The organism is Pantoea sp. ACRSC, assembly GCF_022346785.1.
In the GTDB taxonomy this organism is placed as follows: domain Bacteria; phylum Pseudomonadota; class Gammaproteobacteria; order Enterobacterales; family Enterobacteriaceae; genus Pantoea; species Pantoea alvi.
Genome location: NZ_JAKRNN010000011.1, coordinates 57091 through 154484, shown reverse-complemented (window position 1 = coordinate 154484; position 97394 = coordinate 57091). Strand labels below are relative to the sequence as shown.

Annotated in this window: 90 protein-coding genes (1 of these 90 running past the window's edge); 33 read left to right on the top strand and 57 right to left on the bottom strand. The window is 59.9% G+C overall.

Annotation, left to right across the window (positions count from 1 at the left end; translation table 11 throughout):
- Nucleotides 1-348 precede the first annotated feature (348 nt).
- Entirely contained in the window at nt 349-696 is a 348-nt protein-coding gene (locus MHZ97_RS12840) for a FlxA-like family protein (RefSeq protein WP_103794280.1), read from the top strand.
- Here the strand turns inward: MHZ97_RS12840 and MHZ97_RS12835 are convergent.
- A complete protein-coding gene (locus tag MHZ97_RS12835) occupies nt 693-1613 on the bottom strand; it encodes a LysR family transcriptional regulator (protein WP_239314724.1) in 921 nt (306 codons plus the stop codon). The genes MHZ97_RS12840 and MHZ97_RS12835 overlap by 4 nt on opposite strands.
- Before the next feature lie 95 nt (nt 1614-1708).
- Here MHZ97_RS12835 and MHZ97_RS12830 point away from each other — a divergent pair, with 95 nt between their 5' ends.
- The gene (locus MHZ97_RS12830; RefSeq protein ID WP_239314725.1) at nt 1709-2719 is read left to right on the top strand and encodes a bile acid:sodium symporter family protein; all 1011 of its coding nucleotides are present in this window, start codon (nt 1709-1711) and stop codon (nt 2717-2719) included.
- A gap of 26 nt (nt 2720-2745) precedes the next feature.
- Here the strand turns inward: MHZ97_RS12830 and MHZ97_RS12825 are convergent, their stop codons facing one another.
- The 3 genes from MHZ97_RS12825 to zipA all read right to left on the bottom strand — a co-directional run bounded on the left by MHZ97_RS12825 (nt 2746) and on the right by zipA (nt 6088).
- Complete coding sequence (locus MHZ97_RS12825) at nt 2746-2964, bottom strand: DUF3820 family protein (protein WP_033753686.1); 219 nt, start codon at nt 2962-2964, stop codon at nt 2746-2748.
- Between the two features lies 1 nt (nt 2965).
- Nucleotides 2966-4984, bottom strand: coding sequence for an NAD-dependent DNA ligase LigA (ligA, locus tag MHZ97_RS12820; RefSeq protein ID WP_239314726.1), 2019 nt, complete (start codon nt 4982-4984; stop codon nt 2966-2968).
- Nucleotides 4985-5050: 66 nt separating this feature from the next.
- Nucleotides 5051-6088, bottom strand: a complete 1038-nt coding sequence (zipA, locus tag MHZ97_RS12815; protein WP_239314727.1) for a cell division protein ZipA — start codon at nt 6086-6088, stop codon at nt 5051-5053.
- 218 nt (nt 6089-6306) lie between these two features.
- Between zipA and cysZ the strand changes: the two genes are divergently transcribed.
- From cysZ to crr, 5 genes are all read left to right on the top strand, one after another.
- A complete protein-coding gene (gene cysZ, locus MHZ97_RS12810; protein ID WP_103794286.1) occupies nt 6307-7074 on the top strand; it encodes a sulfate transporter CysZ in 768 nt (255 codons plus the stop codon).
- Between the two features lie 142 nt (nt 7075-7216).
- Nucleotides 7217-8188 (top strand): cysteine synthase A, encoded by a 972-nt coding sequence (cysK, locus tag MHZ97_RS12805; protein ID WP_103794287.1) that lies wholly within the window; start codon nt 7217-7219, stop codon nt 8186-8188.
- Nucleotides 8189-8575: 387 nt separating this feature from the next.
- Nucleotides 8576-8833, top strand: coding sequence for a phosphocarrier protein Hpr (gene ptsH, locus MHZ97_RS12800; protein WP_007889063.1), 258 nt, complete (start codon nt 8576-8578; stop codon nt 8831-8833).
- Between the two features lie 159 nt (nt 8834-8992).
- Nucleotides 8993-10720, top strand: coding sequence for a phosphoenolpyruvate-protein phosphotransferase PtsI (ptsI, locus tag MHZ97_RS12795; protein WP_103794289.1), 1728 nt, complete (start codon nt 8993-8995; stop codon nt 10718-10720).
- Nucleotides 10721-10762: 42 nt separating this feature from the next.
- Nucleotides 10763-11266 (top strand): PTS glucose transporter subunit IIA, encoded by a 504-nt coding sequence (gene crr, locus MHZ97_RS12790; RefSeq protein WP_033753703.1) that lies wholly within the window; start codon nt 10763-10765, stop codon nt 11264-11266.
- A gap of 67 nt (nt 11267-11333) precedes the next feature.
- Here crr and MHZ97_RS12785 read toward each other — a convergent pair whose 3' ends face one another.
- The 10 genes from MHZ97_RS12785 to MHZ97_RS12740 form a co-directional block, all read right to left on the bottom strand.
- Complete coding sequence (locus MHZ97_RS12785; protein ID WP_103794290.1) at nt 11334-12698, bottom strand: ATP-binding protein; 1365 nt, start codon at nt 12696-12698, stop codon at nt 11334-11336.
- Nucleotides 12695-13375, bottom strand: coding sequence for a response regulator transcription factor (locus MHZ97_RS12780; protein ID WP_239314728.1), 681 nt, complete (start codon nt 13373-13375; stop codon nt 12695-12697). Before MHZ97_RS12780 ends, MHZ97_RS12785 begins: the two co-directional genes overlap by 4 nt.
- A gap of 167 nt (nt 13376-13542) precedes the next feature.
- Nucleotides 13543-14424, bottom strand: a complete 882-nt coding sequence (cysM, locus tag MHZ97_RS12775) for a cysteine synthase CysM (RefSeq protein ID WP_103794292.1) — start codon at nt 14422-14424, stop codon at nt 13543-13545.
- 75 nt (nt 14425-14499) lie between these two features.
- A complete protein-coding gene (gene cysA, locus MHZ97_RS12770; protein ID WP_103794293.1) occupies nt 14500-15588 on the bottom strand; it encodes a sulfate/thiosulfate ABC transporter ATP-binding protein CysA in 1089 nt (362 codons plus the stop codon).
- On the bottom strand, nt 15578-16453 hold the full coding sequence (cysW, locus tag MHZ97_RS12765) for a sulfate/thiosulfate ABC transporter permease CysW (protein WP_103794294.1): 876 nt from the start codon (nt 16451-16453) through the stop codon (nt 15578-15580). Before cysW ends, cysA begins: the two co-directional genes overlap by 11 nt.
- Nucleotides 16453-17289 carry a sulfate/thiosulfate ABC transporter permease CysT gene (gene cysT / locus MHZ97_RS12760; RefSeq protein ID WP_103794295.1) on the bottom strand — a complete coding sequence of 279 codons (837 nt, stop codon included), beginning with the start codon at nt 17287-17289 and terminating at the stop codon, nt 16453-16455. Before cysT ends, cysW begins: the two co-directional genes overlap by 1 nt.
- The gene (locus tag MHZ97_RS12755) at nt 17289-18305 is read right to left on the bottom strand and encodes a sulfate ABC transporter substrate-binding protein (protein WP_103794296.1); all 1017 of its coding nucleotides are present in this window, start codon (nt 18303-18305) and stop codon (nt 17289-17291) included. The genes cysT and MHZ97_RS12755 overlap by 1 nt, the downstream gene beginning before the upstream one ends.
- Nucleotides 18306-18482: 177 nt before the next feature.
- Nucleotides 18483-19100 carry an RpoE-regulated lipoprotein gene (locus MHZ97_RS12750; RefSeq protein WP_103794297.1) on the bottom strand — a complete coding sequence of 206 codons (618 nt, stop codon included), beginning with the start codon at nt 19098-19100 and terminating at the stop codon, nt 18483-18485.
- Nucleotides 19101-19164: 64 nt separating this feature from the next.
- Nucleotides 19165-19635, bottom strand: a complete 471-nt coding sequence (locus MHZ97_RS12745; RefSeq protein WP_374044254.1) for a DUF2919 domain-containing protein — start codon at nt 19633-19635, stop codon at nt 19165-19167.
- Complete coding sequence (locus tag MHZ97_RS12740; protein ID WP_120458165.1) at nt 19622-20047, bottom strand: GNAT family acetyltransferase; 426 nt, start codon at nt 20045-20047, stop codon at nt 19622-19624. Before MHZ97_RS12740 ends, MHZ97_RS12745 begins: the two co-directional genes overlap by 14 nt.
- A 210-nt stretch (nt 20048-20257) precedes the next feature.
- Between MHZ97_RS12740 and amiA the strand changes: the two genes are divergently transcribed.
- A complete protein-coding gene (gene amiA / locus MHZ97_RS12735) occupies nt 20258-21124 on the top strand; it encodes an N-acetylmuramoyl-L-alanine amidase AmiA (RefSeq protein ID WP_239314729.1) in 867 nt (288 codons plus the stop codon).
- A gap of 32 nt (nt 21125-21156) precedes the next feature.
- Nucleotides 21157-22059: an oxygen-dependent coproporphyrinogen oxidase gene (gene hemF / locus MHZ97_RS12730; protein ID WP_239314730.1), complete on the top strand. Its 903-nt coding sequence runs from the start codon at nt 21157-21159 to the stop codon at nt 22057-22059.
- Here hemF and maeB read toward each other — a convergent pair.
- Complete coding sequence (gene maeB, locus MHZ97_RS12725) at nt 22054-24333, bottom strand: NADP-dependent oxaloacetate-decarboxylating malate dehydrogenase (RefSeq protein WP_239314731.1); 2280 nt, start codon at nt 24331-24333, stop codon at nt 22054-22056. The two genes, hemF and maeB, sit on opposite strands and share 6 nt — an antisense overlap.
- Nucleotides 24334-24705: 372 nt before the next feature.
- On the opposite strand from maeB, the gene tal reads away from it, so the two are divergent.
- The 3 genes from tal (at nt 24706) to ampH (ending at nt 29041) form a co-directional block, all read left to right on the top strand.
- Complete coding sequence (tal, locus tag MHZ97_RS12720) at nt 24706-25656, top strand: transaldolase (RefSeq protein ID WP_033753764.1); 951 nt, start codon at nt 24706-24708, stop codon at nt 25654-25656.
- A gap of 68 nt (nt 25657-25724) precedes the next feature.
- Entirely contained in the window at nt 25725-27725 is a 2001-nt protein-coding gene (gene tkt / locus MHZ97_RS12715; protein WP_239314732.1) for a transketolase, read from the top strand.
- Between the two features lie 146 nt (nt 27726-27871).
- Complete coding sequence (gene ampH / locus MHZ97_RS12710; RefSeq protein ID WP_103794303.1) at nt 27872-29041, top strand: D-alanyl-D-alanine-carboxypeptidase/endopeptidase AmpH; 1170 nt, start codon at nt 27872-27874, stop codon at nt 29039-29041.
- Here ampH and MHZ97_RS12705 read toward each other — a convergent pair.
- The 4 genes from MHZ97_RS12705 to MHZ97_RS12690 form a co-directional block, all read right to left on the bottom strand.
- Nucleotides 29038-30099 (bottom strand): DUF1176 domain-containing protein, encoded by a 1062-nt coding sequence (locus MHZ97_RS12705; protein ID WP_239314733.1) that lies wholly within the window; start codon nt 30097-30099, stop codon nt 29038-29040. The genes ampH and MHZ97_RS12705 overlap by 4 nt on opposite strands.
- 244 nt (nt 30100-30343) lie before the next feature.
- The gene (gene nudK / locus MHZ97_RS12700) at nt 30344-30922 is read right to left on the bottom strand and encodes a GDP-mannose pyrophosphatase NudK (protein ID WP_239314734.1); all 579 of its coding nucleotides are present in this window, start codon (nt 30920-30922) and stop codon (nt 30344-30346) included.
- Nucleotides 30923-31048: 126 nt separating this feature from the next.
- Nucleotides 31049-32545 (bottom strand): L-asparagine permease, encoded by a 1497-nt coding sequence (gene ansP / locus MHZ97_RS12695; protein ID WP_239314735.1) that lies wholly within the window; start codon nt 32543-32545, stop codon nt 31049-31051.
- Nucleotides 32546-32820: 275 nt separating this feature from the next.
- The gene (locus tag MHZ97_RS12690) at nt 32821-33093 is read right to left on the bottom strand and encodes a YdgH/BhsA/McbA-like domain containing protein (RefSeq protein ID WP_103794307.1); all 273 of its coding nucleotides are present in this window, start codon (nt 33091-33093) and stop codon (nt 32821-32823) included.
- Between the two features lie 255 nt (nt 33094-33348).
- Between MHZ97_RS12690 and narQ the strand changes: the two genes are divergently transcribed.
- The 3 genes from narQ (at nt 33349) to acrD (ending at nt 39034) form a co-directional block, all read left to right on the top strand.
- Nucleotides 33349-35037, top strand: coding sequence for a nitrate/nitrite two-component system sensor histidine kinase NarQ (narQ, locus tag MHZ97_RS12685; protein WP_239314736.1), 1689 nt, complete (start codon nt 33349-33351; stop codon nt 35035-35037).
- Between the two features lie 77 nt (nt 35038-35114).
- Entirely contained in the window at nt 35115-35747 is a 633-nt protein-coding gene (locus MHZ97_RS12680) for a response regulator (RefSeq protein ID WP_103794309.1), read from the top strand.
- Between the two features lie 170 nt (nt 35748-35917).
- On the top strand, nt 35918-39034 hold the full coding sequence (gene acrD / locus MHZ97_RS12675) for a multidrug efflux RND transporter permease AcrD (RefSeq protein WP_239314737.1): 3117 nt from the start codon (nt 35918-35920) through the stop codon (nt 39032-39034).
- 97 nt (nt 39035-39131) lie between these two features.
- Here the strand turns inward: acrD and ypfM are convergent, their stop codons facing one another.
- Nucleotides 39132-39194 carry a protein YpfM gene (ypfM, locus tag MHZ97_RS22465; protein ID WP_143806259.1) on the bottom strand — a complete coding sequence of 21 codons (63 nt, stop codon included), beginning with the start codon at nt 39192-39194 and terminating at the stop codon, nt 39132-39134.
- Nucleotides 39195-39576: 382 nt separating this feature from the next.
- Between ypfM and MHZ97_RS12670 the strand changes: the two genes are divergently transcribed.
- Genes MHZ97_RS12670 through MHZ97_RS12660 form a run of 3 tightly spaced genes read left to right on the top strand, consistent with a single transcriptional unit; the run spans nt 39577 to nt 41286 of the window.
- Nucleotides 39577-39945: an ArsC family reductase gene (locus MHZ97_RS12670; protein ID WP_239314738.1), complete on the top strand. Its 369-nt coding sequence runs from the start codon at nt 39577-39579 to the stop codon at nt 39943-39945.
- 1 nt (nt 39946) lies between these two features.
- Complete coding sequence (gene dapE, locus MHZ97_RS12665; protein ID WP_239314739.1) at nt 39947-41074, top strand: succinyl-diaminopimelate desuccinylase; 1128 nt, start codon at nt 39947-39949, stop codon at nt 41072-41074.
- A 23-nt stretch (nt 41075-41097) separates the two neighbouring features.
- The gene (locus MHZ97_RS12660) at nt 41098-41286 is read left to right on the top strand and encodes a YpfN family protein (protein WP_103794313.1); all 189 of its coding nucleotides are present in this window, start codon (nt 41098-41100) and stop codon (nt 41284-41286) included.
- A 57-nt stretch (nt 41287-41343) separates the two neighbouring features.
- On the opposite strand, the gene ypfH is transcribed toward MHZ97_RS12660, so the two are convergent.
- The 6 genes from ypfH to dapA form a co-directional block, all read right to left on the bottom strand.
- Nucleotides 41344-42027 carry an esterase gene (gene ypfH / locus MHZ97_RS12655; RefSeq protein ID WP_239314740.1) on the bottom strand — a complete coding sequence of 228 codons (684 nt, stop codon included), beginning with the start codon at nt 42025-42027 and terminating at the stop codon, nt 41344-41346.
- Between the two features lie 73 nt (nt 42028-42100).
- Nucleotides 42101-44071 carry a tRNA(Met) cytidine acetyltransferase TmcA gene (locus MHZ97_RS12650; RefSeq protein ID WP_239314741.1) on the bottom strand — a complete coding sequence of 657 codons (1971 nt, stop codon included), beginning with the start codon at nt 44069-44071 and terminating at the stop codon, nt 42101-42103.
- Complete coding sequence (locus MHZ97_RS12645) at nt 44071-44931, bottom strand: neutral zinc metallopeptidase (protein WP_103794448.1); 861 nt, start codon at nt 44929-44931, stop codon at nt 44071-44073. The genes MHZ97_RS12650 and MHZ97_RS12645 overlap by 1 nt, the downstream gene beginning before the upstream one ends.
- A 125-nt stretch (nt 44932-45056) precedes the next feature.
- Nucleotides 45057-45770, bottom strand: a complete 714-nt coding sequence (gene purC, locus MHZ97_RS12640; protein WP_103794316.1) for a phosphoribosylaminoimidazolesuccinocarboxamide synthase — start codon at nt 45768-45770, stop codon at nt 45057-45059.
- A 146-nt stretch (nt 45771-45916) separates the two neighbouring features.
- Complete coding sequence (gene bamC / locus MHZ97_RS12635; RefSeq protein WP_103794317.1) at nt 45917-46948, bottom strand: outer membrane protein assembly factor BamC; 1032 nt, start codon at nt 46946-46948, stop codon at nt 45917-45919.
- 14 nt (nt 46949-46962) lie between these two features.
- A complete protein-coding gene (gene dapA / locus MHZ97_RS12630; protein ID WP_239314742.1) occupies nt 46963-47841 on the bottom strand; it encodes a 4-hydroxy-tetrahydrodipicolinate synthase in 879 nt (292 codons plus the stop codon).
- Between the two features lie 143 nt (nt 47842-47984).
- On the opposite strand from dapA, the gene MHZ97_RS12625 reads away from it, so the two are divergent.
- Entirely contained in the window at nt 47985-48563 is a 579-nt protein-coding gene (locus tag MHZ97_RS12625) for a glycine cleavage system transcriptional repressor (protein WP_103794319.1), read from the top strand.
- Between the two features lie 142 nt (nt 48564-48705).
- On the top strand, nt 48706-49173 hold the full coding sequence (bcp, locus tag MHZ97_RS12620) for a thioredoxin-dependent thiol peroxidase (RefSeq protein WP_103794320.1): 468 nt from the start codon (nt 48706-48708) through the stop codon (nt 49171-49173).
- A 44-nt stretch (nt 49174-49217) separates the two neighbouring features.
- Here bcp and MHZ97_RS12615 read toward each other — a convergent pair whose 3' ends face one another.
- The 9 genes from MHZ97_RS12615 to MHZ97_RS12575 all read right to left on the bottom strand — a co-directional run bounded on the left by MHZ97_RS12615 (nt 49218) and on the right by MHZ97_RS12575 (nt 57861).
- Nucleotides 49218-50771, bottom strand: a complete 1554-nt coding sequence (locus tag MHZ97_RS12615) for a sensor domain-containing diguanylate cyclase (RefSeq protein WP_239314743.1) — start codon at nt 50769-50771, stop codon at nt 49218-49220.
- Between the two features lie 165 nt (nt 50772-50936).
- Complete coding sequence (locus MHZ97_RS12610) at nt 50937-51767, bottom strand: phosphodiesterase (RefSeq protein ID WP_239314744.1); 831 nt, start codon at nt 51765-51767, stop codon at nt 50937-50939.
- 10 nt (nt 51768-51777) lie between these two features.
- Entirely contained in the window at nt 51778-52767 is a 990-nt protein-coding gene (locus tag MHZ97_RS12605; RefSeq protein ID WP_239314745.1) for an ABC transporter ATP-binding protein, read from the bottom strand.
- Complete coding sequence (locus MHZ97_RS12600) at nt 52764-53579, bottom strand: ABC transporter permease (protein WP_239314746.1); 816 nt, start codon at nt 53577-53579, stop codon at nt 52764-52766. Before MHZ97_RS12600 ends, MHZ97_RS12605 begins: the two co-directional genes overlap by 4 nt.
- Entirely contained in the window at nt 53576-54448 is an 873-nt protein-coding gene (locus MHZ97_RS12595; protein WP_239314747.1) for an ABC transporter permease, read from the bottom strand. The genes MHZ97_RS12600 and MHZ97_RS12595 overlap by 4 nt, the downstream gene beginning before the upstream one ends.
- A complete protein-coding gene (locus MHZ97_RS12590) occupies nt 54448-55446 on the bottom strand; it encodes an ABC transporter substrate-binding protein (protein WP_374044228.1) in 999 nt (332 codons plus the stop codon). The genes MHZ97_RS12595 and MHZ97_RS12590 overlap by 1 nt, the downstream gene beginning before the upstream one ends.
- A gap of 2 nt (nt 55447-55448) precedes the next feature.
- On the bottom strand, nt 55449-56486 hold the full coding sequence (locus MHZ97_RS12585) for a substrate-binding domain-containing protein (RefSeq protein ID WP_103794327.1): 1038 nt from the start codon (nt 56484-56486) through the stop codon (nt 55449-55451).
- 126 nt (nt 56487-56612) lie between these two features.
- On the bottom strand, nt 56613-57221 hold the full coding sequence (locus tag MHZ97_RS12580) for a DsrE family protein (RefSeq protein ID WP_103794328.1): 609 nt from the start codon (nt 57219-57221) through the stop codon (nt 56613-56615).
- 34 nt (nt 57222-57255) lie between these two features.
- Nucleotides 57256-57861, bottom strand: coding sequence for a DsrE family protein (locus tag MHZ97_RS12575; protein WP_103794329.1), 606 nt, complete (start codon nt 57859-57861; stop codon nt 57256-57258).
- A gap of 735 nt (nt 57862-58596) precedes the next feature.
- On the opposite strand from MHZ97_RS12575, the gene MHZ97_RS12570 reads away from it, so the two are divergent.
- Both MHZ97_RS12570 and arsC read left to right on the top strand, forming a co-directional pair.
- Nucleotides 58597-60060, top strand: a complete 1464-nt coding sequence (locus MHZ97_RS12570; RefSeq protein WP_239314748.1) for a M48 family metallopeptidase — start codon at nt 58597-58599, stop codon at nt 60058-60060.
- A 6-nt stretch (nt 60061-60066) separates the two neighbouring features.
- The gene (gene arsC, locus MHZ97_RS12565) at nt 60067-60408 is read left to right on the top strand and encodes an arsenate reductase (glutaredoxin) (RefSeq protein ID WP_103794331.1); all 342 of its coding nucleotides are present in this window, start codon (nt 60067-60069) and stop codon (nt 60406-60408) included.
- On the opposite strand, the gene hda is transcribed toward arsC, so the two are convergent.
- From hda to upp, 3 genes are all read right to left on the bottom strand, one after another.
- Nucleotides 60405-61106: a DnaA inactivator Hda gene (gene hda / locus MHZ97_RS12560; RefSeq protein ID WP_224481766.1), complete on the bottom strand. Its 702-nt coding sequence runs from the start codon at nt 61104-61106 to the stop codon at nt 60405-60407. The two genes, arsC and hda, sit on opposite strands and share 4 nt — an antisense overlap.
- A gap of 90 nt (nt 61107-61196) precedes the next feature.
- Nucleotides 61197-62480, bottom strand: a complete 1284-nt coding sequence (gene uraA / locus MHZ97_RS12555; protein ID WP_239314777.1) for a uracil permease — start codon at nt 62478-62480, stop codon at nt 61197-61199.
- Between the two features lie 66 nt (nt 62481-62546).
- Entirely contained in the window at nt 62547-63173 is a 627-nt protein-coding gene (gene upp, locus MHZ97_RS12550) for a uracil phosphoribosyltransferase (protein ID WP_103794333.1), read from the bottom strand.
- 239 nt (nt 63174-63412) lie between these two features.
- Between upp and purM the strand changes: the two genes are divergently transcribed.
- Both purM and purN read left to right on the top strand, forming a co-directional pair.
- Entirely contained in the window at nt 63413-64453 is a 1041-nt protein-coding gene (gene purM, locus MHZ97_RS12545; RefSeq protein WP_103794334.1) for a phosphoribosylformylglycinamidine cyclo-ligase, read from the top strand.
- Nucleotides 64450-65088, top strand: a complete 639-nt coding sequence (gene purN, locus MHZ97_RS12540; protein ID WP_103794335.1) for a phosphoribosylglycinamide formyltransferase — start codon at nt 64450-64452, stop codon at nt 65086-65088. The genes purM and purN overlap by 4 nt, the downstream gene beginning before the upstream one ends.
- Nucleotides 65089-65310: 222 nt before the next feature.
- On the opposite strand, the gene pstB is transcribed toward purN, so the two are convergent.
- From pstB to MHZ97_RS12525, 3 genes are read right to left on the bottom strand one after another with little or no spacing between them, the layout of a single operon-like run.
- Nucleotides 65311-66078 (bottom strand): phosphate ABC transporter ATP-binding protein PstB, encoded by a 768-nt coding sequence (gene pstB / locus MHZ97_RS12535; RefSeq protein ID WP_103794336.1) that lies wholly within the window; start codon nt 66076-66078, stop codon nt 65311-65313.
- 12 nt (nt 66079-66090) lie between these two features.
- Nucleotides 66091-67731, bottom strand: coding sequence for a phosphate ABC transporter permease PstA (gene pstA / locus MHZ97_RS12530; RefSeq protein ID WP_239314749.1), 1641 nt, complete (start codon nt 67729-67731; stop codon nt 66091-66093).
- Nucleotides 67728-69812, bottom strand: coding sequence for an ABC transporter permease subunit (locus MHZ97_RS12525; RefSeq protein WP_239314750.1), 2085 nt, complete (start codon nt 69810-69812; stop codon nt 67728-67730). The genes pstA and MHZ97_RS12525 overlap by 4 nt, the downstream gene beginning before the upstream one ends.
- A 151-nt stretch (nt 69813-69963) precedes the next feature.
- Here MHZ97_RS12525 and ppk1 point away from each other — a divergent pair, with 151 nt between their 5' ends.
- The 5 genes from ppk1 to mgtE all read left to right on the top strand — a co-directional run bounded on the left by ppk1 (nt 69964) and on the right by mgtE (nt 76067).
- Nucleotides 69964-72024 carry a polyphosphate kinase 1 gene (gene ppk1 / locus MHZ97_RS12520; protein WP_103794339.1) on the top strand — a complete coding sequence of 687 codons (2061 nt, stop codon included), beginning with the start codon at nt 69964-69966 and terminating at the stop codon, nt 72022-72024.
- 3 nt (nt 72025-72027) lie between these two features.
- A complete protein-coding gene (gene ppx, locus MHZ97_RS12515; RefSeq protein ID WP_103794340.1) occupies nt 72028-73554 on the top strand; it encodes an exopolyphosphatase in 1527 nt (508 codons plus the stop codon).
- Between the two features lie 45 nt (nt 73555-73599).
- Nucleotides 73600-74196, top strand: a complete 597-nt coding sequence (tehB, locus tag MHZ97_RS12510; RefSeq protein ID WP_199187285.1) for a tellurite resistance methyltransferase TehB — start codon at nt 73600-73602, stop codon at nt 74194-74196.
- Between the two features lie 122 nt (nt 74197-74318).
- Entirely contained in the window at nt 74319-74510 is a 192-nt protein-coding gene (locus MHZ97_RS12505) for a YfgG family protein (protein ID WP_103794342.1), read from the top strand.
- Nucleotides 74511-74633: 123 nt separating this feature from the next.
- A complete protein-coding gene (gene mgtE / locus MHZ97_RS12500) occupies nt 74634-76067 on the top strand; it encodes a magnesium transporter (protein ID WP_103794343.1) in 1434 nt (477 codons plus the stop codon).
- On the opposite strand, the gene MHZ97_RS12495 is transcribed toward mgtE, so the two are convergent.
- The gene (locus tag MHZ97_RS12495; protein WP_239314751.1) at nt 76061-76585 is read right to left on the bottom strand and encodes an AlpA family transcriptional regulator; all 525 of its coding nucleotides are present in this window, start codon (nt 76583-76585) and stop codon (nt 76061-76063) included. The genes mgtE and MHZ97_RS12495 overlap by 7 nt on opposite strands.
- A 264-nt stretch (nt 76586-76849) precedes the next feature.
- Here MHZ97_RS12495 and MHZ97_RS12490 point away from each other — a divergent pair, with 264 nt between their 5' ends.
- Nucleotides 76850-77029, top strand: a complete 180-nt coding sequence (locus MHZ97_RS12490; protein WP_033753879.1) for a hypothetical protein — start codon at nt 76850-76852, stop codon at nt 77027-77029.
- A 16-nt stretch (nt 77030-77045) separates the two neighbouring features.
- Here MHZ97_RS12490 and MHZ97_RS12485 read toward each other — a convergent pair whose 3' ends face one another.
- The 3 genes from MHZ97_RS12485 to guaB all read right to left on the bottom strand — a co-directional run bounded on the left by MHZ97_RS12485 (nt 77046) and on the right by guaB (nt 81047).
- Nucleotides 77046-77828 (bottom strand): DUF3750 domain-containing protein, encoded by a 783-nt coding sequence (locus tag MHZ97_RS12485; protein ID WP_239314752.1) that lies wholly within the window; start codon nt 77826-77828, stop codon nt 77046-77048.
- A gap of 99 nt (nt 77829-77927) precedes the next feature.
- Nucleotides 77928-79508, bottom strand: a complete 1581-nt coding sequence (gene guaA, locus MHZ97_RS12480; RefSeq protein ID WP_239314753.1) for a glutamine-hydrolyzing GMP synthase — start codon at nt 79506-79508, stop codon at nt 77928-77930.
- A gap of 72 nt (nt 79509-79580) precedes the next feature.
- The gene (guaB, locus tag MHZ97_RS12475; RefSeq protein WP_103794347.1) at nt 79581-81047 is read right to left on the bottom strand and encodes an IMP dehydrogenase; all 1467 of its coding nucleotides are present in this window, start codon (nt 81045-81047) and stop codon (nt 79581-79583) included.
- Between the two features lie 169 nt (nt 81048-81216).
- Here guaB and xseA point away from each other — a divergent pair, with 169 nt between their 5' ends.
- From xseA to MHZ97_RS12460, 3 genes are read left to right on the top strand one after another with little or no spacing between them, the layout of a single operon-like run.
- Nucleotides 81217-82590 (top strand): exodeoxyribonuclease VII large subunit, encoded by a 1374-nt coding sequence (xseA, locus tag MHZ97_RS12470; RefSeq protein ID WP_239314754.1) that lies wholly within the window; start codon nt 81217-81219, stop codon nt 82588-82590.
- 47 nt (nt 82591-82637) lie between these two features.
- Nucleotides 82638-83651 (top strand): M4 family metallopeptidase, encoded by a 1014-nt coding sequence (locus tag MHZ97_RS12465; protein ID WP_103794349.1) that lies wholly within the window; start codon nt 82638-82640, stop codon nt 83649-83651.
- On the top strand, nt 83648-83992 hold the full coding sequence (locus tag MHZ97_RS12460) for a protealysin inhibitor emfourin (protein WP_103794350.1): 345 nt from the start codon (nt 83648-83650) through the stop codon (nt 83990-83992). Before MHZ97_RS12465 ends, MHZ97_RS12460 begins: the two co-directional genes overlap by 4 nt.
- Nucleotides 83993-84089: 97 nt before the next feature.
- On the opposite strand, the gene MHZ97_RS12455 is transcribed toward MHZ97_RS12460, so the two are convergent.
- From MHZ97_RS12455 to pbpC, 12 genes are all read right to left on the bottom strand, one after another.
- Nucleotides 84090-84248, bottom strand: coding sequence for a type I toxin-antitoxin system Hok family toxin (locus MHZ97_RS12455; protein ID WP_081141507.1), 159 nt, complete (start codon nt 84246-84248; stop codon nt 84090-84092).
- A 319-nt stretch (nt 84249-84567) separates the two neighbouring features.
- Entirely contained in the window at nt 84568-87000 is a 2433-nt protein-coding gene (locus MHZ97_RS12450) for a glucose/quinate/shikimate family membrane-bound PQQ-dependent dehydrogenase (RefSeq protein ID WP_103794351.1), read from the bottom strand.
- A gap of 394 nt (nt 87001-87394) precedes the next feature.
- Nucleotides 87395-88882, bottom strand: a complete 1488-nt coding sequence (gene der, locus MHZ97_RS12445; RefSeq protein WP_103794352.1) for a ribosome biogenesis GTPase Der — start codon at nt 88880-88882, stop codon at nt 87395-87397.
- A 164-nt stretch (nt 88883-89046) separates the two neighbouring features.
- On the bottom strand, nt 89047-90228 hold the full coding sequence (gene bamB / locus MHZ97_RS12440) for an outer membrane protein assembly factor BamB (protein ID WP_103794353.1): 1182 nt from the start codon (nt 90226-90228) through the stop codon (nt 89047-89049).
- Between the two features lie 19 nt (nt 90229-90247).
- A complete protein-coding gene (locus MHZ97_RS12435) occupies nt 90248-90865 on the bottom strand; it encodes a YfgM family protein (RefSeq protein ID WP_033753904.1) in 618 nt (205 codons plus the stop codon).
- A gap of 39 nt (nt 90866-90904) precedes the next feature.
- Nucleotides 90905-92179 (bottom strand): histidine--tRNA ligase, encoded by a 1275-nt coding sequence (gene hisS / locus MHZ97_RS12430; protein ID WP_103794354.1) that lies wholly within the window; start codon nt 92177-92179, stop codon nt 90905-90907.
- A gap of 101 nt (nt 92180-92280) precedes the next feature.
- Complete coding sequence (gene ispG, locus MHZ97_RS12425; RefSeq protein ID WP_103794355.1) at nt 92281-93402, bottom strand: flavodoxin-dependent (E)-4-hydroxy-3-methylbut-2-enyl-diphosphate synthase; 1122 nt, start codon at nt 93400-93402, stop codon at nt 92281-92283.
- Nucleotides 93403-93439: 37 nt separating this feature from the next.
- Nucleotides 93440-94450 carry a cytoskeleton protein RodZ gene (gene rodZ, locus MHZ97_RS12420; RefSeq protein WP_239314755.1) on the bottom strand — a complete coding sequence of 337 codons (1011 nt, stop codon included), beginning with the start codon at nt 94448-94450 and terminating at the stop codon, nt 93440-93442.
- Nucleotides 94440-95171 carry a type IV pilus biogenesis/stability protein PilW gene (gene pilW / locus MHZ97_RS12415; RefSeq protein WP_103794357.1) on the bottom strand — a complete coding sequence of 244 codons (732 nt, stop codon included), beginning with the start codon at nt 95169-95171 and terminating at the stop codon, nt 94440-94442. The genes rodZ and pilW overlap by 11 nt, the downstream gene beginning before the upstream one ends.
- 82 nt (nt 95172-95253) lie before the next feature.
- Entirely contained in the window at nt 95254-96423 is a 1170-nt protein-coding gene (locus MHZ97_RS12410) for a bifunctional tRNA (adenosine(37)-C2)-methyltransferase TrmG/ribosomal RNA large subunit methyltransferase RlmN (RefSeq protein WP_239314756.1), read from the bottom strand.
- Between the two features lie 185 nt (nt 96424-96608).
- Nucleotides 96609-97040 (bottom strand): nucleoside-diphosphate kinase, encoded by a 432-nt coding sequence (ndk, locus tag MHZ97_RS12405; RefSeq protein WP_003848684.1) that lies wholly within the window; start codon nt 97038-97040, stop codon nt 96609-96611.
- Between the two features lie 171 nt (nt 97041-97211).
- Nucleotides 97212-97394, bottom strand: the 3' end of a protein-coding gene (gene pbpC, locus MHZ97_RS12400; protein WP_239314757.1) for a peptidoglycan glycosyltransferase PbpC. It continues 2142 nt past the right edge of the window; the window shows 183 of its 2325 coding nt (coding positions 2143-2325); its start codon lies beyond the right edge, outside the window — the gene reads right to left on this strand; its stop codon occupies nt 97212-97214.

Here is a 97394-nt window from a genome sequence, read left to right as displayed (position 1 = left end):
TCGTTTCTGCGCGCCGAGTGTTAGCGTGCAGGATGAGAACCTGCGCAGGTTCGACTGAATCGCCGGAGCGATTCAGGCTGATGCGCAGCATCACCCGCAGGGCGAGGCCCTGGATGGGCCGTTACCTAAAGTCGGCGTGAACACGTCCGTGTGGCCTCGGCCGCCGCTTCCCTGCGGCGGGCGCTTTACTTCACGGCCTATCCCGCGCGCCTTTATCTAGCATCGTGCGGCGTTTGAGAAAAATCAGGAGTAACTTTCCCTGTCTTTTACAAACCTTAACGCTTTCCTGCCTCAAGGCTTTTTCTCCCCAACCGATAACGTTTTTGTCTACTTAAAAGGAGAAAACCGATGTCATCAATATCCGCTTTATTAGCCAGCACGGTTAGTAGCAGCGGCGGGAGCGACGGCAGCGTGTCGTCGCAGATTTCCGCGCTAAATAAACAGATCCAGAGCATCACCAGGCAGGTTAAAGAGCTTGCGGATAATCAGGAGCTGACCGACGAGCAGAAGTCGGAAATGGAACAGATGTACCAGTCACAGATCGCAATGCTCGAAGCGCAAATCGCCCAGCTTGAACAGAAACAAAACGAGCAGGCACAGCAGAAAAGCGAACCGGCGAATCAGATGAGCGACGCCCAGAGCGCCGACGGCATCAATCGCCCGACCGCAACCAATCAGCTAAACGTTTATATCTAAAACGGCGGGTTACTCACACGTTGTTGCGTCAGCAGCATCGCCTGCTGACGCGCTTCCTGCCAGATGGCCTGCGCCGCCGGCGTCAGCGAACGGTTTTTGCGCTTGACCAGCATCAGGCTGCGGTTGATTTCGGGATAGAGTCGACGCACCGTCAGCGCCCTGCCCGCCGGGAGCGGCAGCGCCAGCGCCGGCAAGATACTGATGCCAATGCCCGCATCGACCATGGGAAACAGCGTTGCCGGATGCCCGATATCCTGCACCACCTTAATCTCCACCTGCTGCTGACGCAGCGCTGCGTCAATCAACACGCGACTGCCGGAGGCGTAATCCTGCAGCACCATGTCGCGTCCCGCCAGCATACGCCACTGCGCCTTATCCACCGCGGCGAGCGGATCGTCGCTGCGGCACAGCAGTAAAAAAGGCTCTTGCAGGATCGGCTGGCAGTCGAGATCGCTGTCGCTAAGCGGGCCGATAACAATGCCAAAATCGACTTCGGCATTGCGTACGCTCTGCAAAACCACCTGCTGCATCCGGTCGTGCAGAATAACGTGAATATCTGGATAGCTTTTCTGGCTGGCAGCGAGGCATTGTGGCATCAGATGGGCAGAGATGGTCTGACTGGCGGCGATGCGCACCGTGCCGCTTCGCTGTTCGCCGTAGCTGCGAATATCGAGCAGCGTCGAGTCCATCTCCCCCAGCAGGCCCGCCATGCGCGACGCCAGCTGCCGCCCCGCTTCCGTCAGCATCACCTCGCGCGTGGTGCGATCGAGCAGCCGCACGCCGATAACCGCCTCCAGCTCTTTAATGCTGTGGCTGACGGCCGACTGGCTGAGGCCGATCGCCTGTCCGGCCTGGCTGAATCCGCCGTGGTGGGCGACGGCGACAAAGGTGCGCAGCTGGCGCAGGGTATAATTCATCTAAATCGCTCATAGATTGATGCAATAAATCAATTTTATTTCTAAACCCGCATCGCGCACAATCACAGCATGTAACTTTTAACCGGATTTTAACAATGGGATTTCTGCGACTCGATCCGATGATGATCAAACTGATCATCACGGTGCTGCTGGCCACCTTTCTGCCCGCCAAAGGCATTTTTGTCGATATCTTTGACTATCTGACCACGGCCGCTATCGCCCTGCTCTTTTTTATGCACGGTGCCAAGCTGTCGCGGGAAAAGATCATCGCAGGCAGCAGCCACTGGCGACTGCACCTGTGGATTATGTTCAGCACCTTTGTGCTCTTTCCGATCCTCGGCCTGCTGATCGTCTGGTGGCATCCGGCTAACGTCAGCGCCGAGATCTACACCGGCTTTCTCTATCTCTGCATTTTGCCCGCCACGGTGCAGTCCGCTATCGCCTTTACCTCGATGGCTGGCGGCAACGTTGCGGCGGCGGTATGCAGCGCCTCGGCGTCGAGCCTGCTGGGCGTCTTTATCTCCCCGCTGCTGGTGAACCTGGTAATGGATGTTCACAGCAGTACGCCCACCGACGGTTTTGAGCAGGTCGGCAAGATTATGCTGCAGCTGCTGGTGCCGTTTATCCTGGGTCATCTGTCGCGCCGCTGGATTGCGGGCTGGGTGGAGAGACATCGCAGCCTGATCGGTAAAACCGACCAGACCTCGATTCTGCTGGTGGTTTACTCCGCCTTTAGCGAAGCGGTGGTTAACGGTATCTGGCATCGCGTCGGCATCGATACCCTGCTGTGGATTCTGGCGGGCTGCATCCTGCTGCTGGCACTGGTGCTGGTGATTAACCTCTGCGCTTCGCGCCTGTTCGGCTTTAACCGCGCCGATGAAATCGTGGTGCTGTTCTGCGGCTCGAAAAAGAGCCTGGCGAACGGCGTGCCGATGGCCAATATTCTGTTCCCGGCCAGCGCGGTGGGCATTATCGTGCTGCCGCTGATGATCTTTCATCAGGTGCAGCTTATGGTCTGCTCCTGGATCGCCCAGCGCTATAAAGTCAGCCACGAGAAGAAGCTGGCGCAGCAGGTGAAGCCGACCGTTGTCGAGTCGCAAAAATAACGAAAAGCCCGCCGAAGCGGGCTTTTTTATGCGTTGCGTTTAAGCGGTTTAACCAGCCCTTCCAGGCCTTCGATCTTGATGGCGAGCGTCATCTGCATCAGCTCGCCCAGATGGCCCGAGGGGAACTCCGCTTTGCGCGCGAACCACAGCAGGTAAGGCTCCGGCAGATCGATCAGCAGGCAGCCTTTATATTTGCCGAACGGCATCGCCGTATTGGCGATCTCCACCAGGTGCGCTTTGTCCATATCAGGCATCCAGCCGCCGGATCATTTCGGCTTCGTCGATTACCTCAATGCCCAGCTCCTGCGCTTTGACCAGCTTGGAGCCTGCCGCTTCGCCTGCGATAACCAGATCGGTTTTCTTTGATACGCTGCCGCTGACTTTTGCGCCGAGGGCGGTCAGGCGATCTTTCGCCTCGTCGCGCGTGAGCTGGGTCAGCGAACCGGTCAGCACCACGGTTTTCCCGGCGAACGGGCTGTCGATCTCTTCCGCCTTGACCACGTCGATTTTCGGCCAGTGTACGCCCCTCTCCTCCACCAGCTGGCGAATGATTTCGCGGTTGCTCTCTTCTTCCATAAAGTTGCGTACGTGGGTGGCGACAACGGTGCCGACGTCCTGCACTGCGATCAGCGCCTCCAGATCGGCGTCCATCACTTTTTGCAGCTCGCCAAAGTGGTTTGCCAGGTTAGCAGCGGTCGCCTCGCCCACTTCGCGAATGCCGAGCGCGTAGAGAAAGCGCGCCAGGGTGGTCGACTTCGCTTTCTCCAGTGCGTTCACCACGTTTTGCGCGGACTTCGGTCCCATGCGATCCAGACCGAGCAGCTTCTCCGGCGTCAGCCTGAACAGATCCGCCGGCGTTTTGACATATTCGGTTTCTACCAGCTGGTCGATGATTTTATCGCCCAGGCCGTCGACGTCCATGGCGCGACGCGAGACAAAGTGCTTTAGCGCCTCTTTGCGCTGCGCGCCGCAGATCAGCCCGCCGGTGCAGCGCGTTACGGCTTCCCCTTCGACGCGCTCAACGTCGGAGCCGCACACCGGACAGTGGGCAGGAAACACCACTTCACGCGCATCTGCCGGGCGTTCGGAGAGCACAACGTTAACCACCTGCGGAATAACGTCGCCGGCGCGGCGGATAACCACTTTGTCGCCGATGCGCAGGCCGAGACGCTCGATTTCGTCCGCGTTGTGCAGGGTCGCGTTGCTGACCATGGCGCCCGCTACCAGCACCGGCTCAAGACGCGCTACCGGGGTAACGGCGCCGGTGCGGCCTACCTGAAATTCAACGTCGCGCACAAACGTCATCTGCTCCTGCGCCGGGAACTTAAAGGCGACCGCCCAACGCGGCGCGCGCGCCACAAACCCGAGGCGCTCCTGCAGTTCCTGCGAGTCAACTTTGATTACCACGCCGTCGATATCAAATCCCAGCTCTGGACGCGTCTCCTCAACCTGACGGTAGAAGGCCAGCGCCTCGTCCGCGCTGTGTACCAGCTTAATACGATCGCTGACCGGCAGTCCCCAGGCTTTAAACTGCTGCAGACGCGCATAGTGGCTGCCCGGCAGCTCGCCGCCTTCCAGCAGCCCGAAGCCGTAGCAGAAAAAAGTAAGCGGACGCTTCGCGGTGATGCGCGGATCGAGCTGGCGCAGCGAGCCGGCGGCGGCGTTGCGCGGGTTGGCGAAGATCTTGCCGTCGGTGCGGCGCGCTTCGGCGTTCAGCTTCTCAAAGCCGCGCTGCGTCATAAAGACTTCGCCGCGCACTTCCAGCCGCGCGGGAACATCGTCACCCTTCAGGCGCAGCGGGATGGCGCCGATGGTGCGGACGTTGGCGGTGATATTTTCGCCTGTGGTGCCGTCGCCGCGGGTGGCGGCACGCGTCAGCAGGCCGTTTTCATAAAGCAGGCTCACCGCCAGGCCATCCAGCTTGAGTTCGCAGCAGTAGGCGATATCGTCGCTGTTTTTCAGCCGATCCTGCACGCGCTTGTTAAAGGCGAGGAAACCGGCTTCGTCGAAGGTATTGTCCAGCGAGAGCATCGGCACCTCATGGCGCACCTGCTCGAATACCGTCAGCGGCGCGGCGCCGACGCGCTGGGTCGGCGAGTCAGGCGTGATAAGTTCGGGATGCTGCTCTTCCAGCGCGCGCAGCTCGCGCATCAGGCGGTCATATTCGGCGTCCGGTATTTCGGGCGCGTCCATGACGTGGTAAAGGTACTCATGATGGCGCAGCGTGGTGCGCAGTTCGGTGATCTGGTCCTGAACGGATTTCATATTGCCCCATCAGATAAAAAACCCCCGACAGGCGGGGGTTTGGTGAATCAGGATTAACGGTTTGCCCTATTCTCGGGATTCAATAACTTCGCGTATGCGGTTCTTGTAGGTTTCCAGCTTCTGCGGCGTCATCATGCGACGCTCGTCGTCGAGCACCACGCCGCCGACGTCATCGGCGATACGCTGCGCAGACTGCAGCATCAGCTTAAAGTTTTGGTTCGCGTCGCCGTAGGAAGGCACCATCATAAAGATTGAGATGCCAGGCGTGGAGAAGTCAGACATCTCATCCGGATTGAACGAGCCAGGCTTCACCATATTCGCCAGGCTGAAAAGCACCGGTCCGCTGCCCGCCGGGCTGAGATGGCGATGGAAAATATTCATTTCGCCAAACTGGAAGCCCGCCTGCAGAATGCCCTGCAGCAGCGCTTCCCCGTTCAGCGTACCGCCAGTATGGGCGGCGACGTGCAGCACCAGCACCGTCTCTTTCGGCTTGCCTGGCGCTTTAGGCGCTTCCTGGCGAACCGGCTCAACCTGCTGCTCCGCCGGATGGCGTACAGGCTGCTGCGGCTGCGGCTGCGGCTCTGCCTGGAACTGCGGCTCGGGCTGCGCGGCTTCCAGCGGATCTAAATCGAGCAGCGGATCGGCCTGAATCGGCTGCGCTGGCGCAAAACGCGGCGCAGGTTCCTGCGGCGCTGGCGCCTGAACAGGCTGAGGTTGCGGACGCGGCGGCTGAGGACGCGACTGCTGCGGCGTCAGCAGCGGATCGTCTTCCTGCTGAGGCTGCGGGCGCGCGGCGGGCTGACGCGGCTTCTCCGGCGTTGCGCTGAAGAGCGGCGCATCATCCTGCTGCTCGTCGCGGAAATTGTCGATGCGCGGCTCCTGATGCGGCCGCTCATGGCGCACACGCACCTCGCCGACGCTCTCTTCATCGTCGGTCAGGCTGTCTTCATCGTCGCGCTGGTCGCGCTGTTTGAGCCGTTTGTGCGGGCGATCGCGAAACACGGACGAGCGCTCTTTACGGCTGGTCCACAGCCCGTGAAGAAGGAGCGCTATAATGGCGATCGCGCCAACAACGATTAATATCAGACGCAAATCCTGCATCATTGTATTCTCTGTTGTTCCAATACCTTGCCACCGCGGCAAACTTTATCCTCTAACTGTATTTGCCCAGCTAAACAAGTGCAAGCTCGTGCAGTATTTTCTGACAAATAAGATAGTCACCCCACGGTTTTTTGCTGTTTTTTCACACAATCGCCTCATAGTCAGGAGAAAAAGCCAGGTTATCATGGTCTCGCCTGATTATTTCCTGGAGAGTTGCCTGTATGGCCCACGAGAACACTGTCTCAAGTTTCAACGGCGTGCACTATTTTAGCGAAGGCTGGAGACTGATCCGTCTGCCAGGCATTCGGCGCTTTGTCATTATTCCGCTGCTGGTCAATATCCTGCTGCTGGGCGGTGCATTCGCCTGGCTGTTCACCCAGTTGGGCAGCTGGATCCCGCAGCTGATGGCGCATATTCCCGACTGGCTGCAGTGGCTAAGCTACCTGCTCTGGCCGCTGTCGGTCGTCTCCATTGTGCTGGTGTTTAGCTACTTCTTTTCTACTATTGCCAACTGGATCGCCGCGCCCTTTTGCGGCCTGCTGGCGGAGCAGCTGGAAGGTCGCCTGACGGGCAAGCCGCTGCCGGACAGCGGCTGGATGGCGATGCTGAAGGATGTGCCGCGCATTATGAAGCGCGAGCTGCAAAAGCTCGGCTACTATCTGCCGCGCGCACTCGGCCTGCTGCTGCTCTACTTTATTCCCGGCTTTGGCCAGACGGTGGCACCGGTGCTCTGGTTCCTGTTCAGCGCGTGGATGCTCTCGGTGCAGTATTGCGACTATCCGTTCGATAACCATAAAGTCAGCTTTCAGCAGATGCGCAGCGCCCTGCGCCAGCATAAAAGCGCCAATATGCAGTTCGGCGCGCTGGTCAGCCTGTTCACCATGATCCCTATTCTCAACCTGGCGATTATGCCGGTTGCAGTCTGCGGCGCGACGGCCATGTGGGTCGATCGCTATCGCGCGCAGCTGGCCCGTGCTGAGCTACGCTAGTACTTATCAGAGCGCCTTATGCATTTTTTAGCGAGGCTTATTGCGTGGGGACATATAGATATGCGTTTTCTTTCCTTCCGCGCGTAGACAGAAAGGGTATGCTCATTGGGTTCCCAATAATTCATACAGTTAAGGACAGGCTATGAGTAAGATCTATGAAGATAACTCGTTGACCATTGGTCATACGCCCCTGGTTCGACTGAACCGCATCGGTAACGGCCGCATTCTGGCGAAGGTAGAATCCCGTAACCCCAGCTTCAGCGTTAAATGCCGTATCGGTGCCAATATGATTTGGGACGCAGAGAAACGCGGCATTTTGAAACCGGGCATTGAGCTGGTCGAGCCGACCAGCGGCAATACCGGTATTGCGCTGGCCTACGTCGCCGCCGCGCGCGGCTACAAGCTGACGCTGACCATGCCAGAAACCATGTCCGTCGAGCGCCGCAAGCTGCTGAAAGCGCTGGGCGCCAATCTGGTCTTGACCGAAGGGCCGAAAGGCATGAAAGGCGCTATCGCGAAGGCGGAAGAGATCGTCGCCAGCAATCCCGATAAATATGTGCTGCTGCAGCAGTTCAGCAACCCGGCGAACCCGGAGATCCATGAAAAGACCACCGGCCCGGAAATCTGGGAAGATACCGACGGCGCGGTTGATGTGTTTATCGCGGGCGTCGGCACTGGCGGTACGCTCACCGGCGTTTCTCGCTATATCAAGAACACCAAAGGCAAGAAAGATCTGATTACCGTGGCAGTGGAGCCGACCGACTCCCCGGTTATCGCTCAGGCGATCGCGGGCGAAGAGATCAAACCTGGCCCGCATAAGATCCAGGGCATCGGCGCTGGCTTTATTCCTGGCAACCTCGATCTCAATCTGGTGGATCGCGTCGTGGCGATCACCAACGAAGAGGCGATCAGCACGGCGCGTCAGCTAATGGAAGAGGAAGGCATCCTCGCCGGTATCTCTTCCGGCGCAGCGGTCGCGGCGGCGCTGAAGCTGCAGGAAGATGAGGCGTTCGCCAATAAGAACATCGTGGTTATTCTCCCCTCCTCCGGCGAGCGCTATTTAAGTACCGCGCTGTTTGCCGATCTTTTCACCGAGAAAGAGCTGCAGCAGTAACGCCAGATTCCGAAAACGTCGAAAAAAGCACCCAAATGGGTGCTTTTTTGTGGTGCAGATCCCACTTTCGCCACCGGCCAGATTGATTTCAGTGACTCAGCTCTGGTATTTAAGCTGCCAATTATTTCGGTGCCTGAAATTAATCAGCCTTTGAAGTGGATCAAGCTGAATCGATTTACGCATTTGGCGATACGGCGAATCACGGCATAATTAGCAGCTGAAGCGCTCGACAGGGATTTTGACCCTTCAACTGGAATGACGCACTCATTCAAGCGCATTTAATGGTCAGCGTAACGCTATACCCGCGCACCTACACAGGCTAAAGTTACGGCTCCAGGCTAGACTTTAAGTCCATAACACCAAACCTGATAACGTTGGGGAAACAGAATGTTCCAGCAAGAAGTTACTATCACCGCGCCTAATGGTCTTCACACTCGTCCTGCTGCGCAGTTCGTTAAAGAAGCGAAAGCCTTCCAGTCAGAAATCACCGTTACCTCTAACGGTAAATCCGCCAGCGCCAAGAGCCTGTTCAAACTGCAGACGCTGGGCCTGACTCAGGGCACGGTTGTGACGCTCTCCGCAGAAGGTGAAGATGAGCAGCAGGCCGTGGAGCATCTGGTTAAACTGATGGCTGAACTGGAGTAATTCAGTCAGCTTTTGCTGTATACCGACTCCTTTGCTCCATTGAGTGCAAACATCTTGATCGCGGACAACTTGTCCGCGTTATCACATCCGTAGAGTACAGCTCCCGCGACAATGGCAACGCATTGGGTCTAAGAGCCATCGTGATTAAAAGGTAGGGTTATGATTTCAGGCATTTTAGCATCACCAGGTATCGCTTTCGGCAAAGCTCTGCTGTTGATTGAGGATGAGATCGTCATCAACCGCAAGAAAATTTCTGATGACCAGGTCGAGCAGGAAGTAAAACGCTTCCTCGACGGCCGTGCTCAGGCTGCGCAGCAGCTGGAAGCGATCAGAGTGAAAGCGGGTGAGACGTTTGGTGAAGAGAAAGCAGCTATCTTCGAAGGCCACATTATGTTGCTGGAAGATGAAGAGCTGGAGCAGGAAATCATCGACCTGATCAAGAAAGATCACGCTTCGGCCGACGCTGCTGCCTACTCCGTGATTGACGGTCAGGCGAAAGCGCTCGAAGAGCTGGACGACGAATACCTCAAAGAACGCGCCGCTGACGTTCGCGATATCGGTAAACGTCTGCTGCAAAACATTCTCGGTCTGCATATCGTCGACCTGAGCGCTATCCAGGAAGAGTCGATTCTGGTAGCCAAAGATTTAACGCCGTCGGAAACCGCACAGCTGAACCTGAAAAAGGTGCTGGGCTTTATCACCGACCTCGGCGGCCGCACCTCGCACACCTCGATTATGGCGCGCTCGCTGGAGCTGCCGGCGATTGTCGGTACCGGCAACGTCACCGCCACGGTCAAAAACGGCGATTTCCTGATTCTGGACGGCGTGAACAACAAAGTTTACGTTAATCCGTCAGAGAGCGAGCTGGAAGAGCTGAAAGCGGTGCAGACTCAGTATCTGAGCGAAAAACATGAGCTGGCCAAGCTGAAAGATCTGCCGGCGATTACCCTGGACGGACATCAGGTTGAAGTATGCGCCAACATCGGCACCGTGCGCGACGTCGCAGGCGCTGAGCGCAACGGCGCAGAAGGCGTCGGCCTCTACCGCACCGAGTTCCTGTTTATGGATCGCGACGCGCTGCCGACCGAAGAAGAGCAGTTCCAGGCCTACAAAGCCGTAGCTGAAGCTGTCGGCTCGCAGGCGGTAATCGTGCGTACTATGGATATCGGCGGCGACAAAGATCTGCCTTATATGAACCTGCCGAAGGAAGAGAACCCGTTCCTCGGCTGGCGCGCAATCCGTATCGCTATGGATCGCAAAGAGATCCTGCATGCTCAGCTGCGCGCTATTTTACGCGCCTCCGCCTTCGGCAAGCTGCGCATTATGTTCCCGATGATCATCTCTGTTGAAGAGGTGCGCATCCTGAAAGCCGAACTGGAAACCCTGAAAGCGCAGCTGCGCGAAGAAGGTAAAGCGTTCGACGAAACCATTGAAGTCGGCATTATGGTGGAAACCCCGGCTTCAGCGGTGATTGCGCGTCACCTGGCTAAAGAAGTCGACTTCTTCAGTATTGGGACAAACGACCTGACGCAGTATACTCTGGCGGTCGATCGTGGTAATGATTTGATTTCCCACCTGTATAACCCGATGACCCCGTCGGTGCTGAATTTGATCAAGCAGGTGATCGATGCTTCTCATGCCGAAGGTAAATGGACCGGCATGTGCGGTGAGCTGGCCGGTGATGAACGTGCTACACTACTGTTACTGGGTATGGGGCTGGACGAATTCAGCATGAGTGCCATTTCAATCCCAGGCATTAAGAAAATTATTCGCAATACTAATTTCGAAGATGCGAAGGCTCTGGCGGAGCAGGCTCTGGCTCAACCTACAGCGGAAGACCTGATGAACCTGGTTAACAAGTTCATCAAAGAGAAAACACTCTGCTGATCCACGAGACGCTGGCCCAACAATACTGTTTAGGAGAAGAATATGGGTTTTCTTGACAAGCTTTTTGGCAATAAATCAGAAAGCACATCTGGGACGATTGATATTGTTGCGCCTCTGTCAGGCGAAATCGTAAACATTGAAGACGTACCGGATGTGGTGTTTGCCGAGAAGATCGTCGGCGACGGTATCGCCATCAAGCCAACCGGCAACAAAATGGTTGCGCCGGTCGATGGCACCATCGGCAAGATTTTCGAAACCAACCACGCGTTTTCAATCGAGTCTGACAACGGCATTGAGTTGTTTGTGCACTTCGGTATCGACACCGTCGAGCTGAAAGGCGAAGGCTTCAAGCGCATCGCGGAAGAAGGCCAGAAGGTCAAGAAAGGCGATGTTGTGATCGAGTTTGATTTGCCGCTGCTGGAAGAGAAAGCGAAATCTACGCTGACGCCTGTTGTGATCTCCAACATGGACGAGATCAAAGAGCTGGTTAAGCTCTCTGGTCAGGTTACCGTTGGCGAGACGCCGGTGATCCGCATCAAGAAGTAACAGATTCAGCTAAGAAAAACGGCACCCACTGGGTGCCGTTTTTGTTTCTGTTCTCTGGCGCACAGCGTCAGGCCTTATCCTGCGCCTGCCAGCGCGGCAGACGAATGGTCAGCTCCAGCCCCCCCTCAGGGCGGTTCACCGCCTGCACCTCGCCGTGATGCGCCAGCACCACCTTGCGTACGATAGCCAGCCCCAGACCATAGCCTTTGCCCAGCAGCGGCGAGTTAACCCGCACAAAGGGATCGAAGATGCTGGAGAGCTTCTCCTCATCGACCCCAGGCCCCTGATCGCGTACGCGAATCGCCAGCCACTGCTGCTCCGCCTGAAGCCTGACCTGAATATGCTGACCGGGCAGCGAGAAACGCAGCGCGTTGCGCAGCACATTCTCAATGCCGCGGCGGATCAGCTCGGCGTTGCCGCGCACGGTGTAATCAGCGTTTTCATCAACCAGGAAATCGACCTGCACGCCGGGAATTTGCGCCTCGTAGCGTACGTCGGTTACCACCGCATGTACCAGACCGGTCAGATCGAAATACTGCTCGTCGGGCATGCACTCATGCTCGGCGCGCGACAGCGTCAGCAGCTCGCCAATCATCTTATCCAGCCGCCGCGCCTCTTCGTCGATGCGATCCAGAGAGGCGCTTACGCTGGCCGGCGTCTGACGCGCCAGGCCGGTGGCCAGCTGCAGGCGTGCCAGCGGCGAACGCAGTTCATGGGAAATATCATGCAGCAGCTCCTCACGCGCGCGCACCAGGGTATCGAGCCGCTCAACCATGGCGTCAAACGCCTCCGCTACGTTGGAAAGCTCATCATGGCGCTTACGCATCATGGGATAGAGCCGCACGCTGAGATCGCCGTTAGAGACGCGAGAAAAGCCCTCGCGCAACTGACGCATCGGCCGCGTCAGGTTCCACGCCAGCAGCAGACTAAACAACAGCCCGACCGTCCCGGCGAAAATAAACATCGGCTCAGGAATATTAAGAATGCGGCGCGGCCCGTCCATGCCCATCGAACTGTCTTCGCGCAGCCCTTTGACGTTATAGCGCAGCTCATACTCTTTTCCGTCCGCGCCTTTTACCCAGCGTACGATCACATCAGGGAATTTGCCCTGAAACGGCGGGCTAAAGGTTGCCGGCAGCGTTTCAGAATGGGCCGGGCGCGCATGCTGGATCACCGAAAAGAACTGACGATCGTTAGGCTCCCAGTCCGCCATCATATCGTTCAGCGAGCCAGGCCCGCCCCGCTCCAGCACCGATACGGCGGAGGCCATCTGCAGATTAACGATGCGGCGCGTGGCAATAATCTCCGGCGGCTCGTGGCGATTGCCGGCGATGCTGAAGCCGAGCCAGAGCAGCTGGCTGATAATAACGAACACGATCCAGAAGCCGATTAAAATCTTCCAGAACATGCGCCCACGGTAGTTCTGCTTCATCGAATGCGGTAACCGATGCTGCGCACCGTTTCGATATTCACGCTGTCGGCCGTAAGCGCCGCCAGCTTCTGACGGATGTTGCTGATATGCACGTCAACGCTGCGATCGTAGGCTTCACGCGGACGGCCGAGCCCTTTCTCCGACAGCTCATCTTTCGACACCACGCGGTCCGGCGCGCGCATCAGCAGATCCAGCAGGTTAAATTCCGAGGCGGTAAGATCGAAGATTTTACCCTGCCATTCAGTAATGCGCGTGGCGGGATTGAGGGTGAGTTCGCCCCAGCGCAGCAGCTCTTTTTTATCCGGCTGCGGCGTCTGCTCCTCAAAGCGGCGCAGCACGGCGCGAAGCCGCGCAACCAGCTCGCGCGGATAGCAGGGTTTGGGCATATAGTCGTCCGCGCCCATCTCCAGTCCAATAACGCGATCGATATTGTCCCCTTTGGCGGTCAGCATGATTACCGGCAGGCGACTGTTCTGTCGCACCTGCCGCAGCACATCGATGCCGCTCATATCGGGCAGCATAATATCGAGGATCATCGCGGTGTAGCGGCCGGAGAGCGCGCCTTCGATCCCGGCGCTGCCGGTGAGCACCAGCTGGGTTTCAAAGCCTTCAGCAATAAGGTACTGGCTGAGCATGGTGCCCAGCTCCGCATCGTCATCAACTAATAAAATTTTCATAGGGGTCTCTCGCCTGAATTGCCGCTATTTTCTCCTGAGCAGGCGTCGGACGCAGCCGGTTTTACGCGTTCCTTACAGATCAGGCGTCAGACGATGCTCAGGATGACTATAGACAAAAACGGCCCGGCAGCAGCGGTCAGCTGCATCCGGGCCGTTTAAGAGAGAGATTAGCGATAGACGCCAGTCGAAAGGTAGCGGTCGCCGCGATCGCAGACAATAGCGACGATAATGCTGCCGGGACGCGCCTGAGCGATACGCAGCGCGCCCGCCACGGCGCCGCCCGAGCTGACGCCGCAGAAGATGCCTTCACGGCGCGCCAGCGCCCGCATCGTCTCTTCCGCCTCGGACTGCCCCATATCTATTACCTCGTCCACCAGCTCGGGCCGATAGATGCCCGGCAGATAGGCCTGCGGCCAGCGGCGGATGCCGGGTATGGCGCTGCCCTCTTTCGGCTGCAGGCCAACAATGGCGACGCTGTCGCTTTGCTCTTTCAGGTAGCGGCCAACGCCGGTAATGGTGCCGGTGGTGCCCATGCTGGAGACGAAGTGGGTCAGGCGGCCGGCGCTCTGCTGCCAGATTTCCGGGCCGGTGGTCTGGTAGTGGCCAAGCGGATTGTCGGGATTATTAAACTGGTCGAGCACATGCCCTTCGCCGCGCGCCATCATCGCCAGCGCCATATCGCGCGCCCCCTCCATGCCCTGCTCGCGGCTTACCAGCACCAGTTCGGCGCCGTAGGCGCGCATCGCGTCCTGCCGCTCCTGGCTCATATTCTCAGGCATCAGCAAGCGCAGCGCGTAGCCCTTCATCGCGGCGATCATCGCCAGCGCGATACCGGTATTGCCGCTGGTGGCCTCAATCAGGCGGTCGCCAGGGGCGATATCACCTCGCCGCTCCGCCTGATTGATCATCGACCAGGCCGCGCGATCCTTAACGGATCCAGCGGGATTATTGCCTTCCAGCTTGAGCCAGATTTCGCTGCCGTTGGCGGGCGTCAGGCGCTGGAGTTTGATCAGCGGCGTATTGCCGATGGTATTTTGCAGAGTGGTCAAGGTGCGTTTCCCGGCGAAGCTAAGCGAACAAAAAAAGGGCGGGATAATTCCCGCCCGCTGTCGCGTGAGAAAATATCAGGCGCTCTCGGCAAAGGCAACAGCGCGCAGCGGCGTTGCCCCCTGATAGAGGCGCGCCTGCTGCAGGCCGACGAACAGCCGTTCGCCGCGCACCGGCGCGCTTCTTTCGCCGTCAAACACCAGCGAAAACGGCTCGCTCTGCCAGCCGGTCGGCTGAACCACCAGCTGCCAGAAGTGGCCGCGCGGGCTCACCTCAAGGATCTGGACCGGCAGCGGCGTCTCCAGGCTGCTCTGACGGGAGACGTCAATTTCCCACGGGCGCAGGAAAAGTTCGACCGCGCCCTGATGGGCCGGGGTGTAGCCCAGCGGCCAGTGGTGCGCGCCAACGTGGAACTGCGAGCCGTGGACTTCGCCGTCGAAGCGGTTCACTTCGCCGAGGAACTCCAGCACAAAGCGGGTGGCGGGATCGCGCCACACCTCATCCGGCGTGCCTACCTGCTCGATATTGCCCTGGCTCATCACCACCACGCGGTCGGCCACTTCCATCGCCTCTTCCTGATCGTGGGTGACGAAGACGCTGGTGAACTTCAGCTCTTCATGCAGCTGACGCAGCCAGCGGCGCAGCTCTTTACGCACCTGCGCGTCCAGCGCGCCGAAAGGTTCGTCAAGCAGCAGGATCTGCGGTTCAACCGCCAGCGCACGCGCCAGCGCCACGCGCTGCTTCTGGCCGCCCGACAGCTGCGCCGGGAAGCGGTTCGCCAGATGCGCCAGCTGCACCATCTCCAGCAGGCGGGTGACGCGCTGTTTAATCTCTGCGGAAGAAGGACGTTCACGGCGCGGCAGCACCGTCAGGCCGAAGGCGATATTGTCAAACACCGTCATATGGCGGAACAGCGCATAGTGCTGAAACACGAAGCCGACCTGGCGGTCGCGGGCGTGCAGCGCGCTGACGTCTTTATTGTGAAAGCGGATCTGCCCGCTGTTCTGGTGCTCCAGCCCGGCGATAATACGCAACAGCGTGGTTTTCCCGGAGCCGGACGGGCCCAGCAGCGCCACCATCTGGCCAGAAGGAATATCCAGAGAGATATCGTTCAACACCGGGGTGCGGCCGAAAGATTTGTTGATCTGTTTAATCTCAATGCTCATGATTTTCCTCCTGTTGCAGGCGATGCTGCTGTTGTTCTAAACGCCACTGCAGCATGCTTTTCAGAAACAGCGTCACAATTGCCATCAGCGTCAGCAGCGCGGCGGCGGTAAAAGCGCCCACCACGTTGTAATCCTGATGCAGTAATTCAATTTGCAGCGGCAGCGTATAGGTTTCGCCGCGAATCGATCCCGACACCACCGAGACCGCGCCGAACTCGCCCAGGGTGCGCGCGTTGGTCAGCACCACGCCGTAGAGCATCGCCCAGCGAATGTTCGGCAGCGTTACGCGGCGGAACATCTGCCAGCCGGAGGCGCCGAGCAGGATCGCCGCCTCATCTTCCTGGCTGCCCTGGCTCAGCATCACCGGCACCAGCTCGCGCACCACAAAAGGACAGGTTACGAACACGGTGGCCAGCACCATGCCGGGCCAGGCGAACATCACCTGAATGTTATGCGCGTCGAGCCAGCTGCCTGCCGGGCCGTTGACGCCCCAGAACAGCAGATACATCAGCCCTGCCACCACCGGCGACACGGCGAACGGGATATCAAACAGCGTCAGCAGCAGCTGGCGGCCGGGAAAGTTAAAGCGCGTAACCAGCCAGGCGAGCAGCGTACCGAACACCAGATTGACCGGCACGGTAATCAGCGCCACCAGCACCGTCAGCCAGATGGCGTGCAGCATGTCGCTGTCGCCGAGGTTCTGGAAGGCGACGCCCAGTCCCATCTTCAGGGCTTCGTAGAAGATAGAGATCATCGGCACCACCAGCAGCAGCAGCGATACCAGCACGCCGATGCCGATCAGTAGCCATTTGCTCCAGTTAAACGGCTGGCGGTCGGTGGCGTTGATGTGCGAAATATGCGCCATTAGTGACCTCCCAGTCGGCGGCCGAAGCGGCTCTGCAGGGTGTTAATGGCAAACAGCAGCACCAGCGACGCGGCCAGAATCACCGAGGCGATAGCGCTGGCGGCCGGATAGTCGAACTCCTGCAAACGCACGAAAATCATTAGCGAGGTGACCTCGGTTTTCCAGGCGATATTACCGGCGATAAAAATCACCGCGCCGAACTCGCCGATGCTGCGGGTAAAGGAGAGCGCGGTGCCCGCCAGCAGCGCAGGCGCCACTTCCGGCAGCACCACGCGGCGGAAGCTCTGCCAGGGAGTCGCACCCAGCGTCTGCGCCGCCTCTTCATATTCCGGCCCCAGCTCTTCCAGCACCGGCTGAACGGTGCGCACCACGAAGGGAATGCTGGTAAAGGCCATGGCGACGGCGATGCCGAGCCAGGTATAGGAAACTTTGATGCCGAAGGCGTTATAGATCCACTCGCCGTACCAGCCGTTCACCGAGAAGAGACCGGCCAGCGTCAGGCCCGCCACCGCCGTAGGCAGCGCGAACGGCAGATCCACCAGGCCATCCAGCAGCGTGCGGCCGGGAAAGCGATAGCGCGTCAGGATCCACGCCATAATCATGCCGAACACCGCGTTAAACAGCGACGCGACGCCCGCCGATAGCAGCGTCACTTTATAGGCCGCTACAAGCTGCGGATTGCTGATCACTTCCCAGTACTGCGCCAGCGTCATCTTCGACAGCTGCATCAGCAGCGCGCTGATCGGCAGCAGGAGAATTAAACAGGTAAACAGCAGGCTGGTGCCGAGGCTAAGACCAAATCCTGGCAGGACGCGCTTCTGAGTTAAGGCAAACATTATCCACGCCCCGCTGATAACAGTTGATCCAGCTCGCCACCGCTGGCGAAGTGGGTTTTCATCGCCTTATCCCAGCCGCCAAACTGATCTTCTACGCGAAACAGCTGCGTCTGCGGGAAGCGATCCTGATGCTCGCCCATCAGCTGCGGGTTGTTCACGCGGTAGTAGAAATCAGTGACGATTTGCTGCGCCTGGGGCGAGTAGAGGTAGTTGAGATAGGCTTTCGCCGCGTCGGCGGTGTGATTATGCTCGACGTTTTTATCGACCCAGGCCACCGGAAACTCAGCGAGAATATCCGTTTTCGGCACCACGACTTCATACTCATCTTTGCCGTACTGGTTACGGATATTGTTAACCTCAGATTCAAAGCTGATCAGCACGTCGCCGAGGCCGCGTTCGGCGAAGGTCGTGGTCGCGCCGCGTCCGCCGGTGTCGAACACCTCGACGTTCTTCAGAAACTGCGCCATAAAGGCGCGGGTTTTCGCTTCGTCTCCGCCGTTGGCTTTGCTGGTCGCGCCCCAGGCCGCCAGCCAGGTATAGCGGCCGTTGCCGGAGGTTTTTGGATTCGGGAAGACCAGCTTCACGCCGTCGCGGCCCAGATCGGCCCAGTCGTGAATCTGCTTCGGATTGCCCTTGCGCACCAGAAACGCCATGGTGGAGTAAAAGGGGGAGCTGTTGTTCGGCAGGCGGCTTTGCCAGTCGGCCGCGACCAGATTGCCTTTATCGTGCAGCACCTGCACGTCGGTAACCTGGTTATAGGTGACGACGTCAGCGCGCAGCCCCTGCAGGATCGCCAGCGCCTGTTTCGACGAACCGGCGTGTGACATTTTAATGGTGAGTTTGTCATCGGGATGGCTGGCATCCCACTCTTTCTGGAACGGTGCATTCAGGGCGACAAACAGCTCGCGCGCAACGTCATACGAGCTATTAAGCAGTTCGGTGGCACCGGCCGCGCCCGCAAGGCTAAGCGACAAGGCGATACCGCCAACGATATTTTTCATCGTTCTTTTGGTCATTGGGCACCCTGAGAAAACAAGAGATCCGGCTTATGCCAGCCGTTCGCCCAGTGTATTTATAACCCCATGAAAAGCAGTAGCGGTTTTATATATCGTTTGATGATTTCAAAGTCGAAAATGGCATAAGCGGGCGCAAGAGTTTATGCGTCAGGCGGGAAAGCGCTGACGCTCAGGACGTTAGCGCTGCCAGATAATTTTGCTCAACTTCCAGCTTTTCAGCACGTCGTCTGACGGCATCAAACCGTCCGGGCCGTGCCAGTCGCCGCTGTATACGTAGGAGAGATGCTGGCTGCCCGGCGCGCGGCACTCTACGTCGTGATTGCCAGCGCCGCCCGCCAGCCTGCAGTTGTTAAAGGCCTTACTGAAACGGTCGCTAAAGGCGTCGCCGATTTTAGCGCCGTCCTGCGCGCTGATATCGCTGTCGGTTACCTCAATACGCTCTACGCTGCTGCCGCCGCTGATCTGGAGTTTCACCTGTCCGTCGTCGAGCGCCTGCCAGAAAGCGATAACGTCGCCGTTCTCGCTGCGCATGCCCTGACGCAGCTTGTAGTTGCCTTTCAGGCCGTCGCTGATGGCGCTTTCGCTCATCGCGGTGGCGCTGCCGACGCCGCCGACGCCCTGCTCGGTGGCGGTCAGCGATGAACCAAACCAGTTCCACGGCAGCGCCGACGACCAGTGATAGCTCAGCGGGTTGTACCAGCTTACGTCGGATGCGGAGGCGGAACCCGACCCTGAACTGGCGCAGCCGCTAAGCAGCGCGGCGGCCGCCAGCAGCGAAATAGGTAAAACTTTCATGAAAACTCCTGTTAACACTGTGCCAAACGGCAGAACTCATTGGAGTCGCCAGCGGCAAAAAAGTTTATTCCGCCAGCTGATGTTCCGGCAGAAAGCAGTCGCGCAGCCGGACGTTGACCAGCAGCCACAGCAGCGCCAGGCCGTCGAACAGCGTCAGCAGCAGCGGCCAGGGCGACGCGAGTAGATCGCCAGACGCAAACGTCGCCCCCTGCCACGCCAGATTTACCGCCAGCGACAGCGCCAGCACCCAGCGCCACGCCTGCCAGAGCCGCGGCCAGCGCGCGCGATAGCCGGTCAGCAGCAGGCCGATCAGCGCGGGCGCGCCGAGCGCCAGCCCGAGCCAGAACGCCTGGCGATCGGGATAGAACAGCCCCAGCAGATCGCTGCCCTGCTGGCGCGACGCGCCCGCCATCACCAGCAGGATCCAGGTGCGCGCCAGCAGCAGCAGGGTCAGCCAAAAAAGAAACGGCAGCCGAAGCTGCCCTTTCCCGTCATATTCATCCGGCAGATACTTCACCGCATCAATACTCCCGATCTTCAATCAGGCGTTTGCCAAGCAGCACCGAATCCACCGGTTCGTAATCCAGCTTTTCGTAGAACGCCACCACCTGATCGTTCTCTTCGCGCACCATCAGGTTGATTTTGGGACAGCCGCGCGCGATCAGCTTTTTCTCCAGCCGGTTCATCAGCGCGTTGGCGAAGCCGCGGCCCTGATAGTCGGGATGCACCGCCAGATAGTAGGCGGAGCCGCGGTGGCCGTCATAGCCGCCCATTAGCGTACCGACCACTTCGCCGCCCACTTCCGCAACCAAAAAGAGGTCCGCGTCGTGGTTCATCTTGCGTTCGATATCCAGCTCTGGATCGTTCCACGGACGTAACAAATCGCAACGCTCCCAGAGCGTAATGACCTCTTCAAAATCTTCCTGGCGGAAGGCGCGGATTTCCATCTTCTTTACCTTGCAAATAAGCACAATTTGCTGATTATCACGCATTCGGCGCCGCGTGCAACCCCGGCTAGCGCAGCGCGGAACAAAAACCGGCAATTTTTCTGTTAGCAACCTGACATACAAAGTAATGGGCTGAAAGGGTTCCGCCCTCGCCGCGAGCAAACTGTTACGATATAACACTGTGCACATCATCCGCTAATGGACCAGCCTATGCCCACACTTTCTCTGCTCAAGCGCCTTACCAATCGCCGTCAGCTGCTGCTCTCCGGCCTGGCGCTGGCCGTATTCTCTCCACGCGCGATTCAGGCGAAAGAGGAGAACGCCCCGCTGCGCGTCAGCCCGCGCCATGCGCAGCCTGCGCCGCCGCAGAAAAACGGCAAACGCATCGTGATGATCGATCCCGGTCACGGTGGTATCGACTCCGGCGCCGTCGGCAGTGAAGGCTCGGAAGAGAAACATATCGTGCTGGCGATTGCCAACCGGGTGCGCGAGCTGCTGCAGGCGCATCCGCGCATTGAGGTGCGGCTGACGCGCGACAGCGACCACTTTATTCCGCTCTACCAGCGGGTCGAGATCGCCCACCAGCACGGCGCGAACCTGTTTATGTCGATTCACGCCGACGGCTTTACCAGCCCCGAGGCCAGCGGCGCTTCGGTGTTCGCCCTCTCCAACCGCGGCGCCAGCAGCGCCATGGCGCGCTATCTCTCCGATAAAGAGAACGCGGCAGATAAAGTGGGCGGCGCGAAAGTCGAGGAGCAGGATCACTATCTGAACCAGATTCTGTTCGACCTGGTGCAGACCGACACCATCCGCAACAGCCTGACGCTGGGCAAACATGTGCTGGATCAGATCCGCCCGGTGCATCGTCTGCACAGCGAACACACCGAGCAGGCGGCCTTCGCCGTGCTGAAATCGCCGTCGATTCCGTCAGTGCTGGTAGAGACCTCCTTTATTACCAATCCGCGCGAAGAGCAGCTGCTCGGTACCGACGCTTTCCGCCGCAAAATCGCCACGGCGATCGCCGATGGCATTACCCGCTACTTTGATGAGTACGATCGCCGCAATGGTCAGGTATAATTGCGCCACTTTTTTGTAATGAGTCCAGTGCCATGCCCGATATTTCCCGCGTTAAAGCCTTTCTGCTGAACCTGCAGGAGACAATCTGTAATCAACTGGCGGCAGCTGACGGCGGCGCGCAGTTTATTGAAGACAGCTGGCAGCGTCCGGGCGGCGGCGGCGGACGCAGCCGCGTGCTGCGCGACGGTGCGGTGTTTGAGCAGGCAGGGGTTAACTTTTCCCACGTACACGGCGATCAAATGCCCGCCTCGGCGACGGCGCACCGTCCAGAGCTGGCGGGCCGCAGCTTTGAGGCGATGGGCGTCTCGCTGGTGATCCATCCGCACAGCCCCTACGTGCCGACCAGCCACGCCAACGTACGCTTTTTTATCGCCGAAAAGCCGGGTGCCGATCCGGTGTGGTGGTTCGGCGGCGGTTTCGACCTGACGCCCTACTACGGCTTCGAGGAGGATGCGGTACACTGGCATCAGACCGCCTTCGACCTCTGTCAGCCCTTTGGCGACGAGGTCTATCCGCGCTATAAAAAATGGTGCGACGACTACTTCTACCTGAAACACCGCGACGAGCAGCGCGGTATCGGCGGCCTCTTCTTTGACGATCTCAATACGCCGGACTTCGACACCAGCTTCGCCTTTATGCAGGCGGTGGGCCGCGGCTTCCTCGACGGCTACCTGCCAATCGTTGAACGCCGTAAGGCGCTCACCTGGGGCGAGCGCGAGCGTCAGTTTCAGCTCTATCGTCGCGGACGCTACGTCGAGTTCAATCTGGTATGGGATCGCGGCACGCTCTTCGGTTTGCAGACCGGCGGCCGCACGGAGTCCATTCTGATGTCGATGCCGCCGCTGGTGCGCTGGGAGTATGACTACCAGCCAGAGCCTGACTCGCCGGAAGCCGCGCTGACGCGCGACTTTTTGCCGGTGCGCGACTGGCTATAACGGCGCGGTTTGCGCCTCGACGACCGCCAGCGCCACCATATTCACGATTCGCCTGACCGACGCGATGCGCGTCAGCACATGCACCGGCTTGCTGATGCCCATCAGCACCGGGCCGACGGTGACGCCCTCCGAGCTGGAGACGCGAAGCAGGTTGTAACTAATTCGCGCCGCTTCGACGTTGGGCATAATCAGCAGGTTCGCTGCCCCTTTCAGCGGGCTGTCCGGCATCAGCTCGCGGCGAATACTCTCGACCAGCGCCGCATCGCCGTGCATCTCACCATCCACTTCCAGTTCCGGCGCGCGGCGCTGAATAATCGCCAGCGCCTCGCGCATCTTACGCGCCCCCGGCGCGTTCGAGGTGCCGAAGCTGGAGTGCGACAGCAGCGCGACGCGCGGCTCGATGCCAAAGCGACGCACCGTTTCCGCCGCCAGCAGCGTCAAATCGGCCAGCTGTTCCGCCGTGGGGTCTTCGTTGACGTAGGTGTCGGTGATAAAGGTATTGCCGCTGGGCAGCAGCAGCGCGTTCATCGCGCCCGCAACCTTGACGTCGTCGCGCAGGCCGAACACTTTTTCCACTACGTCATAGTGCTCACGGTAGTCGCCGATGGTGCCGCAGATCAGCGCGTCCGCCTCGCCGCGATGTACCATAATGGCGCCGATTAGCGTCGGATTGCCAATCACCGCGCGCTGCGCCTGCTCGGGCGTAACCCCGCGCCGCTTCATTATCTGGTAATACTCGTTCCAGTAGGCCTTAAAGCGCGGATCCGATTCGTTGTTGACCACGTCGAAATCTCTGCCCGCCTCGATCTTCAGCCCCTGCTTCTGCAAACGCATTGCGATAACGTTGGGGCGGCCGATCAGAATCGGGCGCGCCAGCCCGAGCGTCACCAGCTCCTGGGTAGCGTGCAGCACGCGCGCCTCTTCACCTTCCGCCAGCACCACGCGCTTCGGCGCTTTGCGCGCCTGAGAGAAGATCGGCTTCATAAACAGATTGGTTTTATAGACGAACTCGGTCAGCTTCTCGCGGTAGGCGTCGAAATCCTCGACGGGACGGGTCGCCACGCCCGACTCCATCGCGGCGCGCGCCACCGCCGGGGCGATCTCCACAATCAAACGCGGATCGAAAGGCTTAGGTATCAGATAGTCCGGGCCGAAACTGAGATCCTGATCGTCATAGGCGGAAGCGACCACATCGCTCTGCTCCGCCTGCGCCAGCGCGGCGATGGCGTGCACCGCCGCCAGCTTCATCTCCTCGTTAATGCTGGTCGCCCCGACGTCGAGCGCGCCGCGAAAGATAAAGGGGAAGCAGAGCACGTTGTTAACCTGATTAGGAAAGTCGGAGCGGCCGGTGCAGATAATGGCGTCGGGGCGCACCGCCTTCGCCAGCGGCGGCATAATTTCCGGCTCAGGGTTGGCCAGCGCCAGAATCAGCGGATCGCGCGCCATCTTTTGCGCCATCTCCGGCGTCAGCACGCGTGGCCCGGAGCAGCCGAGGAAAATATCCGCGTCCGCTATCACCTCCTCCAGCCTGCGCGCGCCGCTATCCTCGACGGCGTAGGCGGCTTTAGTGGGCGTCATGCCCGCATCGCGATCGCGGTAGATCACCCCTTTCGAATCGCAGACCACAATGTTGCGCTTCTGCATGCCGAGCGCCACCAGCAGATTGAGACAGGCGATGGCCGAGGCGCCTGCGCCTGAGACCACCAGCCGCACCTCGCTAATCGCTTTCTTTACGATGCGCAGCCCGTTGAGCACGGCGGCGGTGCAGATAATCGCCGTGCCGTGCTGGTCGTCATGGAATACCGGGATCTTCATGCGCTGGCGCAGCTGCTGCTCAATATAGAAGCACTCCGGCGCCTTGATATCCTCGAGGTTGATGCCGCCAAAGGTCGGCTCCAGCGCGGCGATGACGTCGATTAGCCGATCGGGGTCCTGCTCGTCGATTTCGATATCGAAGACGTCAATACCGGCGAACTTCTTGAACAGTACCCCCTTGCCTTCCATTACCGGCTTGCCCGCCAGCGCGCCGATATTGCCCAGCCCCAGCACCGCGCTGCCGTTGGAGATCACCGCCACCAGATTGCCGCGCGCGGTATATTTATGCGCCGCCAGCGGATCCTGTGCGATCTCGAGGCAAGGGGCCGCGACGCCGGGCGAATAGGCCAGTGCCAGATCGCGCTGGGTGGCGAGCGGTTTGGTGGGGGAAACCTGGATTTTGCCCGGGGTGGGAAACTGATGAAAATCGAGCGCGCTCTGCTTGAGTTGGTCGTCCATTGTCGGTTCCTTTTTCAGCTTCGGTGCGCTGGCAGTATAAAAGGCTGGCTGAAAGGAAAACGTTGGGGCGATCGCGATAAGAGAGTTCGGTGCGTAAAGGTGGCACAGGGCGGAAAGTGCGGTTAACCCGGCAGAACCCGTCAGTTCTGCTAACCTTTGTGATGCGCGATTTTCGCCCCCCGGCTGGCTGACAGGATGTTGCAGCAGGCTCTCCCTGTTTGACGTCACGCTGTTTTCGTCGCGCGGGGCCCCGATGAGTTCAACCCATCGCAATAATCAGAAAAAGAGTATTTTCATCATCGAACGCCTGATGCACTGTGTTGCAGGGTGAAATCATTCGCAATAAAGAATTGCTCATCAAGGAGTTAAAAGATGAACCAGCTAGAGGCATTAAAACAGTTTACAACCGTTGTGGCGGACAGCGGCGATATCGAATCCATTCGCAACTACCATCCTGAAGATGCGACCACCAACCCTTCCCTGATCCTGAAAGCCGCCGGCCTCGAAGGCTACAAGCACCTGATCGACGACGCCATCGACTATGCGAAAAAGCAGGGCGGCAGCAAAGAGACGCAGATTATCAACGCCAGCGACAAAGTCGCTATTAACCTCGGTATGGAGATCCTGAAAAGCGTACCGGGCCGTGTTTCGACCGAAGTAGATGCGCGCCTCTCTTTCGATCGTGGCATGTGCGTGACCAAAGCGGAAAAACTGGTTCGCCTGTATGAAGAGCACGGCATTGACCGTTCGCGCATTCTGATCAAGCTGGCGTCTACCTGGGAAGGCATTAAAGCGGCTGAAGAGCTGGAGAAAAACGGCATCCACTGCAACCTGACGCTGCTCTTCTCCTTTGCCCAGGCGCGCGCCTGCGCGGAAGCGGGCGTCTTCCTGATTTCGCCGTTCGTCGGCCGTATCTATGACTGGTACAACAGCCGCAAGCCGCTCGATCCCTATGTGGTCGATGAAGACCCGGGCGTGAAATCTGTGCGCCGTATCTACGACTACTACAAAAAGCACCGTTACAGCACCATCATCATGGGTGCAAGCTTCCGTAAAGTAGAGCAGATTATCGCGCTGGCGGGCTGCGACCGTTTGACCATCTCCCCGAACCTGCTGGAAGAGCTGCAGAACAGCGATGCGCCGGTTGAGCGCAAGCTGGAGCCCTCCACCGAAGGCTTCCACCAGCCCGCCTCGCTCTCCGAAGCGGAGTTCCGCTGGGAGCACAACCAGGATCCGATGGCGGTCGAAAAACTTTCCGACGGCATCCGTCAGTTTGCCGTCGATCAGCAAAAACTCGAAGACGTGCTGGCCGCGCGCCTGTAGTTTTTGTCTGTTTCATTTCGTCGGGCGGGTTTCCCGCCCGCACTTCCGCTCAATGAAGGGAGAACCCTATGTCATCACGCAGAGAGCTGGCGAACGCAATTCGTGCGTTAAGTATGGATGCGGTACAGAAAGCGAACTCAGGTCACCCGGGCATGCCGATGGGCATGGCGGACATCGCCGAAGTGCTGTGGCGCGACTACCTGAAACACAACCCGACTAACCCGGCATGGGCCGACCGCGACCGTTTTATTCTCTCTAACGGCCACGGCTCGATGCTGCTCTATAGCCTGCTGCACCTCACCGGCTACGATCTGCCGATGGAAGAGCTGAAGAACTTCCGTCAGCTGCACTCTAAAACCCCAGGCCACCCGGAAATCGGCTATACGCCAGGCGTGGAGACCACCACCGGCCCGCTGGGCCAGGGGCTGGCTAACGCCGTGGGTCTGGCAATTGCCGAACGCACGCTGGGCGCGCAGTTTAACCGTCCGGGTCACGATATTGTCGACCACTTTACCTATGTGTTTATGGGCGACGGCTGCCTGATGGAGGGGATCTCCCACGAAGTCTGCTCGCTGGCGGGCACGCTGGGTCTCGGCAAGCTGATCGGCTTCTACGACCACAACGGCATCTCAATCGACGGCGAAACCGAAGGCTGGTTCACCGACGACACCCATAAGCGCTTCGAAGCCTATAACTGGCACGTCGTCGGCGAGATCGACGGTCACGACGCCGAGGCGGTAAGCCGCGCCATTAAAGAGGCGCAGAGCGTTACCGACAAGCCGTCGCTGATTATCTGCCGCACCATTATCGGGTTCGGTTCACCGAACAAAGCCGGTAAAGAGGAGTCGCACGGCGCGGCGCTGGGCGACGCGGAAGTGGCGCTGGCGCGTAAAGAGCTGGGCTGGACCTCTGCTCCCTTTGAAATCCCGCAGGAGATCTACCAGCAGTGGGACGCCAAAGAGGCGGGTGCCGAGCGCGAGCGCGCCTGGAACGACAAGCTGGCAGCCTATAAACAGGCGCATCCGGAGCTGGCTGAAGAGTATCAGCGCCGCATGAACGGCGAAATGCCGTCGACGTGGGAAAAAGAAACCCACAAATTTATCACCGAGCTGCAGGCTAATCCGCAGAAGATCGCCAGCCGCAAAGCGTCGCAAAATACGCTGGAGCATCTCGGCTCGCTGCTGCCGGAGCTGCTGGGCGGTTCAGCGGACCTTGCGCCAAGCAACCTCACCATCTGGTCAGGTTCGAAGCCGATTAAAGAGGATCCGGCGGGCAACTATATTCACTACGGCGTGCGCGAGTTCGGGATGACCGCTATCGCCAACGGCATCGCGCACCACGGCGGCTTCGTTCCCTATACCGCAACCTTCCTGATGTTCGTGGAGTATGCGCGTAACGCCGCGCGTATGGCGGCGCTGATGAAGGCGCGCCAGATTATGGTCTATACCCATGACTCCATCGGCCTCGGCGAAGATGGCCCGACGCACCAGCCGGTTGAACAGCTCGCCAGCCTGCGCCTGACGCCGAACTTCAGCACCTGGCGGCCCTGCGACCAGGTAGAGACGGCGGTGGCGTGGAAAGCCGCGATTGAGCGCCATCACGGCCCGACCGCGCTGATCCTGTCGCGCCAGAACCTGCTGCAGCCGGAACGCAGCCCGGCGCAGGTGGAGAATATCGCCCGCGGCGGCTACGTGCTGAAAGACAGCGAAGGCACGCCGGATATCATCCTGATCGCCACCGGTTCCGAAGTGGAGATCACCCTGGGCGCGGCGGAGAAGCTGACCGCCGACGGGCACAAGGTACGCGTGGTATCGCTGCCGAGCACCGACGTATTTGACAAGCAGGATATCGCCTATCGCGAATCGGTGCTGCCGTCGACGGTGCGCGCGCGCGTGGCGGTTGAGGCGGGCATCGCCGACTACTGGTTTAAATATGTCGGCATCGACGGCAAAATCGTCGGCATGACCACCTTTGGCGAATCCGCGCCGGCGGGCAAACTCTTCCCTGCCTTCGGCTTCACGGTGGAAAACGTCGTGGCGCAGGCGGAGTCGTTACTCAAGCCAGCGTAATGCTTCAGGCCCTTCCTCTCCTGCGGGAAGGGCCATTCTCTTTTATAGCCTGAAACAGAAAAAAATCTTTCTCGCCCCCTTCACCGCTTGCGTAAACCCATTACTATAGGATCTTTCCCTTTTTCCTCTCGCTGGATGCTTCTCCGTTGAAAAAACGTACGCCCTATTTACTCGCCTTAATGGTTTCGCTGATGCCACTGGCAGGCAAGGCGCAGATCGCGCCCGATCCTCTGCTCTCTTCCCAGATCGTCGATCGCTACGCTGAACATATTTTTTACGGCAGCGGCGCGACCGGCATGGCGCTGGTGGCTATCGACGGCAACCAGCGTGTTTTCGCCAGCTTTGGCGAAACTCGCCCCGGCAACAACGTCCGGCCGCAGAAAGATTCCCTGATCCGCATCGCCTCGCTCAGCAAGCTGCTGACCAGCGAAGTGATGGTGAAGATGGCGGAACGCGGGCAGATCCGCCTTGACGATCCGCTGAGCAAATATGCGCCGGCTGGCGCGCGCGTGCCGAGCTACGCCGGGCAGCCGATTCGCCTGATCAACCTCTCAACCCACACCAGCGGCCTGCCGCGCGAGCAGCCCGGCGGCAAAGCGCATCGTCCGGTGTTTGTCTGGCCGACGCGCAGCGACCGCTGGGCGTGGCTGTCGGGTGCGAAGCTGAAAGCGGCGCCGGGCACCAACGCCTCCTATTCGAATCTGGGCTACGACCTGCTGGGCGATGCGCTGGCGCGCGCCGCCGGTATGCCCTATCCGGCCCTGCTGCAGCAGCTGATCACCCGCCCGCTCGGCATGAAAGACACCACCTTTACCCCCTCGCCAGAGCAGTGCGATCGCCTGATGGTGGCGGAGAAAGGCGCCAGCCCGTGCAATAACACGCTCGCCGCTATCGGCAGCGGCGGCGTCTACTCGACGCCGGAGGATATGGGCCGCTGGATGCAGCAGTTCCTCGACTCGGCTATTAACCCGCGTTCGCCGCAGGTCGACCGCATGCAGACGCTGATCTATCGCCGCGATCAGCTGGCGAAGGTAGAAGGCATGGACGTGCCGGGCAGAGCCGACGCCATTGGCATGGGCTGGGTCTATATGGGGCCGAAAAACGGTCGCCCCGGCATTATTCAGAAAACCGGCGGCGGCGGCGGGTTCATCACCTATATGGCGATGGTGCCGCAGCATAACGTTGGGGTATTTGTGGTGATCACCCGCTCGCCGCTGACGCGCTTTACCGCGATGAGCGACGGCGTCAACGATATGCTGGCGGAGCTGGTCGGCAACCAGAACGGCTCGCCGATGATGGTGCAGGCGATTCGCTAAGGCGCGGGCGGCGGCTGGGAGACCCACAGGGTCGGCCAGTCGTCGCTGCTGTGCCAGGCGTCACAGGTGGACTCCTCAGCATATTCCGCCAGCGTGAAGCTGGTGCCGTTAAAGCGCCAGCGCGTGGCGGAGCCGCAGTCGCCCAGCCCGCGCCCTTTGCTGAAGGTGTAGAGCTGGCCGGTGCTGGCGTCGTAGTCGGCGTTGATCAGCTCCAGCTGACGCTCGCCGCGCGGCGGCGTAAAGGGCAGCGTCAGCGTGATGCCGCGTGCGACATAGGGCGCAGCGCGCGTCACTTCAAACGCCAGATCGATCACGTTATAGGCCCCCATCTCACAGCTCACCATCAGCAGCGCTTTGCTGTCGGTCAGCGGCGCGACGTTGACTTCGCGCCGCATCGGGTCGAGCGAGCAGGCGTCGCTGTTAAGCCGCCAGGTGCCGTAATCGAGCAGTCCGCTGGTTTCCTCACGCGTCAGCGCGGCGGGCGGCGGGCCCATATCGGGCAGCTGCGGCAGCGGCGGCTGCGGCGGCACATCCCACAGCGCGCGCGAACCGCGCTTTATCCACGCGCTCATGCCGTTGACCCTGCCCTGCACGTCATCCACCAGCAGCAGCGCCGCTTTCAGCCCGTGCAGTGAAATAGCCGCCTGCGCGTTATAGGTCAGCTGGATCGCGTCCGCGTCGAGGATTTGCGCCAGGAATTCATCAATGGCGATGGCGTTGCTGGTGGCAAGATGGTGCGGTTCAACCGTCCAGTGTTTGAAGTCGGGACGCAGACGGCGCTGGTCGAGCAGTAAATTATCCTGCAGCGGCCCGCCGGGCAGCTCCCCGCTGTAGGCGCTGCCGTAGTCGATGCGCAGCAGCGGGCGATCGTTGACGCCGGCATGGCGAGCGATAGTCATTACCAGTCCCTTGTCGCCAGGTATATTGCGCGCCACGCAGAACCCGGCGTTATTACAGGTCACCTGCCAGTCGGAAAACGACTTTTGCAGTGGATCGGCTTTAACGCAGGCGATAAAAAAGAGTGGCAATACCAGCAGTGACTTCGTCCAGGTCGGCATCAGGAAAAACGGTCCCCAAAATCTCAGAGTGAAGATGATAGCGCAACGGCCGGAGATCGGCTGGACCTAAACTGTGACCACGTCCGGAAAGCGCACTTAACTGCTGAAAAAGCATACTATAATGCGATGCGGTGCCACAGAAATCACCTTTTTCATCATCGGGAGCGCCCGGATTTATCTCAATCAGATTTATCGGACAATAGGCGGCGACGCCTCGCCCGGAGCTCCATCCTGATGCGTCGCGTCAGGCTTTCAGCCAGCCCGCCAGTCGGGCATGCTGCAGCAGCATAATGGTTTTGCCGTCGCGGATACGGCCATCCTTCACCATCGCCAGCGCCTCGGGAAAAGGGATCTCCAGCACGTCGATATCCTCATCCTCTACGCCGCCGCCAGCGTTATCGCGCAGCGCCTCATTATATTCGGCGGCGAAAAAGTGAATCAGCTCGGTGACGCCACCCGGCGACATATAGGCTTCGTAGAGCTTCTCGACCTCGCCCACCGCATAGCCCGTCTCTTCAATCGCCTCTTTGCGAATGCAGTCTTCCGGCGTGTCGTTATCCAGCAGCCCGGCGCAGGCCTCGATCAGCATGCCGCTGGCGTTGCCGTTAACCCAGGTGGCGATACGAAACTGGCGCGTCAGCACCACGCTGTTTTTCTCGCGGTTATAGAGCAGGATAGTGGCGCCGTTGCCGCGGTCATACACCTCGCGCTTGTGGCGCACCACCTCGCCGTTTTTGGTGGCAATCTCATAGGTGAAGTTGCGCAGGATAAAGTAGTTGTCGGAGAGAAGTTTGTCTTTGATGATATTGATCTTGAACGACATAGTGGCTCCACTGCCGATTTAGGGGAGCCTGCCATCATAGGGGGAAGCGCGCGGGAAAACTATAAGCGGCGGGAATAAAAAAGCCTGCCGTCAGCGGGCAGGCTTTTTCAGTGCGGGATATTCAGCTTAGCGCGCGGCGTCATCAGCCAGCGCGTGCGGCTTTTCGTCGTCGTGCAGATGATCGTGCTCGGTCTGCGCCACAGCGGCAACGCGCTTGCGCACGCCGAACCAGCCCAGCACCAGAATCACCGCCAGAACCGGAATAGCGGCGATGGTGTAGGTACCATTCGGGTAATCAAACGCCATCAGCACCAGCACGCTCAGCAGGAACAGCAGCGTCAGCCAGGAGGTGACCGGCGCGCCCGGCAGCTTGAAGCTGACATCGTCCGCTTTGCCCTCTTTGATCGCTTTGCGCAGACGCATCTGGCAGATCACGATAAAGCCCCAGGAGGCGATAATGCCCAGCGATGCAACGTTAAGCACGATCTCGAATACCTGCGAAGGCACGTAGTAGTTGAGCACCACGCCGATCACATAGACCGCGATGGTGACCAGAATCCCGGCGTAGGGCACCTGCTGACCGTTCATCTTCGACATAAACTTCGGTGCAGAACCGCCCATCGCCATGGAGCGCAGAATACGACCGGTGGAGTAGAGACCGGAGTTCAGGCTGGAGAGCGCCGCGCTCAGCACCACAATATTCATGATGCTGCCGACATAGGGCACGCCCAGCTTCGAGAAGAAGGTCACGAACGGGCTCTGGCCCGCCTGATAGGCGTTCCACGGCAGCAGCAGGACCAGCAGCACAACAGAGCCAACGTAAAACAGGCCGATACGCCAGATAACGCTGTTGATCGCTTTCGGTAGCATGGTTTCCGGATCTTTACACTCCCCTGCCGCCGTTCCCACCAGCTCGATAGAGGCAAAGGCGAACACCACGCCCTGCACCAGCACCAGCGCCGGCAGCAGGCCGTGCGGGAAGAGGCCGCCGTTATCGGTCACCAGGTGGAAGCCGGTGGCGTTGCCATCCAGCGGCTTGCCGGTGCCGAGGAACACCACGCCGACCACCAGGAAAATCACAATCGCCAGCACCTTCACCAGCGCAAACCAGAACTCCATTTCGGCAAACCACTTCACGCCGATCATGTTCATGGTGCCGACAATCGCCAGTGCGCCCAGCGCAAACACCCACTGCGGCACGTCACCGAAGGCCCCCCAGTAATGCATGTAGAGCGCCACGGCGGTGATATCAACGATGCCGGTCATGGCCCAGTTGACAAAGTACATCCAGCCCGCGACATAGGCGGCTTTTTCGCCAAGAAACTCGCGCGCATAGGAGACGAAGCTGCCGCTGGTGGGACGGTGCAGAACCAGCTCACCGAGCGCGCGCAGGATAAAGAACGAGAAGATACCGCATACCAGATAGATCAGCGCCAGCGCCGGTCCTGCCGCCTGTAAGCGTCCGCCTGCGCCGAGAAACAGGCCGGTGCCGATGGCGCCGCCGATAGCAATCATCTGAACGTGACGATTGCCCATCGCCTTGTGGTAGCCGGTGTCATGTGAGTTCAGCCAGCGTCTTTTCGCAGCACGCATTTCGGCTGCGGTTTTTTTAGTAGATTTCATAGCCTTCCTGTTTGTCCTGACCATCAATCACGGCGATCACAAACGATTGCGTACGCCATGTGAAATGGGGTAATTATCCGCTTAATCTGCCTGTGAGTTATAGGTAAAGCGGCAGGGGAAATTACGGCGATGAATCCTACCCGTTCTGCCTGAACGAAGCAAAAGATACCGATAAGGTGCACAAAGTGTTTTGTAAGAATCGGGTTTAATGCACAAAAAAACCGGCCATTGGCAGACCGGTAAGCGCTACAGGGATGGAAAGCGTGGCGTGAGGGTTAGCGGTAGATCTCTGCGGTGCCGCGCCACAGGCTGGAGTCGCCTGGGTTCTCGACGCCGATAACGCGGTAGTGGCTGGCGCCCATCTCTTCAGCTTTTTGCGAAAGCTGACGCGTAGCGTCATCCAGCGAGCCGCGCGCGTTTGAAACGGATACGCTGCCGAGGCTTTGCAGACCCTGCGCCTGCTCCTGGTCAACCGGCGTGGCCGCCAGCGTAGAGAACGAAGCGGTTGCCAACAGGGCGCCAGCCAGAATCAGAATACCTTTTTTCATAGCATGCTCCTTCAAGGGGGTTGCAGGTGAGTTGTTTAATACTGCTAAGAATTATTAGCGTCGTAATGAAAACCAACATCTGGCCGATGTAAACCTGTCTGCTTTTTACACGCTGCGCCGCGTGCTCTCCTGGGTTATGTCAGCGGAGTTCATTTTTTGTGCAGAGTGTAAGCCGGCGTATCGATGAGCTGCGCGGCCCTGGCGGCTACGCGCTCGCTCCTTTATAATGCCCACACCTGAAACAGGGATATTGCCGTGATTGTGAAACGTTCTGTGACTCGCAGTATCGCCCAGGCGCTGAGCGCCATTGTGCTGCTGGCGCTGCTGACCACCGGACTGGCGCTGATGACGCTCTCCAGCAGCCTGCGCGACGCCGAGGCGATTAACCTGGCGGGCTCGCTGCGCATGCAGAGCTACCGGCTGGCCTGGGACAGCACCAGCGCGCCGCAGCAGCTGCGGCAGCATCTGCTGGAGTATGAAGAGACGCTCAACAAACCTGCGCTGCGCGACCTCGATCGCCCCTGGGTGCCGCGGGAGGTCGTCAGCCGCTATCACCATCTGCGCACCGCCTGGCCCGCGCTTCAACAGCAGCTGCAGCGCGGCGAGGCTGCGCTTTACCAGCAGCAGGTGGCGAACTACGTCGGCGAGATCGATCGCTTTGTGATGGGGCTGCAGCGCTACAGCGAAAGAAAAATGGAGCTGGTGGCGGCCAGCAGCCTGCTGGGCGTGGTGTTAATTGTGGCGCTGGCGCTGACCACCATTCGCTTTAGCCGCCGCCAGGTGGTGCGTCCGCTCAATGCGCTGGTCACCGCCAGCCGCTACGTCGAAAGCGGCAACTTCGCCTTTCCGCCGCTGGTGGTAGAGCAGAATAACGAACTGCGCGTGCTGGCGCAGACCTTTAGCGCCATGGCGGCGCGTCTGCATTCGCACCATCAGGCGCTGGCCAGCGCGGTTGAAGAGAAGACGCGCGATTTGCAGGAGGCGAACCGTACGCTGTCGCTGCTCTATGAAAGCTCGCAGATGCTGACCGCCCGCCCCCTCAGCGCGGCGCTGTTCGAAAGCGTAATGGCACAGGTACGCGAGCGCGAAAACCTGCGCGCGCTGGTGCTGGAGAGCGAGCATGGCCGCTTCAGCGTCGGCGAAAGCGATGAGCGTGCAGGCTGGCACAGCGTCGTGCTGCAGCAGGATGACGAGCAGACCGGCGCGCTGCGCTGGCAAAGCGAACAGGCTCAGCCGCGTCAGGCGCTGATGCAGAGCCTGGGCAATATGCTGTCGCGCGCCGTCTGGATCTGGCAGACGCAAAAGCAGGTGCAGCAGATGCTGTTAATTGAAGAGCGCGCCACTATCGCGCGCGAGCTGCACGATTCGCTGGCGCAGGCGCTCTCGTTTCTGCGTATCCAGTTTACGCTACTGCGCCGCACGCTCGGCACCTCCAGCCCCGAGGCGCAAAGCATCATCGCCGACGTCGACCGCACGCTTTCCGACGCCTATCGTCAGCTGCGCGAGCTGCTGGCGACCTTCCGCCTGACCATTGAGCAGGCCGATCTGGTGGCGGCAATGCAGGCGATGATTACATCGTTGCAGGAGCAGGTTACGGCTAAAATTAACTTTAGTTTCCAGCCCGGACTGGAAACGCTGGATGCGCAGCAGCAGGTGCATTTGTTGCAGATTGCCCGCGAGGCGGTGCTCAACGCCATTCGTCACGCCGATGCCGCCACGATTAGCGTACGCTACGAGCGCAATGCGGAAGGTGAGCATTTACTTACGGTGACGGACGACGGCGTCGGCATCGCCAGCACCGAAGAGCCGCAGGGCCACTACGGCCTGACCACCATGTCGGAGCGCGCGGCGCGGCTGGGGGGCAAGCTGAAGATACAGGCGCAGGCGCGCGGTACGCAGGTCGCGCTGCGTTTTCCACCGCGGCCCGCCACGCCGCCGACGTAATATTATCGCGTTGACGCACAACGCCTCTTTTTAACCTTTTCAGACGCGCTTTTTCGCGTTATTCGCCGGGAGTTAATATGCAACAACCTACGCTGACGGTAATGATTGTGGATGACCATCCGCTAATGCGTCGCGGTATTCGCCAGCTGCTGGCGCTGGAGCCCCGGCTGGAGGTGATTGCCGAGGCGAACAACGGCACCGAAGCGCTGGCTGAGGCGCGCCGCCTGGCGCCAGATATCATTCTGCTCGATCTCAATATGAAAGGCATGTCGGGCCTCGACACGCTGAAGGCGCTGCGTCATGAGGGGATCAGTTCGCGCATTTTGATCTTTACCGTGTCGGATGCGCGCAGCGATATCGACGCGATGGTGGATGCCGGCGCGGATGGCTACCTGCTTAAAGACAGCGATCCGGAACTGCTGCCCGGTCAGATCCTGCAGGCGGCGCGCGGCGAGAAAATCTTCAGCGACGCGGTGCACGACTATCTCGCCACGCGCCAGCACAGCGCCAGTCCGTTTCGCCTGCTTACCGAACGCGAGCGCGACGTGCTGCAGGAGGTAGCGCGCGGCCTGTCGAACAAAGAGATCGCCGCCGCGCTGCATATTTCGGAAGAGACGGTTAAGGTGCATATCCGCAATCTGCTGAAAAAACTCGACGTGCGCTCGCGCGTCGCCGCAACCGTTATGTGGCTGGAAAATCGCCACGGCTGACCTGACGAGGGTTTTACACTTTCTCCACAATTTCTCCACGCTTTCCTGATTTGCAGCACGTAGAGTAAGTTTCAGCGAAAGAGTGACTTTTCCCTGCCCGCACGGCCTGCGTGAAGCGTGGGCCGCATTCTGAGAATAAAAGCGAAACGCTGCTGAGGAGTGTCGATTCGATGTCGAATTTTTTCATCGACCGTCCCGTTTTTGCCTGGGTGCTGGCAATTTTAATCAGCCTGTGCGGCACGCTGGCGATTATCTCTTTGCCCATTGAGCAATATCCCGACCTTGCGCCGCCCAACGTGCGCATAACCGCCAACTATCCGGGCGCCTCAGCGGAAACGCTGGAAAACACCGTCACCCAGGTTATCGAGCAGAACATGACCGGCATCGACAACCTGATGTATATGTCGTCCAACAGCAGCAATACCGGCCAGGCGCAGATCACCCTCACCTTCTCGGGCGGCACCAATCCCGACGAAGCGCGCCAGCAGGTGCAGAACCAGCTGCAGTCCGCGCTGCGCAAGCTGCCGCAGGCGGTGCAGTCTCAGGGCGTGACGGTCAATAAAACCGGCGACAGCAATATCCTGATGCTTGCGTTCGTCTCTACCGACGGCAGTATGGATAAACAGGATATTGCAGACTATGTCGCCAGTAATATTCAGGATCCGCTGAGCCGCATCGACGGCGTTGGTCAGGTGGACGCCTACGGCTCACAGTATGCGATGCGTATTTGGCTCGATCCCGCCAGATTGATCGCCTACTCGCTGACCACCGACGACGTGGTCAGCGCTATTGAAGCGCAAAACGCGCAGGTCGCCGTGGGTCAGGTCGGTGGCCTGCCCTCTGTGGACAAGCAGGCGCTGAACGCCACGGTCAATGCGCAGTCGCTGCTGCAGACGCGGGAGCAGTTCCGGGCGATCACCCTGAAGACCAATCCCGACGGTTCGGTGGTGACGCTGGGCGACGTGGCGCAGGTGGTGCTGGGCGCCGAGAAATATGATTACCTGAGCCGCTATAACGGCCAGCCGGCGTCGGGCCTCGGCATTAAGCTCGCCTCCGGCGCCAATGAGATGAACACCGATAAGCTGGTGCGTCAGCGCGTGGAAGAGCTGTCGCACTTTTTCCCCCACGGGCTGGAAGCCAAAATCGCCTATGAAACCACGCCGTTCGTTAAAGCCTCGATTCACGACGTGGTAAAAACGCTGCTGGAAGCGATCGTGCTGGTGTTCGGCGTGATGTATCTGTTTATGCAGAACTTTCGCGCCACGCTGATCCCCACCATCGCCGTGCCGGTAGTGCTGCTGGGCACCTTCTCTGTGCTCTACGTCTGCGGCTTCAGCATCAATACCCTTACTATGTTCGCGATGGTGCTCGCTATCGGCCTGCTGGTGGACGACGCCATCGTGGTGGTGGAGAACGTCGAACGCATTATGAGCGAGGAGGGTCTCTCGCCGCGCGCGGCAACGCGTAAGTCGATGGGGCAAATTCAGGGCGCGCTGGTGGGGATCGCGCTGGTGCTGTCGGCGGTATTCGTGCCGATGGCCTTTTTCGGCGGCACGGTGGGCGCCATCTACCGCCAGTTCTCCATCACCATCGTATCGGCGATGGTGCTGTCGGTGCTGGTGGCGATGATCCTGACGCCTGCCCTGTGCGCCACGCTGCTGAAGCCACTGGCGCAGGGAGAACATCACGGCCGCCGCGGCTTTTTCGGCTGGTTCAACCGCCACTTTAACCACAACGCTGACCGCTACCAGCGCGGCGTTGCGCGCATCCTGCGTAAAGGCGGCCGCTGGCTGCTGCTCTACCTGGCGCTTATTGCCCTGATGGCGTTCCTGTTTATCCGGCTGCCCACCTCGTTTCTGCCGCTTGAGGATCGCGGCGTCTTTCTGACGCAGGTGCAGCTGCCGCCAGGTGCGACGCTGCAGCAAACCTCTGCGGTGGTGGCGAAGGTCGAGAACTACTATATGACGCAGGAGAAAGAGAACGTGGTGTCGGTCTTCTCGACTATCGGCTCGGGGCCGGGCGGCAACGGCCAGAACGTGGCGCGGCTGTTTGTGCGCCTGAAAGAGTGGGAAGCGCGCCCCGGCGCGGATCGCAGCTCATTCGCCATTATCGAACGCGCCACAAAAGCCTTCCGCGACATCAAAGAGGCCCGCGTTATCGCCAGCAGCCCGCCAGTCATTACCGGCATGGGCAGTTCATCTGGTTTTGATCTGCAGCTGCAGGATCACGCCGGAATCGGCCACACGCAGCTAATGGCGATGCGCGATAAACTGCTGGAGATGGCGGGGGCCGATCCTGCACTGTCGCGCGTGCGCCACAACGGCCTGGACGACAGCCCGCAGCTGCAGATCGATGTCGATCAGCGCAAAGCGCAGGCGCTGGGCCTCTCTATCGACACCATCAACGACACCCTGACAACCGCGTGGGGATCGACCTACGTTAATGACTTCCTCGATCGCGGGCGGGTGAAAAAGGTCTACGTGCAGGCCGCGCCAGCCTTCCGCATGCTGCCGGACGATATCAACAAGTGGTACGTGCGCAACGCCAGCGGCGGCATGGTGCCCTTCTCCGCCTTCGCCACCAGCCGCTGGGAGACCGGCTCGCCGCGTCTGGAACGCTATAACGGCTACTCCTCGCTCGAAATCGTCGGCGAGGCGGCGCAGGGGGTCAGCAGCGGCGCGGCGATGGACGCCATGGAACGTCTGGTGGCGAAGCTGCCGCTCGGCGTCGGCTTTGAGTGGACCGGCGCCTCTTATCAGGAGCGGCTGTCGGGCTCGCAGGCGCCTGCTCTCTATGCGCTTTCGCTGCTGGTGGTGTTCCTCTGCCTGGCGGCGCTCTATGAGAGCTGGTCGATTCCCTTCTCGGTCATGCTGGTGGTGCCGCTCGGCGTGGTTGGCGCGCTGGTCGCTACCTGGCTGCGCGGGCTGGAGAACGATGTCTATTTTCAGGTCGGGCTGCTGACGGTGGTGGGACTCTCCGCGAAGAACGCCATTCTGATTGTGGAGTTCGCCAACGAGATCAACAGCAAGGGCGGCGAGCTGGTCGAGGCGACGCTCTCCGCTTCGCGCCAGCGTCTGCGCCCGATTCTGATGACCTCGCTGGCCTTTATTTTCGGCGTGCTGCCGATGGCCATCAGCGCAGGCGCCGGTTCCGGCAGCCAGCACGCGGTCGGCACCGGCGTAATGGGCGGCATGATCTCCGCCACCGTGCTGGCGATCTTCTTTGTGCCGCTGTTCTTCGTGCTGGTGCGCCGCCGCTTTCCGCTAAAGGCGAAGCCGCACGACTGATGGAAAAAGTAAAGGCAGCCACCGGGGTGGCTGCCTTATTGCTATGTGTGGTCCGAATCAGAGCAAGGGGGAGATCTCCTGCCTTTTCCGCCGCGCGTTACTTGTTGCGTAACATCGCCGCGATGAATTCTTTCCAGTTCCCCATTTCAGCGTCGATCATATAAACCCTCTCTTATTGTGCTGACGATTTTACGCGTAAATTTCCGTCAGGTGAATACGGTTACACCTGTTTTCACTATCGGCAGAGTCGATTAATTACTGTAGTTTTTTCGTTCTGCTAGCTGACGCACATTTCAGCAACTTACTATAAACATGAAAGAAACAGTAAAAAGATTCGGACCAGCTGGTCTGGAACGTCACTAAGATAATTCTTAACAGGATCATGATAAACTGCGTGACAATAACCCGGCAAATGAAAGCGGTTACTAAGACAAATCCTAATGATTTTGTTCGCGTTATTTCGCCGCTTTTCCTGCGACACCGCTTAGCACCCCGGCTCACTGTGTTAAACTGACCTCCTTATTTTCAGACGAGGAATCCTGATGACAGCGCAGTGGGTGATGTACGGCATAAAAAATTGCGACACCATAAAAAAAGCGCGCCGCTATTTAGACGCCGCCGGCATCGAAGTTGAATTCCATGACTACCGCGCCAGCGGGCTGAGCGATGCGCTGCTGTCGCAGCTTATCGATCAGTCAGGCTATCAGACGCTGCTTAATACCCGCGGTACCACCTGGCGCAAGCTGACGGATGCCGAACGCGAGGCCGTTGTTGATGCTGAGAGCGCCAAAGCGCTGATGCTGGCGCAGCCTGCCCTTATCAAGCGCCCCGTGCTGCGCGCGCCAGACGGCACGCAGCTGGTCGGCTTTAGCGAGACCGCTTACCACGCGTTTATCCAGGAGAAGTCATAATATGTTCTGTCCTGTAATCGAACTGGCGCAGCAGCTTATCCGCCGCCCCTCGCTCAGCCCGGATGACGCAGGCTGCCAGGCGCTGCTGATTGCGCGTCTGGAGGCGATTGGCTTTCAGGTTGAGCCGATGGTTATCGACGACACGCTCAACTTCTGGGCGACGCGCGGCCAGGGTGAAACCCTGGCGTTCGCCGGCCATACCGACGTGGTGCCGCCGGGCGACGCCAGCCGCTGGATCAATCCGCCTTTCGAACCCACGATCCGGGACGGCATGCTGTTTGGCCGCGGCGCGGCGGATATGAAAGGATCGCTGGCGGCGATGGTGGTCGCGGCGGAGCGCTTTGTCGCCGCGCATCCCAGCCATAAAGGCCGCCTGGCGTTTTTGATCACCTCCGACGAAGAGGCGAGCGCGAAAAACGGCACGGTAAAAGTGGTCGAGCGGTTAATGGCGCGCAACGAGCGTCTGGATTACTGCCTGGTGGGCGAGCCGTCCAGCACCGAAGTGGTGGGCGACGTGGTGAAAAACGGGCGTCGCGGCTCGATGACCGCGAACCTGACTATCCACGGCGTGCAGGGCCACGTTGCCTATCCGCATCTGGCGGATAATCCGGTGCATCGCGCCATGCCGGCGCTCAACGCGCTGGTCGCCACCGAGTGGGACAGCGGCAACGCCTTTTTCCCGCCGACCAGCATGCAGATCGCTAACGTGCAGGCCGGCACCGGCAGCAACAACGTTATCCCCGGCGAATTCTTCGTGCAGTTCAACTTCCGCTTTAGCACCGAACTCACCGATCAAATGATTAAGGATCGCGTGGCGGCGCTGCTCGACAGCTATCAGCTGCGCTATACGCTGGAGTGGAACGTTTCTGGCCAGCCGTTCCTGACCTCGCGCGGCAAGCTGGTTGACGCCGTAGTCAGGGCGGTATCGCACTATAATGAAATCAAGCCGCAGCTGTTGACTACCGGCGGCACCTCAGACGGACGCTTTATCGCGCGGATGGGTGCGCAGGTGGTCGAGCTTGGCCCGGTGAATGCCACCATTCACAAAATCAATGAGTGCGTGAAGGCAGCCGATCTGCAGACGCTGAGCCGCATGTATCAGCGCATTATGGAACAGCTGGTCGCCTGATCGCGATCGAGAGGAGCAGGCAAATGGAATTTATCAAAGATTACTGGTGGATCCTTGTGATCCTGTTGCTGGTCGGCGTGTTGATGAACGTTTATAAAGATCTGAAGCGCATCGACCATAAAAAATTTATGGCGAACAAGCCCGACCTGCCGCCGCATCGCGACTTTAACGATAAATGGGACGATGAGGACGACTGGCCGAAGAAGAAGTAACGGGCCTTTTTAGTCGCGCCATCGTCCTGAAACGCCCTCGCCTGCGCGAGGGCGTTTTTACATCATCATAATGACATCGTCGTCGCCGGGTTTCGCGCCGCTCAGCGCCTCGTCGAAATAGCGCTTCGGCACGGTATAGTGCAGATGCTTCAGCGCCAGCGCCATACTGCGGTCGTCGACCGCGTGCGGCAGATCCTCAACGATATCAAGCGTCACGTCGCCGCCCAGCGCGGTTAGCCGCTGCGCGGCCTGCTCGGCGTGCTGCATCGGAATCTGCTCGTCATACTCGCCGTGGATCAGATGAATGGTGGTGCGCGTCGAGGCGTGCTCCGGCAGCGTCGCATAGCGTCCGCTAAAAGCCACCACGCGGCCCGCCAGATCCGGCTGCGCCTTCACGCCCTCCAGCACCATGGTGCTGCCCTGCGAAAAGCCCACCAGCGCGGTCGCGTCGGCGCGCACGCCGCTTTGCTCCTGCCAGTGCCGCACCGAATCGACGAACTGCGGCAGCACGGCGTTAATCCGCTGCTGCTCGCTCTGGTCGTGCTGCGCGGTTTCGCTGAACCAGTAGTGGCCCGGCGACGGCGCGCCTACCGCCACCACCTGCGCCTGCGGGAACTCGCGCGCGAACCAGCTGCCCAGCCGCGCCATTGAGTGGGGATTGTCGCCGACGCCGTGATAGAGCAGGAACAGCTGTTGCGCTTCCGCGCTCGGCTGCTGAACAATTACATATTGCAGTGTCATAGTGACCTCCTCTAATCACTATACGCCGCCCTGCGCAGAGCGCTATTGGGAATATTTGAACAAGTCTGTGGATTTATTCTACTTGCCGACGCAGCCGGTCGGCGCGCGCGGCGTCCAGCGCGGTCAGGGCGGCACCCGCCTCAAGACGCAGCCGGGCGATCAGCGCCTTGCGCCCGGTCAGCCCCGCCTGCTGCGCCAGCGCGACCGGGTCCGCCTGGGGTTGCAGCGCGGCCTGCAGCAGCGGCGGCACAGAGGCGCAGGCGGCGAGCCGAGACAGCACCGGCAGGCTCGCCTCCAGCGGCCGCTGCGCCCAGGCGAATCCCGCCGTCAGCCAGGCATCTTCGTCGGTAAAGGTCAGCGGCGCGTCCGGTAGCCTGATCGGCTCGGCAATCTGCTGACGCAGCTGCGCCCAGTCGCGCGCCAGCCGCGCCGCGGCGCGCTGCTGTAACGCTCTGCCTGCGGGCGTCAGCGCCAGCATCGCCATCGCCGCATAGCAGCCGCTGCTCGCTTCGCGCTGCGTGCCGATACGCACCAGGCTAAAGCCGCAGGCGCGCCAGAAGGCCCACAGCGCCTCGGTGTAGCCGAAGCTGACGGAGAGAAAGTCCACATCCTGCTGCCTCTGCGCGGCGGCGACCAGTGCCTGGCCAATGCCCTGCCTGCGCTGCTCTGCCGCCACGGCGATACGGCTGATGCGTCTCGATCGCAGGGTTGCCGCCTCGACGAAGCCGGCGTGCGCCGCCAGCGACTGCGCCACCAGACTGCCGCGCGGGCGTCGCCTGCCCGCCCAGACCGCCTGCGCCAGCTCAGGCGTTAACCCGCCCTCCTCCACCAGCCAGAGCGCGCCCTGCAGCGCAGGCGCTTCGCCGCTCAGCCACAGCGTCATGCCGGGCGCATCCATTAAGCGGCGCAGATCGAGCGGCGAGGTGCGGTAGTGAGCGCTCGCCAGTAGCCGATAAGCGGCGGCCGGCTGCGCGGGATCGCGCTGCCAGACGTCGGCGGGCAGAGGGCGCGGCGCGCCAGGGAGGGAGAGCGGCGCGGGCGCGGCGTCTTCAAACAGCAGCGCCTGATTAAGCCAAGCCTCCAGCGGGTCCTGACGCGACCAGCGCAGCGGCTCGTCCAGCGTAAAGTACCGTACCTGTTCCAGCGTGGCGCAGAACTTCAGGATAAAGCCGCGGCCGGTGCCTTCGTAGCCCTGTACCGTAGTGGTCAGCAGCACGCGCGGAAAGCGCGCCACCAGCTGCGTGAGGATCGGCGCCGGGATCGCCGCCGCCTCGTCGACGATGAGCCAGTCGGCAGCAGGCAGATGCGGCTGGGCGAGAATGGCGTCGGGCGCCATAAAGTGAAAGTGATCTTGCGCAAAGCGCGACAGCACGTCGGTTGCGGCCTTCGCCGGGGCGGCGATCAGCGCGCGCGGGAGCTGCTGTGCCAGCATGCCCGCCAGCGCCGATTTGCCGCGCCCGCGCGGCGCGGTCAGCACCGCGACGCCTGGCGGCATCGCCAGCAGCTGCTGAAGAATCGCCCGCTGCTGCTGCGGAGCGCGACACTGCCAGCGCGGCATCTGTGCCAGCGGCGCGATACGCGGTGGCGCATCCTGACGCAGCAGCGCCACGGCGGGATCGGCGAGCAGCCTCTGCTGCAGATGGCGGACAAAGTGCGGCGTCGGGAGAGGGTCGGCAACGTCAGCCCAGCGCAGGCTGTCCTCGTCGGGCTGTTGCGCCCAGCACGACCACGGCGGCGTCAGCAGCAGCAGCCAGCTTCCGGCGCGCAGCGTGCCCGCCAGCGCGGCAAACGCCTCGGCGTGGAAGCCGCGGCGCGCGTCGAAAATAGCGTGGGTGAATTCGCGACCAAGCAGCGTGCGCAGCGCCGACGGCGCGCAGTGCGGCAGCCCCGCCATCGGCGCGTCGCCTACCACCAGCCAGTCCCCTGGCAGGGCGGCGCGCCACTCGGCGGCGCGCGCCAGAGACCACGCCGCGTCGCCGCTGATTGCGCAAAGCCGCCTGACGCCCGCCAGCTGCATCTGCTGGCTAAGCTGCTCAGGCGACATCAGTTAGCGGCGAAGGTGTTGCACTGTCCCGGATCGCCGCCGTCGAAGCCGCGTTTAAACCAGGTGTAGCGCTGCTCCGAGGTGCCGTGGGTAAAGCTGTCGGGTACCACGCGTCCCTGGCTGCGCTGCTGCAGACGGTCATCGCCGATCGCCTGCGCCGCGTTCAGCGCCTGCTGCAGGTCGCCGGTTTCCAGCCAGTTGTCTTTGCTGACGTAGTGGCCCCAGACGCCGGCGAAGCAGTCCGCCTGCAGCTCCATTTTCACCGAGAGCTGATTGATCTGCGTCTGGCTCGCTCCCTGCTGCATCTCACGCACTTTCGGCTCGATACCCAGCAGATTCTGCACGTGGTGTCCCACCTCATGCGCTACCACGTAGCCCTGCGCGAACTCGCCGCCCGCGCCGAGCTTGTTTTTCATTTCGTCATAGAAGGAGAGATCGATGTAGACGCGCCGATCGGCCGGGCAGTAGAACGGGCCCATCGCCGTCTGACCGGTGCCGCAGCGGGTCTGGGTCGCGCCGCGGTACATCACCAGCGTTGGCGCGCTGTACTCTTTGCCCATCTGCTGGAAAAGTTTGCTCCAGGTATCTTCGGTGGAGGCGAGAATGACGCGGGTAAATTTTGCCGCCTCGTCGTCATTGGCGCTGACGCGCTGCTGCTGCTGGCTGGTGGGGGCGACCCCGCCGCCGGTGAGCAGTCCCGTCAGGTCATAACCGTAATAGCCGGCAACCGCGACCACCACTAACAGAATAATGCCGCCCTTGCCGCGCGGGATACGAATCTGCCGTCCGCCGCTGTAGGCTGGGCTTTGATCCCGACGGTCTTCTACATTGTCGCTCTCGCGACGTCCTTGCCAGCGCATAATCTGCTCCTGATTGAGATAGTTTTCCGTGATTTTAGTTGCGCGGCGAGACAACTACCAGCCTTGCGGCCAAATGAAAAAAGGAGAGCCGCGGCTCTCCTCTCTCCTTCTGACAAGGGATTAGCTTAGTCGAGCTTAACGCCCAGACGCTGCGCCACCTCTTCATAGGCCTCAATCAGGCCGCCGAGGCTCTGGCGAAAACGGTCTTTGTCCATTTTATCCATCGTCTCCTTATCCCACAGGCGCGCACCGTCCGGCGAAAACTCGTCGCCCAGCACCACTTCGCCTTTGAACAGGCCGAACTCCAGCTTGAAATCGACCAGGATCAGGCCCGCGTCGTCAAACAGCTTGCTCAGCACCTCGTTGGCTTTGAAGGTCAGCTCCTGCATGCGCGCCAGGTTCGCTTTGCTGACCCAGCCGAAGGTTTCGCAGTAGGATTCATTGACCATCGGATCGTGCTTCGCGTCATCTTTGAGGAACAGATCGAACAGCGGCGGATTGAGGATCATGCCCTCTTCCACGCCGAGACGTTTTACCAGCGAGCCAGCCGCGCGGTTGCGCACCACGCACTCCACCGGCACCATCTCCAGCTTTTTCACCAGCGCTTCGTTGTCGGAGAGCAGCGCTTCCATCTGGGTCGGAATGCCCGCTTCCTGCAGTTTGGTCATAATGAAATGGTTGAACTTGTTGTTTACCATTCCTTTGCGATCGAACTGCTCGATTCGGGCTCCGTCGCCTGCTGACGTATCGTTGCGGAACTCGAGTACCAGCAGATCCGGATTGTCGGTGCTGTATACGGTTTTCGCTTTACCGCGATACAACTCAGCTCGCTTTTGCATCTTGTTAACTCCAGACTTGAAAATTACGGGTGTTCTGCGACGGCGGGCCGCTGGGGGATTGCCGCGACGCAATCGTTTACTTCGCCGCGCGCTATTATGCCAGAGACGAAAAAAAAAGGCCGGAGAATCTCCGGCCCTGAGGCGATTTATTTGTTAAGGGCCGCCTGGAACACGGCCACCAGCGCATCGTTCTGCGACTGGGTGAGCACATGCCCTTTCGGATCGATAAACTGCAGGCTGCTGCGGTTATCGAGATCGCCGACCTGCACTTTATAGTCGCCGTTCGGCAGCTCTGGATCTTTCGCGCCGACCTCATCCCACGCGCCGCTGCCCGGCGACTTGTAGGTGACGTTCATGCTGCCCTGCGAGCGATTGCTGTCGGTGACTTCCATACCGACGCGCTGCATCGCCTGCGGCAGACGCTGCCAGGCAACGCTGAACGGCGTACGCAGCACCAGCATCGGCAGTCCGGTATCGTCCGCGCCGCTCTGTACGTCAATGCTGCCGCTGGCGCGACCGGCCGCTGCGTTTTCGCTGGCGACGTCAATTTTGTCCAGCCCGGCGCTGATGGCGTTAAGCATCTGCGCGGTATAGCGCTGGATCTGCACCGGCGCGGTAACCGCTTTATCCTGCTGCTGCAGCTCAAGCAGACGCACCGTCAGCACCTGCTGGTAGCTCTGCGACTGCACGCTGATCTCGTAGCGGCCGCGATACTGGTTATCTTCGTCGGCGCGATTCCACTGCACCCAGTCGGTGGTCAGCTGCTGACGCGCATCGTTGCGCTGCGCAATGGGGAAATTGTTCGACTCAACAACTTTGGTCACCTGCGACCAGACGGCACCGCGGCTGTTTTCCAGCATCAGCACGCCGGTGTTGCCGGTGAACTGCGCGCGGGCGCCGTTTACCAGCGCCAGCGGCTGCGCCGGCGGGCGAATGTCGAGCTGCTTGCCGACGTTGCCGCTGGCGGCGGTGTGCGGCACGTCGTAGTCGCCGTGCGCCACTGGCAGGATCATACCGGCGGGTGCCTTCAGATCCTGCAGCTCGCTAGCCTGTAAATAGGACTCGTCACCGCTTACCTGACGTTTGTAACGCTGATCGCTAGAGCACGCCGTTAACAGCATCGCAGTAGACAGCGCCACGACGGTCGCAACCGTTGAGCGCTTTACAGAATGATTCATTGAAACTCCCTAACTTATCGCAAACCCGCTTTAATCAGCGCCTGTTCAACTTTTGGTATGGCCGCTGAACTCAGCGGCGTCATCGGCAGACGCAGCGTGTCGCTGGCGATTAATCCTAACTGTTTCGCCGCCCATTTTACCGGGATCGGATTGGGTTCACAGAAAAGCGTCTGGTGCAGATGCATCAGACGCTGATTCAGGCGACGCGCCTCGATGAAATTGCCCTGTTGCGCCAGCGCGCACAGCTCAGCCATTTCACGCGCCGCGATGTTGGCCGTGACCGAAATGACCCCCTTGCCGCCCAGCTGCATCAGGCCCAGCGCGCTGGCGTCGTCGCCGCTGACGATGATAAAGGCTTCATCGACCAGTGCTTGGATCTGACTAACGCGCGATAAGTTCCCGGTCGCCTCTTTGATTCCGATAATATTTTTAATTTCAGCCAGGCGCGCAACGGTTTCCGGCAGCATATCGCAGCCGGTGCGTGAGGGGACGTTATATAACATTTGCGGCAGCGCCGTGCTTTCCGCGATCGCTTTAAAGTGCTGGTAGAGCCCTTCCTGGGTCGGACGGTTGTAGTAGGGCGTCACGGTCAGGCAGCCGACCACGCCGCTGTTTTCGAAACGTTTGGTGAGAGAGATGCCTTCTGCGGTGGCGTTGGCCCCGGTGCCGGCGATCACCGGGATACGCCCGTCCGCCAGCTCCAGCGTCAGCATCACCACGTCGCCATGCTCTTCATGGCTCAGGGTCGCGGATTCGCCGGTGGTGCCGACGGAGACGATCGCCGCGGTGCCGCTGGCGACGTGATAATCAATCAGTTTTTTCAGACTCGCACGGCAGACATTACCTTTGTCATCCATTGGCGTAACGAGTGCAACAATACTTCCCGTGAACATTGGCGATCCCCTCGACAAACAAGTGCTTCATGGTACGTTTTACTTCTGTTGAAAAGCAAGCAGGCCACGCCCCTCCTGCGCTTGTCAGCAGTTTTTTTTATGTTTACCTTATAGTTATTAGCGAATGAACAGGAAATCCCACTTTGCCGCAGTCTCAGCCCCACCATTTGGTGATCACCGCTCTGGGTGTTGACCGTCCGGGTATCGTCAATACTATTACCCGTCACGTCAGCAGCTGCGGATGCAATATCGAAGACAGCCGTCTCGCCATGCTCGGGGATGAGTTCACCTTTATTATGCTGCTCTCCGGCAGCTGGAACGCTATCGCGCTGATTGAGTCGACGCTGCCGCTGAAAGGCGCAGAGCTGGAGCTGCTGATTGTGATGAAGCGCACCCGCGCCAGAACGCGTCCGCCGATGCCGGCGACGGTGTGGGTGCAGGTTGAGGTGCCTGATTCGCCCCACCTAATTGAGCGCTTTACCGATCTGTTTGACAAACATGCGATGAACATCGCTGAACTGGGGTCGCGCATTAAGCCGGGTCAGGCGGATCAGACGCCGACGCTCTATATTCAAATCACGGCGCACAGCCCGGCGGGCGTCGGCGACTCTCAGTTTGAGCAGGCGTTTTACGCCCTGTGTCGCGAACTCAACGCCGACGGCACGCTGCGTTTCTACAGCCTGGCCGACGACGATGCGGCGACGCTGCAGGGTTCACGCTAAGCTGTAAATAAGCCGGGGCTATTCCTCCACATCACTGTTGTCTGGCTATGTGGCGCAATATCCCCTGATGGCGGCTTTTCGCCTGGCGCGGTTTGTCAGGCGGTCTGTCGCCCACAGCATAAAGAAAAAATGGAGAGTAGTGATGAATCCACTGAAAGCCGGTGATACCGCACCGAAATTTAGCTTGCCCGACCAGGATGGCGAACAGGTAAATTTAACCGACTTCCAGGGACAGCGCGTTCTGGTCTATTTCTACCCGAAAGCGATGACGCCGGGATGCACCGTGCAGGCCTGCGGCCTGCGCGACAATATGGATGAGCTGAAGAAAGCGGGCGTGGAAGTGCTCGGCATCAGCACCGACAAACCTGAAAAGCTGTCGCGCTTCGCCGAAAAAGAGCTGCTGAACTTTACCCTGCTCTCTGATGAAGATCATCAGGTCTGCTCGGCGTTCGGCGTCTGGGGCGAAAAGACCTTTATGGGCAAAACCTATGACGGCATTCACCGGATTAGTTTCCTGGTGGGCACCGACGGCACGATTGAAAAGGTATTCGACGACTTTAAAACCTCGAACCATCACGACATCGTGATGGATTACCTGAAGTCGGCGTAACGCGGCGCGGATGCGGCCTTGCGCTGCATCCCGCCTTCTCTCTTTTACGGCGTCAGGCTCTCTGACCGCCGCCCCTCCGCGACCCGCACGCAGTTGCGCCCGTCATGTTTCGCCTGATAGAGCGCGGCGTCAGCCTGCTTCAGGCTTTGCTCCAGCGGCTGCGCCTCATCCTGCCAGGCGGCTACTCCGACGGAAAGGGTAATGGCACCGACATCAGCTATCGACGCCTCGGCGATGCTGGCGCGTATACGTTCGGCAATGCGGCTCGCCTCATCAATCTCGGTCATCGGCAGCAGCATCAGGAACTCCTCTCCGCCGTTGCGACACACCACGTCGCTCTGACGCGCGCTGGCGCTCAGCGTCTTCGCGACCTGCTTAATTACGCGATCGCCAACGTCATGTCCCCAGCTATCGTTGACCCGCTTGAAGTGGTCGATATCAAGCGCCAGCACGGCGAACGGATGACGCAGCGTATGATAGAAGTCGAGCACCGCGCTCAGGCCGCGCCGGTTAAGCAGCTGGGTGAGCGGATCGGTCTGCACCTCTGACTTCAGGCGGCCGATTTTGTCCTGCACCAGCCCGATGCCGGTCAGCAGCGCGCGTTTTACCTGCGCCGCCTCAAAATACCAGGCATGAATCGTGTCCAGCTCCATTGAGACGCCCGGCGCATCCATCTGACGCGCCTTACGCGCCAGCTGCCAGAGCGGCAGCGCGATTAGCCGCGCCAGCACCACCGCCACCAGCAGCGTCAGCAGCGCGAAAGGCACCGAGTGCTTCAGCACCTGCATCAGCAGACCAGAGAGCGGCTCCAGCGTAACGGTGGTCGGCACCACGGCGTATCCGACGAGGCGCGGCGGCTCGCCCGCCGTCCGCAGCTGCAGCGAGCCGTTGGTGGTTTCACCGCGCCCGCTCAGCAGCGCGGGCAGGGTTTTGCCAACCAGCTGCCCGTTCTGGTGATAGAGCACCTGGCTGGTGCTGTCGAGCACGTAGACGCTGGTGCCGTCGCGATAGTACTGCTCGCCGAGCAGCGTATTTAAGATGCTTTTCTTTTTCAGGTAGATGGTGCCGCCCACGTAGCCGAGATAGCGGCCGTCGCGGCTCCAGATGGGCCAGGAGACAAAAATAATCAGGTTATTGGCCGCCGAAATGGTCGGCTTGCTGATGGCGGGCTGGCGCGAGCTGAGCGCCTCACGCGACGCATCGCTGGTCAGGTGCATGCCCTGCAGCATCAGAGATTCTGGTGAGATAGCCTTGACCACGCCGTTAGCGTCGACCACCGCTACCGAGTTAAAGCTGCTGGTCTGCTCGCGCAGGCGATCGACCTCCTGACGCAGCAGCGCAGGATCCTCAAAGTTTTCGCCGAGCAGCCTGGCGCTGTAGTGCAGCTGCGACTGCGCCAGCTGGAAAAAGATTTCGGTGGTGGAGGCGAGCTTGGTAGCGTAAGCGCGGTTCGCCTCCAGCGTGCTGTCGATCAGCGCCATACGCTGCACGCGCCAGGTAGCATAGAGCGCGTTGGTGAGCGTAACCACAATGCTGACGATGGCGAGCAACGCGATAAGCGTGCGTAGATCGGTTCGGGGACGCAGGCGCATTAACATAGCGCACCCGCCGTAAAAGATAAGTACATGCTGAAAGGCCTGAGAATGTCGTTTTTGTTGGAGGTTGTCTGCCCTGGTGAGGCAAGAGGCAAGTGTACACGCTGTCGCCCGCCTGAGCACCCCTCAAGCCCGACATTCTCAGAAACCGCCTGTTTACCCCTGGCGCTAATCGATCAGCCCCTGCTCATCGTAGAAGGGCCAGGGGCCAGAATAATCACCAATGGCGCACTGATGCGTCACCATGCCTTGCCCCGGCTGCCAGCGGTGCAGCAGAAAGCCAGGCGGCTCCAGCACGAAATGGGCCGGGCCGTCGGGCTGCAGGTCAAAGGCCACCTGATGGGAGAGGCCCGGCGCGCACACCGCCAGGGTACCGGCAAAGCGCGTCTGCAGGCTGCGATGCAGATGCCCGCACAGCACCCGCTCTACCTGCGGATAGCGGGCGATCACCGCCGCCAGCGCGCCGGGGTCGCGCAGCCGCTGGCGATCCATATGGTCGATGCCGCAGATAAAAGGCGGATGATGCAGCATCACCAGCGTCGGCGCGGCGGGTTCGCGCGCCAGATGTTGCTCCAGCCACCTCAGCTGATGCGCATCGACCTCGCCCCAGGGCTGCCCCGGCACGCTGGAGTCGAGCGCAAGCAGCTGTAGCGGCCCGACCTTTAGCTGCCAGTTCAGGGTGACGCCGTGCTGAAGATAGAGGTGATCGGCAAACACCTCGCGCAGCGCCTGGCGATCGTCATGATTGCCCGGCATCAGGCGGAACGGCAGCTGCAGGCGGCGCAGCAGCTGCCGCAGCGTCTGATACTCCTCCACCGCGCCGAAATCGACCAGATCGCCCGTAATCACTACCATATCCGGCTGCGGTCGCAGCGCGTTTAGGTTCTCGATGGCGCGCAGCAGCGCCGCCTGGGTATCGACTTTTTTATAGGACAGGCGACCGTTCGCCTTGATATGCAGGTCGCTGATCTGCGCGATCAGCGTAGGGTTGTCGGACACGACGCTCTCCTTAATAACCGGTAAAATCCAGCGCGGCGCGCGGCGCCAGCGTCCAGGTGACGTGCTGCCCGGCATGCCAGGCCTCTCGCGCATGACGATCGACCTGAATCGGCGCGGCAAGCCCGATATCGATATGCAAACGCTGCGCGGCACCCAAAAAGGTACTGCCGACGATATAGCCGTGGCGTGCGTAGCGGGTGTCGTCCGCCAGCAGAATATCCTCCGGGCGGCAGAACTGATGCGGCTCCCCCCGGGCGTCGGTTGCGATGCAGTTGATCGCCCCGACAAAGTCGGCAACGAAGCGCGTCGCCGGACGCTGATAAATCATCTGCGGCGTGTCGATCTGGGCGATGCGCCCCTGCTCCATCACCGCAATGCGATCGCCGAGCGCCATCGCCTCCTGCTGATCGTGCGTGACATAGACGGCGGTAATCGCGAGCCTTTTCAGCAGCGCGCCGATCTCAAGCCGCAGACGCTCGCGCAGTTTGGCGTCGAGCGCCGCCAGCGGCTCATCAAACAGCAGCACTTTCGGCCGCGCGGCCAACGCGCGCGCCAGCGCCACGCGCTGCTTCTGTCCGCCGGAAAGTTTGTCGATGGCGCGGTTCGCCAGCGCGCTGAGATCCACCAGCGCCAGCATCTCCTGCACGCGCGCTGCGCGCTCGCCGCGCGCCACGCCCTGCACCTTCAGGCCATATTCCACGTTCTGCGCTACGTTCATATTGGGAAACAGCGCGTAGTTCTGGAACACCATACCGACGTTGCGCTTCTCAATCGGCAGCGCGGTGACGTCGCGATCGTCAAACCAGACCTCGCCGCCCTCGTCGCTGCTTTCCAGCCCGCTGATAATGCGCAGCGTCGTGGTTTTGCCGCAGCCGGACGGCCCGAGCAGCACCAGGGTTTCGCCGGCGTGAACGGTAAGATCGAGGGGATGCAGCGCGGTATGTTGATGAAAGCGGCGCGCGCAGCGGCGCAGCGTGACGGTAACGGCAGCGTTATTCATGCCAGCTCCTTAACAGCGTTTCGCGTCGTCTGGCGCGCCAGCCAGTGATTGCAGGCGTTGAGCATCAGCAACAGCGGTAAAATCATGACGATAAAGATCAGCGTATAGGCCGATCCCACTTCCAGCCGCATCGAGGCGTAGCTGTCCGCCAGCCCGACCGGCAGGGTTTTGGTCAGCGGCGTGTGCAGCATCCAGGTAATATTGAACTCGCCTACCGACAGGGTAATTACCATAAACGCCCCCGCCAGAATGCCGTTGCGGCAGTTCGGCACCACCACGGTGAAGAAGCGGCGCCAGAAACCGGCACCGAGGCTGGCGGCCGCCTCTTCGAGGCGCGGCAGCTGAATCGCCTGCATCACCGCCAGCACCGGCCGGATCATAAAGGGCAGCGTAAAGAGCACATGGCCGATCAGAATAAACAGCCAGCTGTCGCGCAGCGCGTTAAACCGGCCGTAAAGCAGAATAATCCCGAGCGCGGTCGTGAGGCCCGGCAGCGCCACCGGCAGCATCAGGCACTCCTCGATGCGGGCGGCCCAGCGCGGCGGCGCCTTGAGCAGCCCCCAGGCGGCAGGAATGCCCGTCACCACGACGATCGCCAGACAGCAGAGCGCAATCAGCAGCGACAGCCAGAAGGTATCGGCGTAGAGCGCCCACACCTGCCCGACCCACTTCAGCGTCAGGCCGCTGCGCAGGCCAGCGAAGTAGTTTTCTGTCACGCCCGCCAGCATCGACAGCACCACCGGCACAATCATAAACAGCGCCGTCAGCGCGGTGATCCCGGCCTGCAAATAGAACAGCGTGCGACGCTTCATGATGATTTCTCTCCCGACTGGTGCGTTAAGGCGCGCGCCACTATCAGACCCAGCCAGGCGACCGCGCCCATCACCACCGACAGCGCCGCAGCGGTGGCGAAATTGGCGTAGTTGGTGAACTCGCCGTAAATGGTCAGCGGCAGCACGCTAAGGCTGGTGCCGAGGGTAAAGGCGGTGCCGAACGCGCCCATGCTGGTGGCGAAGCAGAGCGCGCCGCTGGAGAGCAACGCCGGCCTGAGTCCCGGCACGATAACGTCCCAGGTGATGCGCCACTGGCTGGCCCCGAGCGAGCGCGCCGCCTCTTCCAGCGAGCGATCCAGCTTTTCGCTGGCAGCCACCAGCGTGACGATGGCGCGCGGCAGCGAGAAGTAGAGATAGCCGATAAACAGGCCGCTGAGCGAATAGGCGAGCGTCCAGCGTTCGTGAAACAGGCTCATGCTCAACTGCGCCAGCAGCCCCTGCCGCCCCACCAGCATTACCACCAGAAACCCCACGACCACGCCGGGAAAGGCGAGCGGAAAGGTCAGCAGCGCCAGCAGCGTGCCGCGCCCGGCGAAACGCTGACGCGCCAGAAAACAGCCAACCACGGCGGCGATCAGCAGGGTTATCAGCGTCACCGCCAGCGACAGCAGCAGGGTGTTGAGCAGGCTTTGCAGATAGTGCGGCTGGGCGATCGCCGTCCAGTAGCCGCTCTGCCCGGTGGTGCGATCCGGCGTCAGGCCAGTCTGCAGCAGGCGCGCGAAAGGCAGCAGCCAGAAGGCGGCGAAAAAGAGCAGCACAGGCAGCAGCATCCAGGGCCAGCGCGCGCCCTGATGCGCCCGACGGCGCAGGGCCGTCGGCGCGCGGCTGCGGGTTTCCAGCAGCGACATTAACGGATCTCACTCAGGTAGCGGGCGGAAAAGGCTTTCTGCACATCGGCCATCTGCTGATAATTCACCGTGGTCGCGCGGGCATAGTCGCTGTCAGGCAGGAATTTCGCCTTCGCCTCGGCGGAGATCGCCGACGGACGCACCGGGCGCAGGTAGGCGTTGGCCCAGATCGCCTGACCTTTATCCGAGAGCACATAATCGATCACTTTCCTGCCGTTGGCAGCGTGCGGCGCGTTCTTCACCAGGCTGATAACGTACGGCACCGTAACCGTCCCCTCCTGCGGGATCACGAAGGCGACGTTGGCGTGATCTTTATACTTTGCGCGGTAGGCGTTGAAGTCGTAGTCGAGCAGAATGGGGATCTCGCCTGAAATCAGGCGCGCGTAGGCGGTCTGCTTCGGCACGATCGGCTGGTTGGCCTGCAGCTTTTTGAACCAGTTCAGCGCCGGGGTGAAGTCCTGCAGCGATCCGCCTTTCGCCTGATTCACCGCCACGGCGGTGACGTAGCCAACAAAGGCGCTGGAGGGATCGAGATAGCCGACCATGCCCTTATATTCCGGCTTCAGCAGATCATCCCAGGAGGTCGGCAGCGGCGCGCCGCCCAGCGCATCGACATTGACCATAAAGCCCAGGGTGCCGGAGTGCAGCGCCACCCATTTCCCGTCAGGATCTTTCATGCCTGCCGGCACCTCGTCCCAGCGCGCCGGCTTATAGTCGGCGATAACGCCAGCGCCCGCCGCCTGAATGCCGAAGCTGACGCCGTAATAGACCACGTCGGCGACCGGATTGCCCTGCTCGGCGACCAGCTGCGCCAGCGCCTGGCCAGAGTTTTTATTGTCCTGCGGCACCTGGACGCCGGTGTCGTGGGCGATAGCTTTCAGCTGCGCTCCCCAGTCCGCCCACTCCGGCGGACAGTTGTAGCAGATGGCGCTTTCCGCCGCGTGGGCAGCCTGGCTCGCTATACCGCATACAACCAGCAGCGCCGCAGCGCTTAACATTTTCATTCTCTTGTGCGTTGACATGTGGATTCCCTGGAATTAACGAAGGTAGAGCGCGGTGCGGGCGCGATGCTTTCGCCCAGCCGCAGATGGTGCGCCAGCATGCGAAGCCCGCCGCTGGCGTGTTGTAACAGCATATCGATGGCGCAGGCACCGAGCAGATCGCTGGGCTGCACCACCGAGGCAAGCGAGGGCGTCAGATGCTCGCCGGTTTCAATGCCATCGAAGCCCATAACGGAAAGCTGCGTCGGCACCTGAACGCCCGCGCGCGCGGCGGCGCCCATCAGGCTGATGGCCAGCAGGTCGTTACTGCAGATCACCGCGGTCAGCGGATTAGCCCCCTGCAGGCGCGGTTGCAGCTGTTGAAAGTCGGAGCGCGTATGGCTCGGCATCTCGATCAGCGGAAAGGGTTTCAGACCCGCCTGCCGCATGGCGTCGCAGTAGCCGAGAAAACGCTGCTGCGCCCGATCGGACTGCCAGACAGGGCCGGTCACCATGCCGATATGGCCGTGCCCCAGCCCCAGCAGATGTTCGACCGCTTCGGCCATCGCGCGCCGGTTATCGACGCAGACGCTCGGCCAGCTGGCGCACTGCGGCACGTTGTGCGCCAGCACAAAGGGCATCTGCGCCGCGGCCAGCGTCGGCAGCACCGCGCTGCGGTCCGCGTCAGCCACCGTTAACACCAGCCCGGCGACGCGCTGACGCAGCATATGTTCGACGATTGCCGCCTCGCGCTCGGCCTGATAGTCGCTGGTGGCGACCAGCAGCCCGAAGCCGGCCAGCCGCGCCTGACGCTCCATCGCCTGCAGCTGATGAGCAAATACCGGATTGAGCAGCGAAGGCAGCAATACGCCAAGGGTGGTGGAGTGCTGGGTGCGCAGCTGACGCGCGATATGGTTAGGGCGGAAGCCGAGCTGGTCCGACGCCGCCAGCACCCGCTGCAGCGTGCTCTCTTTCAGCAGATGGGGATCGGAGAAGGCGCGCGCCGCCGTGGCGCGCGAGACGCCCGCCAGTTTCGCTACGCTTATTAAATCGGTCATTTTCTTCCCCTGATACGCTGATGAGAACGATCTCACTGGCGCTCAAACTAAAGGGGTTGTATGACAGAACAATCGCAGCGGAATGACGAAAAGATGACAGCGGCACGGGGCCGCTGTCGAGGGGGGTTACAGCATCAGGAAGGCGTAGCCTTCGTTCTGCAGCGTCGCCACCGTGGTGCCGCTGGAGATAGTGTGGGTCACGCGCTGATCGATCCAGTCGCGCTGCAGATTGTGAAAGGCCACCGACTGGTCGCAGATCGAGACCTGCACGCCCGCCTTCTTCAGCTCGTCGATCAGTTTAAGGTTAGGGTTATCCACACCATACGCCTTATGGAACTGATCGTTATTCAGCGCCGCCGGCACCGCATCGCTGTTGATCGACACCACGAATTTCAGCTGATCCAGCGGCACGCCTGCGGCGTAATAGAGGTTGGTCACGCGGGCAACGCGCTCCAGACCGAGATTCGGCTGACGAATATCGCCCTCATTGCGGTTAATCTGGAAAACAATTTTATTGCTCAGGCCCGGCACGGTACCGGGTTTAAAAGCGGGCGTGTCGACGTAGTGAATTTTGCCAAAGCCTTCAATTGCAGGCGTACTCCAGAAATCTGCTGGCTGTGTCGGGGTACTGGCAAATTTGCCGCTCACCTTGTCATATAATTCCGGCAGCTGTAATACATTACCGCCAATAAAACCGGCTATCGCTGCCACCACAATATAGGCCGCTGGACGCATCGTTATTCTCCTGCTCGTTATTTTTAAAGTGTGATTACATCTGTAGCCATGCGTAACCCTGATTTTCCAGGGTTGAGACCGTCGTTGGACTGGAGAGCGCATGAACCACTGATTTATCGATCCAGTCGTTGGGATAATGGTGGAAAGCCACCGACTGATCGCAGACGGAAACCTTCACGCCCAGCTTATCGAGCTGGCTGATCAGCTTGAGGTTGGGGTTATCTACGCCGTAAAACTGTTTGAAGTGGGCGTTATCCAGCATGGCAGGCGTTGCGTCGCCCGTTACCGAGACAACGAATTTCAGATCTTCCGCCGGCACGCCGGAGGCGACATAGAGGTTGACCACGCGCGCCACGCGCTCCAGGCCAAGGTTGACGTCGGTCATGGCGCCGTCGCTGCGGGTGATCTGGAAAACGATCTTATTACTCAGGCCCGCAACCGGCTTAAAGGCGGCATCCGGCTCGTAGTGGATCTTGCCGTAGCCGTCAACGGCGGGCGTGCTCCAGAAGCCGTCGGGATCGCTGGGTTTGGCGGCGAAATGGTTAACGACTTTTTGATAGAGCGCGCCGCTTTGGGTAACGCCCGCGCCAACAGCACCGCCAATAATGGCGATGAGCGCGTAAGATACAGCTGAACGCATAAATTATCTCCGGATAACAGCGTAGTGCTGGTTCACATCCCGAATTGGGTGAGCTATCTATACCACAGCCCCGCCGTGGCAAAAGGGCGCGGCGCTGACCGCCTGCGGCGCGTTAATTGCCAGGTGAACTATTCATTGTGCTAATTGATAAAGGCTTTCGATGGCGAAGCGCGCGCCTTTTAACATTGAAGTGGATCGATATTTATGCAGGGAGTGGCCTTAAATAAAATTAATTAGCCTGAAACTGATACCAGCTATTTATATTTACCGCAGAGGCTTCAGCGGCCATACCATCAAACTTATTGATTTTCGCTTTCGCGCCTTTTGCGCTGATAACGCGCTTTTTTCAGAGTAAGCCTGGAAAAAAACATGCCACATTCAGTTTTTTTGAGTAAATTTACATATCTTTAATTAAAAAGCGTGCTGAGGATCTCGCGCGTTTATAATAATGAGCTGCCCTCTCCGGCTCGCTTAAAAAAGCGACGCCTGTTACGGCGCTGCTATACCGGCGTTTCCCTTTTATGAAATAAATGCGCGTTTGGTTTTTCAACGAAAGCGCACCCGCCCCTAACGTTCAATTTTTTGCTGCAAAAGCGTCGCTGTAGCACAGGTTAATAGCGGATCAGACCGTTTCTTTCTTTTAAAGCTCTGGTTAAGATAGGCGCGACGCGTCTTTTACCCTGAAAAAGCACATTGTATTTTCCAGGCCGCAGAGTTTCTCTACAGGATCCAGGCATGTTGAACCGGTTAAAGAAAACGCTACTCGCCGCGCTGCTTCCCACCCTGATGCTGATGCCGCACGCGTCCGCCTGGGCCGACGTCAGCGACTCGCTGCCCGATATGGGCACGACCGCAGGCTCGACGCTCTCTATTGGCCAGGAGATGCAGATGGGCGACTTTTACGTGCGTCAGCTGCGCGCCAGCGCGCCCTTGATCAACGACCCGCTGCTTAATGAGTACATCAATCAGCTCGGCCAGCGACTGGTTGCCCATGCCGATTCGGTAAAAACGCCCTTTCACTTCTTTCTGATCCAGAACGACGAGCTTAACGCCTTCGCCTTCTTCGGCGGCAACGTAGTGCTGCACGCCTCGCTGTTTCGCTTTACCGAGAATGAGAGCCAGCTGGCGTCGGTGATGGCGCATGAAATCTCCCACGTCACCCAGCGCCATCTGGCGCGCGCGATGGAAGATCAGAAGCGCAACGCGCCGCTGACCTGGGTCGGCGCGCTGGGATCGATTCTGCTGGCGATGGCCAGCCCACAGGCGGGTATGGCGGCGCTGACCGGTACGCTGGCAGGCACCCAGCAGGGCATTATCAGCTTCACCCAGGGCAACGAGCAGGAGGCGGATCGCATCGGTATTCAGGTGCTGCAGCGCGCCGGATTCGATCCCGAAGCAATGCCCAACTTTTTACAGAAGCTGGCCGATCAGAGCCGCTTCTCGTCGAAGCCGCCGGAGATCCTGCTGACGCATCCCCTGCCCGACAGCCGTCTGGCAGACGCGCGCAACCGCGCCAACCAGATGCGCCCGGTAGTGGTGCAGTCCTCGCAGGATTACTACATGGCGAAAGTGCGCGCCCTCGGCATGTACGCCACCGGCCGTAATCAGCTGACCGACGAGCTGCTGGAGAGCTATAGCCACGGCAACAGCCGCGAACAGCAGGCGGCGCAGTACGGCAAAGCGGTGCAGTTTTTACAGGCGAAAAGTTTCGCCAGCGCGAAAAAGATCATCGAGCCGCTGCTGGCAAAGCAGCCCGACAATGTCTGGTATCTCGACATCATGACCGATATCGATATCGGTATGAATCAGCCGCAGCAGGCGATCGCCCGGCTTAACGCCGCGGGCGCGGCTAAAAACAGCCCGGTGGTACAGCTAAATCTGGCGAATGCTTACGTCGAGGCGAAACAGCCCGCTAACGCCAGCCGCATTCTGAATCGCTATACCTGGGCGCATCCAGACGATGTGAACGGCTGGGATCTGCTGGCGCAGGCGTCGGCGCAGCAGGGGCTGAATGATGAAGAGATGTCGGCGCGCGCCGAAACGCTGGCGCTTAACGGTCAGCTCGATCAGGCGATTACTACGCTGAGCAGCGCCAGCGCGCAGGTGCCGGTCGGCAGCCTGAAGCAGGCGCGCTATGACGCGCGTATCGACCAGCTTCGTCAGCTGCAAACTCGCTTTAAACAGTACCAAAAAGGATAATCGAGCATGGTCACCCTTTATCACAACCCGCGCTGCAGCAAGAGCCGCGAAACCCTGGCGCTGCTGGAGGCGAACGGCGTTAAGCCAGAGATTGTCCGCTATCTTGAGACCCCGCCCGATCGCGAGACGCTGCAAATTCTGCTGCAAAAGCTCGGCATGAGCAGCGTCCGGCAGCTGATGCGCACCAAAGAGGAACTTTATAAAACCCTGCGGCTGGAAAACGCCGATGAAGCGCAGCTGCTTGACGCGCTGGCGGCACATCCGGCGCTGCTGGAGCGGCCGGTGGTGATTAACGGCGATCGGGCGCGCATCGGCCGACCGCCGGAAGCGGTGCTGGCGATCCTTTAAAGCCCGAGCGTCTCTTTTACGAAAGGAATGGTGAGTTTGCGCTGCGCGCTGATCGAGGCGTGATCGAGGCGATCCAGCGTTTCGAACAGGGTGCGCATTTCGCGATCGAGGCGTTTCAGCATAAAGCGCCCGACATCTTCCGGCAGTTCAAAGCCCCGCATACCGGCGCGCAGCTGCAGCGCCTGCAGTTTGTCTTCATCGCTCAGCGGCTGCAGACGATAGATCTGGCCCCAGTCGAGGCGCGACGCCAGGTCAGGCAGATTAAGGTTAAGCTGCCGCGGCGGTCGGTCGCCGGTAATCAGCAGCCGGGTTTTACCGGTTTCCAGGATGCGGTTATAGAGATCGAAGATCGCCATCTCCCACGCCTCTTCGCCGGCGATGCACTCGATATTGTCGATGCAGACCAGCGCCAGATGCTCCATGCCGTCCAGCACGTCCGGCACAAACCAGGTGCGCTTATCCAGCGGCACATAGCCGACCGCCTCACCGCGCGCCGACATTTCCGCGCACGCCGCGTGCAGCAAATGGCTGCGGCCACCGCCTTCGCGCGACCAGAAATAGAGATAGCTGCCGTGTTGCTGACTGAGGGCGCCTTTCAGCGCGGCGATAAGCGACGGATTTTCCCCCGGCCAGAAGCTGGCGAAGGTCTCGTCGTCCGGTAAGTAAAGTGGCAGTGACAGTTGTGCCGGCGTGTTCAGAAGCACCTCAAAGAGAACAGGCAAAAAACGGGGCAAGTCTACCACAGTTTTCGCCGGGTGAGGATAACGGGCATCCCTGCCCGCACCGACTCAGTGACCGCCCTTCTCTTCAGCGTCCAGCACCACCTCTTCCGGGCGCAGCAGCGAGATAACGCGGAAGATCAGCGCCAGCAGCACCCCCACCAGCGTTGCCAGCGCCATGCCTTTCAGTTCGGCGGCGCCGATATGTACTTTCGCGCCGCTGACCCCGATGATCAGGATAACGGAAGTGAGGATCAGGTTTTGCGCCTTGCTGTAGTCCACTTTGGATTCGATCAGCACGCGAATGCCCGATGCGCCGATAACGCCATAAAGCAGCAGCGACACGCCGCCCATGACCGGCACCGGGATCGCCTGAATCGCCGCCGCCAGCTTGCCGACGCAGGAGAGCAGAATCGCGATGATTGCCGCCCCGCCGATTACCCAGGTGCTGTAGACGCGGGTAATCGCCATCACGCCGATGTTTTCGCCGTAGGTGGTATTCGGCGTCGAGCCGAAGAAGCCGGAGATCACGGTGGAAAGACCGTTAGCGAACATTGAGCGGTGCAGGCCGGGATCGCGGATCAGATCTTTTTTCACGATATTGGCGGTCACCACCAGATGCCCGACGTGCTCGGCGATCACCACCAGCGCGGCGGGCAGAATGGTCAGCATCGCCGCCCACTCAAAGCGCGGCGTATAGAAGGTAGGCAGCGCGAACCAGGGCGCGTTATAGACCGGCGTCCAGTCTACGATGCCCATAGCGAAGGAGAGCGCATAGCCCACGACCACCCCGACCAGAATCGGAATGATGGCGAGGAAGCCGCGAAACAGCACCGAGCCAAAAACGGTAACGGCCAGGGTGACCAGTGAAATAGTGATGGTGGTACCGTCAGCGCTGCTGCCTTCTGCCGGCAGCAGCCCCGCCATATTGGCCGCCACGCCCGCCAGCTCAAGACCAATCACCGCCACGATAGCGCCCATCGCCGCCGGCGGGAACATCACGTCGATCCAGCCGGTGCCGGCCTTTTTCACAATCAGCGCCACGATGCAGAACAGCAGGCCGCACAGAATAAAACCGCCCAGCGCCAGCTCATAGCCAAGCGGCAGCAGCAGCAGCACCGGCGAGATAAAGGCGAAGCTGGAGCCGAGATAGGCGGGAATCTTGCCCTTACAGATAAAGAGATAAAGCAGCGTGCCAACGCCGTTGAACAGCAGCACCGTCGCCGGGTTGATATGAAACAGAATGGGCACCAGCACCGTTGCGCCGAACATGGCGAACAGATGTTGCAGGCTGAGCGGTATGGTTTGCAGTAGCAGCGGACGTTCGCTAACGCCGATGGCGCGTCGAGTCATCATTTATCCCCTTAAAATGGTCTGTTTTTGCCAAAAAAAAGCCGACTCTCTGGTCGGCTGATGCAGTTATTTAGTTCCGAAAATTTTGTCGCCGGCATCGCCCAGCCCCGGAATGATATAACCTTTTTCGTTTAAGCCCTGATCGACAGACGCGGTATAAAGCTCAACGTCCGGATGCGCTTTCTCCAGCGCGGCGATGCCTTCCGGCGCCGCCACCAGCACCAGCACCTTAATGCTGCTGCAGCCCGCTTTCTTCAGCAGATCGATCGTGGCGATCATCGAACCGCCGGTGGCCAGCATCGGATCGACCACCAGCGCCAGTCGCTCTTCAATGTTGGAGACCAGCTTCTGAAAATAGGGTACCGGCTCCAGCGTCTCTTCGTCGCGATAGACCCCGACTACGCTGATGCGCGCGCTCGGCACATGCTCCAGCACGCCTTCCATCATCCCCAGACCGGCGCGCAGAATCGGCACCACAGTGATTTTTTTACCTTTGATTTGATCGATTTCTACCGGGCCGTTCCAGCCTTCAATAGTAACGCGCTCGGTTTCCAGGTCGGCGGTGGCTTCATAGGTCAGCAGACTGCCAACTTCCGACGCCAGCTCGCGGAAGCGTTTGGTACTGATATCGTGCTCACGCATCAAGCCCAGTTTATGTTTGACCAGCGGGTGTTTGACTTCCACGATCTTCATTGGTGTTCTCCCGGAATGAGTTGAGCTAAAAAAAAATCGCGGGATTATACCGCCTTTTTGCAAGCGCGCCATATGTCGTTGCGCAATGAGGCGACGTTTCGATCCGTTATTCAAGGATTGATGAAAATCGTCCGGCGCGCAATTTGACCTGGCAATGGGACTCGCAAACGTTTGCCTGCGCTGTTAGAATTGCCGCGCTTTTTGTTAACCACCAACCGCAATCGCGTGGGGATTCCGCAGTGACCGACAAGACCTCTCTCAGCTACAAAGACGCCGGCGTTGATATCGATGCTGGTAATGCTCTGGTTGATCGTATTAAAGGCGTAGTGAAAAAGACTCGTCGCCCGGAAGTGATGGGTGGGCTCGGCGGTTTCGGCGCCCTTTGCGCGCTACCGCAGAAATACCGCGAGCCGGTGCTGGTCTCCGGAACCGACGGCGTCGGCACCAAGCTGCGTCTGGCGATGGATCTGAAACGCCATGACGCTATCGGCATCGATCTGGTCGCCATGTGCGTGAACGATCTGGTGGTTCAGGGCGCGGAACCGCTGTTTTTCCTCGACTATTACGCCACCGGCAAGCTGGACGTCGAGACCGCCTCTGCCGTTATCACCGGCATCGCCGAGGGCTGCCTGCAGTCCGGCTGCGCGCTGGTAGGCGGCGAAACCGCGGAAATGCCGGGCATGTACCACGGCGAAGATTACGACGTGGCGGGATTCTGCGTCGGCGTGGTTGAGAAATCTGAAATTATCGACGGCTCAAAAGTGCAGGACGGCGACGTGCTGATCGCGCTCGGCTCCAGCGGCCCGCACTCCAACGGCTATTCGCTGGTGCGCAAAATCCTTGAGGTGAGCCAGACCGATCCGCTGACCAAACAGCTGGACGGCAGGCCGCTGGCGGATCACCTGCTGGAACCGACCCGAATCTACGTGAAAAACATTCTGAGCCTGATCGAGCAGGTCGATGTGCATGCCATTGCCCATCTGACCGGCGGCGGCTTCTGGGAAAACATTCCGCGCGTGCTGCCGGATAATACCCAGGCGGTCATCGACGAGAAGAGCTGGGAGTGGCCGGTGGTGTTTGACTGGCTGCAGCAGGCGGGCAACGTCAGCCGTCATGAGATGTACCGCACCTTTAACTGCGGCGTTGGCATGGTAATCGCGCTGAGCGCCGCCGAGGCGGACAAGGCGGTTGAGCTGATGCGCGCCGCAGGCGAAAAAGCCTGGAAGATCGGCGTCATCAAGGCGTCAGATGCCGAAGAGCGCGTGGTTATCAACGCATGAAAAAGCTGGTTGTACTGATCTCCGGTAACGGAAGCAATCTTCAGTCCATCCTCGACGCCTGCGCAAGCGGGCGGATTAACGGCAGCGTCGCTGCCGTTTTCAGTAATAAATCGACCGCTTACGGCCTGACGCGCGCGCGCGAAGCGGGCGTGCCGGCCCACGCGCTGGCGGCCAGCGATTTTGCCGACCGCGAAGCGTTCGATCGTCAGCTGATGCGGGAGATCGACGCCTACGCGCCGGATCTGGTGGTGCTGGCGGGCTATATGCGCATCCTGAGCAGCGCCTTCGTCGCGCACTATCAGGATCGCCTGCTGAATATTCACCCCTCTCTGCTGCCGAAATATCCGGGCCTGCACACTCATCGTCAGGCGCTGGAGAACGGCGACGCTGAACATGGCACCTCGGTGCATTTCGTTACCGACGAGCTGGATGGCGGCCCGGTGATCCTGCAGGCCCGCGTGCCGGTCTTCCCCGACGACACCGAAGATGAGATCACCGCGCGCGTGCAGCATCAGGAGCATGCGATCTATCCGCTGGTGATTAGCTGGTTTGTTGAAGGTCGGTTAGCGATGCGTGAAGGTCGGGCCTGGCTGGATAATCAGCCGCTGCCGCCGCAGGGCTACGCGCACGACTAGCCGATGCCCGACGGCTCACTCAGTCACAACGCAGGCGACATCAACTGAAGAGCAAAGCGTCCCGCGACAGGGGTAAAAACGCCGGGCGCGTTTTTGCCCAACCCAGCGCGCTGGCCCGGCAACGGGCGCGCCTCAGGGACGGGGTGCATCGTCGCGCGGGCCGGACGCGCAGGAAAGCAATGGACTTTGCGAGCGGGTGACGACCTGGGTAAGCCCCCTCTGCTAGCCGTAGCGGCCGGTAATATAATCCTCGGTGCGCCGGTTGCGCGGCGAGGTAAAGATGCGATCCGTTTCATCAAACTCCACCACCGCCCCCTGATGCATAAAGGCGGTGTAGTCGGAGACGCGCGACGCCTGCTGCATATTGTGGGTGACCAGCACCAGCGTAAAGTGCTGCTTCAGCGTGGTCATCAGCTCCTCAATCACCAGCGTCGAGATAGGATCGAGCGCCGACGTCGGCTCGTCCAGCAGCAACACTTCCGGTTCAATCGCGATGGCGCGGGCGATCACCAGACGCTGCTGCTGGCCGCTGGAGAGCGTCAGCGCATTCTGCCCCAGCTGATCTTTCACCTCGCCCCACAGCGCCGCAGCGCGCAGCGCGCGCTCGCACGCCTCGTTCAGCACCCGCCTGTCGCGCACGCCCTGCAGCCGCAGGCCGTAGACGACATTTTCATAGATCGACTTAGGAAAGGGATTGGGCCGCTGGAACACCATGCCGATGCGGCGGCGCAGCGCCGAGAGATCCTGCGACGGCTGCATAATAGCGTGGCTGCCCAGCAGGATCTCGCCCTCAATGCGACAGTTGTCTACCACGTCGTTCATGCGATTAAAGCAGCGCAGCAGCGTCGATTTGCCGCAGCCGGAAGGCCCGATCAGCGCGGTGATGCGCTTCTCAGGGATACGCAGCGAAATATCATGCAGCGCCTGACGATCGCCATACCATAACGAAAGGTGGTTTAGCGTCAGCGCCGTTTCGGTATCGGGCATCATAGTCATCATCTTTTATTGGGTCATCAGGCGATAGCGTTCGCGCAGCCGATGGCGCAGCGCCATCGCCAGCAGGTTGAGCGACAGAATAATTGTCACCAGCAGCAGCGCCGTAGCGTAGACCAGCGGGCGGTCCGCCTCGACGTTGGGACTCTGAAAGGCGAGATCGTAGATCTGGAAGCCGAGGTGCATAAATTTGCGGTCGAGATGCAGCCAGGGAAAAACCGCGTCAACCGGCAGCTCCGGCACCATCTTCACCACGCCCACCAGCATCAGCGGCGCGGTCTCTCCTGCGGCGCGCGCCACCGCCAGTATCAGGCCGGTGAGCATCGCCGGCAGCGCCATCGGCAGCACCACGTGCCACAGCGTCTCCGCCTGGGTGGCGCCCAGCGCCAGCGAGCCCTGACGCAGCGAGTCGGGGATGCGCGACAGCCCCTCTTCGGTGGCGACGATCACCACCGGCAGCGTCAGCAGCGCCAGCGTCAGCGACGCCCACAGTAGCCCCGGCGTGCCGAAGGTAGGATTGGGCAACGCGCGGGAAAAGAAGAGCTGATCGAGCGTGCCGCCGACCAGCCAGACGAAAAAGCCCAGCCCGAACACGCCATACACAATTGACGGCACGCCCGCCAGATTGACCACCGCAATGCGCACCAGCCGCGTCAGGGCGTTGCGGCCGGCATATTCATGCAGCCAGATAGCGGCGATAACGCCGAACGGCATCACCACCAGCGACATCAGCAGCACCATCAGCACGGTGCCGAAAATCGCCGGAAACGCGCCGCTGTCGCTTTCACCATTTGCGGGCGAATCGCTGACGAAATGCCAGATCTGACGCAGCGCGTGGGTTAGCTTCTGCTGCGCGTTCATGGCGTTAGGACGCCAGGCTTCAACCACCTGTGCCAGCGGAATGGCGTGCTCGCGCCCCTGCGCGTCGCGCAGCATCAGCACGTCACGCTGGCTCTGGCGCTGTAAATCAGCCAGCTGGCTGCTGAGCAGGACGAAACGGCGCTGCAGCGCCGCCTGGTTGGCCTCAAACTCCGACAGCGCGCGCGTATCGAACTGCTGCTGCTGCCGCAGCCGATCGGCGCGCGCGTCCAGCGCCGCCAGCTGATCGTTGAGCCGCGTCAGATCGACGTGGCGAATGCGGTTGATTTTATGCAGCAGTTCGCGCACCTGCCCCAGCCGCTGATGCAGCAGCGCATCGGGATCGCGCGCCGTCAGCGCCTCATTATCTTCGCGCAGGCCAGTAAACCAGCCGTAGGCGTTGCCGCCGCCGCGCCGCTGCAGCACCATGACCTCTTTTGGCTGGCTCACCCTCAGCGCTTCGCGCGCATAGATTACGCGGAAATCGGGCGCATCCCAGTCGCGGTTGCCGGTTTTAATCAGGTAGCGATGGAGATGGCTGACCGGCGGCGACGCCCCGCTCTCTGCCGCGGGGGCGGGAAAATGTGGCTGATGCTCAAGGGTTTCCCCCAGCAGCGCCGTTGTCTCCCCTTCCGGCTGCGTCAGCTGGTAGAGATCGACGCGCTGCGGCCAGAAGGCGCGCATGCCCTGCCAAGCCAGCAGCGCAATCAGCAGGGTAAAGGCCAGCAGGCAGACGGCGACCGCGCCTGCGGTCAGCCAGCGCCAGCGGTCGTTTTGTCGCATCGCCTTCATGCCTGGCCCTCGTGCTGGCTGTATCGCTGGCGCAGGCGCTGACGGATCAGTTCGGCCAGGGTGTTGATTATCAGGGTAAAGAGCAGCAGCACCAGCGCGCTGAGAAACAGAATCCGGTAGTGGGCGCTGCCTGCCGCGGCTTCCGGCATCTCGATGGCGATATTAGCGGAGAGCGCGCGCAGCCCGGAAAAGAGGCCGCCCTGGCTCTGCGGCGTATTGCCGGTCGCCATCAGCACGATCATGGTTTCACCCACCGCGCGGCCAAAACCGATCATCAGCGCGGCGAAAATTCCCGCCGACGCCCCCGGCAGCACCACGCGCGTCAGGGTCTGCCACGGCGTCGCGCCCAGCGCCAGCGACCCCTGCCCCAGCGCCGCGGGCACGCTGAACAGCGCATCTTCCGACAGCGTGAAGATCAGCGGCACCAGCGCGAAGCCCATTGCCAGTCCCGCCACCAGCAGGTTGCGCTGCTCATAGTGCGGCAGCCATTCCGCAGCGTCGCGCATCAGAAAGGTCGGGATAATCAGCGTGGCCAGCGTGACAATCAGCAGCAGCGGCAGCAGCAGCATCACCTCGCGTCCCGGTTGGCGCCAGCGCGGCGGCAGATGCCGGCTGAGTGCGCCGCAGATCAGCAGCGTCGCCGCCAGCGTCAGCGGCAGCAGCAAGACGCCGAGCAGCGCCTGGCTAATATGCGGTGCCAGCCAGAGTCCAGCGATAAGCCCGATCACCACGCTGGGCAGCGCGCCCATCATCTCAATCGCCGGCTTGACCCAGCGTCGCAGGCCCGGCGACATAAACCAGGCGGTATAGATCGCCGCCGCCAGCGCCAGCGGCGTGGCGAACAGCAGCGACAGCGCCGCCGCTTTCAGGGTGCCGGTGACCATCGGCATAAAGCTGAACTTGGCCTGATAGCTGTCTGCAGCGTTGGTGGACTGCCAGACCCAGTCCGGCGCGGGGTAGTTCTCATACCAGATTTTTTGCCAGAAGCTGCGCCAGCTCACGTCCGGCCAGGGGTTGTTAATGCGCAATAGCTGCCAGCTGCTGGCGCGCTCCAGCAGCAGCGCGTCGCCGCGCGGCGAAAACGCGGCATGCTCGACGCCCGCCGCCAGCTGGCGCTGCAGGATCGGGCCTGGCTGCTTGCTGGCGAAGAGCGCCAGCGCGCCGTCAGGCTCCAGGGTAGCGAAGACGCGGCGCTGCGGTTCCGTTACCACGGCGGCGGTCGGGCTGCTTCCGGCGAAGGTGCGGATTTCATGCAGCCGCGGCCCTTCCGCCCCGGCGATAGCGAACCACTGCGTTACGCCGCGTCCATCCTGAATCAATAAACTGCGCCCGCTCGCCAGCAGATGCAGGCTGCGCGGCGGCTGCGCCAGCGTCACGGTTTCGCGCAGCGTCGCGCGATCGTCGTCAAGCTGCCAGACGCGCAGCACATCGCCTTCGCTGGCATAGAGCAGATCGCCCTGCGGCGACAGCAGCAGATGGTCGGCATGGGCCTGCGGCAGATCCACGGCGCGCGGCGCCTGCTGAGGGGCCAGCGTCAGGACGCTGAGGCCCCTCTCGGTGACCAGAGCGATACGCCATCTGTTTTCGTTCAGCGTCGCCAGCGCCATCGCGTTCACCGCGCCGCCAGGGAGCCGCAGCGGCGTCTCGCCGAGCGGGAAGCGCCATTCGCCGTCGACGGGCTGCAGCAGCGTCAGCGCGCCCTGGGCGCTGAGCAACAGGGTGCGCCGGTCGGCGCTGCTGGCCGCCCGCTCAGGCGCGGGACGCAGCATCAGCGGCGTTTCGGCGGGCTGCCCGTTAAGCGGAATAAAGCGCGCCGCGCCGTCGCGTCCGATACGCCAGCCGCGATCGCCCTGATTGCCGATTATCAGCGCCGGCTCGCTGTCCCACAGCTGCTGCGCCGCCTGCTGATGAAGGCCAGGCGCAGCGAACAGCGGCAGGACCACCCAAATCAACCAGAAAAAGAGCAGCAGCATCAGCAGCAAAATAGCGATGCCGCAGGATGTGACCAGACGCCGCGTAAAACGATCGATTGCGCGGCGACGGCGGTCGCTGAAGTTGACGGGAATATGCTTTAGGCTCATGCGGCTCTGAATGAGATCGGTATTAAGCCGCTATGTTGCCCGTAGCTGGTTGATAAGACAACTATTGGCGTTGGACAAGGTTGCCATACTCTCGCCATAATGTTGATGGACACTGGTTCTTTAAGTCCTGCGAACGCGATATGGAGTCAGAATGGGTCAGGAAAAGCTGTATATAGAAAAAGAATTAAGCTGGTTATCCTTCAACGAGCGCGTCTTACAGGAAGCGGCCGATAAAACTAACCCGCTGATCGAACGTATGCGTTTTCTGGGGATCTATTCCAATAACCTTGATGAGTTTTACAAGGTGCGCTTTGCCGACCTTAAGCGTCGTATTCTGATTGGCGAGGAGCAGGGGTCGCCTGGCCTGCCGCGCCATCTGCTGAAGAAAATTCAGCAGCGCGTCATGAAGTCGGAGCAGGAATTCGACGGTCTCTATAACGAACTGCTGCTGGAGCTGGCGCGCAACCAGATCTTTTTGATCAACGAACGCCAGCTTTCCGCCAATCAGCAGGTGTGGCTGCGTCACTATTTCAAACACGATTTGCGCCAGCACATTTCGCCGATTCTGATTAATCACGACACCGATCTCACCGAATTCCTGAAAGATGACTACACCTATCTGGCGGTGGAGATTATTCGCGGCGATGATATTCGCTATGCGCTGCTGGAGATCCCCTCCGATAAAGTTCCGCGCTTCATCAACCTGCCGGCTGAATCACCGCGCCGACGCAAGCCGATGATCCTGCTGGACAATATTCTGCGCTACTGTCTCGACGACATCTTTAAAGGCTTCTTCGATTACGACGCGCTGAATGCCTATTCGATGAAGATGACGCGCGATGCGGAATACGATCTGGTGACGGAGATGGAGTCGAGCCTGCTGGAGCTGATGTCCTCTAGCCTTAAGCAGCGTCTCACCGCCGAGCCGGTGCGTTTCGTTTATCAGCGCGATATGCCGGACGCCATGGTGGAGCTGCTGCGTAATAAGCTGACCATCTCCAACTACGACTCCATCGTGCCGGGCGGCCGCTACCATAACTTTAAAGACTTTATCGGCTTCCCGGACGTGGGCAAAAGCAACCTGGTCAACCGTCCGCTGCCGCAGATCCGCCATATCGGCTTCGACGGCTTCCGCAACGGCTTCGACGCCATTCGTGACCGCGACATCCTGCTCTACTACCCCTACCACACCTTTGAGCATGTGCTGGAGCTGCTGCGTCAGGCCTCTTTCGACCCGAGCGTGCTGGCGATTAAAATCAACATCTATCGCGTTGCGAAGCGCTCGCGCATTATGGATGCGATGATACACGCCGCCTATAACGGCAAGAAAGTCACTGTGGTAGTGGAGCTGCAGGCGCGCTTCGACGAAGAGGCCAATATTTCGTGGGCCAAGCGCTTAACCGAAGCGGGCGTACATGTGATTTTCTCCGCGCCGGGCCTGAAAATTCACGCCAAGCTGTTTCTTATCTCGCGCCGGGAAGGCGACGAAGTGGTGCGCTACGCCCATATCGGCACCGGCAACTTCAACGAGAAAACCGCGCGCCTCTACACCGACTATTCGCTGTTAACCGCCGATGCGCGCATTACCAACGAAGTGCGCCGGGTATTCAACTTTATTGAAAACCCCTATCGCCCGGTGAGCTTCGAGCATCTGATGGTCTCGCCGCAGAACTCGCGTCAGATGCTTTATCAGCTGGTTGATGCAGAAATCGCCAATGCGCAGCAGGGTCGTCCGTGTGGCATTACGCTGAAAATTAACAACCTGGTGGATAACGGTCTGGTCGATCGTCTCTACGCGGCGTCGGGCGCAGGCGTTAAGATTAATCTGCTGGTGCGCGGCATGTGCTCGCTGATCCCTGACTTGCCCGGGATCAGTGAAAATATTCGCGTGATCAGTATCGTTGACCGCTATCTTGAGCACGATCGCGTCTATATTTTCGAAAACGGCGGCGACAAAAAAGTCTTCCTTTCTTCCGCCGACTGGATGACGCGCAACATCGATCACCGCATCGAAGTAGCGGTATCGATCCTCGATCCGCGCGTTAAGCAACGCATTCTGGACATTATCGCTATCCTGTTTAGTGATACGGTGAAAGCGCGTATCGTTGATAAAGAGTTGGGGAACCGCTATGTTCCGCGCGGCAATCGTCGTAAGGTCCGCTCTCAACTGGCGATTTATGATTACATCAAGAAACTGGAACAGCCTGAATAATCTATGCCCATTTCTCATAAAAGTACGCCGAGACCGCAAGAATTTGCGGCAATCGATCTTGGCTCAAACAGCTTTCATATGGTCATTGCGCGCGTGGTGGATGGCGCTCTGCAGGTGCTTGGCCGTCTGAAGCAGCGCGTGCATCTGGCTGACGGTCTCGACAGCAAAAATCGCCTGAGCGAAGAAGCGATAGAGCGCGGGCTGAGCTGCCTAGCGCTGTTTGCCGAGCGATTGCAGGGCTTCAGCGCGAGCAACGTCACCATTGTCGGCACCCATACGCTGCGCCAGGCGGTAAATGCAGAGGAGTTTCTGCAGCGCGCGGCTGAGGTGATCCCCTACCCTATCGAGGTCATTTCCGGCCATGAAGAGGCGCGCCTGATTTTTATGGGCGTCGAACATACGCAGCCGGAAAAAGGTCGCAAGCTGGTGATCGATATCGGCGGCGGCTCGACCGAACTGGTGATCGGCGAAAACTTCGAGCCGCAGCTGGTCGAAAGCCGACGCATGGGCTGCGTCAGTTTCGCCCAGCTCTATTTCCCTAACGGGGAGATCAGCCGCGAGAACTTCCGCCGCGCGCGCCTGGCAGCGACGCAGAAGCTGGAGACGCTGGCGTGGCAGTATCGCCTGCACGGCTGGCAGTATGCGCTCGGCGCGTCGGGCACCATTAAGGCGGCGTGCGAAGTGCTGCTGGCGATGGGCGAGAAAGAGAAGATGATCACGCCGGAGCGGCTGGATATGCTCTACGACGAGGTGATGAAGCATAAATCTTTCAGCGCGCTGAGCCTGCCGGGCCTCTCTGAAGAGCGTAAATCGGTGTTCGTGCCGGGTCTGGCGATTATCTGCGGCGTGTTTGACGCGCTGGCGATCCGCGAGCTGCGCCTCTCGGACGGCGCGCTGCGCGAAGGCGTGCTTTACGAGATGGAGGGCCGCTTCCGCCATCAGGATATCCGCAGCCGAACGGCGCAGAGCCTGGCGAACCATTACGCGATCGACAACGATCAGGCGCGTCGTGTGCTGGACACCACCGATCAGCTCTATCTGCAGTGGCGCGATCAAAATCCTAAGCTGGCGAATCCGCAGCTGGCGGCGCTGCTGAGGTGGGCGGCGATGCTGCACGAAGTGGGCCTCACCATCAACCACAGCGGCATGCAGCGCCACTCCGCCTATATTCTGCAAAACACCAACCTGCCTGGCTTTAACCAGGATCAGCAAACGCTGCTGGCGGCGCTGGTACGCTTTCACCGTAAAGCCGTCAAGGTCGAAGATCTGCCGCGCGTCATGCTGTTCAAGAAAAAACAGTTCCTGCCGCTGCTGTTCCTGCTGCGCCTTGGCACCTTACTCAATAATCAGCGTCAGGCGACCACCCGTCCCGACTCGCTGAAGCTGACGACCGACGAAGGCCACTGGACGCTGACGTTCCCGGCGGGCTATTTCAGCCAGAACAACCTGGTGCAGCTCGATCTGGAGCGTGAACAAACCTACTGGAACGAAGTCACCGGCTGGAAGCTGATGCTGGAAGAAGAAGCCTGAGCAGATGGGCGCCTGCGCCCTTCTGTTCTCTGATAAAAGCGAATCATGATTAAAACTGAAAACTATTTTGCCGAAACCTATGGCCTGACGCCGACCCATTCTGAAGTACTGGCGGCGCTGCCCCATCTTAATCCCGGCAAAGCGCTCGATCTCGGCTGCGGCAACGGCCGCAACAGCCTGTTTCTGAGCCAGAATGGCTTTGACGTCACCGCCTGGGATCACAATCCCGCCAGCCTGGCGCGTCTTGAGCAGATTGCCGCTCAGGAAGGCATCACCAACATTCATATCGAGCAGCGCGATCTGAATCAGACGCGTTTCAACGGCGGCTACACCTTTGTGCTCTCCACCGTGGTGATGATGTTTCTGCAGCCGGAGACCATTCCGCAGCTGATCGCCGATATGCAGGCGAGCACGGTAAGAGACGGGCATAACCTGATTGTGGCGGCGATGAGCACTGACGATTATCCCTGCCCGCTCGCCTTCCCTTTTACCTTTAAATCGGGCGAGCTGAGCCACTACTACCGTAACTGGCACATCCTGAAATATAACGAACACGTTGGTCAGCTGCATAAGCGCGACGAACAGGGCAACCGTATCAGTTGCCGCTTCGCCACGCTGCTGGCGCAAAAAGCCAGCCTGTAAAGCGGGGCTGCGCATGCGGCCCCTTTCACCCTGCTCTTTTTTTAATCATTGATTGATTTCAACGCAGCATTATGACTAAATGTTGCTATCGCCCGACAGGGTCATTACAGGAAACATTTCGCGTGAACAGCGCCATCCCTTCCCGAAGACGTGCCAAAACCAGTTCCTTTACCCGGATCGTGTTACTGATTAGCTTTATTATTCTCTTTAGCCGCCTGATCTTTATCCTGCCCGCCGCTTTTGAACATCATCAGCAGAAAAAAGCTGCGCCGGATGCCACTCCGTTGAGCACCACTATTCGCGACAGCCGTTAACCTTTTATGTCCTCTGCCTCCTCCGGCTAAACGCAGCCTGAATAACCGCGTCTTTTTTTGCGTCCTTTTGCGAGGCGAAACGCTACACTTCGTGCTGTAACTTTCAGACACAAAGGACTCGTTATGTCTGTCTCGCATACTCAACGTTTAAGTGAAATTCGTCATCGCATTCTGACGCTGCTGCTCAGTGAGCCAGATCTGGTAGAAGCATTGCTGGAGAAATCCGGCGATCGCACTCCTGAACAGCAACGTGAAAATGCGGCGCACCAGGCTGCGCTGGAGCAGGATATCGCTCAGCTGCACGCAGCAGATTTAGCCGATATCCTCGAAGCGCTGCCGGAAGAGGCGCGCCAGGCGCTGTGGCGTCTGGTGCCCGTCGCGAAGCGCGGCCATGTGCTGGTTGAGGCGTCGGAAACCGTCTGGGACAGCCTGACGGAAGAGATGAGCGATCGCGATATCCTGCGCGCCATTGAACCGCTCGATATCGACGACCAGGTGTGGCTGGCGCGCTACCTGCCGCGCGATCTGACCGGCCGTCTGCTCGCCTCGCTGGAGCCAGGGCAGCGGGCGCGCGTGCTCAGCGTGGTCGATTTCGATCGCGATCGCGTCGGGCGCATTATGGATTTCAATATTCTGACGGTGCGCGCCGACGTCACGCTGGCCACGGTGCAGCGCTATCTGCGCCACCGAAAAAGCATGCCGGACGGCACAGACAAGATTTTCATCACCGATGATGACAACCTGCTGCTGGGCGAGCTGTCACTGACCGATATTTTGCTCAACAAGCCGAAAAAGCGCGTCGAAGAGGTGATGAACACCTCGCCTACCACCTTTCAGCTCAACGACAAAGCCGAAGACGCGGCGGGCGCCTTTGAGCGCTATAACCTGATCTCCGCCGCGGTTATCGACGCCAAAGGCAAACTGATTGGCCGCGTCACCATTGAGGACGTGATCGACCTGGTTAACGAAGAGAACGAGAGCAATATTCGCCGCATGGGCGGTATCAGCCAGGAAGAGGATGTGTTCGCGCCGGTGCGCAAAGCCGTGCGCCGACGCTGGGCCTGGCTGGCGATCAATCTCTGTACCGCCTTTATCGCATCGCGCGTGATCGGGCTGTTTGAAGATACCATCTCGCAGCTGGTGGCGCTGGCGACGCTGATGCCGATTGTCGCCGGCATCGGCGGCAATACCGGCAACCAGACCATTACCATGATCGTGCGCGCGCTGGCGCTGCATCAGGTCGAGCCAGGCAACTTCTCGTTTCTGATTGGCCGCGAGCTGGGCGTAGCGCTGCTTAACGGCCTGTTCTGGGGCGGCACAATGGGGCTGATCACCTGGCTGATGTATGGCAATCTGCAGCTGGGCGGCGTGATGATGCTGGCGATGATGCTTAATCTGCTGCTGGCGGCGCTAATGGGCGTCTTGATCCCGCTGATTATGACCAAACTGAAGCGCGATCCGGCGGTTGGCTCCAGCGTCCTGATTACCGCCATTACCGATACCGGCGGCTTCTTTATTTTCCTTGGCCTGGCGACGCTGTTTCTGCTCCATCACTGATTACCGGCGTCAGCAGCGGAGGCGATGCAGTGCGCATAGCGCTGCATCGCCTGCTGCAGGTTAAGCCGCAGCGTCACCTGCGCCAGATCGCGCGTCCCGGCGGGGATAGCGTAGCTGCCGCGCTGCTCCAGCCATTCCAGCACGTCCGCCAGATGCCAGAGCGCGGTTTTGCCGTCATGCACCGGCTGCGGAAAGTGCGTACTGTGGTTCAGCATCAGCTTGCGCATATTCTGACGCGAAACGCCGATAATATCCGCCACGTCGGTCAGGCCAACAAAGTCGGGCGCCGCCTCAATAAGCTGCGCTTCCGGCACCGCGCGCTGTACATCCTGGATAGCGCTCAGCACCGCCCGCTTCGCGCTGGATGCCTCGCGGGTAAACTCCAGCGTCACTTTTCCCGGCACGCCCAGCCCGATGAGCGCATCGTCACATCCCGCTTCGATAAGCTGCTGCTGCAGTTGCTCTTCTGGCAAAAGCGGTTTCGGCAACTGAAAACGCAGCGTAAAGATATATTCCATGATTACTCCTTAGTGCAGTTTGCGCAGCGCCGCCTCTATCTCTCTATCTGGATGCCGTCTTCTTTCCATTTGCCTGTACCTTACGCCGGACTTATCTGGTTGTCAATTGACAACCAGACCAGAAAATATGGTCTGTAAAGCAGCCAGCCTGAAGCTATTTTATTCGGGTAATCTCAGGGAAAATCATAGAAGAGGCGCCGCAAAAAATTTTATGCAGGCGCGTATGGCGCGCCCTACACTTGCTTAAAACCCAAGGAGATAAGCATGTTTAAACCCGATGATTTTGTGCAGTCTAAAACCGGCGGCCCGAAGATGCTGGTGCTGCGCGTGGAAGGCGAGACGTTATGGTGCGCGCGCGTTGATGACGCGACGAAAAAAGAGATTGAGGTCAAGGCAGACAGCGTTAACCTCTACCATGAAGAGGGCGATTTCGGCGTCTGCTGAGGCCTGCGCCGGGCAGTCAGCCCGGCGGATTGTCCTGCTGAACGTTCTGATTACCGATGCCGCCAATAAACGGCAGCCGCAGACGAAGCGGCGTAAAATCTACGCCCATATTCAGCCCGAGCAGGTTCAGCTCAACGCCCTCTTCCGCACCGATGGTTACGCCAACTACGCCCAGCACGGAAACCTGAATGCCGCGACCTGACGGCGGCAAGCCAACCGGACGCCACAGCGGACGATAATCCTTGCCGAGCGCGTTGGCGGGCATATCGAGTTTCAGTGCCGGCACTTCCCGTCCGATATGGGCGAGAAAGGTGTTGCTGTTCGGCCCCGGCCAGGCGTGATAGGTGTTTGGCCAGGGATAAGAGCGGATCGCCGCCTCAATGCGCGGGATCATCGCCTCTGCCGCCTCGCCGCGATGCTCCACCAGCAGGCGCGGTTTTGCGCCGTACCAGTAGCCATCTGGCAGATTACTGTTGCGCCGCACTTTATCGCCGCTGCCCCAGCTAATTACCTCATAGCGGCTGTAGCGCGTCTCGCCTGCGCGCTTGAAAATTATCCACGGATGCACCGCTACCGCCCCTTTCCAGCCGTAGGTTGGCGCGGCGTAGACCTGCACGATCGCCTGCGCCGCATAGCGCTGTGGATCGGGTGCCAGGCCGGATGAATCGCGCCTTGCCGACCACCAGCCGCCCTGACCGCCCGATTGTTCGCCACTGCGCGTCGCCTGCGCCAGGCTGGCCCCCAGCGACAGCAGGATCACCAGCAGAATGCAGAAACTGAATGCCTTGAGTGGCAGCATAGATATTTCCTGGAATGAAAAGCGGAAAGAAAATCGCCAGCCTTTCTGACGAGAGGCTGGCGAGGAATTAATCAACGCGCTTCAGTGTAAGCGGAAAGGTTATTCCCACTCAATGGTCGCCGGCGGCTTGCCGCTGATATCGTATACCACGCGGGAGATACCGTTGACCTCGTTGATAATGCGGTTAGAGACGCGGCCGAGGAAATCATAGGGCAGATGCGCCCAGTGTGCGGTCATAAAGTCGATGGTCTCAACTGCGCGCAGCGAGACGACCCAGTCATACTTACGGCCGTCACCCATCACGCCCACGGAGCGCACCGGCAGGAAGACGGTGAACGCCTGGCTCACTTTGTTATAGAGATCCGCTTTACGCAGCTCTTCAATAAAGATCGCATCAGCGCGACGCAGCAGATCGCAATACTCTTTCTTCACTTCGCCCAGCACGCGCACGCCGAGGCCCGGCCCCGGGAACGGATGGCGATAGAGCATATCGTACGGCAGCCCCAGCTCCAGGCCGATCTTGCGCACCTCATCTTTAAACAGCTCTTTCAGCGGCTCGACCAGGCCCAGCTTCATCTCTTTCGGCAGGCCGCCCACGTTGTGGTGAGACTTGATCACGTGCGCTTTGCCGGTCGCAGAAGCGGCAGACTCGATCACGTCAGGATAGATGGTGCCCTGCGCCAGCCATTTTACGTCGGTCAGCTTTGATGCTTCTTCATCAAACACTTCAACAAAAACGCGACCGATGATTTTACGTTTGGCTTCTGGATCGTTTTCGCCCGCCAGCGCGTCAAGGAAGCGCCCTTCCGCCGGAACGTGAACGATATTCAGACCGAAATGATCGCCGAACATATCCATCACCTGCTCCGCTTCATTCAGGCGCAGCAGACCATTATCGACAAAGACGCAGGTCAGACGATCGCCAATGGCGCGGTGCAGCAGCATGGCGGTTACGGAGGAGTCGACGCCGCCGGACAGACCGAGAATCACTTTGTCGTTGCCTACCTGCACGCGCAGACGCTCAACCGCGTCTTCAATGATTTTTGCCGGCGTCCACAGCGCTTCACATTCGCAGATATCGAGCACGAAATGCTCCAGCATGCGCAGCCCCTGACGGGTATGGGTCACTTCCGGATGGAACTGCACGCCGTAAAAACGCTTCTCTTCGTTAGCCATAATGGCGAACGGACAGGTTTCGGTGCTGGCGACGGTAACGAAGTCGGACGGGATCGCGGTTACTTTATCGCCGTGGCTCATCCAGACGTCGAGCAGCGGCTTGCCTGCGGCGCTGATGGCATCTTCGATGTCGCGGATCAGCGCGCTTGGGGTCAGTACTTCTACCTGCGCATAGCCGAACTCGCGCTCGTTAGAGCCTTCGACCTTGCCGCCCAGCTGCATCGCCATGGTCTGCATGCCGTAGCAGACGCCGAGTACCGGTACGCCAGCATTAAAGACATATTCCGGCGCGCGCGGGCTGTTGAGTTCGGTGGTGCTTTCCGGGCCGCCGGAAAGAATGATGCCGTTCGGGTTGAACTGGCGGATCTGCTCTTCGGTGACATCCCATGCCCAGAGTTCGCAGTACACGCCCAGCTCGCGTACGCGGCGCGCGACCAGCTGCGTGTATTGAGAACCAAAATCGAGAATCAGAATGCGATGCTTATGAATATTTTCCGTCGTCATTGAGGCGTTTCCAGAACGGGTAACTTGATAATGAAAGCGCCCGGCTTATGCCGGGCGATAAATCTTACGGGATCAGGATCCCATACGGTAGTTCGGTGACTCTTTAGTGATGGTCACATCGTGTACGTGGCTTTCGTTGATGCCGGCGCCGCTGATGCGCACGAACTCTGCTTTGGTGCGCAGGTCGTCGATGGTCTGGCAGCCGGTCAGGCCCATACAGGAGCGCAGGCCGCCCATCTGCTGGTGAACGATCTCTTTCAGGCGGCCTTTATAGGCGACGCGACCTTCGATACCTTCCGGCACCAGCTTGTCAGCGGCGTTATCGCTCTGGAAGTAACGGTCGGAAGAGCCTTTAGACATCGCGCCCAGTGAACCCATGCCGCGGTAGGATTTGAACGAGCGGCCCTGGTAGAGTTCGATTTCGCCCGGCGATTCTTCCGTACCGGCCAGCATAGAACCGACCATAACGGCTGCCGCGCCAGCGGCGATAGCTTTGGCGATGTCGCCAGAGAAACGGATACCGCCGTCGGCGATAACCGGGATGCCGGTGCCTTCCAGCGCTTCGACCGCGTCAGAAACGGCGGTGATCTGCGGCACACCTACGCCGGTAACGATACGGGTAGTACAGATAGAGCCAGGGCCGATGCCGACTTTCACCGCGCTCACGCCCGCTTCCACCAGCGCCAGCGCGCCCGCGCCGGTCGCGACGTTGCCGCCGATAATCTCCAGGTCAGGATATTTTGCGCGGGTTTCGCGGATGCGCTGCAGCACACCTTCTGAGTGGCCGTGCGAGGAGTCGATCAGCAGTACGTCGACGCCTGCAGCGACCAGCGCATCGACGCGCTCTTCGTTGCCTGCGCCTGCACCCACTGCCGCGCCAACGCGCAGACGGCCCTGCGCATCTTTACAGGCGTTTGGCTTACGCTCGGCTTTCTGGAAATCTTTTACGGTGATCATGCCGAGCAGATGGAAGCTGTCATCCACCACCAGCGCTTTCTCAACGCGTTTTTCATGCATTCTCTGCAGGACGACGTCACGCGCTTCGCCCTCTTTCACCGTGACCAGACGTTCTTTCGGCGTCATCACCGCGGTAACCGGCTTCGTCAGATCGGTAACGAAGCGCACGTCGCGACCGGTAATAATACCGACCAGCTCGTTGCTTTCGTTTACAACCGGATAGCCAGCAAAGCCGTTGCGTTCGGTCAGGGCTTTGACTTCCGCCAGCGTCGTGGTTGGCAGAACGGTTTGCGGTTCAGTTACCACGCCGCTTTCATGTTTCTTCACCTTGCGAACTTCATCCGCCTGACGCTCAATCGACATGTTTTTGTGGATAAAGCCCAGACCGCCTTCCTGCGCCAGCGCAATTGCCAGACCCGCTTCGGTTACGGTATCCATAGCGGCGGAGAGCATCGGGATGTTCAGACGAATATTTTTCGTCAGCTGAGTGCTGAGATCGGCCGTGTTAGGCAGAACGGTGGAGTGAGCAGGAACGAGCAGAACGTCGTCGAAAGTAAGGGCTTCTTTAGCGATTCTTAGCATGGCAATATCTCAACCTGGGGTGAATGAGAACAGATAAAATATTGCCGCGGCATTATACAGGCCGTAATCGTTTGCCTCCAGCATTATTTTAGAAAAACTCTTGATCCTCGCTAGCAGCCATGTAGTATCGGTTAATTAACCCTCTGATTTACTATTTGATCTCTATCACATGTCGCTACCGCCCGTCGCCAATGTTTTTACCGTCAGCCGCCTGAATACCACGGTGCGCCAGCTCCTGGAACAGGAGATGGGATCGGTGTGGCTGAGCGCGGAGATCTCTAACTTTTCTCAGCCCGCGTCGGGCCACTGGTACTTTACGCTGAAGGATGACGGCGCCCAGGTGCGCTGCGCGATGTTCCGCAACAGCAACCGCCGCGTCACCTTCCGTCCGCAGCACGGCCAGCAAATTCTGGTGCGCGCCACCATTACGCTTTATGAGCCGCGCGGCGACTATCAGCTGATTATCGAAAGCATGCATCCGGCGGGCGAAGGCGCACTGCAGCAGCAGTTTGAGCTGCTGAAGGCGAAGCTGGCGAGCGAAGGCCTCTTTGACCAGCAGCATAAACAGCCCCTGCCCGCGCCGGCAAAACAGGTTGGCGTGATCACCTCGGCAACCGGCGCGGCGCTGCACGACGTGCTGCGCGTGCTGCACCGCCGCGATCCTTCGCTGCCGGTAATTATCTACCCTACGCCGGTTCAGGGCGCTGAAGCGCCGGCCGCTATCGTGCGCGCCATTGAGCTGGCGAACCAGCGTGGGGAGTGCGACGTGCTGATCGTTGGCCGCGGCGGCGGCTCGCTGGAAGATCTCTGGAGCTTTAACGAAGAGCGCGTCGCGCGCGCTATTTTTGCCAGCCGCATTCCCGTTGTCAGCGCCGTCGGCCATGAAACCGACGTTACCATCGCCGATTTCGTCGCCGACCTGCGCGCGCCAACGCCCTCCGCCGCTGCTGAAATAGTGAGCAGAAATCAGACGGAACTGCTGCGACAGTTGCTTTCACAGCAACAACGGCTGGAAATGGCGATGGATTACTATCTGGCGCAGCAACAACGCCGCTTCTCCCGTCTCGATCACCGGCTGCAGCAGCAGCACCCGCAGCTCCGCCTGGCGCGTCAGCAGACCGCCCTGTTCCGCCTGCAGCAGCGGCTGAACGAGGCGATGGAAAATCGCCTGCGTCAGAGCCTCCGCCAGCAGGATCGTCTTTCTCAGCGTCTTGCCGCGCATCAGCCGCAGCCGCGTCTGTTTCAGGCGCAGCGCCAGCTGGAGCAGACGCGCTATCGCCTGCAGCAGAGCATGGAGAAGATGCTCAACCGCGACCGGCAGCGCTTTGCAACGCTCGCCGCGCAGCTGGAGGGAGTCAGTCCGCTGGCGACGCTGGCGCGCGGCTTCAGCGTTACCACCGATAGCGCCGGCCAGGTAGTGAAAAAAACCGCCCAGCTGAAGAGCGGCGATACCCTGCGCACGCGCCTTGACGACGGCTGGGTGGAAAGCCAGGTGACCAGCCTGCTGCCAGAAAAAAAACGCCGCCCTAAAACCGCTTCCTGAACAAAGACTATACTTTTTGGCACATTACTTGTGCCAAGGAGTCGGGTATGTCCTACAGCGTTATTCCTCCCTATATCTTGCGTAACATCGTGGCCCACGGTTCCAGTCATCAGCAGGACTACGCGCGCCGCACCCTGATGCACGTTCAGCACCTGATGGCGGAGAACTGGCAAAAGCCGGTCGCGCCGCAGACGGCGACGGGCGGTCACGTCGAGCGTGAAATCTATGATGCGAAAAACACCCAAAATCTGCCGGGCGATCTGGTGCGCAGCGAAGGCCAGCCTGATACCGGCGACATCGCCGCCCGGGAAGCCTGGGATTACCTTGGCGTAACCTACGACTTCTTCTGGCAGACCTATCAGCGCAACTCCCTCGACAATCAGGGGCTAAAGCTGCTCGGCACCGTGCACTACGGCAAGGCCTATCAAAACGCCTTCTGGAACGGTCAGCAGATGGTCTTCGGTGACGGCGACGGCGAAATCTTCAATCGCTTTACTATCGCCATCGACGTGGTGGCGCACGAGCTGGCGCACGGCGTTACCGAGACGGAAGCGGGACTGATCTATTTCGAGCAGGCGGGAGCGCTAAATGAGTCGCTCTCCGACGTTTTTGGCTCGCTGGTGAAGCAGTTCCATCTGAAGCAGAGCGCCGACAGCGCCGACTGGATTATCGGCGAAGGCCTGCTGGCGAGTGGCATCAACGGACGCGGACTGCGCTCTATGGCGGAGCCGGGTACCGCCTATGACGATCCGATGCTGGGCAAAGATCCGCAGCCTGCGCATATGGATAACTACATCAAGACGCGTGAAGATAACGGCGGCGTGCATCTGAATTCGGGTATTCCTAACCGCGCCTTTTACCTCGCGGCGAAAGCGCTGGGCGGCTATGCCTGGGAACAGGCAGGCCATGCCTGGTACGATACGGTATGCGACAAATCGTTGCCGCAGGACGCCGATTTCAGCACCTTCGCCCGGCTGACCATTCAGCATGGCGAACGCCGCTTTAATCGCTCCGTGGCGCAGTCTATTGAACAGGCATGGAAGGAGGTTGGCGTGCTATGAGTTCCTTTCCTGAACTGACCGACGATGCGGTCATTGAGGTCGAACGCGAGGGCGGACTGGCCTTTATTCCCGGCCTGCGCGGGGCGCGGCGTTTCGCGCTGGCTCAGCTGCCGCAGCCGCAAAAGCAGCGCGTCTGTCAGGTTCTGGAACAGGCGCTGCCGCTGGGCGAGCCTGAAGATAAAGCGCCGGAGATCGGCCGCAGCGATCAGCGCTACTTCCGCATACAGATCAGCTATGCCACGCACCGCGAGGTCGGCACTATCGTCTTGCTGATCCCTGAGCAGATCGCGCCACCGGAGCTGGAAGCGCTGTGGCGCGACGGCGACGATCCCGCGCATTAAAAAAGGCCGCCACGCAGAGGGCGGCCTTGTAAAGGCGCTTCAGGCCTGTCCGTCCAACAGCCGGTTAAGGCGGGGATGCCTCCCCGCCTTCCGGTCGCTACTTACCAGATTCGTAAGCCATCGAAGCAGCCACCTCGCGCTGGTTGTCCCGGTAACGGATTTCGCACAGCGATTTTCGCGTCAGCCAGGTAAAGATTAAAAGTGTGAGACACACCAGTAATACGCAACAAACCAGCGTTAGCTGTGGCAATTTCATGGTCACTCCTCCTTGCGCAGAGCGCGGTAAGAGGCTACCCTGCTGTTGTTGGGACATTGGGCAGCCTCGTGGGTTAATGAAAATTAACTACGGGGCTTTCTCTTTTCTGCCTCACAACCAGCATGCCGATCGCTCAAGGCAGAAACCTCAAGCGCCGTCGCGATTATACCCTCTCCTCTTTTCTCCCCAACCCGCACGCGAAGACTTAGCGACCCGCTTCTCATGCCTTTTTGCAACTGCCGCCACGCTTACAGCTTATTGTGCGCCAAATAAAAAACCCCACGCCGAAGCGCAGGGTTTAGTTAATAACGCTTAGCCATTACGGCAGCGCGTAGGCAATCACATAGTCACCGCGATCTGGCGACTGACGCGCCCCGCCTGCGGAGATCAGAATGTACTGCTTACCGTTCTTCGGTGAAACGTAGCTGATCGGGCCACCCTGGCTGCCTACCGGCAGACGGGCTTTCCATACCTCTTTACCGGTCGAGCTGTCGAAGGCGCGCAGATAGTAATCCTGGGTGCCAGCGATAAACACCAGTCCGCCCTGCGTCGCCAGCGTGCCGCCCAGCGTTGGCATGCCGATCGGCATCTGCGCGTGCATTTTAATACCGAACGGGCCGGTATCCTGTACCGTGCCGACCGGCACCTGCCAGACGATTTTACGCGTCTTCATATCGATCGCCGACAGCGTGCCGAACGGCGGCGCCTGACAAGGAATGCCCAGCGGCGACATAAAGCGGTTTTTGTTAACCGCGTACGGCGTGCCTTTCAGCGGGACTGCACCCATGCCGGTGTTGATCGCCTCGCCGCCGTTGCTGCCGCGAGAGATATTGCTGGTATCGGCGGGGATCATCTGCACCCACAGGCCGAGACGCATATCGTTAACGAACATGTACTGGTTGTTCGGGTCGAACGACATGCTGCCCCAGTTCATACCGCCGAGCGAACCGGGGAAGCTGAGCGATTTGTCGGTGTCCGGTACGGTGAACAGGCCGTTGTAGCGCATCGATTTAAAGGCGATGCGGCACGCCAGCTGATCGAACGGCGTCGCGCCCCACATATCTGACTCGGTCAGCGTCTGATTGCCGATCTGCGGCATTTCAGTGGAATGGGGCTGCGTTTTGCTGTACTGCTCGTTCGGGATATGGCCCTGCGGCATCGGCAGCTCTTCGACTTTGGTCAGTGGCTTGCCGGTTTCGCGGTCCAGCACGAAAATCATGCCGGTTTTACCGCCGATCACCACCGCAGGTTTGGTGGTGCCATCCTTCATCGGGAAATCGACCAGGCTCGGCTGCATCGGCAGGTCGAAATCCCACAGATCGTTATGTACGGTCTGGTAGACCCACTTCTCTTTACCTGTGGTCGCATCCAGCGCCAGAACAGAGGCGCCATATTTATGATCCAGTTCGGTGCGGTTCGCGCCCCACAGATCCACAGAGGAGCTGCCCATCGGGATAAATACGGTATTCATCGCCGGATCGTAGGACATTGGCGCCCAGGAGTTCGGGGTGCTGCGTTTGTAGTTCTGGCCCGGCATCAGCACGGCGTTAGGATCGACATTGCCCGGGTCAAACGCCCAGCGCTGTTTGCCGGTGATCACATCGAAACCGCGCAGCACGCCGCCCGGCATATCGGTCTGGACGTTATCCGCGACGCGACCGCCGACGACCACCGTGGTGCCCGCCATCGTTGGCGCTGACGTCAGCTGATATTTCGGATCCTGCGCTTCGCCCAGGCCCTCTTTCAGGTTAACGATACCGTGGTTGCCGAAGTTTTCGCAGAACTCGCCGTTGTCAGCGTTAATCGCGATCAGACGCGCGTCGATGGTGTTCATCAGGATACGACGCTGGCAGGTGTCTCCCGCCGCCAGGCTAACAGCCGGTACCGGCGTAGAGCCAGGCTTGCTCGGCTGCGTCAGCGGTTTAGTGGCGTCAAAATAGGCCAGACCGCGGCAGCGCGGCCAGACTTCCGCCTGGGCGTTAATTTCACGTTTCCAGATCTGCTTGCCGCTGTCCGCCTCTACTGCAATTACATTGTTGTGCGGCGTACAGAGATAGAGCGTGTTGCCAATCTGCAGCGGCGTTTGCTGATCTTCCGCCCCGTTGCCGGTCGGGCTGATCGGCGTATCGCCGGTGCGGAAAGTCCATGCCACTTTAAGATCTTTCACGTTGTCACGGGTGATCTGATCAATAGCGGCAAAACGGTCGCCGCCTGGCGTGCGGCCATAGTTATTCCAGTCCTGCTGCGGTTTGCTCTTATCGACCGGGATCAGCGGCAGTTCTTTGCCGGTAAAGGCCACGGTGGGATGCGGCTGGAACATCTGCACCAGCGTACCGACCATGCCAACGGCGATGAGAGCGGAAAGCGCATAAGAGACTTTCGCCAGCGAGGATTTGCCTTCGCGCTTACGCAGCGCAGGCCAGGTCAGAAATGCCAGCAGCATCAGACCCGACGGCACCATCATGCGCGATACCAGCGGCCAGAACGACCAGCCCGCGTCCGCCAGCGCCCAAATCAGCGTGCCGACGAAGACCAGAATAAACAGCACGACGGCTGAAGACTTGCGGCGGAAGAACTGGATCGCCGACAGCAGCGTTACAATGCCTGCAATCAGGAAATACCAGCTACCGCCCAGCGAGACCAGCTTGCCGCCGCCAATAGCAAAGAACAGTCCAGTTGCCAGCAGCACCAGCCCCAGCAAAATCGACCAGATACCCAATCCTTTGCCGGATCGGGATGTTGTTTCAGCCATAACACTTACTCTCCTGAAAAAATAAAGCCACCGCGCCTCAGCCTTCTGAAGCGTGACGACGTCTGATGCGTCGGATATCGCTTTACTTTAATTCGTAACGGTACGGACCTCTGTCCGGGATGCAGGCATTGTGAGCAGGAGGCAGGTAGATTTGTTTACTCCCGTCGCAATACGGGACAGGATTGTACCACCTGGTACATTATGAGGTGAACATCTATAACGTTGCGTACACTCAGCAATAGCATTTTTGCTACAAATTCTGCATTGAGCTGCTCAATTTGCACTCATCCTCGTGCTGCCCGGCGTGTCGCGCAAAAGTAAGCTCAGGTGTTAACGCCACGGCATCTTTTTGCGGCGTCCGAGAACAACAAAGGGACCTTTCGGTCCCTTTGGTTTAACGCTTGTTCTTTTTCAGATGCGAGAGCAGACGCTTACGCTTGCGCTGCTGCGTCGGCGTTAACAGGTTGCGCTTGCCTGCAAAGGGGTTGTCGCCCTCTTTGAACTGAATGCGAATCGGCGTGCCCATTACGTTAAGCGAACGACGGAAGTAGTTCATCAGATAGCGCTTGTAGGAGTCCGGCAGATCTTTCACCTGATTGCCGTGGATCACTACGATCGGCGGGTTATAACCACCGGCATGCGCATACTTCAGCTTCACGCGGCGACCACGCACCAGCGGTGGCTGATGATCTTCGGCCGCCATATTCATGATGCGCGTCAGCATGGAGGTATTAACGCGTTTGGTCGAGCAGTCGTAGGCTTCGGTAACGGATTCAAACAGGTTGCCGACGCCGCTGCCGTGCAGCGCAGAGATAAAGTGGACGCGGGCAAAGTCGATAAAGCCGAGACGGTAATCCAGCGTCTCTTTGACCTGATCCTTGATCTCCTGCGTCAGGCCATCCCACTTGTTCACCACGATCACCAGCGAACGACCGCTGTTAAGAATAAAGCCGAGCAGCGACAGATCCTGATCGGAGATGCCTTCGCGCGCGTCGATAACCAGCAGCACCACGTTGGCATCTTCAATCGCCTGAAGCGTTTTAATCACGGAAAACTTTTCGACCGTATCGGTGATTTTGCCGCGCTTGCGCACGCCTGCGGTGTCGATCAGGATATATTCGCGGTCATCACGCTCCATCGGAATATAGATGCTGTCGCGCGTGGTGCCCGGCATATCGTAGACCACAACGCGATCTTCGCCGAGAATACGGTTGGTCAGCGTGGACTTACCGACGTTAGGACGGCCAACGATAGCCAGCTTAATCGGCAGGCCGGTGGGATCGAACGCCTCTTCCTCTTCTTCCTGCGTTTCGCCGTTCTCTTCTGCCGCCAGCGCCGCCCAGTAGGCTTCGTTTTCGTCTTCTTCAGTGACTTCACGCGGATCGACTTCGTCCATCCACGGCAGCAGCGCGGTTTCCAGCAGGCTGGTTACGCCACGCCCATGGGAAGCCGCGATGGCGTGAATCTCTCCCAGACCCAGCGAGTAGAAATCGACTACTGCGGAATCGGGATCGAGGCCGTCGGTTTTATTCGCCACCAGGAACGTCGGCTTCTGGCGCGAACGGATATGGTTAGCGATTTGCTTGTCCGCTGGCATCACGCCCGCGCGCGCATCCACCATAAACAGCACAACATCGGCCTCTTCAATCGCCAGCAGCGACTGTTCAGCCATACGCGTTTCGACGCCTTCTTCAGTGCCGTCGATACCGCCGGTATCAATAACAATAAATTCGCGCCCTTCCACTTCGGCGCGACCATATTTGCGATCGCGTGTCAGTCCAGGAAAATCCGCCACCAGCGCATCACGAGTGCGCGTTAAGCGGTTAAACAGCGTGGATTTCCCCACATTGGGACGCCCAACCAGCGCGACCACAGGTATCATAACAGTGCCTCAATAAAAAAATTAATCGCCCGAATGGCGTGATTATAACGGTTTTAACCGCCGGGTTCAGGCTGAAGGCGCTAAGAATATCATGCCTGACTAAAAACGAAACGGCTCCTGACGCGTCAGGAGCCGTTAGACGGAAGGCAAATCCCGGTGGCGTATTAACGCGTAATCGCGTAAACCTCGCCGCCTTTAGCCTGAATGATCAGCTTATCGCTGGCGACAACCGGCTCGGTCTGGAAGCCATCGCTGTCGACTTTCTGCTGCGCCACGAAACGACCGTCTGAGGTGTTGAGCCAGTGCAGATAGCCTTCGCTGTCGCCCACCACCAGATAGCCGTTATAGAGCACCGGCGCCGTCAGGTTGCGGTGCAGCAGATCGCTCTGACGCCAGATGGCGACGCCGCCGTCGGCGTTAAGCGCGATCACGCGGTCATCCTGATCCACCAGATAGATGCGGCCAGCATCGACAATCAGATCTTTCACCCCGCCGATTTCACGCTTCCACAGAATCTGGCCGGAGCGCAGATCGAGCGCGGTCAGGTTGCCGTTGTAGGCCAGCGCATAAACCACGCCGTTGACGATAACCGGCGTGGTGTCGACGTCGTTCAGGCGATCGATTTCGGTAGCGCCGCTCGGCTGGGAGATACGCTGCTGCCAGATAAGCTGGCCCTGATTCATGATAACCGCGCTGACGCGGCCGTTATCGCCGCCGACAATCGCGCCGCCGAAGGCCACCGCAGGCGCAGACTCGCCGCGCAGCGACAGCGCTGGCATATCGAGGTTAACGCTCCACTTCACCGCGCCGCTGTTCTGATCCAGCCCCTGCAACATACCGTTGCTGGTATGCACCAGCACCAGGCCGTCGCTTACCACCGGGCGGGAGAGCGCTTCGCCAGCGACCTGCGTCTGCCAGGCGATGCTGCCGTCGCTGCTGTTCAGGGCGAACAGCTGACCGCGTTCGCTGCCGATATAGAGATGCTCGCCCGCAGCGGTCACGCCGCCGGAGAGCAGCGCCGAGATATTTTTCGAGAAGAAGCCGGTTTTCTCAGAGAGATCGACCTTCCATTTTTCTTTGCCGTTGGAGGCGTCCAGCGCTTTAACCACGCCGAAACGATCCGCCGCAAATACGGTGTTGTCCTGCCATGCCGGATGCAGGTTAGAGTAGAAGTCGCCAATGCCGTCACCGACCGACGTGCTCCACACTTCCTGAGGGGTGAACTGGTTTTCCACCTTTGGCAGCGGGGCCATTTTCACTACATCTTCTTCGCCGCTGAACAGCGAACAACCGCTGAGCAAAGTGACTGAAATCAGTCCTGGCAGCAGGTATTTACGTAATTCCATGCGCTCTCTCTTGACTGGCTTAGCTTAAGTTATTCATCTTCATCTGCATCATTTGCTTCAGCGCCGGAGAAGCGTCTGACTCGACGCCTTTGCTCCACGCATCGCGCGCGCCCTGCTTGTCGCCTTTGCTCAGCAGCGCTTCGCCGCGGATATCCGCCACAATGGCTGTCCAGCCATCGCCCTTGACAGCGTCGAGGGTTTTAAGAGCGGCGTCCGCCTGATTCTGTTGCAGTTGAATGCGCGCCAGTCGCAGGTTGATAACCGCCTGCAAATTGGCATCTTTGGTATTCTTCAGCCCGTTTTCCAGCAGGGAAGACGCCTTGTCCAGCTGGTTGGCGTCGACATACTGCTTCGCCGCGTCCATCGCTGCCAGTGCGCCATAGGTGTTGCTGTTTTCGCTGACGAATTTCGCTACCGCATCCAGCGTCGCTGGCTGATCGGCTTTCATAGCGGTGGTCACTTGCTGATACTGTGCAGAAAGCGCTTTCGACGAGCCCTCTTCGTGACTGGCCCAGTAGCGCCAGCCGCCGAGCGCGGCAATACCGATAATCACGCCGACCGCCAGCGCCTTGCCGTTACTGGCAAAAAAGCGACGTACCGCGTCAACCTGCTCGTTTTCGTTGCTATAGACTTCCACGCGATCCCTCTCCTTTCTCTGGTTGGTGCCGTGCTACGCTTACTTTAACAGCGTGCGCAGTGCAGCAGCAGCCTCTGTCTGCGCCAGCGTTTGCTGATCGCCGCTGCGCAGATCTTTGATAACTACCTGACCGGCTTTCACTTCATCTTCGCCCACGACCAGCGCGATGCGCGCGCCCCACTTGTCGGCGCGAGCAAACTGCTTCTTGAAGTTGCCGCCGCCGAAGTTAGTCATCAGCTTCAGTTCCGGCGCTTCGTCGCGCAGTTTTTCCGCCAGCTGCATCGCAGCGGACTGAACGCCCTGGCCCGAAGCGATAACATAGACATCAACAACGCGCGTCGGTTCAAATTCAGGATTCACCGCCTGCACCAGCAGCACCAGACGCTCCATGCCCATAGCGAAACCGACCGCCGGCGTCGCGCGACCGCCCAGCTGCTCTACCAGGCCGTCGTAGCGACCGCCGCCGCACACGGTGCCCTGCGCGCCGAGGCTCTCCGTCACCCATTCAAAAACGGTACGGTTGTAGTAGTCGAGGCCGCGCACCAGACGCTGATTGACGCGATAGGCGATGCCGGCATCGTCCAGCAGGGCGCACAGCCCCTGGAAATGCTCGCGCGATTCGTCGTCGAGATGATCCATCAGCTGCGGCGCATCGTTAAGCAGCGTCTGCACGTCAGGATTTTTGCTGTCGAGCACGCGCAGCGGGTTGGTGTACATGCGGCGCTTGCTGTCTTCGTCCAGCGTCTCTTTATGCTGCTCAAGGAAAGCCACCAGCGCTTCGCGATAGTTAGCGCGCGCCTCCAGCGAACCGATAGAGTTAAGCTCCAGGCGCACATGATCGGCGATGCCCAGCGCTTTCCACCAGCGAGCGGTCAGCATAATCAGCTCGGCGTCCACGTCCGGGCCCTGCAGGCCGAACACCTCGGCACCCATCTGGTGGAACTGACGATAGCGCCCCTTCTGCGGACGCTCGTAGCGGAACATCGGTCCCATATACCACAGACGCTGCTCCTGATTGTAGAGCAGGCCATGTTCGATACCGGCGCGCACGCAGCCTGCGGTTCCTTCGGGACGCAGCGTCAGGCTTTCGCCGTTGCGGTCGTCAAAGGTGTACATCTCTTTTTCGACCACATCGGTTACTTCGCCGATGGCGCGTTTAAACAGCGGAGTCTGCTCGACGATCGGCATGCGAATTTCGCTGTAGCCGTAGCTGGCCAGCACCTGCCTGAGCGTACCTTCAATGCGTTGCCAGATAGCGGTATCCGCCGGCAGGTAATCGTTCATGCCGCGGATAGCTTGAATATTCTTCGCCACGTTAAAATCTCTTAATGCAAAAAAACCTGTCCGGCATCATACCTTATGAGGATGAAACCGCACAGGTTCATTGAACAAAGTCGCGCTGCGCGCGCCGACGCTTAGTTTTCCAGCTGCTGCACGTTGATGCGACGATTCTCGTCCAGCATGGTCGCTTTGGCGCGGATGCGCGCTTCCAGCTGATCGATCATATCATCGTTATCGAGACGTTCGCGCTGGCGCACGCCATCCTCGTAGAAGCCGCTTTTCTTGTTGCCGCCGGTAACGCCCAGCGTCGATACCGTCGCTTCGCCGGGGCCGTTAACCACGCAGCCGATGATAGAAACATCCATCGGCGTGATAATGTCTTCGAGGCGCTGCTCAAGGGCGTTTACCGTGCCGATAACGTCAAACTCCTGACGCGAACAGGTCGGGCAGGCGATAAAGTTGATACCGCGCGAGCGAATGCGCAGCGACTTCAGAATATCGAAGCCAACTTTCACCTCTTCTACCGGATCGGCCGCCAGCGAGATACGCAGCGTGTCGCCAATCCCTTCAGAGAGCAGCAGCCCCAGGCCGATGGCCGATTTCACCGCGCCCGCGCGCGCGCCGCCCGCTTCGGTAATGCCGAGGTGCAGCGGCTGATCGATCTGCTTCGCCAGCAGACGGTAAGATTCGACCGCCAGGAAGACGTCGGATGCTTTTACGCTTACCTTGAACTGATCGAAGTTCAGGCGATCGAGATGATCGACGTGGCGCATAGCGGATTCCAGCAGCGCCTGCGGCGTCGGCTCGCCATACTTTTCCTGCAGATCTTTTTCCAGCGAACCGGCGTTTACGCCGATACGGATGGGAATATTATGGTCGCGCGCGCAATCCACCACCTGGCGGATACGTTCGTTGTTGCCGATGTTGCCTGGATTGATACGCAGGCAGTCGACGCCATATTCGGCGACTTTCAGCGCAATGCGGTAGTCAAAATGGATATCCGCCACCAGCGGCACATTGACGCGCTGCTTGATCAGCTTAAAGGCTTCGGCGGCATCCATGGTCGGCACGGAAACGCGGACGATATCAACGCCGACGCGCTCAAGCGCTTTGATCTGATTGACCGTAGCGTCGACGTCGGTTGTACGAGTATTGGTCATCGACTGAACGGCGATAGGCGCGCCGTCGCCGACAGGCACCTTGCCGACATAAATCCGGGTCGATTTACGACGGATAATGGGTGCTTCGTTATGCATATTCTTTCTCCACAATTGCCCGGGGCGCGATGCAGCGTTATTGCGCACCCAACGTCAGGCGAGCAACCTGGTTATTACGGATAAAACGACTTAAATCAACCGGCTGGTTCTGATATTGCACCTGCACCGCTGAGGGTGCGCCAATTTTCAGACGATAAGGCGCAGTGCCGGAGAGGCTGAGTTTACCACCGCTGCGTTGCATTCCGCTGAACAGTTTTTTACCGGTCGCGTCACTGACTTCCAGCCAGCAGTCGGCGTTGAAGTTCATCACCACGGTATTGGGATCGGCGGCGGCTTCGCCAACGGCTGCGCCGCTGGTCGGCAGCTGGCCGGCGGTAGAGGATGGGCTGGCCGCATTATCTACCGGCGCCTGAGCGGGTGACACCACGGCGCTGTTCGCCGAGGTGGCAGCCGGCGCGGCGCTGTTGCCAGCGATCTGCGTCGGTGCGGTGCTGGTCGGCTGGCTGGCAGCCGGTGCCGCCGCGCTGCTCTCCACGCCGTTGGTTTCGTCTGGCGCGGCAGGCGCCGCCGTTTCGTCGCTGGCGTCGTTGCTGCCACCGTCGAGCGGAATAGACTGGCTGGCGTCGCCGCTGCTGCCGTTTTGATCGGCCATTGAGACCAGATCCTCCTGCGACGCCTTATGGTTTTGCCACCACCACGCGCCGGTCAGGCCGACCACCACAAAGAGCACCAGCCAGGTGAAAATCATCAGCCAGCCGTCGCGTTTCTTGCGGCGTTTGCCCAGCGAGAAGTGCTGCATCGGTTCGATTTTGGCCGCACGCACCGGCGTCTGCTTCGCCATCATCGGCAGCAGTTCCTCTTCAGGAATGTGCACCAGACGGGCATAGGAGCGAATATATCCACGCAAAAAGGTCGACGCCAGATCGGCAGGCGCTTTGTCCTCTTCGATATCGCGTACGGTCGTAAGTTTCAGGCACAGGCGTTCAGCTACATTTTGCTGCGTCAGCCCCATTTGCTCACGGGCCAGACGCAGGCGTTCGCCTGTGGAATGTACTGCAGAGTTGTCTTGAGTGGCTTCAGTATTCATTAGCAAAATAACGCTGGTACTGTATCGATTGTGGAAAACTTCGCGCCAACCGGTCGCCATAACGTGTAACGTCAGCAGCGTTTCCCTGTTGCGCGGCGAAACGTATCTGTAACTCTAAGCTGCGCGCCGTAGCAGGCAGATATTGCTGATAAAGCTCTATTAACAGTAGAGCACGCGCCGGAGAGAGGAGACGTTGTTTTTCCGCCTCATCCAGCAATGCGTCGCCTTTCGCGCGATCCGCCTCCAGCGCCCGACTCAGCGCCGCTCGCGCGGCCAGCGCGTCATCAGCCTGAAGATAACAATATCCCGACAGTTCCCACGCATCGATGCGCGCTTCATTTTCCGATGCGCTCATCGCCCGCTTAAACTGTTGATGCGCTTCGTCATACTGCCCTAAAGCGCAGAGAAACGCACCGTAATTGTTAGCCACAAAGCCATTTGCCGGTGCCAGCCGCTGCGCCTGCTGGTAGCTGCGCGCCGCCTCATCGCGACGGCCCTGTTTCTCCGCCAGGCGCGCCAGCGCCAGGGCCACTCGATAGTCACGCGGCGCGGCGGCCTGCGCCCGCTGGAAGTTGCGGCGCGCGGCGGCGTAATCCGCCGCCGCCAGATAGTGCATTCCCAGCGCCAGCCGCGTATCCGCCGCGGCGGAATGGGGCTTCTGGCTGACACACCCGGTTACAACAATCAGGGCCAGCAGGCTGGCCGGTAATCCTTTACCCATTTCGTTCTCCTGGTCGCGAAAGAGATTGCCTGGCAGTAGCCTGCCACGCGTCGCGATCGGGTCAAACGGTGGGTTGCTGGTTTCAGAGCGCCTTCACAGATATGGCTTCGCCCGCCATTTTTTTACGCATCGTACGCCTGGTGCGGTCAATCACATCGCCCGCCAGCTGTCCGCAGGCGGCATCGATATCGTCGCCGCGCGTTTTACGCACGATGGTGGTAAAGCCATACTCCATCAGGACTTTAGCAAAGCGGTCAACCCGGCTGTTAGAGCTACGGCCGTAAGGCGCGCCCGGGAAGGGGTTCCAGGGGATCAGGTTGATCTTGCTCGGCGTATCCTTCAGCAGCGCCGCCAGCTCGTGCGCATCGTCGGTGCTGTCGTTAACGTGGTCCAGCATGACATACTCAATGGTGACGCGCCCCTGATTGGCGTTCGACTTCGCCAGATAGCGCTTCACCGCGCCGAGGAACATCTCGATATTGTACTTTTTGTTAATCGGCACGATATCGTCGCGCAGCTTATCGTTTGGCGCATGCAGCGAAATTGCCAGCGCAACGTCAATCATATCGCCGAGCTTATCCAGCGCCGGTACCACGCCTGACGTCGACAGGGTGACGCGACGCTTCGACAGGCCGAAACCGAAATCGTCCAGCATAATCTCCATCGCCGGCACGACGTTGTTAAGGTTGAGCAGCGGCTCGCCCATGCCCATCATCACCACGTTGGTGATAGGACGCTGACCGGTAACTTTGGCAGCGCCGATAATTTTCGCCGCGCGCCATACCTGGCCGATGATCTCGGAGACGCGCAGATTGCGGTTGAAGCCCTGCTGCGCCGTGGAGCAGAATTTGCACTCCAGCGCACAGCCGACCTGCGAGGAGACGCAGAGCGTGGCGCGGTCATCTTCCGGGATATAGACGGTTTCCACCAGCTGATCGCCGACGCGGATCGCCCACTTAATGGTGCCGTCGCTGGAGCGCATCTCTTCCGCCACTTCCGGCGCGCGAATTTCCGCAATCTGGCTCAGCTTGCCGCGCAGCACCTTATTGATGTCGGTCATCTGCTCGAAATCGTCGCAGCAGTAGTGGTACATCCACTTCATCACCTGATCGGCACGGAAAGGTTTTTCACCCATAGAGAGAAAAAGCTCGCGCATCTGCTGGCGGTTGAGATCCAGCAGGTTAATTTTTTCGCTTTTGGGGGCAACAGCAACGGGGGAAGCGGACGACGGCGTCACAATCAGTTCGGACATAATGTTCTCTGGCCTCGTTATTACACGTTATGGCTCTGGTTAAGGATAGAAAAAAAAGACGCCCTTGCTGAGACGATCTCAACAAGGGCGCAACATTGTACAACATCTGCGTTGTGATGCCAGGAGAGACAGCGGCGCGTCAGGTAGAAATTTGTAAAGCGCGCTGTCCGGCTGGCGTCAGCCCATTAACGGGTGCGCGGGCAGATCTCGTTTTCGCCGAAGAAGTAGGCGATTTCGCGCGCGGCAGACTCAGCGGAGTCAGAACCGTGGGTGGCGTTTTCGGTGAAGCTGTCAGCGTAGTCAGCGCGCAGGGTACCCGCCAGCGCGTTCGCCGGGTTGGTTGCGCCCATCAGATCGCGGTGACGCTGAACGGCGTTTTCACCTTCCAGTACAGATACCACAACCGGACCAGAGGTCATGAACTCTACCAGGCCGTCGAAGAACGGTTTGCCCTGGTGCTCAGCGTAGAAACCTTCAGCCTGCTCTTTGCTCAGCTGCAGCATTTTAGCGCCAACGATTTTGAAGCCTGCGCTTTCAAAACGGTTGTAGATGGCGCCAATCACGTTTTTAGCAACGGCGTTTGGTTTAATGATGGAGAAGGTACGTTCGATTGCCATGTTGACCTCTGTCTTTAGCATCCTGAAGAAACCGGGAACCCGCTCCCGGTAAGAAAACGCGCCGATTATAGGGAGATCAACGGGCGTTGCCTATTAGCTATCGTATGATTTATTGAAAATTATTGATATTTGTCGATGCAGGCAGGCAAATTTTGTGCATTGCGCCATTTTTCAGTCGCGGATAAAGGCGACGGTGGCCAGATCGCCCGCCTCATCCATGACCACCAGCTGACAGGCGCCGGCGTCGCGCAGCGCCAGCTGCACGCGCGCGCTCTCCTTGCCCTGCTCGACCGGTTCGCCGTTTAAAAACCACCAGCGGCGCTCGCCGCTGCCGCCCTGCACCGCCACCGGCAC

What these genes read in the sequence shown, in the direction of transcription:
- MHZ97_RS12825 (WP_033753686.1), bottom strand. Translation starts at nt 2,964, where the DNA reads ATGGACAAAGCGCACCTGGTGGAGATCGCCAATACGGCGATGCCGTTC.
- rodZ (WP_239314755.1), bottom strand. Translation starts at nt 94,450, where the DNA reads ATGAATACTGAAGCCACTCAAGACAACTCTGCAGTACATTCCACAGGC.
- tkt (WP_239314732.1), top strand. Translation starts at nt 25,725, where the DNA reads ATGTCATCACGCAGAGAGCTGGCGAACGCAATTCGTGCGTTAAGTATG.
- MHZ97_RS12650 (WP_239314741.1), bottom strand. Translation starts at nt 44,071, where the DNA reads ATGTCGCCTGAGCAGCTTAGCCAGCAGATGCAGCTGGCGGGCGTCAGG.
- MHZ97_RS12455 (WP_081141507.1), bottom strand. Translation starts at nt 84,248, where the DNA reads ATGAAATTGCCACAGCTAACGCTGGTTTGTTGCGTATTACTGGTGTGT.
- MHZ97_RS12840 (WP_103794280.1), top strand. Translation starts at nt 349, where the DNA reads ATGTCATCAATATCCGCTTTATTAGCCAGCACGGTTAGTAGCAGCGGC.
- zipA (WP_239314727.1), bottom strand. Translation starts at nt 6,088, where the DNA reads ATGATGCAGGATTTGCGTCTGATATTAATCGTTGTTGGCGCGATCGCC.
- MHZ97_RS12785 (WP_103794290.1), bottom strand. Translation starts at nt 12,698, where the DNA reads ATGAAGCAGAACTACCGTGGGCGCATGTTCTGGAAGATTTTAATCGGC.
- cysT (WP_103794295.1), bottom strand. Translation starts at nt 17,289, where the DNA reads ATGTTTGCCTTAACTCAGAAGCGCGTCCTGCCAGGATTTGGTCTTAGC.
- ndk (WP_003848684.1), bottom strand. Translation starts at nt 97,040, where the DNA reads ATGGCAATCGAACGTACCTTCTCCATCATTAAACCAAACGCCGTTGCT.
- ligA (WP_239314726.1), bottom strand. Translation starts at nt 4,984, where the DNA reads ATGAAATCCGTTCAGGACCAGATCACCGAACTGCGCACCACGCTGCGC.
- crr (WP_033753703.1), top strand. Translation starts at nt 10,763, where the DNA reads ATGGGTTTTCTTGACAAGCTTTTTGGCAATAAATCAGAAAGCACATCT.
- guaA (WP_239314753.1), bottom strand. Translation starts at nt 79,508, where the DNA reads ATGACGACGGAAAATATTCATAAGCATCGCATTCTGATTCTCGATTTT.
- MHZ97_RS12585 (WP_103794327.1), bottom strand. Translation starts at nt 56,486, where the DNA reads ATGACCGATTTAATAAGCGTAGCGAAACTGGCGGGCGTCTCGCGCGCC.
- xseA (WP_239314754.1), top strand. Translation starts at nt 81,217, where the DNA reads ATGTCGCTACCGCCCGTCGCCAATGTTTTTACCGTCAGCCGCCTGAAT.
- MHZ97_RS12830 (WP_239314725.1), top strand. Translation starts at nt 1,709, where the DNA reads ATGGGATTTCTGCGACTCGATCCGATGATGATCAAACTGATCATCACG.
- ppk1 (WP_103794339.1), top strand. Translation starts at nt 69,964, where the DNA reads ATGGGTCAGGAAAAGCTGTATATAGAAAAAGAATTAAGCTGGTTATCC.
- MHZ97_RS12580 (WP_103794328.1), bottom strand. Translation starts at nt 57,221, where the DNA reads ATGCGTCCAGCGGCCTATATTGTGGTGGCAGCGATAGCCGGTTTTATT.
- guaB (WP_103794347.1), bottom strand. Translation starts at nt 81,047, where the DNA reads ATGCTAAGAATCGCTAAAGAAGCCCTTACTTTCGACGACGTTCTGCTC.
- der (WP_103794352.1), bottom strand. Translation starts at nt 88,882, where the DNA reads ATGATACCTGTGGTCGCGCTGGTTGGGCGTCCCAATGTGGGGAAATCC.
- MHZ97_RS12450 (WP_103794351.1), bottom strand. Translation starts at nt 87,000, where the DNA reads ATGGCTGAAACAACATCCCGATCCGGCAAAGGATTGGGTATCTGGTCG.
- purC (WP_103794316.1), bottom strand. Translation starts at nt 45,770, where the DNA reads ATGCAAAAGCGAGCTGAGTTGTATCGCGGTAAAGCGAAAACCGTATAC.
- MHZ97_RS12485 (WP_239314752.1), bottom strand. Translation starts at nt 77,828, where the DNA reads ATGCTGCCACTCAAGGCATTCAGTTTCTGCATTCTGCTGGTGATCCTG.
- MHZ97_RS12525 (WP_239314750.1), bottom strand. Translation starts at nt 69,812, where the DNA reads ATGAGCCTAAAGCATATTCCCGTCAACTTCAGCGACCGCCGTCGCCGC.
- bamC (WP_103794317.1), bottom strand. Translation starts at nt 46,948, where the DNA reads ATGAATCATTCTGTAAAGCGCTCAACGGTTGCGACCGTCGTGGCGCTG.
- purN (WP_103794335.1), top strand. Translation starts at nt 64,450, where the DNA reads ATGAAAAAGCTGGTTGTACTGATCTCCGGTAACGGAAGCAATCTTCAG.
- MHZ97_RS12410 (WP_239314756.1), bottom strand. Translation starts at nt 96,423, where the DNA reads ATGTCCGAACTGATTGTGACGCCGTCGTCCGCTTCCCCCGTTGCTGTT.
- hemF (WP_239314730.1), top strand. Translation starts at nt 21,157, where the DNA reads ATGCCCGATATTTCCCGCGTTAAAGCCTTTCTGCTGAACCTGCAGGAG.
- arsC (WP_103794331.1), top strand. Translation starts at nt 60,067, where the DNA reads ATGGTCACCCTTTATCACAACCCGCGCTGCAGCAAGAGCCGCGAAACC.
- uraA (WP_239314777.1), bottom strand. Translation starts at nt 62,480, where the DNA reads ATGACTCGACGCGCCATCGGCGTTAGCGAACGTCCGCTGCTACTGCAA.
- ansP (WP_239314735.1), bottom strand. Translation starts at nt 32,545, where the DNA reads ATGAAATCTACTAAAAAAACCGCAGCCGAAATGCGTGCTGCGAAAAGA.
- MHZ97_RS12600 (WP_239314746.1), bottom strand. Translation starts at nt 53,579, where the DNA reads ATGAAGCGTCGCACGCTGTTCTATTTGCAGGCCGGGATCACCGCGCTG.
- upp (WP_103794333.1), bottom strand. Translation starts at nt 63,173, where the DNA reads ATGAAGATCGTGGAAGTCAAACACCCGCTGGTCAAACATAAACTGGGC.
- ppx (WP_103794340.1), top strand. Translation starts at nt 72,028, where the DNA reads ATGCCCATTTCTCATAAAAGTACGCCGAGACCGCAAGAATTTGCGGCA.
- pstB (WP_103794336.1), bottom strand. Translation starts at nt 66,078, where the DNA reads ATGATGCCCGATACCGAAACGGCGCTGACGCTAAACCACCTTTCGTTA.
- ispG (WP_103794355.1), bottom strand. Translation starts at nt 93,402, where the DNA reads ATGCATAACGAAGCACCCATTATCCGTCGTAAATCGACCCGGATTTAT.
- pilW (WP_103794357.1), bottom strand. Translation starts at nt 95,171, where the DNA reads ATGGGTAAAGGATTACCGGCCAGCCTGCTGGCCCTGATTGTTGTAACC.
- cysW (WP_103794294.1), bottom strand. Translation starts at nt 16,453, where the DNA reads ATGGCGCATATTTCGCACATCAACGCCACCGACCGCCAGCCGTTTAAC.
- MHZ97_RS12690 (WP_103794307.1), bottom strand. Translation starts at nt 33,093, where the DNA reads ATGAAAAAAGGTATTCTGATTCTGGCTGGCGCCCTGTTGGCAACCGCT.
- maeB (WP_239314731.1), bottom strand. Translation starts at nt 24,333, where the DNA reads ATGGACGACCAACTCAAGCAGAGCGCGCTCGATTTTCATCAGTTTCCC.
- MHZ97_RS12780 (WP_239314728.1), bottom strand. Translation starts at nt 13,375, where the DNA reads ATGAAAATTTTATTAGTTGATGACGATGCGGAGCTGGGCACCATGCTC.
- ptsH (WP_007889063.1), top strand. Translation starts at nt 8,576, where the DNA reads ATGTTCCAGCAAGAAGTTACTATCACCGCGCCTAATGGTCTTCACACT.
- tal (WP_033753764.1), top strand. Translation starts at nt 24,706, where the DNA reads ATGAACCAGCTAGAGGCATTAAAACAGTTTACAACCGTTGTGGCGGAC.
- MHZ97_RS12615 (WP_239314743.1), bottom strand. Translation starts at nt 50,771, where the DNA reads ATGTTAATGCGCCTGCGTCCCCGAACCGATCTACGCACGCTTATCGCG.
- MHZ97_RS12605 (WP_239314745.1), bottom strand. Translation starts at nt 52,767, where the DNA reads ATGAATAACGCTGCCGTTACCGTCACGCTGCGCCGCTGCGCGCGCCGC.
- MHZ97_RS12740 (WP_120458165.1), bottom strand. Translation starts at nt 20,047, where the DNA reads ATGGAAATCCGCGCCTTCCGCCAGGAAGATTTTGAAGAGGTCATTACG.
- MHZ97_RS12660 (WP_103794313.1), top strand. Translation starts at nt 41,098, where the DNA reads ATGGAATTTATCAAAGATTACTGGTGGATCCTTGTGATCCTGTTGCTG.
- pstA (WP_239314749.1), bottom strand. Translation starts at nt 67,731, where the DNA reads ATGAAGGCGATGCGACAAAACGACCGCTGGCGCTGGCTGACCGCAGGC.
- MHZ97_RS12645 (WP_103794448.1), bottom strand. Translation starts at nt 44,931, where the DNA reads ATGCGCTGGCAAGGACGTCGCGAGAGCGACAATGTAGAAGACCGTCGG.
- cysZ (WP_103794286.1), top strand. Translation starts at nt 6,307, where the DNA reads ATGGCCCACGAGAACACTGTCTCAAGTTTCAACGGCGTGCACTATTTT.
- nudK (WP_239314734.1), bottom strand. Translation starts at nt 30,922, where the DNA reads ATGTCGTTCAAGATCAATATCATCAAAGACAAACTTCTCTCCGACAAC.
- MHZ97_RS12670 (WP_239314738.1), top strand. Translation starts at nt 39,577, where the DNA reads ATGACAGCGCAGTGGGTGATGTACGGCATAAAAAATTGCGACACCATA.
- MHZ97_RS12460 (WP_103794350.1), top strand. Translation starts at nt 83,648, where the DNA reads ATGAGTTCCTTTCCTGAACTGACCGACGATGCGGTCATTGAGGTCGAA.
- bcp (WP_103794320.1), top strand. Translation starts at nt 48,706, where the DNA reads ATGAATCCACTGAAAGCCGGTGATACCGCACCGAAATTTAGCTTGCCC.
- MHZ97_RS12750 (WP_103794297.1), bottom strand. Translation starts at nt 19,100, where the DNA reads ATGAAAGTTTTACCTATTTCGCTGCTGGCGGCCGCCGCGCTGCTTAGC.
- cysA (WP_103794293.1), bottom strand. Translation starts at nt 15,588, where the DNA reads ATGAGCATTGAGATTAAACAGATCAACAAATCTTTCGGCCGCACCCCG.
- dapE (WP_239314739.1), top strand. Translation starts at nt 39,947, where the DNA reads ATGTTCTGTCCTGTAATCGAACTGGCGCAGCAGCTTATCCGCCGCCCC.
- cysK (WP_103794287.1), top strand. Translation starts at nt 7,217, where the DNA reads ATGAGTAAGATCTATGAAGATAACTCGTTGACCATTGGTCATACGCCC.
- acrD (WP_239314737.1), top strand. Translation starts at nt 35,918, where the DNA reads ATGTCGAATTTTTTCATCGACCGTCCCGTTTTTGCCTGGGTGCTGGCA.
- dapA (WP_239314742.1), bottom strand. Translation starts at nt 47,841, where the DNA reads ATGTTCACGGGAAGTATTGTTGCACTCGTTACGCCAATGGATGACAAA.
- MHZ97_RS12590 (WP_374044228.1), bottom strand. Translation starts at nt 55,446, where the DNA reads ATGTTAAGCGCTGCGGCGCTGCTGGTTGTATGCGGTATAGCGAGCCAG.
- MHZ97_RS12490 (WP_033753879.1), top strand. Translation starts at nt 76,850, where the DNA reads ATGTTTAAACCCGATGATTTTGTGCAGTCTAAAACCGGCGGCCCGAAG.
- MHZ97_RS12495 (WP_239314751.1), bottom strand. Translation starts at nt 76,585, where the DNA reads ATGGAATATATCTTTACGCTGCGTTTTCAGTTGCCGAAACCGCTTTTG.
- MHZ97_RS12595 (WP_239314747.1), bottom strand. Translation starts at nt 54,448, where the DNA reads ATGTCGCTGCTGGAAACCCGCAGCCGCGCGCCGACGGCCCTGCGCCGT.
- ptsI (WP_103794289.1), top strand. Translation starts at nt 8,993, where the DNA reads ATGATTTCAGGCATTTTAGCATCACCAGGTATCGCTTTCGGCAAAGCT.
- mgtE (WP_103794343.1), top strand. Translation starts at nt 74,634, where the DNA reads ATGTCTGTCTCGCATACTCAACGTTTAAGTGAAATTCGTCATCGCATT.
- MHZ97_RS12465 (WP_103794349.1), top strand. Translation starts at nt 82,638, where the DNA reads ATGTCCTACAGCGTTATTCCTCCCTATATCTTGCGTAACATCGTGGCC.
- MHZ97_RS12755 (WP_103794296.1), bottom strand. Translation starts at nt 18,305, where the DNA reads ATGACCAAAAGAACGATGAAAAATATCGTTGGCGGTATCGCCTTGTCG.
- ypfH (WP_239314740.1), bottom strand. Translation starts at nt 42,027, where the DNA reads ATGACACTGCAATATGTAATTGTTCAGCAGCCGAGCGCGGAAGCGCAA.
- MHZ97_RS12575 (WP_103794329.1), bottom strand. Translation starts at nt 57,861, where the DNA reads ATGCGTTCAGCTGTATCTTACGCGCTCATCGCCATTATTGGCGGTGCT.
- amiA (WP_239314729.1), top strand. Translation starts at nt 20,258, where the DNA reads ATGCCCACACTTTCTCTGCTCAAGCGCCTTACCAATCGCCGTCAGCTG.
- MHZ97_RS12705 (WP_239314733.1), bottom strand. Translation starts at nt 30,099, where the DNA reads ATGCCGACCTGGACGAAGTCACTGCTGGTATTGCCACTCTTTTTTATC.
- MHZ97_RS12680 (WP_103794309.1), top strand. Translation starts at nt 35,115, where the DNA reads ATGCAACAACCTACGCTGACGGTAATGATTGTGGATGACCATCCGCTA.
- bamB (WP_103794353.1), bottom strand. Translation starts at nt 90,228, where the DNA reads ATGGAATTACGTAAATACCTGCTGCCAGGACTGATTTCAGTCACTTTG.
- tehB (WP_199187285.1), top strand. Translation starts at nt 73,600, where the DNA reads ATGATTAAAACTGAAAACTATTTTGCCGAAACCTATGGCCTGACGCCG.
- MHZ97_RS12835 (WP_239314724.1), bottom strand. Translation starts at nt 1,613, where the DNA reads ATGAATTATACCCTGCGCCAGCTGCGCACCTTTGTCGCCGTCGCCCAC.
- MHZ97_RS12570 (WP_239314748.1), top strand. Translation starts at nt 58,597, where the DNA reads ATGTTGAACCGGTTAAAGAAAACGCTACTCGCCGCGCTGCTTCCCACC.